This window comes from Streptomyces sp. NPDC039430 (assembly GCF_055639435.1).
The window spans coordinates 463059-577177 of sequence record NZ_JBVKAK010000001.1 but is presented as its reverse complement, the minus strand read 5'-3'; the positions used below and the strand labels follow the sequence as shown (position 1 = coordinate 577177).

Annotated in this window: 95 protein-coding genes, 1 tRNA gene, 1 pseudogene, 2 CRISPR repeat arrays and 1 riboswitch (1 of these 100 only partly in view); of the genes and pseudogenes, 52 read left to right on the top strand and 45 right to left on the bottom strand. The window is 71.2% G+C overall.

What is annotated here, in order from left to right; all coding sequences use genetic code 11:
* The 13 genes and pseudogenes from ACZ7LS_RS02485 to ACZ7LS_RS02425 form a co-directional block, all read left to right on the top strand.
* On the top strand, positions 1–1204 hold the 3' portion of the coding sequence (locus tag ACZ7LS_RS02485) for an RHS repeat-associated core domain-containing protein (RefSeq protein ID WP_385129953.1). 3482 nt of this gene lie to the left of the window's left edge; 1204 of the gene's 4686 nt are visible here — the last part of the coding sequence; its start codon lies beyond the left edge, outside the window; it ends in the stop codon at positions 1202–1204.
* Positions 1201–1878 (top strand): Lsr2 family DNA-binding protein, encoded by a 678-nt coding sequence (locus ACZ7LS_RS02480; protein WP_385129955.1) that lies wholly within the window; start codon positions 1201–1203, stop codon positions 1876–1878. The genes ACZ7LS_RS02485 and ACZ7LS_RS02480 overlap by 4 nt, the downstream gene beginning before the upstream one ends.
* Before the next feature lie 1305 nt (positions 1879–3183).
* A CRISPR array of direct repeats spans positions 3184–3761; the repeat unit is 29 nt; unit sequence GGGACCATCCCCGCGGGTGCGGGGAGCAG.
* Between the two features lie 370 nt (positions 3762–4131).
* Positions 4132–6918, top strand: a complete 2787-nt coding sequence (cas3, locus tag ACZ7LS_RS02475; RefSeq protein WP_385129957.1) for a CRISPR-associated helicase Cas3' — start codon at positions 4132–4134, stop codon at positions 6916–6918.
* Positions 6911–8575, top strand: a complete 1665-nt coding sequence (casA, locus tag ACZ7LS_RS02470; protein WP_385129959.1) for a type I-E CRISPR-associated protein Cse1/CasA — start codon at positions 6911–6913, stop codon at positions 8573–8575. Before cas3 ends, casA begins: the two co-directional genes overlap by 8 nt.
* Complete coding sequence (gene casB, locus ACZ7LS_RS02465) at positions 8572–9258, top strand: type I-E CRISPR-associated protein Cse2/CasB (protein ID WP_385129961.1); 687 nt, start codon at positions 8572–8574, stop codon at positions 9256–9258. The genes casA and casB overlap by 4 nt, the downstream gene beginning before the upstream one ends.
* Positions 9255–10463, top strand: a complete 1209-nt coding sequence (cas7e, locus tag ACZ7LS_RS02460) for a type I-E CRISPR-associated protein Cas7/Cse4/CasC (RefSeq protein WP_385129963.1) — start codon at positions 9255–9257, stop codon at positions 10461–10463. Before casB ends, cas7e begins: the two co-directional genes overlap by 4 nt.
* A complete protein-coding gene (gene cas5e, locus ACZ7LS_RS02455) occupies positions 10460–11203 on the top strand; it encodes a type I-E CRISPR-associated protein Cas5/CasD (RefSeq protein ID WP_385129965.1) in 744 nt (247 codons plus the stop codon). Before cas7e ends, cas5e begins: the two co-directional genes overlap by 4 nt.
* Positions 11203–11988 carry a type I-E CRISPR-associated protein Cas6/Cse3/CasE gene (gene cas6e / locus ACZ7LS_RS02450; RefSeq protein ID WP_385129967.1) on the top strand — a complete coding sequence of 262 codons (786 nt, stop codon included), beginning with the start codon at positions 11203–11205 and terminating at the stop codon, positions 11986–11988. Before cas5e ends, cas6e begins: the two co-directional genes overlap by 1 nt.
* A 4-nt stretch (positions 11989–11992) precedes the next feature.
* Complete coding sequence (cas1e, locus tag ACZ7LS_RS02445; protein WP_385129969.1) at positions 11993–12961, top strand: type I-E CRISPR-associated endonuclease Cas1e; 969 nt, start codon at positions 11993–11995, stop codon at positions 12959–12961.
* The gene (gene cas2e, locus ACZ7LS_RS02440; protein ID WP_385129971.1) at positions 12958–13308 is read left to right on the top strand and encodes a type I-E CRISPR-associated endoribonuclease Cas2e; all 351 of its coding nucleotides are present in this window, start codon (positions 12958–12960) and stop codon (positions 13306–13308) included. Before cas1e ends, cas2e begins: the two co-directional genes overlap by 4 nt.
* Positions 13309–13401: 93 nt before the next feature.
* Positions 13402–14468: direct repeats of the CRISPR family, unit length 29 nt; unit sequence CTGCTCCCCGCACCCGCGGGGATGGTCCC.
* Between the two features lie 607 nt (positions 14469–15075).
* The gene (locus ACZ7LS_RS02435) at positions 15076–15393 is read left to right on the top strand and encodes a hypothetical protein (RefSeq protein WP_385129973.1); all 318 of its coding nucleotides are present in this window, start codon (positions 15076–15078) and stop codon (positions 15391–15393) included.
* Positions 15394–15908: 515 nt separating this feature from the next.
* Positions 15909–16847, top strand: a complete 939-nt coding sequence (locus ACZ7LS_RS02430; protein ID WP_382968069.1) for a nitroreductase/quinone reductase family protein — start codon at positions 15909–15911, stop codon at positions 16845–16847.
* A gap of 47 nt (positions 16848–16894) precedes the next feature.
* Positions 16895–17014: pseudogene (locus tag ACZ7LS_RS02425) on the top strand (SAM-dependent methyltransferase); the annotation flags it as partial.
* A 344-nt stretch (positions 17015–17358) separates the two neighbouring features.
* Here ACZ7LS_RS02425 and ACZ7LS_RS02420 read toward each other — a convergent pair.
* Positions 17359–18690, bottom strand: coding sequence for a macro domain-containing protein (locus tag ACZ7LS_RS02420; RefSeq protein WP_382518191.1), 1332 nt, complete (start codon positions 18688–18690; stop codon positions 17359–17361).
* A gap of 208 nt (positions 18691–18898) precedes the next feature.
* On the opposite strand from ACZ7LS_RS02420, the gene ACZ7LS_RS02415 reads away from it, so the two are divergent.
* On the top strand, positions 18899–19738 hold the full coding sequence (locus ACZ7LS_RS02415) for an ATP-grasp domain-containing protein (RefSeq protein WP_382518193.1): 840 nt from the start codon (positions 18899–18901) through the stop codon (positions 19736–19738).
* Between the two features lie 33 nt (positions 19739–19771).
* On the opposite strand, the gene ACZ7LS_RS02410 is transcribed toward ACZ7LS_RS02415, so the two are convergent.
* From ACZ7LS_RS02410 to ACZ7LS_RS02400, 3 genes are all read right to left on the bottom strand, one after another.
* Positions 19772–21472, bottom strand: coding sequence for a GAF domain-containing sensor histidine kinase (locus ACZ7LS_RS02410; protein WP_382672179.1), 1701 nt, complete (start codon positions 21470–21472; stop codon positions 19772–19774).
* Positions 21473–21518: 46 nt separating this feature from the next.
* Positions 21519–22568 (bottom strand): rod shape-determining protein, encoded by a 1050-nt coding sequence (locus ACZ7LS_RS02405; RefSeq protein WP_382672182.1) that lies wholly within the window; start codon positions 22566–22568, stop codon positions 21519–21521.
* A 206-nt stretch (positions 22569–22774) separates the two neighbouring features.
* Positions 22775–23335, bottom strand: a complete 561-nt coding sequence (locus ACZ7LS_RS02400; protein ID WP_382672185.1) for a hypothetical protein — start codon at positions 23333–23335, stop codon at positions 22775–22777.
* Between the two features lie 152 nt (positions 23336–23487).
* Between ACZ7LS_RS02400 and ACZ7LS_RS02395 the strand changes: the two genes are divergently transcribed.
* Positions 23488–24360, top strand: a complete 873-nt coding sequence (locus ACZ7LS_RS02395; protein ID WP_469448236.1) for an SCO2400 family protein — start codon at positions 23488–23490, stop codon at positions 24358–24360.
* A gap of 36 nt (positions 24361–24396) precedes the next feature.
* On the opposite strand, the gene ACZ7LS_RS02390 is transcribed toward ACZ7LS_RS02395, so the two are convergent.
* A complete protein-coding gene (locus ACZ7LS_RS02390) occupies positions 24397–24831 on the bottom strand; it encodes a MarR family winged helix-turn-helix transcriptional regulator (RefSeq protein ID WP_385129977.1) in 435 nt (144 codons plus the stop codon).
* 139 nt (positions 24832–24970) lie between these two features.
* Between ACZ7LS_RS02390 and ACZ7LS_RS02385 the strand changes: the two genes are divergently transcribed.
* The 3 genes from ACZ7LS_RS02385 to ACZ7LS_RS02375 all read left to right on the top strand — a co-directional run bounded on the left by ACZ7LS_RS02385 (position 24971) and on the right by ACZ7LS_RS02375 (position 27726).
* Positions 24971–25999 (top strand): NADP-dependent oxidoreductase, encoded by a 1029-nt coding sequence (locus ACZ7LS_RS02385; RefSeq protein ID WP_382518211.1) that lies wholly within the window; start codon positions 24971–24973, stop codon positions 25997–25999.
* A gap of 65 nt (positions 26000–26064) precedes the next feature.
* Positions 26065–26493 carry an organic hydroperoxide resistance protein gene (locus ACZ7LS_RS02380; RefSeq protein WP_382518214.1) on the top strand — a complete coding sequence of 143 codons (429 nt, stop codon included), beginning with the start codon at positions 26065–26067 and terminating at the stop codon, positions 26491–26493.
* A gap of 294 nt (positions 26494–26787) precedes the next feature.
* On the top strand, positions 26788–27726 hold the full coding sequence (locus ACZ7LS_RS02375) for an RICIN domain-containing protein (protein WP_385372318.1): 939 nt from the start codon (positions 26788–26790) through the stop codon (positions 27724–27726).
* Positions 27727–27846: 120 nt separating this feature from the next.
* Here ACZ7LS_RS02375 and ACZ7LS_RS02370 read toward each other — a convergent pair whose 3' ends face one another.
* Positions 27847–30417 carry a M14 family zinc carboxypeptidase gene (locus ACZ7LS_RS02370; RefSeq protein WP_382518223.1) on the bottom strand — a complete coding sequence of 857 codons (2571 nt, stop codon included), beginning with the start codon at positions 30415–30417 and terminating at the stop codon, positions 27847–27849.
* Positions 30418–30659: 242 nt separating this feature from the next.
* Here ACZ7LS_RS02370 and ACZ7LS_RS02365 point away from each other — a divergent pair, with 242 nt between their 5' ends.
* On the top strand, positions 30660–31481 hold the full coding sequence (locus ACZ7LS_RS02365; protein ID WP_382664342.1) for an EI24 domain-containing protein: 822 nt from the start codon (positions 30660–30662) through the stop codon (positions 31479–31481).
* Between the two features lie 116 nt (positions 31482–31597).
* Here ACZ7LS_RS02365 and ACZ7LS_RS02360 read toward each other — a convergent pair whose 3' ends face one another.
* Entirely contained in the window at positions 31598–32899 is a 1302-nt protein-coding gene (locus ACZ7LS_RS02360; RefSeq protein WP_382664515.1) for a pyroglutamyl-peptidase I, read from the bottom strand.
* A gap of 206 nt (positions 32900–33105) precedes the next feature.
* Here ACZ7LS_RS02360 and ACZ7LS_RS02355 point away from each other — a divergent pair, with 206 nt between their 5' ends.
* Positions 33106–35607 carry a glycoside hydrolase family 3 protein gene (locus ACZ7LS_RS02355; protein ID WP_385129982.1) on the top strand — a complete coding sequence of 834 codons (2502 nt, stop codon included), beginning with the start codon at positions 33106–33108 and terminating at the stop codon, positions 35605–35607.
* Positions 35608–35697: 90 nt separating this feature from the next.
* Here ACZ7LS_RS02355 and ACZ7LS_RS02350 read toward each other — a convergent pair whose 3' ends face one another.
* The 4 genes from ACZ7LS_RS02350 to ACZ7LS_RS02335 all read right to left on the bottom strand — a co-directional run bounded on the left by ACZ7LS_RS02350 (position 35698) and on the right by ACZ7LS_RS02335 (position 40900).
* Positions 35698–36669, bottom strand: a complete 972-nt coding sequence (locus tag ACZ7LS_RS02350; RefSeq protein WP_385130177.1) for an aldose epimerase family protein — start codon at positions 36667–36669, stop codon at positions 35698–35700.
* Positions 36670–36749: 80 nt separating this feature from the next.
* Positions 36750–38654, bottom strand: a complete 1905-nt coding sequence (locus ACZ7LS_RS02345) for a sulfatase-like hydrolase/transferase (protein WP_385129984.1) — start codon at positions 38652–38654, stop codon at positions 36750–36752.
* A gap of 26 nt (positions 38655–38680) precedes the next feature.
* A complete protein-coding gene (locus tag ACZ7LS_RS02340) occupies positions 38681–39628 on the bottom strand; it encodes a formylglycine-generating enzyme family protein (RefSeq protein WP_383973852.1) in 948 nt (315 codons plus the stop codon).
* Between the two features lie 312 nt (positions 39629–39940).
* On the bottom strand, positions 39941–40900 hold the full coding sequence (locus ACZ7LS_RS02335; protein WP_382518234.1) for an SGNH/GDSL hydrolase family protein: 960 nt from the start codon (positions 40898–40900) through the stop codon (positions 39941–39943).
* Positions 40901–41199: 299 nt separating this feature from the next.
* On the opposite strand from ACZ7LS_RS02335, the gene ACZ7LS_RS02330 reads away from it, so the two are divergent.
* The 3 genes from ACZ7LS_RS02330 to ACZ7LS_RS02320 all read left to right on the top strand — a co-directional run bounded on the left by ACZ7LS_RS02330 (position 41200) and on the right by ACZ7LS_RS02320 (position 43830).
* Entirely contained in the window at positions 41200–41694 is a 495-nt protein-coding gene (locus ACZ7LS_RS02330; protein WP_382518236.1) for a DUF3145 domain-containing protein, read from the top strand.
* 33 nt (positions 41695–41727) lie between these two features.
* Positions 41728–42603, top strand: coding sequence for an NAD(P)-dependent oxidoreductase (locus ACZ7LS_RS02325; RefSeq protein ID WP_382518239.1), 876 nt, complete (start codon positions 41728–41730; stop codon positions 42601–42603).
* A 186-nt stretch (positions 42604–42789) separates the two neighbouring features.
* Entirely contained in the window at positions 42790–43830 is a 1041-nt protein-coding gene (locus tag ACZ7LS_RS02320) for a DUF8189 domain-containing protein (protein WP_385129987.1), read from the top strand.
* 110 nt (positions 43831–43940) lie between these two features.
* Here the strand turns inward: ACZ7LS_RS02320 and fabF are convergent, their stop codons facing one another.
* The 5 genes from fabF to ACZ7LS_RS02295 form a co-directional block, all read right to left on the bottom strand.
* The gene (gene fabF / locus ACZ7LS_RS02315; RefSeq protein ID WP_382518245.1) at positions 43941–45203 is read right to left on the bottom strand and encodes a beta-ketoacyl-ACP synthase II; all 1263 of its coding nucleotides are present in this window, start codon (positions 45201–45203) and stop codon (positions 43941–43943) included.
* Between the two features lie 98 nt (positions 45204–45301).
* Positions 45302–45553 carry an acyl carrier protein gene (locus ACZ7LS_RS02310; protein ID WP_129768692.1) on the bottom strand — a complete coding sequence of 84 codons (252 nt, stop codon included), beginning with the start codon at positions 45551–45553 and terminating at the stop codon, positions 45302–45304.
* A 66-nt stretch (positions 45554–45619) separates the two neighbouring features.
* On the bottom strand, positions 45620–46621 hold the full coding sequence (locus tag ACZ7LS_RS02305) for a ketoacyl-ACP synthase III (protein ID WP_382968049.1): 1002 nt from the start codon (positions 46619–46621) through the stop codon (positions 45620–45622).
* Between the two features lie 12 nt (positions 46622–46633).
* Positions 46634–47575: an ACP S-malonyltransferase gene (locus ACZ7LS_RS02300; protein ID WP_382518251.1), complete on the bottom strand. Its 942-nt coding sequence runs from the start codon at positions 47573–47575 to the stop codon at positions 46634–46636.
* Between the two features lie 89 nt (positions 47576–47664).
* A complete protein-coding gene (locus tag ACZ7LS_RS02295; RefSeq protein ID WP_382518254.1) occupies positions 47665–48846 on the bottom strand; it encodes a PucR family transcriptional regulator in 1182 nt (393 codons plus the stop codon).
* 93 nt (positions 48847–48939) lie between these two features.
* Here ACZ7LS_RS02295 and ACZ7LS_RS02290 point away from each other — a divergent pair, with 93 nt between their 5' ends.
* Positions 48940–49638 (top strand): pirin family protein, encoded by a 699-nt coding sequence (locus ACZ7LS_RS02290; RefSeq protein WP_382664332.1) that lies wholly within the window; start codon positions 48940–48942, stop codon positions 49636–49638.
* Positions 49639–49668: 30 nt separating this feature from the next.
* Here ACZ7LS_RS02290 and ACZ7LS_RS02285 read toward each other — a convergent pair whose 3' ends face one another.
* Together ACZ7LS_RS02285 and ACZ7LS_RS02280 are read right to left on the bottom strand one after the other, a co-directional pair.
* Positions 49669–50490: a serine hydrolase domain-containing protein gene (locus tag ACZ7LS_RS02285; protein WP_382518260.1), complete on the bottom strand. Its 822-nt coding sequence runs from the start codon at positions 50488–50490 to the stop codon at positions 49669–49671.
* Positions 50491–50492: 2 nt separating this feature from the next.
* Entirely contained in the window at positions 50493–50975 is a 483-nt protein-coding gene (locus tag ACZ7LS_RS02280; RefSeq protein WP_382664328.1) for a GNAT family N-acetyltransferase, read from the bottom strand.
* Positions 50976–51062: 87 nt separating this feature from the next.
* Between ACZ7LS_RS02280 and ACZ7LS_RS02275 the strand changes: the two genes are divergently transcribed.
* Both ACZ7LS_RS02275 and ACZ7LS_RS02270 read left to right on the top strand, forming a co-directional pair.
* Positions 51063–51527, top strand: coding sequence for a MerR family transcriptional regulator (locus tag ACZ7LS_RS02275; protein WP_382518266.1), 465 nt, complete (start codon positions 51063–51065; stop codon positions 51525–51527).
* 6 nt (positions 51528–51533) lie between these two features.
* Complete coding sequence (locus ACZ7LS_RS02270; protein WP_382518269.1) at positions 51534–52550, top strand: aldo/keto reductase; 1017 nt, start codon at positions 51534–51536, stop codon at positions 52548–52550.
* 58 nt (positions 52551–52608) lie between these two features.
* Here ACZ7LS_RS02270 and ACZ7LS_RS02265 read toward each other — a convergent pair whose 3' ends face one another.
* From ACZ7LS_RS02265 to ACZ7LS_RS02235, 7 genes are all read right to left on the bottom strand, one after another.
* Positions 52609–53820, bottom strand: a complete 1212-nt coding sequence (locus ACZ7LS_RS02265) for an acyltransferase family protein (protein WP_385130179.1) — start codon at positions 53818–53820, stop codon at positions 52609–52611.
* On the bottom strand, positions 53820–54878 hold the full coding sequence (locus tag ACZ7LS_RS02260; RefSeq protein ID WP_385129992.1) for an alpha/beta hydrolase: 1059 nt from the start codon (positions 54876–54878) through the stop codon (positions 53820–53822). The genes ACZ7LS_RS02265 and ACZ7LS_RS02260 overlap by 1 nt, the downstream gene beginning before the upstream one ends.
* Before the next feature lie 281 nt (positions 54879–55159).
* Entirely contained in the window at positions 55160–55840 is a 681-nt protein-coding gene (locus ACZ7LS_RS02255; protein ID WP_382518274.1) for a response regulator, read from the bottom strand.
* Positions 55837–57348 (bottom strand): sensor histidine kinase, encoded by a 1512-nt coding sequence (locus ACZ7LS_RS02250; RefSeq protein ID WP_385129994.1) that lies wholly within the window; start codon positions 57346–57348, stop codon positions 55837–55839. The genes ACZ7LS_RS02255 and ACZ7LS_RS02250 overlap by 4 nt, the downstream gene beginning before the upstream one ends.
* Before the next feature lie 123 nt (positions 57349–57471).
* The gene (locus tag ACZ7LS_RS02245; RefSeq protein WP_382518279.1) at positions 57472–58389 is read right to left on the bottom strand and encodes a DUF4429 domain-containing protein; all 918 of its coding nucleotides are present in this window, start codon (positions 58387–58389) and stop codon (positions 57472–57474) included.
* A 108-nt stretch (positions 58390–58497) separates the two neighbouring features.
* Positions 58498–59703: an alpha/beta hydrolase gene (locus ACZ7LS_RS02240; protein ID WP_385129996.1), complete on the bottom strand. Its 1206-nt coding sequence runs from the start codon at positions 59701–59703 to the stop codon at positions 58498–58500.
* A 137-nt stretch (positions 59704–59840) separates the two neighbouring features.
* The gene (locus ACZ7LS_RS02235) at positions 59841–60494 is read right to left on the bottom strand and encodes a TetR/AcrR family transcriptional regulator (protein ID WP_382968169.1); all 654 of its coding nucleotides are present in this window, start codon (positions 60492–60494) and stop codon (positions 59841–59843) included.
* 153 nt (positions 60495–60647) lie between these two features.
* Here ACZ7LS_RS02235 and ACZ7LS_RS02230 point away from each other — a divergent pair, with 153 nt between their 5' ends.
* Together ACZ7LS_RS02230 and ACZ7LS_RS02225 are read left to right on the top strand one after the other, a co-directional pair.
* Positions 60648–62255, top strand: a complete 1608-nt coding sequence (locus tag ACZ7LS_RS02230; RefSeq protein ID WP_382518285.1) for an MFS transporter — start codon at positions 60648–60650, stop codon at positions 62253–62255.
* A 175-nt stretch (positions 62256–62430) separates the two neighbouring features.
* Positions 62431–62805 (top strand): peptidase inhibitor family I36 protein, encoded by a 375-nt coding sequence (locus ACZ7LS_RS02225; RefSeq protein ID WP_382518288.1) that lies wholly within the window; start codon positions 62431–62433, stop codon positions 62803–62805.
* A 113-nt stretch (positions 62806–62918) separates the two neighbouring features.
* On the opposite strand, the gene aceE is transcribed toward ACZ7LS_RS02225, so the two are convergent.
* Positions 62919–65651, bottom strand: a complete 2733-nt coding sequence (aceE, locus tag ACZ7LS_RS02220) for a pyruvate dehydrogenase (acetyl-transferring), homodimeric type (protein WP_382518291.1) — start codon at positions 65649–65651, stop codon at positions 62919–62921.
* 528 nt (positions 65652–66179) lie between these two features.
* On the opposite strand from aceE, the gene ACZ7LS_RS02215 reads away from it, so the two are divergent.
* From ACZ7LS_RS02215 to ACZ7LS_RS02190, 6 genes are all read left to right on the top strand, one after another.
* Positions 66180–66617: a DUF3052 domain-containing protein gene (locus ACZ7LS_RS02215; protein WP_030352588.1), complete on the top strand. Its 438-nt coding sequence runs from the start codon at positions 66180–66182 to the stop codon at positions 66615–66617.
* A gap of 157 nt (positions 66618–66774) precedes the next feature.
* Positions 66775–67254, top strand: coding sequence for a peroxiredoxin (locus ACZ7LS_RS02210; RefSeq protein ID WP_382518295.1), 480 nt, complete (start codon positions 66775–66777; stop codon positions 67252–67254).
* 164 nt (positions 67255–67418) lie between these two features.
* Positions 67419–67994 carry a TerD family protein gene (locus ACZ7LS_RS02205; protein ID WP_030352590.1) on the top strand — a complete coding sequence of 192 codons (576 nt, stop codon included), beginning with the start codon at positions 67419–67421 and terminating at the stop codon, positions 67992–67994.
* A 213-nt stretch (positions 67995–68207) separates the two neighbouring features.
* Positions 68208–68783 (top strand): TerD family protein, encoded by a 576-nt coding sequence (locus tag ACZ7LS_RS02200; protein WP_129768711.1) that lies wholly within the window; start codon positions 68208–68210, stop codon positions 68781–68783.
* Positions 68784–68834: 51 nt separating this feature from the next.
* A complete protein-coding gene (locus ACZ7LS_RS02195) occupies positions 68835–69974 on the top strand; it encodes a DUF475 domain-containing protein (protein ID WP_382664318.1) in 1140 nt (379 codons plus the stop codon).
* A gap of 167 nt (positions 69975–70141) precedes the next feature.
* Positions 70142–70882 (top strand): TerD family protein, encoded by a 741-nt coding sequence (locus tag ACZ7LS_RS02190; protein ID WP_129768713.1) that lies wholly within the window; start codon positions 70142–70144, stop codon positions 70880–70882.
* A 32-nt stretch (positions 70883–70914) separates the two neighbouring features.
* Here the strand turns inward: ACZ7LS_RS02190 and ACZ7LS_RS02185 are convergent, their stop codons facing one another.
* Positions 70915–71754, bottom strand: coding sequence for a TerD family protein (locus tag ACZ7LS_RS02185; RefSeq protein WP_382518302.1), 840 nt, complete (start codon positions 71752–71754; stop codon positions 70915–70917).
* A gap of 193 nt (positions 71755–71947) precedes the next feature.
* Between ACZ7LS_RS02185 and ACZ7LS_RS02180 the strand changes: the two genes are divergently transcribed.
* The 3 genes from ACZ7LS_RS02180 to ACZ7LS_RS02170 all read left to right on the top strand — a co-directional run bounded on the left by ACZ7LS_RS02180 (position 71948) and on the right by ACZ7LS_RS02170 (position 76583).
* On the top strand, positions 71948–73111 hold the full coding sequence (locus tag ACZ7LS_RS02180; RefSeq protein WP_382518305.1) for an HpcH/HpaI aldolase/citrate lyase family protein: 1164 nt from the start codon (positions 71948–71950) through the stop codon (positions 73109–73111).
* A gap of 65 nt (positions 73112–73176) precedes the next feature.
* Positions 73177–75735, top strand: a complete 2559-nt coding sequence (locus tag ACZ7LS_RS02175) for a phosphoribosyltransferase (protein WP_385130000.1) — start codon at positions 73177–73179, stop codon at positions 75733–75735.
* On the top strand, positions 75732–76583 hold the full coding sequence (locus ACZ7LS_RS02170) for an HAD family hydrolase (protein ID WP_385130002.1): 852 nt from the start codon (positions 75732–75734) through the stop codon (positions 76581–76583). The genes ACZ7LS_RS02175 and ACZ7LS_RS02170 overlap by 4 nt, the downstream gene beginning before the upstream one ends.
* Before the next feature lie 671 nt (positions 76584–77254).
* Here ACZ7LS_RS02170 and ACZ7LS_RS02165 read toward each other — a convergent pair.
* From ACZ7LS_RS02165 to ACZ7LS_RS02150, 4 genes are all read right to left on the bottom strand, one after another.
* Positions 77255–77476: an FmdB family zinc ribbon protein gene (locus ACZ7LS_RS02165; protein WP_382664310.1), complete on the bottom strand. Its 222-nt coding sequence runs from the start codon at positions 77474–77476 to the stop codon at positions 77255–77257.
* Positions 77477–77509: 33 nt separating this feature from the next.
* The gene (locus tag ACZ7LS_RS02160) at positions 77510–78073 is read right to left on the bottom strand and encodes a DUF4383 domain-containing protein (RefSeq protein ID WP_382518316.1); all 564 of its coding nucleotides are present in this window, start codon (positions 78071–78073) and stop codon (positions 77510–77512) included.
* 66 nt (positions 78074–78139) lie between these two features.
* A complete protein-coding gene (locus ACZ7LS_RS02155) occupies positions 78140–79516 on the bottom strand; it encodes a hypothetical protein (protein WP_382518319.1) in 1377 nt (458 codons plus the stop codon).
* Between the two features lie 72 nt (positions 79517–79588).
* Complete coding sequence (locus tag ACZ7LS_RS02150; protein WP_382518321.1) at positions 79589–80362, bottom strand: DUF4097 family beta strand repeat-containing protein; 774 nt, start codon at positions 80360–80362, stop codon at positions 79589–79591.
* A 247-nt stretch (positions 80363–80609) separates the two neighbouring features.
* Between ACZ7LS_RS02150 and ACZ7LS_RS02145 the strand changes: the two genes are divergently transcribed.
* The 3 genes from ACZ7LS_RS02145 (at position 80610) to ACZ7LS_RS02135 (ending at position 83162) form a co-directional block, all read left to right on the top strand.
* Positions 80610–80681 (top strand) — tRNA-Val (locus ACZ7LS_RS02145).
* 1004 nt (positions 80682–81685) lie between these two features.
* A complete protein-coding gene (locus ACZ7LS_RS02140) occupies positions 81686–82000 on the top strand; it encodes a hypothetical protein (RefSeq protein ID WP_382518324.1) in 315 nt (104 codons plus the stop codon).
* A gap of 631 nt (positions 82001–82631) precedes the next feature.
* Positions 82632–83162, top strand: a complete 531-nt coding sequence (locus ACZ7LS_RS02135; RefSeq protein ID WP_385130005.1) for an excalibur calcium-binding domain-containing protein — start codon at positions 82632–82634, stop codon at positions 83160–83162.
* A 71-nt stretch (positions 83163–83233) separates the two neighbouring features.
* Here the strand turns inward: ACZ7LS_RS02135 and ACZ7LS_RS02130 are convergent, their stop codons facing one another.
* Positions 83234–84310 (bottom strand): helix-turn-helix transcriptional regulator, encoded by a 1077-nt coding sequence (locus ACZ7LS_RS02130; protein WP_385130007.1) that lies wholly within the window; start codon positions 84308–84310, stop codon positions 83234–83236.
* Between the two features lie 161 nt (positions 84311–84471).
* Here ACZ7LS_RS02130 and ACZ7LS_RS02125 point away from each other — a divergent pair, with 161 nt between their 5' ends.
* The 7 genes from ACZ7LS_RS02125 to ACZ7LS_RS02095 all read left to right on the top strand — a co-directional run bounded on the left by ACZ7LS_RS02125 (position 84472) and on the right by ACZ7LS_RS02095 (position 89402).
* Positions 84472–84894, top strand: coding sequence for a VOC family protein (locus ACZ7LS_RS02125; protein WP_382518331.1), 423 nt, complete (start codon positions 84472–84474; stop codon positions 84892–84894).
* Between the two features lie 107 nt (positions 84895–85001).
* The gene (locus ACZ7LS_RS02120; protein WP_382518334.1) at positions 85002–86033 is read left to right on the top strand and encodes an aldo/keto reductase; all 1032 of its coding nucleotides are present in this window, start codon (positions 85002–85004) and stop codon (positions 86031–86033) included.
* A 214-nt stretch (positions 86034–86247) separates the two neighbouring features.
* Positions 86248–87393 carry a glycosyltransferase gene (locus ACZ7LS_RS02115; protein ID WP_385130010.1) on the top strand — a complete coding sequence of 382 codons (1146 nt, stop codon included), beginning with the start codon at positions 86248–86250 and terminating at the stop codon, positions 87391–87393.
* Between the two features lie 297 nt (positions 87394–87690).
* Positions 87691–88200 (top strand): GNAT family N-acetyltransferase, encoded by a 510-nt coding sequence (locus ACZ7LS_RS02110; RefSeq protein WP_382518342.1) that lies wholly within the window; start codon positions 87691–87693, stop codon positions 88198–88200.
* Positions 88201–88243: 43 nt separating this feature from the next.
* Positions 88244–88627: a VOC family protein gene (locus tag ACZ7LS_RS02105; protein WP_382518782.1), complete on the top strand. Its 384-nt coding sequence runs from the start codon at positions 88244–88246 to the stop codon at positions 88625–88627.
* Positions 88628–88698: 71 nt separating this feature from the next.
* Entirely contained in the window at positions 88699–88971 is a 273-nt protein-coding gene (locus ACZ7LS_RS02100; RefSeq protein WP_382518345.1) for a DUF4873 domain-containing protein, read from the top strand.
* Between the two features lie 155 nt (positions 88972–89126).
* Positions 89127–89402: a DUF2277 domain-containing protein gene (locus ACZ7LS_RS02095; RefSeq protein WP_382664297.1), complete on the top strand. Its 276-nt coding sequence runs from the start codon at positions 89127–89129 to the stop codon at positions 89400–89402.
* On the opposite strand, the gene ACZ7LS_RS02090 is transcribed toward ACZ7LS_RS02095, so the two are convergent.
* The 5 genes from ACZ7LS_RS02090 to ACZ7LS_RS02070 form a co-directional block, all read right to left on the bottom strand.
* The gene (locus ACZ7LS_RS02090) at positions 89399–90064 is read right to left on the bottom strand and encodes a DedA family protein (protein ID WP_382664296.1); all 666 of its coding nucleotides are present in this window, start codon (positions 90062–90064) and stop codon (positions 89399–89401) included. The genes ACZ7LS_RS02095 and ACZ7LS_RS02090 overlap by 4 nt on opposite strands.
* Positions 90065–90260: 196 nt before the next feature.
* Positions 90261–90707, bottom strand: coding sequence for a DoxX family protein (locus tag ACZ7LS_RS02085; protein WP_382518353.1), 447 nt, complete (start codon positions 90705–90707; stop codon positions 90261–90263).
* A gap of 66 nt (positions 90708–90773) precedes the next feature.
* Positions 90774–92831, bottom strand: coding sequence for an FAD/NAD(P)-binding protein (locus tag ACZ7LS_RS02080; RefSeq protein ID WP_385130182.1), 2058 nt, complete (start codon positions 92829–92831; stop codon positions 90774–90776).
* Between the two features lie 135 nt (positions 92832–92966).
* A complete protein-coding gene (locus tag ACZ7LS_RS02075) occupies positions 92967–94844 on the bottom strand; it encodes a DUF7800 domain-containing protein (protein WP_385130013.1) in 1878 nt (625 codons plus the stop codon).
* A gap of 84 nt (positions 94845–94928) precedes the next feature.
* Complete coding sequence (locus ACZ7LS_RS02070; RefSeq protein WP_382518359.1) at positions 94929–95582, bottom strand: HNH endonuclease family protein; 654 nt, start codon at positions 95580–95582, stop codon at positions 94929–94931.
* A 479-nt stretch (positions 95583–96061) separates the two neighbouring features.
* Between ACZ7LS_RS02070 and ACZ7LS_RS02065 the strand changes: the two genes are divergently transcribed.
* A complete protein-coding gene (locus ACZ7LS_RS02065; RefSeq protein ID WP_382518362.1) occupies positions 96062–96799 on the top strand; it encodes an ABC transporter permease in 738 nt (245 codons plus the stop codon).
* Between the two features lie 105 nt (positions 96800–96904).
* Here the strand turns inward: ACZ7LS_RS02065 and ACZ7LS_RS02060 are convergent, their stop codons facing one another.
* Positions 96905–97579, bottom strand: coding sequence for an HAD family hydrolase (locus ACZ7LS_RS02060; RefSeq protein ID WP_385130016.1), 675 nt, complete (start codon positions 97577–97579; stop codon positions 96905–96907).
* A 181-nt stretch (positions 97580–97760) separates the two neighbouring features.
* Complete coding sequence (locus ACZ7LS_RS02055) at positions 97761–98651, bottom strand: peptidoglycan-binding domain-containing protein (RefSeq protein WP_385130018.1); 891 nt, start codon at positions 98649–98651, stop codon at positions 97761–97763.
* A gap of 225 nt (positions 98652–98876) precedes the next feature.
* On the opposite strand from ACZ7LS_RS02055, the gene ACZ7LS_RS02050 reads away from it, so the two are divergent.
* Together ACZ7LS_RS02050 and ACZ7LS_RS02045 are read left to right on the top strand one after the other, a co-directional pair.
* Entirely contained in the window at positions 98877–100970 is a 2094-nt protein-coding gene (locus ACZ7LS_RS02050) for a DHA2 family efflux MFS transporter permease subunit (protein ID WP_385130020.1), read from the top strand.
* 202 nt (positions 100971–101172) lie between these two features.
* Positions 101173–101799, top strand: a complete 627-nt coding sequence (locus tag ACZ7LS_RS02045; protein ID WP_382518374.1) for a hypothetical protein — start codon at positions 101173–101175, stop codon at positions 101797–101799.
* A 96-nt stretch (positions 101800–101895) separates the two neighbouring features.
* On the opposite strand, the gene ACZ7LS_RS02040 is transcribed toward ACZ7LS_RS02045, so the two are convergent.
* Positions 101896–102564 (bottom strand): O-methyltransferase, encoded by a 669-nt coding sequence (locus ACZ7LS_RS02040; RefSeq protein WP_385130022.1) that lies wholly within the window; start codon positions 102562–102564, stop codon positions 101896–101898.
* Between the two features lie 285 nt (positions 102565–102849).
* Between ACZ7LS_RS02040 and ACZ7LS_RS02035 the strand changes: the two genes are divergently transcribed.
* The gene (locus ACZ7LS_RS02035) at positions 102850–104940 is read left to right on the top strand and encodes a bifunctional glycosyltransferase 87/phosphatase PAP2 family protein (protein ID WP_382872522.1); all 2091 of its coding nucleotides are present in this window, start codon (positions 102850–102852) and stop codon (positions 104938–104940) included.
* Between the two features lie 48 nt (positions 104941–104988).
* Here ACZ7LS_RS02035 and ACZ7LS_RS02030 read toward each other — a convergent pair whose 3' ends face one another.
* From ACZ7LS_RS02030 to ACZ7LS_RS02010, 5 genes are read right to left on the bottom strand one after another with little or no spacing between them, the layout of a single operon-like run.
* Positions 104989–105909: an ECF transporter S component gene (locus ACZ7LS_RS02030; protein ID WP_385130024.1), complete on the bottom strand. Its 921-nt coding sequence runs from the start codon at positions 105907–105909 to the stop codon at positions 104989–104991.
* A complete protein-coding gene (locus ACZ7LS_RS02025) occupies positions 105906–107693 on the bottom strand; it encodes an ABC transporter ATP-binding protein (protein ID WP_385130026.1) in 1788 nt (595 codons plus the stop codon). Before ACZ7LS_RS02025 ends, ACZ7LS_RS02030 begins: the two co-directional genes overlap by 4 nt.
* Positions 107690–108877: an energy-coupling factor transporter transmembrane component T gene (locus ACZ7LS_RS02020; RefSeq protein ID WP_385130028.1), complete on the bottom strand. Its 1188-nt coding sequence runs from the start codon at positions 108875–108877 to the stop codon at positions 107690–107692. The genes ACZ7LS_RS02025 and ACZ7LS_RS02020 overlap by 4 nt, the downstream gene beginning before the upstream one ends.
* A 33-nt stretch (positions 108878–108910) precedes the next feature.
* Positions 108911–109645, bottom strand: coding sequence for an SCO2322 family protein (locus tag ACZ7LS_RS02015; RefSeq protein ID WP_382664277.1), 735 nt, complete (start codon positions 109643–109645; stop codon positions 108911–108913).
* On the bottom strand, positions 109642–110970 hold the full coding sequence (locus tag ACZ7LS_RS02010) for a prenyltransferase/squalene oxidase repeat-containing protein (RefSeq protein ID WP_385130030.1): 1329 nt from the start codon (positions 110968–110970) through the stop codon (positions 109642–109644). The genes ACZ7LS_RS02015 and ACZ7LS_RS02010 overlap by 4 nt, the downstream gene beginning before the upstream one ends.
* 127 nt (positions 110971–111097) lie before the next feature.
* A riboswitch (cobalamin riboswitch) is annotated at positions 111098–111170 on the bottom strand.
* Between the two features lie 335 nt (positions 111171–111505).
* Between ACZ7LS_RS02010 and ACZ7LS_RS02005 the strand changes: the two genes are divergently transcribed.
* The gene (locus tag ACZ7LS_RS02005) at positions 111506–113941 is read left to right on the top strand and encodes a lamin tail domain-containing protein (protein ID WP_385130032.1); all 2436 of its coding nucleotides are present in this window, start codon (positions 111506–111508) and stop codon (positions 113939–113941) included.
* Positions 113942–114119: the final 178 nt, after the last annotated feature.

Below are 114119 nucleotides of genomic sequence, written 5' to 3'. Positions count from 1 at the left end.
CACCGGCGCACGCGGCTACAACGGCACCCGCATCACACATGCCGGACGAAGGCGGTACCACTACGACGCCCAGGGCCGCATCACCCTGCGACAGACCACCACCCTCAGCGGGAAGACCCTCACGTGGCGCTTCACCTGGGACGCCGAAGACCGTCTCACCCACGTCCAGACCCCCGACGGAGCACGGTGGAGCTACCTCTACGACGCGCTCGGCCGCCGGATCGCCAAACAGCGCCTGGACTCCGAGAGCCACGTCGTCGAAGCCACCTCCTACTGCTGGGACGGGGCGCAGCTGGCCGAGCAGTACACCGAGGGCACGACGCTGGTGTGGGACTACGCGGGGCTGCGCCCGCTGGCGCAGCGCGAGTTCAAGACCGACAGCGCCCAGCAGGAGATCGACCGGCGGTTCTTCGCGATCGTCACCGACCTGTCCGGCAGTCCCAGCGAACTCGTCGCAGACGACGGGTCGCTCGCGTGGCGGGCCCGCAGCACCGCATGGGGCGCCACCCAGTGGAACCGTGACAGCACCGCCTACACCCCGCTGCGCTACCCGGGCCAGTACTTCGACCCGGAAACCGGACTCCACTACAACGTCAACCGCTACTACGACCCGGACCTGGGCCGGTACATCACCCCCGACCCGCTCGGCCTCGCCCCCGCCGTCAATCACTACGCCTATGTACCCAACCCCTTCACCCTGGCCGACCCGCTGGGCCTTGCGGGCTGCGAGGCCGACCCCACCTGGGGAGGGCGGGTCACCTTCACCCAGGACGAACACGGCCGTCCGTACGAGATGAACGCGACCATCACGAGAGACATGCTCGACGAAGGCACGGACGCGCGGAACTCGTTGAAACCCCCAGGGTTCATACACGGCACCGACTACAACCAGGCGCGAGGACACATGCTGGCGAATATGCTCGGCGGTTCCGGAGACACCTTGGATAACTTGTTTACTATCACACAAAACCCCACAAACAGCCCGCATATGAGAGACCTGGAACAGTCCATCTACAACGCCGTCGCGGACGGCGAAACTGTCACCTATAACGTCTACCTCGAATACACGGACGACAAGAAGGATTCCGTCCCGAAGTGGATTCAGATGGAGGCCCACGGAAGCGGCGACTTCCACCTTGACGCGCAGTTCGAAAACCCCGACCACGCCGCACAGCAACAGCGACGCCTCCGAGGAGCCCCGTGACCGCCATCGCTGCACTCACCCAGCTCTGCCCGCCCCCTCCGAGTCCACCTCCCCTCATCGACTGGAACGGGGTCGAGGCCGGCCTCGGCATGCGACTCCCCGAGGACTACAAACAGCTCGCGGCCACCTACGGACCCGGGGTCTTCTCCGGCTACATCCACATCTACCACCCCCATGGCGTCACCGAATGGGTCGACCTCACCGGCCCCATGCCCGCCAGAATCCGCGCGCAGCTCCAACTTGATTACGACCGCGGCACCCACCCCGTCCCGTACGATCCGCAACACCTGTTCGCCATCGGCGGCACCGACAACGGCGAATACCTTTTCTGGATCACCGACCCGCAAGGTGCCCCTGACACCTGGCGCATCGCCGTGAACGAGGCCCGTGGGCCACGCTGGTTCACCTTCGACGGCACCCTCACCGAGTTCCTCACCTCCGTCCTGAGCGGAGAGACAGCCGTCCCCCAGTTTCCCAAGGACCTCCTCGAACAGGCGACAAGCTTCGCCCCCTCGGAACCCACCCTCTGGAGCCCCACACAGGCCCCGACCAGGCCCCCCGTCGACACCAACACCATCCGGGAATGGGCACGCGCCAACGGGTATGAAGTGGCAGACCGAGGCCGTATCACCGCCGAGATCCGCGAAGCATGGGAGCAGGCCACCAGCAGCTGAGCTTGCTCATCAACTTGCCCGCTCTCCTCCATCCCGGGTTCTGGCGGAGTGAGGGCCCGAGGGATGAATTTGTTCCCCGGGAAGGGCTGAGAAGGAAAACACTGTTGTCGGCAGAGATGCTCAAAGGCCTTAAATTGTTCTTGGTATCCGTCTCGCTCTGGCCTCGGTAGCCGCCGATGCATGGTGAACGGCGTGCGTTGACGGAGAGGCGTGCGGCTCGCCCCGCGGGTGCGGAGGGAGGACTCAACTGTTCCTGCTGCTGGCCATGATGCTGCCGTCCGTGCCTGGTGGCGAGCACCTGGGAGTGGGGCATCAGTCGCCGGTCGACGGGCGTAGTCGAAGCGGCCAGGAATGGTGACTACCCCCGATCCGGCATTCTCCCGACTGGCCAGCACGCCGGCCGCTGCCGGGGATCTTGCTGACCGTGTCGGCACGACCCGGACTCGTCTGCCGTTTTCTGGGCGAACGGTGGCGGCTGGTGAAGTTCGGGACCGTGGGTGGGCGGGCAGTGGTCTCCAGGGTGTCAACGCCATCCCGACGGAGTTGCGCGCCGCTGGCTCGGTTGCGTCACGCCCGTCGGCCTCTCTGCGTGACCTGCGCTGTCATGGCTGGCCTGCGTCGAGCTCGGTCCCTGCCCGCAGGACAGTGCGAAGCCGAGGGCGGTCAGTACGGCCACCGTCCCGCTGGTGGCCACGGTCAGAGGCACCGCCAGTGAGGGGTGCAGATAGGTCACGTACGTAAGCCCGGTGAAGATCAGGGCGAGTACTGCGGCCAGGAGTAGCCACAGAAGCGTCTGATTCTGGTCCGGGGAGCCGGGTGAATTCATCGTTGCGTCCACCGCTTGGGGAGCTTAGGAGTCTGTCTCTGACATCGGGACCGGAGATCTGAGGTGATATGACGATCAGTCATCGGCGGTCGTCTCCGACGAGACGGACCCCCATGATCTGAACTATTTGGTTAGTAGCGACCCCGGAGATGAATACGCGCAGGGTAGTTCCTGAGAGAGCATCAGGTCCGTTTCAACGCTGAATCCAGCAGGGTTCAGCCCCTCGGTGTAGCACGTCTCCTCGCGCTCTTGGGCGTCGGTGGTCCGTGACCTGCCATCATGAATCCGATGATGTTCCCTTGCGGTTCGAGGGATGGCCCCTTTTTGGTTGGTAGTCATATGTGCTCCTCGCGCATGCGGGTTCACTATCGCCGGTGCTCATAGTGCTATTGAATTTCTGAATGCTGGCACCAGCGGAAGAGTTCCCGAAGGGCGATCGAAGAGACGATCATCCCGGGCGGGGTCATGTTCGACTCGGCGGGACCATCCCCGCGGGTGCGGGGAGCAGTGCCCGTCGAGACCGACCCGCACGACCGGATCGGGACCATCCCCGCGGGTGCGGGGAGCAGCCGGAGTCCCTGCCCCCGGCGGTGTCGATCGCGGGACCATCCCCGCGGATGCGGGGAGCAGATCGCCGTGACGACAAGAACGACCGGGTTGGCGGGACCATCCCCGCGGATGCGGGGAGCAGACATCGGGTGGTGGGCAGCGTGGCTCCGTGCTGGGACCATCCCCGCGGATGCGGGGAGCAGGAGACATTGGGTTCAGCAGTTCTGCGTTCACAGGGACCATCCCCGCGGATGCGGGGAGCAGACCCCTGACCCTCCTCCCCGCTGGGCCCGGCTGGGACCATCCCCGCGGGTGCGGGGAGCAGAGCACGTCATTCCCAAGGCTTCACGGTGCGGTGGGACCATCCCCGCGGGTGCGGGGAGCAGACCGGGCCCCCGCCGGTCGCTCCCGTTTTGAGGGGACCATCCCCGCGGGTGCGGGGAGCAGCAGCCGCAGCAGGCGGCTCCCGCGCTCCGGCCGGGACCATCCCCGCGGGTGCGGGGAGCAGACTTTGTGACCTGCTGCGTTACTCGCGGCGGGCGTGGTTTCCGAGCAGTTCCATCAATTCCGGCAAAAGGTGTATAGAGGTCAATTTGTGAGTCGCTGTGCTTGCGTGCGGCGGTCCGTCGGGTGAGGGCAGCGCCAGATGATAGGGGTTGCCCTGAACCACTGCGGGGATTTTATCCGGGACAGCGTTGTGTGCGGATGTTTTTCGTATATGGCCGTCTTGGTTGCTGGTTTGCCTGTATTCATCTGCCATGACGGTTGAGAGGGAGGAGCCTCGTGAGGGGCTTGGGGGCCGGCTCGCGGGACCGGTGCGGTCTGTGTGGGCCAAGCACGATCGGGGCACTGAGGGGTGGCTGCCGCTGTGGCGGCATATGGCGGACAGTGCGGCGGTGGCCGGGCTGCTGTGGGACAACTGGCTGCCCGAGAACGTGCGGGCGCTGATCGCCGAGGTGTTACCCAGCGGGGCGGGGGATGCCCGGCTGCTGTGCGTGTGGCTGGCCGCTGTGCACGACATCGGGAAGGCGACGCCGGCTTTCGCCTGTCAGGTCGACCAGCTCGCCGACCGTATGCGGGCGGAGGGCCTGGAGATGAAGACCCGGCGCCAGTTCGGGGAGGACCGCAGGATTGCTCCGCATGGTCTGGCCGGGCAGGTGTTGTTGGGGGAGTGGCTGGAGGAGCGGCACGGCTGGACGGCCAGGCGGTCCGGGCAGTTCGCTGTCGTTGCGGGGGGCCACCACGGGGTGCCGCCGGAACATGGTCAGCTCAACGATGTGTACGACCGGCCGCATCTGCTGCGTACGCCGGGGCCGAGCGGGACGTTGTGGCGGCGGGTGCAGGAGGAGTTGCTCGACGCGTGCTCCGAGGAATACCAGGTGGGGGAACGCCTCGGCGCGTGGCGGGTGGTCGCGCTGCCGCAGCCGGTGCAGGTGCTGCTCACGGCTGTGGTGATCGTCGCCGACTGGATCGCAAGTAACCCGGATCTGTTCCCGTATTTTCCGCAGGAGGCCCGCGGTGGTGAGGAGCGGGTGGCGGCGGCCTGGCGTGGGCTGCGGCTGCCGTCGCCGTGGCGGGCCGAGGAGCCTGTCGGGGACGCGCAGGAGCTGTTCGCTTCGCGTTTCGATCTGCCGCCGGGGGCGAAGGTCAGGCCGGTGCAGGAAGCCGCGGTCCGGCTGGCGCGTGAGATGCCGGTACCCGGTCTCATGATCATCGAGGCGCCGATGGGGGAGGGGAAGACGGAGGCCGCGCTCGCTGTCGCCGAGATCTTCGCGGCCCGCTCTGGTGCGGGCGGGGTGTTCTTCGCGCTGCCCACCATGGCCACCGGCAACGCGATGTTTCCGCGTCTGCTGGACTGGCTGGACCGGTTACCGGCTCAGGAGGGCGCCAGGCGTTCGGTTCTGCTCGCGCACTCCAAGGCTGCTCTCAATGACGAGTTCGCTGATTTGCTGCGTGCCGGCCGGCAGACGATCGCCGCTGTCGACGTGGACGCCGAGGCGGTGCGGTGGCGGCCGTCGGACGAGAGGCGGTCTGCCCCGGCCGAGCTGATCGCCCATGCCTGGCTGCGCGGGCGGAAGAAGGCGATGTTGTCGTCGTTCGTGGCCGGTACCGTGGACCAGCTGCTGTTCGCCGGGCTGAAGAGCCGCCACCTGGCGCTGCGTCACCTCGCGGTCGCGGGCAAGGTCGTCGTGATCGACGAGGCGCACGCCTACGACACGTACATGAGCGTCTACCTGGACCGGGTTCTGTCGTGGCTGGGTGCTTACCGGGTGCCGGTGGTGGTGCTGTCCGCGACGCTTCCCGCGGCCCGGCGCCGGCAGCTCGCGCAGGCTTACGCCGGTGCGGGCGGCGACGCCGCCGGCTTCGACACGGTGGACCAGTCCGTCACGTATCCGCTGCTGACCACCGTGACGCCCGGTCAGGCCCCGGTTGTGGAAGGTCCCGGGGCATCGTCCCGGGGCGGGGAGGTCCGTCTGGAACGGCTCGACGACGGCCCGATGGTCCTGGCGGACCGCCTGGCGGTCGAACTCGATGGCGGTGGCTGCGCCCTGGTCGTACGGAATACCGTCCGGCGGCTTCTGGAGACCGCCCGCGTGCTGCGTGAACGCTTCGGTGACGAAGCCGTGACCGTCGCCCACTCGTGTTTCATCGACGTGGACCGCGCGGCGAAGGACGCGGACTTGCTTGCTCGTTTCGGGCCGCCGGAGAAGGCTGATGGCCGGCGCCCGGTCGGGCCGCACATCGTGGTCGCCAGCCAGGTTGCCGAACAGTCCCTTGATGTCGACTTCGACCTGCTTGTAACCGATCTGTGTCCGGTCGACCTGATGCTTCAGCGGATCGGGCGCCTGCACCGCCACTGGCGGGGCGAGGGGCAGGCGGAGCGCCCCTCGCGGCTGCGTACGGCGCGCTGTCTGGTCACCGGCGTCGACTGGGGCGGGGAGGTGCCCGTGCCGGTCAAGGGATCGGTTGCCGTGTACGGGGCGTACGCGCTGCTGCGTTCCGCCGCTGTTCTGCTGCCGCACCTGGAGGGCCCGAAGCGGCCCGTGCGGCTGCCCGACGACATCAGCCCCCTGGTCCAGGGCGCGTACGCGGACACGTCGGTCGGCCCCGAGGAATGGTCCGGGGCGATGGCCGCGGCACGGGAGCGTCACGAGAAACATCGCGCGGACCAGGCCGGACGGGCGGAGGTGTTCCGTCTCGACGCGGTGGGCCGGCCCGGTCGGCCGCTTATCGGCTGGATCGCGGCGGGCGCGGGCGACGCGGACGACACCCGGGCCGGACGGGCGCAGGTCCGCGACAGCAAGGAGAGCCTGGAGGTGATCGTCGTGCAGCGGCGCGCCGACGGGTCGCTGGCCACTGTGCCCTGGCTCGCCCGGGGCCGGGGCGGGCTGGAGCTGCCTCAGGACCGGCCTCCGGCGTCGGCTGCGGCGCGGGCCGCGGCTGGCTGTGGGCTGCGGCTACCTATCCAGTTCTCGCACGCGGAGGTCATGGACCGGGCCATCGCCGAACTTGAGGAACTGTACGTACCGGCCTGGCAGGTGAAGGACAGCCATTGGCTGGCCGGCCAGCTCATTCTGGCGCTCGACGGCGACTGTCAGACCCGGCTGGCAGGCTTCTTACTCCGCTACAGCGAGACCGACGGCCTTGAGGTGACTGGTGACTGACTCCGGCGAACGATCTGCGGGGGGCGACGTGTTGTCGTTCGACCTGACGTCCCGCCCGTGGATCCCCGTGCTGTGGAGGGACGGAACCCAGAGCGAGGTGTCGCTGCGTGACGTCTTCGCGCGGGCGGACGAGGTGCGCCGTGTCGTGGGCGACCTGCCCACACAGGAGTTCGCTCTCACCCGTCTGCTTCTCGCGTTGGCTCACGACGCGCTGGACGGCCCGAGCGACACCGAGCACTGGGCGCGTCTGTGGGCCGACCAGGACTGCTTCGCGCCGCTGGCGGGCTATCTCGACGAGCACCGTGAACGGTTCGACCTGCTGCACCCGCACACGCCGTTCTTCCAGGTGGCGACGTTACGTACCGCGCGCGACGAGGTCTTCTCCCTCAACCGGATCGTGGCCGACGTGCCCAACGGTGAGCCGTTCTTCAGCTCCCGGATGCCGGCCGTCGGCCGTCTCGGCTTCGCCGAGGCAGCCCGCTGGGTCGTGCACGCGCACGCCTACGACACTTCTGGCATCAAAACCGGGATCGACGGTGACGAGCGGGTCAAGGGCGGCAGGGTGTATCCGCTCGGGGTCGGCTGGGCCGGCACTCTCGGCGGAGTCTTCGCCGAGGGCGAGACGCTGCGCCAGACCCTGCTGCTCAACCTGGTCGCCGCCGACACCAGCGGTGTGCGGTTTCGCGATGACGACCGTCCGGCCTGGCGGCGTGAGCCGTGCGGCCCCGGCCCGGCGGGCCGGAAGCGCCCGTCGGGCGTGCGCGACCTGTACACCTGGCAGAGCCGCCGGCTGCGCCTGCACTTCGACGCGGACGGTGTGCACGGTGTCGTTCTCGGCTACGGCGATCCACTGGCTCCGCACAATATGCACACCGACGAGCCGATGACCGCGTGGCGCAGGAGCCCCGCCCAGGAGAAGAAACGCGGCGAGCCGCTCGTCTACCTGCCGCGCGAGCACGATCCGGCGCGCTCGGCCTGGCGCGGACTTGAATCCCTCGTCGTAGGTCGGGCCGAGGCCGGAGGGGGCGCCGAAGCCGCCAAGGCACTGCGGCCGGGCATCCTGGAATGGATCGCCAGGCTGGTGACGGACGGCGAGCTGCCGCGCGGTTTCCTCATCCGGGCGCGCGTCATCGGCGCGGTCTACGGCACCCAGCAGTCCGTGATCGACGACGTGGTCGACGACCGCCTCGCCATGGCCGTGGTTCTGCTGCACCAGCAGGGCCGGGCGTATGCCCGGCAGGCCATCGACGCGGTGTCCGATGCGGAGAGCGCGGTCACCGCCCTCGGTGATCTCGCCACGGATCTCGCCCGCGCGGCGGGCAGCGAGACCGAAGGACGTCGCTCGGCCACCCGTGACCTGGGCTTCGCCACCCTGGACGGCCCCTACCGCACCTGGCTGCGGGACCTGACAGCGGCCGAGGACCCCGGAGCGCATCGCACCCGCTGGCAGCAGGATGCGTACCGGCATGTGCGGCGACTCGGTGACCGGCTCATGAGCGAGGCGGGCGACGCCGCGTGGGAGGGCCGGGTGGTGACGACGAAGAAGGGACCCGAGTGGCTCAACTCGGCCCTCGCCGACAAATGGTTCCGCTTCCGCCTCGGCAAGGCCCTCAGCGATCCGTTCCCCTCCGACTCCTCCCCGAAGGTGCCCGCATGACCACCGTCACCGTGCCCACGAGCACCCAACGCGTCGGACAGCTCACCGGCGAGATCATTCGCCCGCTGCAACGGGACTACCTGGTCGACCAGTCCTACGCCGTGGCGGCGCTGGCCCGGCTGCGTCGCGGAGCGGGCAAGGAGTTCTCCCAGGTGCCGGACCTGTGGGGGCTGGTCGACACCGGAGCCCTTCACGACCAGCCGACGGACGGCGGGCGGCCGCTGAGCGAGTACGAGCTGACCCGCGCCGAGGACGCCGTGCACGTGGCGCTGACGCTGTGGGCGCTGCACCAGCAGTCACGCGGCACGGCCATGCACCGGCCCGATCGCCGGTCCGCGCCCGGGGGACTCGGCGCCGCCGTGCGGCGGCTGATGCCGCCCGGCGAGATTACGGAGCCCGTCCGCAAGCGTTTCGTCCGCGCTGGCACCGCACCCGACCTGCCTGCCCTGGCCCAGCGTCTGCGGGACATCGTCGTGCTGCTGCGGGGCGCCGACATCCCCGTCGACTACGCCCTCCTGGCCGAGCAGCTCTACCGCTGGCAGGAGCCGGCCGGCCGCGACACCGTACGGCGTGCCTGGGGACGGTCGTTCCACTCCTACCGCGCGCCCCAGGAGAACGCCGCCGACGCTCCGGCCCCATCCGACGACGACACCACCGACCTCACGGACAAGGACGCCTCGTGAACCGCATCTTCCTCGACGTGCACGCGCTTCAGACCGTGCCGCCCAGCAATCTCAACCGGGACGACACGGGTGCCCCGAAGTCCGCCGTGTACGGAGGTGTGCCCCGCGCCCGCGTGTCCAGCCAGGCATGGAAGCGAGCCACCCGCACCTACTTCAGCGATGAGAGCCTCCTCGACCCGAGCGAGCTGGGCGTACGGACAAAGAAGGTCGCCGAAGTCCTCGCCGCCCGCATCACCGACATGGATCCCGCACTGAACGGGGCCGAAGCCCTCCGGCTCGCGGCCGAAGTGATCCACGGAGCCACCGGCTCCAAGATCGAGGTGCCCAAACGGAAGACCGACGCTGCCAAGGCCGACGCCGTCAGGGACGGCGCGGACGAGCCGGCACCGGAGTCCAAGTACCTGATGTTCCTCAGCGCCCGGCAGCTCGACGGTCTCGCCGCGCTGGCCGTCAAGGGCGCCGACGACATCAAGGCCTACCTCAAGGACAAGGACAACAAGGCGCACGCCCGGGAGGTCGCCGACACCCGGCACTCCGTCGACATCGCGCTGTTCGGCCGCATGGTCGCCGACTCCGCCGACTTCAACGTCGACGCCGCTGTCCAGGTCGCCCACGCCATCAGCGTGCACCGCGTCGACAACGAGTCCGACTACTACACCGCCGTGGACGACGAGAACACCGACGCGGAGTCGGGAGCCGGCATGATCGGCACCGTCGACTTCAACTCCGCCACCCTCTACCGCTACGCGGCCCTCGGCGTTCACCAACTCGCCAAAAACCTGGGAGAGGGACTCCGCGAGGAAGAACCACGCACGGCGCCGGTGCGGCGCGCGGTCGAAGCATTCGTACGGAGCTTCCTCGAATCCCTGCCGACGGGCAAGATCAACACGTTCGGGCACCACACCCTCCCCGACGCCGTGGTGGTGAAACTGCGCACCACGCGGCCCATCAGCTTCGTCGCCGCGTTCGAGGACCCCGTCACCGGTGCGAGCGGTCACCTCCGCGAGGCCGTGGCCCGACTCGCGGAGTACATCCCGGAGGTGGAGCGTGCGTACGGCGACGAGGAGTCCACCCTCTCCTGGGTACTGCGGGTCGGACCGAACACCGAGAAGCTCTCCGGCCTCGGCACCGAGACGCAGCGCCTGAGTGACCTGGTCCAGTTTGTCGGCCAGGCCGTCGCGGAACGCCTGGACAAGCGCGCATGAGCGTGCTGCTGCTCCGGCTGGCCGGCCCACTGCAAGCCTGGGGGGCATCGGCACGCTTCGTCCGCCGCACCACCGAGTCCGCACCCACCAAGAGCGGCGTCATCGGCATGCTCGCCGCCGCCCTGGGCCTCGACCGCGGTGACGACACCGGCCTGGCCCGGCTCGCCGCCCTGCGCTTCGCCGTCCGTATCGACCAGCCAGGCACGCGCGTAAGGGACTTCCAGACCGCCCACCATGCCGTCACCGGCAAATCCATGCCACTGTCCGAACGCTTCTACCTCGCCGACGCCGTCTTCGTCGCCGCCGTAGAAGGAGACCTCACTCTCCTGAACGAACTGCACGAAGCCCTGCGCACCCCGGCCCACCCGCTCTTCCTCGGCCGCCGCTCCTGCCCCCCGGCGCTCCCGCTGGAGCTCGGCATCCGCGACACCTGTCTCCAGCAGACGCTGCGCGACGAGCCCTGGCAGGCCGCCCCCTGGTACCAGAAGCTCCGCCGCACCGATCCCACCGTGCCCCTGGTCGTCCTGAGAGAAGCCGCCCCCGACGAGCAGCACGGGGACGAGCAGCGTGACCAGCCCCTCAGCTTCGCCGCCGAGCACCGGCGGCACGCGCTGCGCTCCGTGGTCAGCACCAGCGTGGACGTGTCCAACCCGCGCGCCGTGGCGGCCCGCGTGCCGGCCACAGTCCGCCCGGCACGACGGCACGAACCGTTCGACGCCCTGGAGGAAGAAAACCCCTGATGTATCTGACCCGCTTCCGTGTGAACACCGCGCGCCCCGGAGCCCGTCGCCTGCTCTCCTCACCTCAGTCGCTGCACGCGGCCGTCATGGCATCATTTCCGGCCCTGCTCCCGACCAGCACGAGCACCGGCGGCCCCCGGGTGCTGTGGCGTCTCGACCACAACGCCAAGGCCGAGGTCTTCCTCTACATCGTGAGCCCCGGCACACCGGACCTGACCCACCTCGTCGAACAGGCCGGCTGGCCTGCCGCAGCCGCCAGTCCGGACACTCCTGGCTGGCAAAGCCGCCCGTACGCCCCCTTCCTCGACCGCCTCACCACCGGCGGCCTCTGGGAGTTCCGGCTCACCGCCAACCCCGTCCACCACATCCGGCGCAAGGACGGCGAACCGACCAAACGCACGGCACACCTCACGCCCGTCCACCAGAAGGGCTGGCTCCTCGATCCCGTCCGTCAGCAACGCGCCGGATTCCGCGTCATCGAGAAGCCGCACGACAAACGGCTGCTTCCCGGCGGCACCACCGACAAGAAGTACGAACACCACGGAGACCGGTACGAACTGACCGTCCGTGACGAGCGCGCCCTGTCCTTCGCCAAATCGCGCGAAGACAGGTCACAGGCCCACCGGGTAAAAGTCGTGACGGTCACCTTCGACGGACGCCTCGAAGTCACCGACGCCGACGCACTGCGCCGCACGCTCGCCCAAGGGCTCGGCCGCGCCAAGGCATACGGCTGCGGACTGATGACCCTCGCCCCGGTCCCGAGCCCCCCGAAGCCGGAGGGGTGAGCCGGTGACAACAGTCGGCAAGCGTCCCGCGCTCACCCCCCGCCACCTCACCCGCACCGGTGAACGCGTCTCCTTCATCTACCTGGAACGCTGCACCATCCACCGGGACTCCAACGCGATCACCGCCGAGGACGCCGACGGCACCACCCACATCCCATCCGCCACCATCGGCACCCTCCTCCTCGGCCCCGGCACCCGCATCACCCACCAGGCAATGAGCCTCCTCGGTGAAACCGGCGCCTGCGTCGCCTGGGTGGGGGAACACGGCGTCCGCTACTACGCCGGCGGCCGGGCGCTGAGCCGCTCGGCCGCGCTCGTCGAGGCACAGGCCACCCGATGGGCCAACATGCGCAGCCGGCTCGCCGTCGCCCGTGCCATGTACCGTCTGCGCTTCCCCGACGAGAATCCTGACGGACTCACCCGACATCAACTCCTCGGCCGAGAAGGCGACCGTGTCAAAGACTGCTACCGCGCCCAGGCCGCCCGGACCGGCGTCCCCTGGCGTGGCAGGAAATACACTCCGGGCGACTTCTCCAGCGGCGATGCCGTCAACCAGGGCATCACCGCCGCCGCCCAATGCATGTACGGCATCGCCCACGCTGTCATCGCCTCTCTCGGATGCAGCCCCGGACTCGGCTTCGTGCACTCCGGCCACGAACTCTCCTTCGTCCTGGACATCGCCGACCTCTACAAAACCGAGATCGGCATCCCCCTGGCCTTCGGCATCGCAGCCGAATCAGAACAAGACGTCGGCCCCCGCACCCGCCGAGGCCTGCGTGACCACATCAACAAGAGCGGACTGCTGAACCGCTGCGTCGACGACATCAAGCACCTCTTGCTGCCGAACGGCGCGGACACGGGGGACACGCATGCCGCTGGCGAAGAAGACCGCGTCAGGCTCCAGAGCGACGGCGGCCACGAAGTAGCCGCAGGGCGCAATTACGGAGACGCCGACGAGGCGGTCATCTGGTGACCGTGATCGTCCTCACGAACTGTCCCGCCGGCCTACGGGGGTTCCTCACCCGCTGGCTCCTGGAAATCTCCGCCGGTGTTTTCGTCGGCAACCCCTCAGCAAGAATCCGCGACCTCCTCTGGGAGGAGGTTGAGCAGTACGCGGGCCAAGGCCGCGCCTTACTTGCCCATACCACCAACAACGAACAGGGTTTCACCTTCCGTACCCACGATCACGCCTGGCAACCCGCCGACCATGAAGGCATCACCTTGATCCGACGCCCGGACACCAACCCCCGCCCGGTAGCCGCCGAACCGCAATCCGGCTGGAGCAAAGCGGCCAAACGCCGCCGATTCGGAAGAGGCTGACCCGATCCGACGTCGCTTTTGAGGGAAATGTCGAATTTGATGAAAGTGCATCAGAACTGGTTTCCTCTGCGCTGAAACCCCAGGTCACGGAGTCTGCTCCCCGCGCCTGCGGGGATGGTCCCGCCGAGACCAGGTACGGCGGCATGTACAAGGCCTGCTCCCCGCGCCTGCGGGGATGGTCCCCGGGAGACCCGCATGTCCAGCACCGCAGACTTCTGCTCCCCGCACCCGCGGGGATGGTCCCGGAGCCCACCGCGGTCAGGAACTCATCGTCCGCTGCTCCCCGCACCCGCGGGGATGGTCCCGCGGTCTCGCCGTTCCGTATCGGGATTACGAACTGCTCCCCGCACCCGCGGGGATGGTCCCCGCATGCTGCCGCACAGGACGACGACGTCACGCTGCTCCCCGCACCCGCGGGGATGGTCCCTTCAACGTATTGAAATCTCCATACGTTGAAGGCTGCTCCCCGCACCCGCGGGGATGGTCCCGGGGCGAGGATGCCGGTGGCGAGGGGGGCGGCCTGCTCCCCGCACCCGCGGGGATGGTCCCGCGAGGAGCCGGGATCGGAGGGTGCGGCGTCCCTGCTCCCCGCACCCGCGGGGATGGTCCCTCGCCGACGATGTACTTCTGGCCCAGCGGGAGCTGCTCCCCGCACCCGCGGGGATGGTCCCGCCGTGACCGAGCACATCCACATGTCCGGCGACTGCTCCCCGCACCCGCGGGGATGGTCCCGCGCAGGCCCGGGGGCTCACGTCGTGGCAGCTTCTGCTCCCCGCACCCGCGGGGATGGTCCCTGTCTGCCGAGGTGGCCAGGGGTGTCGTAGGTCTGCTCCCCGCACCCGCGGGGATGGTCCCTGGAAGAAGCCAACGCACTCCAGTCTCTGGTGCTGCTCCCCGCACCCGCGGGGATGGTCCCACAGTCAAGGTCACACGCAATCCGGAGGGTGACTGCTCCCCGCACCCGCGGGGATGGTCCGTCGCAAGGCTGCGGCTGCTGGTGACCCAGCTTCTGCTCCCCGCACCCGCGGGGATGGTCCGATGCTCGCGGCTGCCGCCCGGAGAGGAATGGTCTGCTCCCCGCACCCGCGGGGATGGTCCCTGGCGGATCTACGGCGACTAGCAACGACAGGACTGCTCCCCGCGCCCGCGGGGATGGTCCCGAGGCCCTTGGCATCCGCACCATGCAGCGCGACCTGCTCCCCGCGCCCGCGGGGGATGGTCCCGTCCACCAGAACCTCGCCCTCAACGCGGCGGTCTGTTCCTCGCGCCCGCGGGGATAGTCCCAGCTCATCATGTCCATCCACTGTTCCGGCGTCCCCGCCACGACCGCTGACGGCATCTCACCGGTCTCGCGCCAGTGGCCGGCGCGCTCGGTCGACGGCGGGGCCGCTTTCGGATTGAACGTCAGCTACCGCTGGGGGAGGGCAGCGCCGGGCGCGGGTCGCGCGCGGCCTTCGAAGACCGCGTCGGGGGCCATCGGAGCGTCACTCAGAGTAATGCTCTGGGGGTGGCTCCGGTCTCCGTGTCAGCAGCGCTCACGGGTCGTGAGCGGTAGGGCAGGCGGGTGTGGTGGGCTGGGGGTATGCCGCGCGCGCTGAAGCCGATGCCCGATGTCCTGGTGCGTTCTTCCTCATGCGGTTCGCGTGGCCGGAAATGCTCGGGCGGCCTCCACGGAGTACCGGACCGGTCGCGACGGGGATGTCACGCATGAACCCTGACGGGAACTCAAAACGCTTCTCCGGAGCCGCTCTGCGTGGTAAAGGACTCATGCCTGACGCCGCCACTCTCCTCGACCGCTGCCGAGCTCTGGCCGTCATTTCAGGGATCAAGGAAGGCTGGCGCCACGACTGGGCCTACTACGGGCTCAACGCCGACGACGGCTCGCACTCCTGTCTGTCTGTGACCATGTACAGGGAGGCGAGGGCTTTCGACGTCCACTTCACCGACTCCGGCGTGCTCGTCCACGGTCATGATATCGGCTCCTTCCGCTCCTTCGACGGTCACGAGGAGGGCGACGACACATGGGCACGACTGGTGGAAGAGGTGCCCGAAGGCTTCAAGTCGTGCCGGTGGAGCGGGGGTTGACCTTGGCGGAGCAGGTTGTCACCGCCCTGAACCCCGACTGCACCCTCGCCGAGACAGCGGAGAAGGCCATCGCCATCGGATACCCCCAAAGCCCTGTCCCGCCCTCGGCTTGAGCGCGGCCCGGGGCTCTGCCGGGACGAGTGGGGGCTTCGGCGGCGGGCGCGTTGACAGATCCCGGCGCCGGTGACTGTAATGGTGCGCGTGTCGCGTGGTATCGGCCGAAGAGCAGTGGGCGGGCCGATCGCCATGGAGGCACCTTCACCGAGGGACGATGCCATGAGTTCTTACTCAGCACTCCGCGCCTGACGCATCCGACGCAGCGCTTCCGCGCGTCGTCCCTTGTCCTTCTGTCCTTCGCGGTGCCCGGCACCGCCGTACGACATCGATGTCCTTCTCCGGACGAGGGTCCGCGTGCGGTCATAGCGCGCCGTGCGCCGTATCGCGCGCACATCACGGTCATCCACCATCACCGCGTTCACCGCGGACCGCACACTTCTCTGGAGAGACGACACCGTATGCCCGCATCCTTCAATCAGGCGATCATCGACGAATTCCGGGCCAACGACGGCAAGGTCGGCGGCCCCTTCGAGGGCGGCGACCTCCTTCTGCTCACCACCACCGGCGCCAAGTCGGGGGCGGAACACACCGTTCCGCTCGGCTATGTCCGCGACGGCGAGCAGCTGCTGATCGTCGGATCCGCGGGAGGCGCGCCGCGTCATCCCGCCTGGTATCACAACCTGCTGGCCCATCCTCAGGTACGGGTGGAGATCGGTACCGAGACGCTCGAACTGATCGCCGTCCCCGCCGAGGGGGCGCGGCGCGACCGGCTGTTCGAGCGGGTCGTGGGCGTGGCGCCCGGATACGCTGACTACCAGTCCGGAACCACCAGGATCCTGCCCGTCGTGGTGCTCGAACCCTCGGGGGCCGAAGCGTCGGAGGGGCCGGCCGAGATCGGCAGTCTCGCCGACAAGCTGGTGCAGATCCATGGCTGGCTGCGCGGGCAACTGCGCCACCTACAGGCCGAGACCGAAGCGCACTTCGCCGCGCGGGCGGCGAACGGAGGCTCCGGCGAACCGCCGGCGCCGGGGATCGGTCTCCAGATCAGGCAGCACTGTCTGGCCTTCTGCCAGTCCCTGACGTTCCACCACACCAGCGAGGACGCTCACGCCTTCCCCGCGCTGGCCGCTCAGCACCCGCATCTGCGCGAGGCCATCGACCGGCTCGGCGAGGAGCATCGCGTCCTCGCGCGCGTCAAGGACGCCCTGCTTGCTCTGCTCGCCGACATCACGACCGCCGACCCCGAACGCTTCCGCGCCGAGCTGGCCCGGCTGTCGGCCGAGCTGGTGGCGCATCTCGACTACGAGGAGGAGGAACTGCTTCCCGCCCTGAGCGAGATCCGGTGGCCGCCGGTGCCGCCGCAGGGGCCCGAACCGGCCGGGGGCGGGGCGGGCTGACGGATGGTCGGGGGAGCGTTCCCCGTACGCGTTCGCTCCCTTGACTCGTCGGAGGCTCGCCCCATTACGAGGTCGACCGGGAGGCCGGGGACCAGATCGAGGAGATCTCCCCCGGCCTCGTCGACGTGGCCCTGACGAGCCGCCACTTCCTGGGGCGGGCTGCCCGGGGGCGTCCAGGTCACGCGGTGGCGTCCGGGCCCGGACGCCCCGGACGGCCCGGACGCCCCGGACGGCCCGGACGGCCCGGACGGCACCGAGCCCGGGGTCGACGCGTACGGGGGCGTGGGACGCGAGCCGTAGGGCCGGCCGGCGGCCCGAGCCCCTCGGATCCGGTCCCCGAGGGGCGGGAACGGGCCGCTCAGAGGGCCCGCGGTGTTCCCCCGACGGGCCGTGGCGGACTCCGGTGTGCACCCCCGTGCCATTCGTCCGCCGCACGCCGAGCGTCTCTGAGCGGCCTTGCTGCCCAGTTCACCAGACAGGCTGGGCAGCAACAGGGCGTGAACGGGGCGGATCACGGCAGCGGGTGACGTCCGGCCGCGCCCCGGCCTCCGTCCCCGCTCCGGCTCGCGCCCCGGTCCACGCCGCCCACCCCGCCCGTGTCGTCGGCCCTTCCGCGCCCGTTTCCGGCCCTCCCCCGGCGCCCGTCTCCGTCCACGCTTCCGCCCGCGTACTCCGTCAGCATGCGGACCACGAGACCGGCCGGGGCCAGCCCTCGTACGACCAGATGGATGTCCCAGGCCGCGCCGCGCGCCAGCTCCGCGTCGACAGCCGCCCACACCGCGCGGACGCTCTCCTCATACGGCAGCCCGCCCCGGCCGGAGCCGAGCAGCGGGAAGCACACGGACCGCAGCGGGGGAGCGAACCGCTCGTGTTCCTCCGCGAGCAGCTCCAGGGCGTGGGCCACGGCGCGGGTGACATCGGCGGGCAGGACGTCGTAGTCGTTGGTCCCGGCCCGGGGCACGGCGACGGCCGCGTGGTAGACGCGGCGTACGCCCTGGGCGGCGAGGGCGCCCGAGCCGGTGACGGCCACCGTGCCGGGCAGTACCGGACGGCCCGAGGCGCCCCGGGCGGCGGCCCACGCGCGCAGTTCCTCGTGGATCGGGTCGCCCAGCGTCTCGCCCGTCAGCCCGCGCAGCGCGCCGGCCCGGCGCAGGGAGGCGGCCACGGAGGACTTGTACGCCTCGGGCAGCGCCAGATACGTGTTGACAGGGGACACCACCACATCCACGTCACGCAGCAGATCCACCGGATGGACATGGAGCGTGACCGGCACGGTCCTGCCGTGTGCCGGGACGGTGAGGAGCCGGTGCGTACGGGCGGTCAGCGCCGGATCGTCTCCGTCCGCCGGGTCGCCGGCCGCCCGGTCACGGCCGCCCGGCGGGTGCCGCTCGGCGAGGGCCGCCCGCGCCAGCCTGCCCACCTGCTCGGCGACCTGGTCGAGCACCATCGCCTCCTGCTCCTTGCGGAAGCGCTCGATGCTGACCCCGTACAGCTCGGCCGCGCGCCGTCTGCGGTCGGCGCCCGGCCAGTCACGGGTGCCCGGTGTCAGACCCAGGGTGTATTCGGCGGCCTCCTGGAGGGTGCCGCCGCCGAGCCGTGACACCGCCAGCCGCAGCAGCCACTCCACCGACTGCGACTGCGACTGCGACTGCGACTGCGACGGGGACTGCGACGGGGACTGGTCGACGACCGCGGCCCGGCCGTCTTCCGCGGGGGCGAGCGCGAAGGCGATCCGGGCCAGTGACGGCACCTCAAGCCGGCGCAGCCGTACGATCCCGCCGCGCCGAACCGTCTTTATCTCCTCAAGGATCGAGGCATGATCGGGGACTGGCGTGAGCGGCATGGCCGCAACGATGGCACCGGGCGGCCCGTGCCCACAAGCGGCGCACCACGAAGAGCCCGCGGGCGCTCCGGGGACGGCGCGAACGGGACACTCGTATGATGCTCCCCTCGTGGGCACCGCACAGGTGTATGGGCGGCCCCGGACCGATACCGACCCGCATCCGACCCGCATCCGACCCGGATCCGACCAGCCAGGGAGCACCGTGTCCGTGCCCGTCACCACGCCCCGCGTCCTCTATGTCACCGACCTCGCCTACGAGGCCAGGGGACGCAGATACTGCGACGAGGACATACAGCTGTCGTCCCGGCTGCGGCGGGACTTCGCCGTGGCCCTGAGCCATCCTCTCGACGCCGCGCGGCTGATGGGGTCCTTCGACGCGGTCGTGGTGCGCAACAGCGGGCCCGTACTGCACTACCAGGAGCAGTACGACGCCTTCCGCGACCGGGCGGCGGCGGCCGGCACCCGGGTCTACAACCCGCTGACCGGACGGGCCGACATGGCGGGCAAGCAGTATCTGGTGGAGCTGAGCGCGGCCGGGTATCCGGTCATTCCGACCGTGGACCGCGCCGAGGACCTCGGGCGGCTGCCGCGCGCCGGGACGTATGTCGTCAAGCCGAAGGCGGGCGCGGACTCGATCGGCATGGAGTTCGCCGACGGGGACCGGCTCGCGGACGTCGCCTTCGGCGAGGTGCTGGTGCAGCCGCGCATACCGTTCCGCTACGAGGTCTCGTTCTACTTCATCGACCACGACTTCCAGTACGCGCTGTACGCGCCGGACCCCGAGCGGCGCTGGGTGCTCGCGCCGTACGAGGCCGGTCCCGCGGATCTGGCGTTCGCGCGGCGGTTCATCGAGTGGAACGGGCTGGAGCACGGGATTCAGCGCGTGGACGCCTGCCGGGCCCCGGACGGCGAGCTGCTGCTCGTCGAGCTGGAGGACCTCAACCCGTATCTGTCCCTGGACTCGGTGGGCGACGCGACCCGGGAGGCCTTCGCCACGCGGCTGACGGCCTCGCTGCGGGAGGTGCTGGGCTCCGCCGCCGGCGCGTGACCGGAGGGCGGGCCGGCCGGGGTGCTCGCCGGCTCAGCGGGGCGCCTCCCAGGTCATCGTCGTGCCCCGGCCGCCGTCCTCGCGCAGACCGTCGTCCGTGACGGTCAGCCGCACCCCGGTCCGTCCGTCGGCCAGCCGCGCCGTGGCGTCGACCTCCACCCCGATCGCCGTCACCCCGTCACGCCGGTGCGCGGCGGCGAGCGCGCCGCGCAGTTCGGCCAGCAGGCCCCGGCCCGCCGGTTCGCCCACGAGCGTGTCCACCGGTCCCGTGAAGCGCACCGACGGCCGGAAGCCCAGCACGTCCCCCGCGCCGCCCGTCTCCCGCAGCACCATCCCGCGCACGCTCGCCGGACCGTCGGCAGGGGGCTGCTGGAGCGCGAAGATCGTGGTCCTGACCTCCTGGATCGTGGAGTCCAGCTCGTCCACGGCCCGGCCGAGCAGCTCGTCCAGGTCGGTCGAGGCCGCGCGCCGCCTGGTCGACTCCAGCATCATCTCGGTGGCGAAGAGCCGCTGGACGACCAGATCGTGCAGATCGCGGGCGATCCGGTCGCGGTCCTCGAAGACGGCCAGCTGCTCCCGGTCGTGCTGCGAGTCCGCGAGCACCAGCGCGAGTGCGGCCTGCGAGGCGAACTGGGTGGCCAGCAGCCGGTCCACCGCGCGGTACGGACGGCCACCGCGCCTGCGCGGCAGCGCGAGGGTGCCGATCAGCTTGCCGCCGCTCTCCAGCGGCAGCATCATGCTCGGCCCGAAGCGCGCCCGCACATGTGTGGTCATCCGGGGATCCGTCGACGAGTCCTCGATGAACACCGGTTCCCCGCCGAGGAGTTGAACGAGTACGGGGGAGCCGGGCTCGATCGTGGTGCCGACGATGCCGGCGGGGTCGCCGACCGTGGACGCGGCGACGATCTCCATCCCGCCCTCCTCGGTCGGCTGGAGCACCACGCCCGCGTACGCGTCGGCGAGCACCCGGGCCGACTCGGCCACGGTGACCAGCGCGTCGGAGGCGTTCTCGCCGGTCAGCAGCGCGGTGGTGACGGCCGCCGCCCCCTCGATCCAGCGTTCGCGCTGCCGGGCCGTCCCGTACAGCCTGGCGTTGCCGATCGCGAGCGCCGCCTGTGAGGCAAGGACACGCAGCTGGTTCTGGTCCTGCTCGGTGAAGGAGCCGGTCCGTTTCTCCGTCAGATAGAGGTTGCCGAGGACCGTGCTGTCCAGTTGGAGCGGCACACCGAGGAAGGAGCGCATCACGGGGTGGCCGGGCGGTACCCCGGCGGACCGGGGGTCGGCCGTCAGATCGTCCAGCCGCAGCGGCCTCGGCTCCTTGATGAGGAGCCCGAGAACGCCGGTGTCTCCATCGGGGAGCCGTCCGATGCGCTGCCGGCCGGCGTCGCTCAGCCCCGCCGTGAACAGCTCCGTGAGTCCGCCGCGCTCGGGGTCGAGGACGCCGAGCGCGCCGTACCGCGCGCCGATCAGCTCGGCGGCGGTGTCGACGATGTGCTGGAGCGTGGCGCGCAGTTCGAGGTCGGTGCCGATACCGAGCACCGCCTCCAGCAGCGTGGGCAGCCGGGGCGCCGTCGCGCCGCCGTCACCACGGCGCTCGCCGCTACGGCACTCGTCCCCGCCGCGGTGCTCCTCGTCAGGGTGTTCCTCGCCGGGGCGCCTGTCGCCGGGGCGCTCGTCCTCGCCGCGGCCTTCACGGTCGCCGTGGGCCTCGCCGTCGTGGCTCTCTTCGCTCATCGCCCCGTCGCGCCGTCGTCACCGTCGTACTGGTCCCGCCGCGCTCTCAGTGGGCGTCGGCGTCGGCCATCGGGTTCAGGATCATCGGCTGGATCTTGCCCTCCAGCATCGCCCCGAGCCCGAGCACGGCGCAGATGTCGGGGCGCTCCGCGATGGCGACCGGCATGCCCGTCGCGTCCCGCAGCATCTGGTCGAGCCCCGGGAGCAGCGCGCTGCCGCCGACCATCATGATCCCCCGGTCCCCGAGATCGGCCACCAGATCGGGCGGGCAGTCGCGCAGCACCTTGCCGATGCCGTCGAGGACGGCGGTCAGGGGGGTGTAGATGGCTTCCCGTACGGCGGCGGTGTCCACCATCACCGAACGCGCCACTCCGGTCGCCACGTCCCGGCCGTGGATCTCCGTCTTGGTGGGACCGCCCTCGGTGAGCCCGTTGTTGCTGAGCGCCAGTTGCAGCGGGCGTACGGACTGGCTGGGCAGCATCAGTTCATGCTGGTGGCGCAGGTGCTGGATCACCGCGTGGTCGATGGCGTTGCCGCCGACGGGGATCCGTACGGCCGTGACGATCGAGCCGAGCGACAACACCGCGACCTGCGTGGTCGCCGCGCCGCACACCATGATCATGGTGGCGGTGGGCTGCTCCACGGGCAGTCCGCAGCCGACGGCCGCGGCGATCAGCGTGTCCACCAGCTCCACCCGGCGCGCGCCGAGGCCGACCAGGGTCTCGACGGCGGCGCGCTGGGCGAGCGGATCGCTGTCGTGCGGGGTGGAGGCGGCGGCGCGCAGCCAGGGCTTGCGGCGCAACTGGCGGCGGAGCTTGTCGCCCAGCAGATGCCGCAGCATGCGCTGCGCCATCTCGATGTCGATGACGGTGCCGCCGCTGATGGGACGGGCGACGCGGATGTAGTCGGGGGTACGGCCGGTCATCTGTTCGGCGAGGGCGCCGACGGCGATGAGCGCGCCGGTACGGGTGTTGACGGCGGCCGCGCTCGGCTCATCGACGACGAGCCCGGCCCCCTTCACAAAGACCCGGGTCCGGGCGGCCCCCAGGTCGACGGCGATATGGCAACGTCGCAACTGCTCAAGACTGACGGTCACGGCAGGTTCTCCCGAGAGCGCTGAGTGGATCACCGGCGGCCGCCGGCCCTGTTCGCATAGTGCGGCGCCGGGGCACGCCCCGCGCGCTGGGCTGCGCCAGACGGGCGTTCGGATTTGACGGCGTGCCAGGAAGCAGGGCGGGCATCCGTCGTGCGGCCGGTCGCACAACACGCCGTCCGCCCTGGACGGGGCGCGCCGGACAGAACCTAGTCGGACCAGCGTTGCAGCAGCCCCCAGGTGAACTCCGCGACGCGGGCACGGCCGTCGGGCGGTGTGAAGGCCAGCCGCATCCTGGTCGGGGCGGTGCCCTCCATCGGCCGGGCGGGCGGGAAGGCCCGTGCGACCTCGTCCACCGTGCAGCACCACGGACGCAGATCGTCCGCCGTACGCAATTCGGGGGCCGCCGCCCCCGGAGCGCGGACCAGCCATTCGTTCCAGACGGCGCCGCCGGGCGCCACCATCACCTCGAACCGCAGCTCGGGCCAGAGCGGCACGGGCCAGAGCAGGGCGTCGCACTCCAGATCGCCGATCACACGCCGGGAGGTCCGCTCCGGCGCGCCGAGTACGGAGCGGTAGCGGGACAGCGAGCCGCGCGCCCGGGGCGCGCGCACCATCGCCTGCCAGCGCCGGTTGGCCTCCCGCATACCGGCCAGGGAGACGCCCAGCTCGCGGCGGGCCTCGTCGACCAGCTCCGGCTGGTGATCGGCCATCCGGCGCAGCAGGACGAGCTGGAAGTCGAGCGGCCCGAACGGCCCGGTGGACGTCATACCGCCATCCTCCCCCGTGTTCGCGGGGCAGTCCCCAACCGGGCAGACACGAGCAGACGTGGGCAGACACGCCACGGATTCGCCACTTCACACACGATCCTCACAACCTCGCCACGTCAGCCGTGCCGCCGCCGCATAATCTGCGGGGCGCCATGGACTACTGCCCACAGTGTCGTCGGCACCTCAACGGCGCACTGATCTGCGCAGGATGCGGGACCCCCGCCGAGGAGCTGCGGCAGCACCGCCCTTTCCACCCCGGGTCGCACCACAGCCGCCTCCCGGGCGGGGACGACGGGCAAACCGAGGGTCACGGAGAGTACGGCGACGCGCCCGTGAGTGACTACGGGGTGAGTGACTACGGACTCATCGGTCACGACCGTCCGGACGACACCGCGCCGCGCCCCGACACCTCGCGCCGCAAGGGTTCCTCCCGCAGAGCCGGGCGGGGAAAGGGCGCGCGGGACAAGGCCCCGCGCCGTACCGGTCCGCGCCGGGCGCGCAGCAGGCGGGGCCGCAGGTTTCTGATCGCCACGCTCGGCGTGATTCTCGCGGCCGGCGCGCTGAGCCTGGCCGAACTGGCGAGGGAGTCGTCGCGCGACGACAACGCCACCGCCGTGAAGGAGGAGACGCCCGTCGACTTCGACGGCGGTCCGCAGGACACGGAGCGCCCGGTCGCGCCGGACGATCCGGGTGTCTCCACGACGCCGGGACCGGGCTCGGGAACGGCTACGAGTACGGACGGGACGGTACGCACGGACGGCAGCGGCGGTCCGAGGCCGTCGGAGGAGACGGGGGAATCGCCGTCGCCGTCCCGTACGCCCGAGACCGGGGAGACGGCCACGGACGGGCCCGAGACACCGGGGGCCGACGACCCGGAGTCCGGTACGACCGGTCCCGCGGAGCCGACGGACGAGCCCACGTCGGATGGCCCGACCTCGGCGGACCCGCCTCCTCCGCCACCGCCGCCCGCGCCTTCTCCCACACCGTCCGAGACCTGCCGCTGGATCATCTTCTTCTGCGTCTGACGGCTCTCCGGACGCGCCCGCGTCAGCCGGCGGCTCTCAGAGCACGCTCTCGCCCAGCATCCGCTTGAGCAGATCGCGCAGCACCCCGCGCTCCTGGTCGGACAGCGCGGCGAGCGGCTCGCGCGCGAAGTCCAGCGAGTCGCGCAGCCGGGTCGCGGTCGCGCTGCCCTCCGCCGTGGGCGCGGCGAGCTTCACCCGGCGGTCGGCCGGGTCGGGCCGGCGCTCCACCAGACCGCGCGCTTCGAGCCGGTCCACGATGCCGGTGACATTGGACGGCTCGCACTTCAGCTTCCGCGCGATCCCGCGCATGGGCAGGGGTTCAAGGGACAGCAGCCCCAGGACGCGCGCCTGCGCGCCGGTGAGGGAGTGCCGCGCCGCGGCCTGCTCGTACTCCTCGTAGTACCGGGCCACGACAGAGCCGATGAGTTCGACGACCTCAAGGGTGAGTGGGTCTCTTCGTGGAGTGGCCATGGACACCAGGGTACTCCGTTACTTGACATCATGAAATATTCATGAGCATTGTTGTTTCAGGTGGTGAAGCTTTTCTCGGATTCCCTGACCTGGTACCCGTGGCTCACCGCCGCAGAACCGTCTGAGGAGGCTCCGCACGATGACCGCACTTCCCGAGTCCGGCCGCGCCTGGTTTCTCGTGGCCCGCCCCCACGGCTGGCCCGAGCCGGGCGATGTCGCCCTGCGCGACGTCCCCGTGACCGAGCCGGGTGAGGGCCGGATCCTGGTCCGCAACCTCCACTTCTCGGTCGACCCGTACATGCGGGGACGGATGAACGACGTGAAGTCGTACGTACCCCCGTACCAGCTGGACAAGCCGATGGACGGCGCCGCGGTCGGCGAGGTCATCGCCTCCCGCGCCGAGGGGTTCGCCGTCGGCGACCACGTCGTGCACGGTCTCGGCTGGCGCGAGTACGCCGAATTCCCGGCCGAGCACGGCACCAAGGTCGACGCCTCGCTCGCCCCGCTCTCCGCGTACCTCGGTGTGCTGGGCGCGACCGGGCTCACCGCCTACGCGGGCCTCTTCGAGACCGCCTCCTTCAAGGAGGGCGACGCCGTCTTCGTCTCCGGCGCGGCCGGCGCCGTCGGCAGCCAGGCCGGCCAGCTGGCCAGGATCAAGGGCGCCTCGCGGGTGATCGGTTCGGCGGGCTCCGACGAGAAGGTCAGGCTCCTCACCGAGGAGTACGGCTTCGACGCGGCCTTCAACTACAAGAAGGGCCCCGTCAGGGACCAGCTCAAGGCGGCGGCGCCCGACGGCATCGACGTCTACTTCGACAACGTCGGCGGCGACCACCTCGAAGCCGCGCTCTCCACGCTCAACCCCCACGGCCGCGTCACGCTGTGCGGTGCGATCGCGCAGTACAACGCCACCGATCCGGCGCCGGGCCCGCGCAACCTGGCCCTGGCCATCGGGAAGCGGCTGCGTCTTCAGGGCATGATCGTCACCGACCATTTCGGTCTGCGGCCGCGGTTCGTCAAGGACGTCGCGGGCTGGCTCGCCTCCGGTGAGCTGAAGTACCACGAGACCTCGGTCGAGGGCATCGAGAACGGCTTCGACGCCTTCCTCGGTGTGCTCCGCGGTGACAACACCGGAAAGATGATCGTCACGCTCAACGGCCGGACGCACTAGGCTCGTCCCAGGCCGCCGCGGTCCGTGGGCGCGAGTCGCGGCGTACAACAGGAGGAACGCACCGTATGACCATCCAGAAGATCGATGTCCTCTACACCGCCGTCGCCACCGCGGAGAACGGCCGTGACGGCCGTGTCTCCAGTGACGACGGTCAGCTCGACGTCATCGTCAACCCGCCCAAGTCGATGGGTGGCAACGGCGCCGGCACCAACCCGGAGCAGCTGTTCGCCGCCGGGTACAGCGCCTGCTTCCAGGGTGCGCTCGGTGTGGTCGCCCGTAAGGAGAAGGCGGACATCTCCGGCTCGACGGTGACCGCGAAGGTCGGCTTCGGCAAGCTGGAGACCGGCGGTTTCGGCCTTGAGGTCGAGCTGGTGGCCTCCATCCCGAACGTGGACGAGGCCACCGCCAAGGATCTGCTGGAGAAGGCGCACCAGGTGTGCCCCTACTCCAACGCCACGCGCGGCAACATCAAGGTCGAGCTCTCCGTCGCCTGACGGATCGTTCGGCGGACTGCCTGGCCGCTGAGGGCCGTACCCCTGTCCGGGGTGCGGCCCTCAGTCATGTCGCACGCGCCATGTCCGCTCGCGCCATGTTCGCCGGTGTCGCGTCCGCTCGCGTCCTGTCCGTTTCCGACCGTTGACGCGGAAGCGCTTCGACTCTAGCTTCCCGTTCGCGGTCGTGACCGTGATTCGGCATGCCGAACGGCTCCTACGCCGAACGGCGCCTGCGCCACACCATTCCAACTCCCGCGCCCCCACCCCGCTTCGCACGCCGTAAGGAGAATCCGCGTGAGCCGCACCCCTCGCAGAACCACGCTCCTTCTGGCCCTGTCGCTCGCCGTCTTCGCCGCCTTCACCGCGTTCGTCCCCCCGCCCGCCAGTGCCGCCGACCCCTGGATCCAGTACTACGACGGCGACTACTACCTCCTCACGGCGTCCCGTACGTCGGAGCTGACCATGCGCACATCGCCCACTCCGGCCGGGCTTTCGACCGCGCCGAGCGTGCGGGTCTGGACGGACTCCGCCTCCTCGCGCTGCTGCAACATGGGGGCGCCCCGGATCCACTTCCGGGACGGCCACTGGTATCTGTACTACGTCGCGGGCCAGGGCATCGAGGACTACCGCCCCACCCAGCGCGTGCACGTACTGGAGAGCGCCGGCGCCGACCCCATGGGCCCGTACGCCTACCGGGGCCGGCTCGATGACGGCCGGCTGCCCGACGCCACCGCGCCGACGCCTGACGGTGGCCTCTCGCCGCCGGGCGCCGCGCTCGCCGGGGGCTCCGGCGAGCGCGCGGCCATCCCCACGGCGTACACACTCGTGAACCGGCGCAGCGGCAAGTGCCTGGAAGTGGAGGGCGGTTCGCGCGCCGACGGCGCGGATGTCCTCCAGTGGGCCTGTCACGGCGGCGCCCGTCAGCGCTGGCGCGTCGAGGCACTCGGCGATGACACCAGCCGGCTGGTCAACGCCGCCAGCGGGAAAGTGCTGGACACGGCGGCCTGTTCCGTCGCGGACGGCGCCGGTCTGCGCCAGTGGGCGTGGCTCGGCACGAGCTGCCAGTCCTTCCGTCTCGTCGTCACCGGCCAGGGCGGCTGGGTGCGGCTCGTCGGCGCCCGCAGCGGCAAGGTCGCGGACATCGCCGGCTGTTCGACGGCGGACGGGGCGGACGTACAGCAGTGGCCCTGGCTGGGCACCACCTGCCAGCAGTGGCGGCTGGACCCGGTCTGAACAGCTCCCCGGGGGAACGCCGCGGGGGCCGTCCCCGCACCGTGCGGGAACGGCCCCCGGCCGTCACGGCGTCACGGCGTCAGCGTGGCCGTGGCCGTGGCCGTGGCGCGCCGTGAGGACTCAGCCGGCCGCCCCCAGCAGGGCCCGGCCGACCTGTGAGAACAGCCCCTTCGGGTGGTCACGGAACAGCGGCTCGGTACCGAACAGCACCACGGACCCGCCCTTCGCGGACGTACCGCTGACGATCGAGGCCCGGCCCGCCGCGGCCGAGGGGCCGCCCGTACCGTCCTCCTTCGCGCGCCAGTGGCCGGACACCAGCGGACTGCCGGTGCCGTACGACTGGTCGGCCCGCACCCCGGGACCGAGGTCGGTGAACCACAGCGGCGAGTAGACGAAGGTGTGCGCGGGGGCGCCACCGGTGATCGGGCCACCCGCGTTGGCCACCCGCACCACACCGTTCGCGTCGCCGTTGCCCGCGACCGGCTTGGCCGCGAGCAGCCCCGCGGCGGTGTTGAAGGCCGCCCCCGTCGAACCGAGCGTGACCACGCCCGCCCCCCGGGAGAGAAAGCCGTCCAGGGCCGCGCGCGCGGCCGGGTTGAGCGCGCCGTACTGGAGGCCGGAGGAGACGTACAGGACATCCGCCTTCGACCAGTCGAAGCCCGCGTTCAGTGTCGCGGTCGACACCGGCAGCACCTCGAAGCCCATCTCCCGCAGGGCGAACTGCTCGCCCGGCGTCACCGCCGCCGCGACGCGCGTACGGGCCACCGTCCCGGAGCCCTTCTCCTTGGTGGCGGTGAAGGCGACGCCGTGACGGTCGGCGAGGACGGCCGCCTGACGCCGGGCCGAGGCCGGTACGATCGCCGAACCGTCCGCCGCCCCGCGTACCTTCACGCCCTGCCCGAGCAGGGAGTTGAGGGCCGCCAGCTCCTTGGCGTCGTCCAGGCGCAGCCGCAGGTCGCCCTGACCCGTCACCGCCCCGGTCGGGGACGCGGCCAGGACCGGACGCGCCGGGATGTGCAGCCCGCCGCCGGCCTTCTGGACCTTGTCGACGCTCGCGCCCCACAGCAGCCCGAGGCTCCACCCCGAGATGTCGTACATCGTGGAGACGTCCGCGCTGATGTCCCGGCCCTCGTCGAGGATCACATTGGCGATCCCGCGCTTGGCCTGGTGCATGTCGACGATGTACGAGCCCGCCGGATACGAACGCCCCGCCAGCCGGAAGCCGGTAAGGGCGCGCTCCACCCGTACGTCATTGGCGACCAGATGGTCCACCAGCCGGGCCGCCGCGGTCGCCGAGCGCTGCCCCTGGCCCGCGGGGATCACATACGCGCGGGGGAAGGAGGTGGTGTACACGTCCTCGGGCCCGATGCCCGGCACGCCCGGCACGGTCTCCTCGGACACCGGCCGCTGCGCCTCGCCCGCCGCGCCCCGCCGGAACGTCTCGATCTGGTCGGCGATCACCGACGTACGGTGGTCGAGCGTGTAGTCGAGGGTCGCGCGCATCACCGCGCCCGCGATGTCGGTGTTGATCGCGGAGCGCCGGCGCAGCTCCTCCACCGGCAGGGTGTTGTAGTCGTTGTTGTTGACGCGCATCGGGAACTCGACGGTGTGCGAGGCCACCGCGCCCTGGAACGCCATGTACTGCGGGGTGAAGATCGGCGGCCAGTCGTCCCAGCCCTCCTGCTGGTCGCGGAAGGGGATGACGGGCGGCTGGACCCCGTCCTCGCCGGGGGTGTAGCCGAGATCGTTCACCGCCTTCTCCATGCCGAGGGCGTTGGCGTAGCTGTTCTTCAGGAAGAGGTCGTACTCGTAGTTCTCGCCGTGCGGCGGCGTCGTCGGCTCGATCAGCGTGCCGTTGACATAGCCGTGCAGGTCCAGCATGACGGCGGGCTGCTTGTCGACCGCGATCTGCCGGATGGCCCGCGACTCGGGCTGCGAGGCGGTGATGAAGTCGCGGTTGAGGTCGAAGCCGTTGCCGTTGGCGCGGGTCCCGGCGATCCGGCCGTCGGGGTTGGCGGTCACATTGAGATAGATCCGGTTCTTGGCGAGCAGACCGGCCGTCCTGCCGTCCTTCGCCTTCGCCAGCTCCTCGATGAGCTTCAGGGCGGCGTCGGTGCCCTCCCACTCATTGCCGTGGATGTTGTTGTTGATGAAGACCGGCGTCTTGTAGGAGGACTTGATCCGGCGGTCCTTGGCGGCGGCCGCCGGGGAGTCCTCGATCAGCTCGCGCATCCGCTCCTGCTCGCGGGACTCGCGGGAGCTCTCGGGCGCGGTGACGGTGACGAGATACAGCTCATGGCCGGCCGCGGACCGGCCCGCGACCTCCACGCTGACGCGGTCGCTCAGCTTCTGCAGGGCGTTGAGCCGGGGAGCGAGCGAGTGGTACGGGGCCAGGCCCAGCTTGATCGACTTGTCGGCGGGGTTCTCGGGCGGCGCGTCGAGGACCGTACGCCGGGGGTAGCCGCCGTCCTTGCGCAGCGCGGGAGGCGTGGGTGTACCGGCGGTGTCGGTGGTGCCGGTGGTTTTCTGGAGCGCCGCGGCGGTGGTGTCGGGGCCGCCGCTCTCCCTGACGGGGTGCGGCCGCTGTGTGTCCCGGCCGGGGGCGGCGGTCGCGGGGAGCGGAGCGAGCAGCAGGGCGCCGGCGACGGCGCTGACAGCGGTGGTGAGCAGGACGGGTCTGGGTATCCCCATGCGTCTGTTCCTCCGGGTCTTCGGAAGTGACGGCAATGTCAGAGGCGGGCGGCGGGCGGCGGTCGATCACAGCGGAAGTGATCGCCGCGGAAGTGATCGCCGCGAAGGCGATCACGTGGAGGTGATCCCATCAGAGCGATCAAAAATGATCGGTGGCGATCGACGTTGATCGGTACGCAGGGTCTACCGGTTACTCACGCGAACATCAAGAGGGGTCCATATACACCCGGTAGGCTGCGTCCATGCATGATCTCGGCGCCGGCTTCGGCTACTTGATGAAAGGCCAGCGCTGGGTCGCGGGCCACGGCCGGTGGTTCGGATTCGGACTGCTGCCCGGTTTGGTCACCTTGGTCCTGTACGCGGGCGCGCTCGTCGGCCTCGCCTACGGCGCCGACGATCTGACGGCCTGGGCCACCCCCTTCGCGGACGACTGGTCCTCGCCCTGGCTCGGTCTCTTCCGGGGCTCCCTGACCGTGCTGCTCTTCGCGCTCGGGCTGTTCCTCGCGGTGATCACCTTCACGGCCGTGACGCTGCTGGTCGGCCAGCCCTTCTACGAATCGCTCTCCGAGGCGGTCGACCGCGCGGAGGGCGGCGAGGTCCCGCAGTCCGAACTGCCGCTCTGGCGCGACCTGTGGATCTCCGCCCGGGACAGTCTGCGGATCCTGGTACGAGTGGCGCTGTACGGCGTGCTGCTCTTCGCCCTCGGTTTCATCCCGGTCGTCGGGCAGACGGTCATTCCCGTACTCGGCTTCTGCGTCTCCGGCTTCTTCCTGGCGGAGGAGCTGACGGCGGTGGCGCTCCAGCGGCGCGGTGTCGAGCTGAAGGAGCGCCTCCGGCTGCTCAGGGGCCGCCGGATGCTCACCCTCGGCTTCGGTGTCCCGCTCACGCTCGCCTTCCTCGTCCCGTTCGTGGCGGTCTTCCTGATGCCGGGCGCGGTGGCGGGGGCGACCCTGATGGTGCGCGAGCTGACGGCCGAGCCGGAGGACGCGGCCCCGGACGACGACGCGGCGAACGGCGGGCAGGGCACGCGGCGGCCGGGCGTACCGCTCGCCATGGACAAGTAGGAGACACACGGCGGTCGACAGGCGCAGCGCCGTCCGATCCGGCAGGGGCCGGGGCCGGACGGCGCTGTGCGTTCCGCCTCCTCTACGCCTCAGGTGTCTCAGACGAACCAGGAGACTCAGGAGGCTTCGGCGGCCACCGTGACGATCGCCCGCAGCTGCGCGATGATGTCCAGCCGGTTCTGTACGAACTCCGGGTCCGTCACGGTCCCCGTCGCCGGATCGGTGTTCCCCGCCCCGAACTGGAGCACCGGCGTGTGCACATGGCCGCCCGGAATGTCCAGCCCCAGCCGGTCGCGGAGCAGCGTCGCGCGGTACGCGATCTCATTGGACAGATAGTCGCCGCCGCCCCCGGCGCGGGCCGCCGAACCGGGCGTCGGTCCGTCCGGCCGTACCACCGGCGCCGTCCCGCCCGCCGGGACCTCGGTCACGGACGTGTTGTCGTACACCGGGAAGCGGCCGGTGTCCGCCGCCACGATCGAGCGGTACGGGAGGCTGGTCGTCGTCCACTGCGGCTGCGACGCCGGATCGCTCACCGGCACGAGTCCCGTCTCCGAGACGTTCTCGTTGTCCCCGAACCCGCCGCGCCAGGCGCCGTTGAAGCGCTCGACATCGATCCGTCCGACGCGGCCCTGGCTGACCGTGGTGAAGAGGTCGGCCCGCGACAGCGGCCCGCGCAGGGCCTGTTCGACGGTGCCGTCGGCGAAGTCCCCCCAGCGGACCGGGAAGACGGCCGTCTCGATACGGGCGGGCCCGTCGGCGGTCCTGATCACCGTGCCGTCCAGCGCCAGCGCCGTCGCCCCGGACGGGTTGCTGATCCGGATGTCGCGGTCCAGGGTGAACGGATCGAAGCCGGTCAGCACGATCCGCTTGACGCCCTTGGCGGCGCCGCGTGCCGGGAAGTCCAGGGAGTCCTGGCCGCGCGAGGAGCGCTCCAGCTTCCCCAGCAGCGCCGTCCGCGCGCTCTCGGAGAGGCCGAACTCCGGCTGCCACTGCCGCAGTTCACGGGTGAGCGCGAGCCGTGCCCAGTACAGCGGCCGGTCGTCGTCCCGGCTCAGATCACCGCGCGCGGGCCCCCGGCCCTGCGCCCGGTCCACCGCCCGCTGCCACAGCCGCGCACCGCTCCGCACGACGGCCCGCTCGGCCTCGGCGTACGAGTCCGCGCCGCGCAGTGACCGTACGAAGTCCGGCGCCACCGTGTCGAAGCCGCTGCGCCGCAGGATCTCCTGGGGTACGGCGAGGTCCAGCCGCTGTTCCTCGACGGTGGCAGCGGCGGTGACGGACCGGGCGGGGGCCGGCTGAACGGCGAGCGGCTGCGCGGCGGCCGGCGGCGGCGGGGCACCGAGGGCGAGCGCGGTGGTGGTGAGGAGTACGAGCCCGAGCAGTTCGGGGCGTACACGTATGTGGCCCAGGGGCCTCATGAGTCTCACGGGGAGTCCTTCCGTCGGGTGGCGGAAGTATCACCTCCGGACAGGGCGGATGACCATGGGCCCCCTGAACCCGGCGTGCGACGCGCACACGCACACGGACCGACGTGCGGTCATGTGCTGGGACCACTCCACCCGGCCGGGATCGCTGTGCGACCATCCGCTGAGAGACGGAGAGACTTCGACGAGGAGGTACGGCAGTGGCAGACGCATCCGGCACCCCGGCCGGTCACGCGCGCGAGGCGGCCGTCGAGGCGGCGCTCGGCAAGCTGGACCTGGACGCCAAGGCGAGGCTGCTGGCAGGCCAGGACATGTGGTCCCTGCCCGCGCTCCCGGAGATCGGGCTGGCGTCCCTGGTGATGTCCGACGGTCCGATCGGGGTCCGCGGGGTGCGGTGGACGGCGGACGACCCGTCCGTCGCGCTGCCGTCGCCGACCGCTCTCGCCGCCTCCTGGGATCCGGAACTGGCCCGCCGTGCGGGCAGACTGCTCGCGCAGGAGGCCCGCCGCAAGGGCGTGCACGTACTGCTGGCGCCCACCGTGAATCTGCACCGCTCACCACTCGGGGGCCGCCACTTCGAGGCGTACAGCGAGGACCCGTACCTCACCGGCGAGATCGGCACCGGCTATGTGCGGGGCGTCCAGGACGGCGGAGTCGGCACCACCGTCAAGCACTTCGTCGCGAACGACGCCGAGACCGACCGCTTCACCGTCGACAACATCGTCGCCCCGCGCCCGCTGCGCGAGCTGTACCTCGCCCCCTTCGAGGCCATCGTCGCCAACGCCCACCCCTGGGGCATCATGGCCGCGTACAACCAGGTCAACGGCTCGACGATGACCGAACACCGCTATCTCCAGAACGAGGTCCTGCGCGGCGAGTGGGGCTTCGACGGCTTCATCGTCTCCGACTGGCTGGCGGCGCGCTCCACCGTCGGCGCCCTGCTCGGCGGCCTCGACGCCGCGATGCCGGGACCGCGCACGGTCTACGGCGAGGCGCTCGTCGCCGCCGTCCGCGCCGGTGAGGTGACGGAATCCGCGGTCGACGACGCCGTACGCAGGGTGCTGCTCCTCGCCGCCCGCGTCGGCATCCTCGACGGCGCCCCCGCGGCCGTCACCGCCCTTCCCGCGCCGGTCGACGGCGACGCGCTCGCCCGCGAGATCGCCCGCCGCTCCTTCGTCCTCGTACGCAACGAGCCACGCGCACCCGGCAAGGGGGCCGGAGACGACGGCGCCGGCCACCCGGCCCTGCCGATCGATCCGGCCCGGACCGGTACCGTCGCGCTGAGCGGCGCCCCGGCGCGTGATGCCCGGGTGCTCGGCGGCGGCTCCGCGGTGGTCTTCCCCGACCATGTGGTCTCCCCGCTCGACGGCCTCACCGCCGCCCTTCCCGACGGCGCCCTGACCTACTCCATCGGCGCCGACCCCAGCGACGAACTCGCCGACGCGGGCACCGGCTTCGAGCTGACCGCCGTCTGCCGCGCGGCGGACGGACGGATCCTCGGGACCTCCACCGTCCCCGGCGGCCGGGTGCAGTGGGCGGGCAGCGACCTGCCCGACGGCGTCACCCACGAGGAACTGCACACCGTCGAGCTGACCGGCACCTTCACCCCGCGCGAGAGCGGCGAGCACACCTTCGGCACCCGCGGTCTCGGCGGCTTCGTCCTCACCGTCGGCGGCCGGGTCCTCTTCGACGCGACGGAGGAACTGGCCGTCGCCTCCGACCCGTTCGAGACGTTCTTCGGCCGGCCCGTGGAGCGCGCCCGCGCGGCACTGACCGAGGGCGAGCGCGTCACGGTCTCGCTGCTGCACACCGTCCACAAGATCCCGGACGCCCCGATCAGGGCCGTCGCGTTCTCGCTGCTCCACCTCGGCCCGCGGCACGACCCCGACGAACTGATCGCCGAGGCCGTCGAGGCGGCCCGTACCGCGGACACGGCCGTCGTGGTGGTCGCCACCACCGAACGCGTCGAGTCCGAGGGCTTCGACCGCGAGAACCTCAGGCTCCCCGGCCGCCAGGACGATCTCGTGCGCGCGGTCGCCGCCGTCAACCCGAACACCGTCGTGGTCGTCAACACCGGCTCCCCGGTCGAACTGCCGTGGCGCGAGGACGTGGCGGCCGTCCTGCTCAGCTGGTTCCCCGGCCAGGAGGGCGGCGCCGCACTCGCCGACGTGCTGCTCGGCGCGGTGGAGCCGGGCGGCCGGCTCCCCACCACCTGGCCGGTCGCGCTGGCGGACGTACCGGTCTCGGCCACCACCCCGGCCGACGGTGAACTCCACTACAGCGAAGGCGTGTTCATCGGCTACCGGGCCTGGGAGCGGTCGGGCGTGGCCCCCGCGTACCCGTTCGGCCACGGCCTCGGCTACACCGGCTGGGAGTACGAGACGATCGCGGCCACCACGGACGACGCGCGCGTACGGCTGCGCAACACCGGTATCCGCCGGGGGCGCGAGGTCGTCCAGATCTATCTGGCCCCGGTGGACGACACCGTGGAGCGCCCGGCCCGCTGGCTGGCCGGCTTCGCCTCGGTCGAGGCCGGACCCGGCGAGACCGTCGAGGTGCGGATCCCGCTGCGGCGCAGGGCCTTCGAGATCTGGGACGAGGAGTCCGGCTCCTGGTCGCTGGTCCCCGGCGCGTACGAGGTCCAGGCGGGCCGGTCCGTCGCCGACCGCCGGCTGAGTTCCCCGGTGGAGGCGCGGGCGTAGCCGGCGAGAAGGACGGGACGCCGGGAACGTACGCGACATGACGGCCCCGGGACGGACCTGACACCGCCCCGGGGCCGACCCGTACCTCCTCTACCGGACGCCGAAGCCGAACGTCGTGGTCGAGACGAACACCTCACCCGGCCGCAGCACCGTGCTCGGGAACGCGGGCCGGTTGGGGGAGTCCGGGAAGTGCTGCGTCTCCAGGGCGATTCCGTCCCCGGGACCGTACGGGTCTCCGTCGAAGTGGTCGCCGGTGTAGAGCTGCATCCCCGGCTCCGTGGTGGTCACGGTCAGCACCCGGCCCGACACCGGGTCGTACAGCTCGGCCGCCGGATCCGTCCCGTCCAGCACGAAGTTGTGGTCGTAGCCCGGACCCACCGGGCGCGGCACGCGGAAGTCGAAGCGGGTGCCGTCGACCGGCTCCCGCTTCCCGGTCGGCACGGAGGTGTCGTCCACCGGCGTGATGTGCCCCGCCGCGACGCGCAGTTCGTGGCCGGTCGCGGGGCCGCTGCCCGCGCCGCCCAGATTCCAGTAGGTGTGATTCGTCGGATTCACATGCGTCGGGGCGTCCGTCACCGCGCGGTAGTCGATCCGCAGCGCACCGTCCGCGTCCAGCGTGTACGTCGCCGAGATGTCCAGCCGGCCGGGGAAGCCCTCCTCGCCGTCGGGGCTGATCCGCGAAAGACGCACCCCGTGGTCCCCGGCCGGCTCCGCGTCCCACACGCGCCGGTCGAAGCCCCGCTCACCGCCGTGCAGACTGTTCGGCCCGTCATTGGCCGCGAGCCGGCAGGTCCGTCCGTCGAGGGTGAAGGCCGCGCCCCCGATGCGGTTCGCGTACCGGCCCACCAGCGCCCCGAAGTACGGCCCGCCGGCGCCCAGATAGCCCCGGAGATCCGGGAAGCCGAGCACCACATTGGCGACGGTGCCGTGCCGGTCGGGTATCTCGACCGACTGCACGACGCCGCCGTACGTCAGCAGACGTAGCCGGGTACCGGCCCGTTCGAGGGTCCAGCGGTGGACGGGCGTACCCTCATCGGTCGCACCGACGCGCTCCGTGTTCATGGCAGTCACGATCGAGAACCCTACGCCCGCGAGCCCCGGGAAAACCCTGCCGGGGCCCCCGGCCGCTGGTTCCCCTCGCCTCACCGGCCGGCGCTGATCTCCTGCTGGACCTCCGGCCTCGGCTCGTAGTCGCCTCTCAGGACGAGCCGCAGATACGTCGCGGCCCCGCGCACGTACTCGTCGTCCGCCGTGACGGCGAAGTCGAGGGCGTCCAGGGCCTCTTTCGCGTACGCGGCGGGGATGTACGTCAGCGCGTTCACGGCCTGGAGCCGTACGCGGGCGTGGGTGCCCGCGGTGATGATGCCCGACAGGTACGGGACCGCGGTGTCCGGGCGGTCGAGACGAGCGAGAAGTTCCGCTGCCGCGATCTTCACCTGCGGAGTCTCGCCGGGGTCGGCGAGGACCCTCTCCAGGGCTTCCGGGACGCGCCTGCGCTTCAGGTCGCGGGCAGCGGGCGTGGCGAGCATGAGCAGGCCCTGGCCGGCCCAGTACCGGACAACCTCGTTGGTGTCGGTCAGGGCATGCAGGAAGGTGCCGATGTGCGCTTTCTCGCGGCGGATGGCGAGGTCGGCGAGGTGCTTGACCCGGCGGATCGGGAAGGCGCCGGGGACGCGGGAGGCGTCGTACCCTTCGGCGGCCGAGCCCTCGGGGACGAAGCCGTTGTCGTGGAGGGCGAGGATATGCGTGTCCAGCGCCCTGGACAGCCGCTCCCGCACCGCCGAGTGCCGAGGGCTGTCGATCAGATCGCGCACCTCGTCGGGGTCGGCACGCAGGTCGTACAGTTCCTCGGCGGGCTTCTCGCCCCACCAGCGTTCCTGGCCCTTGGTGAGCGTGCCGGCCAGATGGGCCTTCTCCCAGTCCAGATACCCGAGCTGCTGGAACATGAAGGCGATGTGCTGGTTGTAGATGCGGTGCGGGGAGTAGTTGCGGATGTACCGGTAGCGGGTGTCGCGGACGGTGCGGACGAAGTCGTAGCGCTCATCCATGCGATTACGGCCGCCGAAGGCGTACGACGGGCGATGGCGGGCCTTCAGCAGCGAGGTGCCCTCCATGTACGCGGGCACGTCGACTCCCGCCAGATCCAGCACTGTTGGCGCGTAGTCGAGCGAGGTGACCGGGGAGTCGACGACCGAGCCCGGTGTGGCCGGTGCCAAGTGCCGCCATTTCTCGGGAAACCTGACGATCAGGGCGGTGCGCAGTCCGCTGTCGCGGGCGTACCGCTTGGAGCGGGGGAGGACGCCGCCGTTGTCCGAGTAGGAGAAGACGATGGTGTCGTCGGCGAGGCCCGAGGACTCCAGCTGCTCCAGCACGGCGGCTATCTGGCCGTCGAGCCGGGTGATGTTGTCGAAGTAGTGGGCCCGGTCGGCGCGGATGTTCTCCGTGTCCGGGAGGTACGCCGGCACGGAGACGTCGGCCGGGTCGTGCACTCCGCTCGGCCCGGTGACCCACAGCGTCGATTCGTGCGTGATGGAGAAGTTGAGGACGGAGAAGAAGGGCTGGCCGGGGGCGCGCCCGGTCCAGGACGCCGTGGAGCCGTTCGCGTCCCACAGCTCGGCGAGGTCGTACGCGGTGTTGTAGTCCGTCTTGTCGTTGTTCGACGTGTAGTAGCCGGCCTCCCGGAGGTACGTCGGAAAGCCCGCCAGCCAGTCGGGGCGCTTGCCCAGGGCGCGCATCTGGTGCGCCGGGCCGCAGCTCTCGGCCGACTTGCCGGTGATGATCGAGAAGCGGGTGGGCGCGCACACCGGGTAGGTGGAGAAGGAGTTCTCGTAGCGGACGCCCTCCGCCGCGAGCGCGTCCAGGTTCGGTGTGACGGCCTGCCGGTCGCCGTAGGACCCGAGGAACGGGTTGTTGTCCTCGCTGACCAGCCACAGGATGTTGGGCCGCTGGGCGTGGGAGGCCCGCGCGGCCGGGGCGTGCATTCCGGCGGTGACGGCGCCTGCGGCCGAGGCGGCGAGGACACTTCTGCGGGACGGATATGTGCTCATGGGAAGCCTTTCACCGAAGGGAGAGCTCACGCGGCGACGCGGAAGCCGATGTTTCCCACGGAACTGTCGGGGGTGTTGGAGGAGCGGGCCGCGACACGGTAGCGATGGCAGTAGGAGTCGTGGCACATGTGCGAGCCACCACGCATGGCGCGGGCCAGGCCTTCCGGCGGGCCCGCCGGATCAGTGCGTGGGCCGGTGACATGGAAGTCGCGGCTGAACCAGTCCGCCGTCCACTCCCACACGTTGCCGACCGTGTTGTAGAGGCCGAAGCCATTGGGCCGGAACGCTTTCACGGGCGCCGTGGACCGGTATCCGTCGTCTGCCGTGTTGACGGTGGGGAAGGAGCCGCGCCAGATGTTGCACAGGTGACTTCCGCCCGGAGCGAGTTCGTCGCCCCACGGATAGCGCCGCTGCTCAAGGCCGCCGCGCGCCGCGTACTCCCACTCGGCCTCGGTCGGCAGCCGGGTGCCGGACCAGGCGCAGAAGGCGACCGCGTCGTTCCACGAGACGTGCACCACCGGGTGGTTCTGCCGGGAGCCGATCGAGGAACCCGGCCCCTCCGGGTGCTTCCAGGTGGCGCCGTGGACAGCACGCCACCACGGTGTGCCAGGGACGCGCGGGGAGGCGGCGCGCAGCTCGGCCGGGAGGAAGCCCTCGAAGACGTAGGAGAAGGCGAAGCGTTCGGCATCGGTGACGTACCCGGTGGCCTTCACGAAGGTGGCGAACTGTGTGTTGGTCACGGTTGTCGGAGCGATCCGGAACGGGCTCAACTCCACTTCCCGGAGCGGTCCTTCGCCGTCGGCCGGGTAGCCGACGACATCGTCGGTACCCATGAGGAAGCGGCCGCCGGGCAGAGCGAGAAGCCGCTTGGCGACACGGCTGTCCGAGGCCGCGCGCGGAGCGGGAGCGGTGAGCGAGAGCGTCGTCCGCTCGCGAGCGGGGGCACAGCAGGACTTCGGCTTCTGGGGTGGCATGACGATGTCCTTCGCGTCGTGGAGCAGGTTGCCGTCGGCAACGAGCGCCACGGTGAGGGCCTTGAGGAGGGCATGAGAGGACCCCGGGACGGGGTCGGGAGGGTGTGGCGGCAGGGAACGGCGGTCAGTCCCCGGGGGCGGGCGTCAGCCTCGCGGAACCGGACAACACAGAGCGCTCGCCAGCCGTCCGAAGTCGACATGCAGGCGAGCGGTAAGGATCTCGTTCATTACCACACCCGGCACCCTAAGCGGGGCGTACGGTACCGGGCAACAGCACACGGACCGCAGTCCCGTAGGGCGGACACCGCCGCCCTACACGGGCGGCTTCACGGCCGTCACATTGCGGTACGCGATCTCCGCCAGCCGGCTCTGCCCGTCCTTGCTGGGATGGAACCAGTCCCAGTGGCTCAACTGGTCGCCCGTGAACCGGAAGTCGAAGACCGCACCGCCGTCGTACCGGCAGCGCGGATCCTTCGCGCACACGTCCTTCAGCACGTTGTTGTACGCCACGACCCGCTCGTACACCATGTTCCGGCGGTCCTGCGCCCGCTTGCTCATGTCCTGCGAGTCCCCGAGCATCGTGGCGCAGATCCCCAGCTTCCAGATCTGCCGGCCCAGCGGATTGCCCCGGCCGGTCGACCAGAGCCGCTTCAGATCCGGCACGCTCGACACATACACCTGCGCCTTGGGCGCCCCGGCGCGCAACTGGCGCATCGACGCCTCGAACGACTTACGGAAATCGGTGACCGGTGTCATCTGTCTCGCCGTGTCCTGGCAGGCGTCATTGGCGCCCACCATGATCGTGACCAGCTCGGGCTTGTTCTGCGCGGCCTGCGCCAGCTGGCCCGGGAGATCGGACATCTTGGCGCCGGTCGCGGCGTGGTTCCAGCTGCGCTCCTTCGCCGCCGGAGCGCCCAGCAGCCGTAGGGCCAGGCTGCGTACCTTGCTGTCCGTGCCCGTCGACCAGGACACCTCCGGGCAGTCGGCGAGCACCACACACGCGTCGAAGCCACGGGTGATGGAGTCACCGACCGCCGCCACCGACGCCGGGGCGCGGTTCCACAGGGGCGGGCGCGCGGAGGGGGCGGCGCGCTCGGCCTCCGCGTCGGACGAGGATCCGCCGAAGACGCCGCAGCCGGCCAGCAGACCGCTCACGGCCAGTAGAGCGGCCGTCGCGGCGGCTGTTCCGGCGCGTCGGCGCGCCGTCCGGGCCGGGCCGCGGCCCCCGCTCCGACCGCCGCTCCCGCTCCGGCTCCGAAGGCTCTTCCGCATCAGAGTCCCTCCCGTTGGCGTCCTCTTTGGCATCCTTTTGCGAAGTCTGGCGTCGTCAGGCATCCGGTGGCGTCCTGCCGAGTGAAAGCTTCGCGCATATCGCCCCCGGGACCGACCGTACGTCACCGCGGGCACCCCGCCGCACGGTAGTTTTTCCACGTCGAACCAGAGGTGTCCGTTCTCTTGGCTCCGGTAAATTACATCACGTCACATGCTGTCCCTTTTGCGGAGTTTCACTCCCGATGCTGTTTACTGAGGCCGCTGGGAAAGGCGAACCTCGTCCCACACTGGAGGTCCCGGTGACGACACGTGGAGTTCTGTACATTCACTCCGCACCACGCGCGATGTGCCCGCACATCGAATGGGCGGTGGCCGGAGTGCTCGGTCTGCGAGTCCAGCTCGACTGGATCCGGCAGCCGGCGTCGCCGGGCACCTGGAGAGCCGAGGTCTCCTGGAAGGGCCGGGCGGGCACGGCCTCCGAACTCGCCTCCGCCCTGCGCGGCTGGCAGATGCTCCGCTTCGAGGTCACGGCGGAACCCTGCGCCACCGCCGAGGGCGAGCGCTACAGCGCCACGCCCGATCTGGGCATCTTCCACGCCGTCACCGGTATGCACGGCGACATCCTGGTCCCCGAGGACCGGCTGCGCGCCGCGCTCGCCCGCTCCCTCCAGGGTGAGACCCAGCTGGCGGCGGAGGTCGCCAAGCTGCTCGGCAAGCCGTGGGACGACGAGCTCGAACCGTTCCGGTACGCGGGCGAGGGCGCCCCGGTCCGCTGGTTGCACCAGGTCGTGTGAGCGGGCGGGGCCCCCGCGTCCTACCGTGGTCCCATGGCTGATCACCTCGCAGTAGCTGTCCTCGGCACCGGCATCATGGGCGCCGCGATGGCCCGAAACCTCTGCCGCGCCGGACATGACGTCCGTGTCTGGAACCGCACCCCCGCCAAGGCCGAAGCGCTGGTCGCCGATGGCGCGCGGGCCTACGCGACTCCCGCCGAGGCCGTCGCCGACGCGGATGTCGTCCTCACGATGGTGTACGACGGCCCCGCCGCCGTGGAGGCCGTGACGGCCGCCGGTCCGGGTCTGCGGCCCGGCGCCATCTGGCTCCAGACGACGACCGTGGGCGTCGAGGCCATCGCCTCACTCGCCGATCTGGCCCGGCATCACGGACTGGTCTTCGTCGACGCGCCCGTGCTCGGCACCAGGGCGCCCGCCGAGAGCGGCGACCTGCTGATCCTGGCCGCGGGCCCCGGGGAGGCGCGCGGCCCGCTCGCGCCCGTGCTGGACGCCATCGGCAGCCGTACCGTCTGGCTGGACGAGGACGGTTCCACCGGCGCCGCCAGCCGCCTGAAGCTCGTCTGCAACAGCTGGGTGCTCACTCTCACCAACGGCGCGGCCGAGGCGCTCGCCCTGGCCAAGGGCCTCGACGTGGACCCGCGGTACTTCCTGGAGGCCATCGCCGGGGGCGCGCTGGACTGCGGTTATCTCCACGCCAAGTCCGCCGTCATCATGGACGGCGACTACACCCCGAGCTTCTCGGTCGCCACGGCGGGCAAGGACGCCCGGCTGATCGTGGAGGCGGGGGAGTCGGCGGGCGTACGGCTCGATGTGGCGGCGGCGTCCGCCGAGCGGTTCCGCCGGGCGGAGGCCCAGGGGCACGGTGACGACGACATGGCGGCGACGTACTTCGCGAGCTTCGACGGCTGAGGCGCCGCCGCTCTTTCCCTCTGCCTCCTTCCGCCTCTTCCGCCCAAACCCCGTTCCCCCGATGGTGTGTTCGTCCCGCCCGTCCGGGCGTGTCGTTGTGTCCGGCTGAGACCCTTCGGATACAGCGACTTCGGGTGCGGGGGGCCTTCATGGACAGGGGACGGACAGGGGACAGGGGGAAGCGGTGTGACCACACCCGGCACGGTCTGGGGTGCCTTCCAGCCGCTGGGAGGCACCCTCGTCAACGATCCGGCCGTGGTCGCCCGCCCGGACGGCCGGCTGGTCGTCCTCGCCGAGGGGCGGAACCACGCGCTCCTGTTCATCCGGCAGAACAGCGATCCGGGCTGGTCCCCGTGGACGGAGTTACCCGGGGCCCGGATCAGCGGGGTGCCCGCCGCGATCCTGGGCCGTGACCGGCTGATCCGGGTCTTCTGGCGCACGCCGGGCGGCGAACTGTTCGCCGACCGGCTCCCGGGGACGCCGGGGATCCCGGGCGAGTCCGGCGCTCACCCGGTCAAGGTGGCCGACGGCGTCGCGGGTGACCCCGCCGCGGTCCTCAACGCCGACGGGCGGATCTCGGTGTTCTGCCGGGGCGCGGACCACACGGTCCGGTCGGTCAGCCACACCTCGGTGGCGTACGCCGTCTGGGCCCCCGCCGCCACGATCGGCGCAGCGGCCGAGGGTGTCCCGTGCCCGGTCCTGGCGGCCGACGGGCGGGTGGCGGTGTTCGTCCGGGGCGGTGACGGCGAGCTGTGGATCTCGGAGCAGCGGATCCCCGACACCACCAGCGACTGGATTCCCTTCGAGCGGTTCGCCGGGACGCCGGCCCTCTCCGACCCGAAGGCCGCGCTCGACGCGGACGGCCGTATCCGGGTCTTCTGGCAGGGCCCGGACGGAGCGGGCCGCTTCCTGGGCCGGCAGGGGGACTACGCCGCGTGGAACCCGGAGGGGCTGCTCAAGGGCGCTCTGGCGGGCGCGCCGTACCCGTTCCGCTCCCCGCTCGACGGCCGTCTTCGGATCTTCGCGGCCGGCCCCGACCGCGCGCTGTGGGCCGCCGGGCAGAAGACCGTCAACAGCGACCAGTTCACGGACCTCGCCTCCCTGAACGGCGCTCTCGCGGGCGCCCCGGTCCCCGCGTGCCACCGCGACGGCCGGATCTCCGTCTTCGTCCGCGGCACCGACGGCGTGCTCCGGTACGTGACGCAGAACCGCCCGGACAGGGCCTAGGCCTCGGGCCCCGGCTCCGGGCCTGTGCCGCGCGGAGGAAACCGAAGACGCCCGGCCGGGGATCCCGGGCCGGGCGTCTTCGCGAAGGTTCGCCGGGAACCGCCGCGCGATCAGACCGTACGCAGCGCCAGCACCACGTTGTGGCCGCCGAAGCCGAACGAGTTGTTGATCGCCGCGATCGTGCCGCCGGGCAGCTCGCGGGGGCCGTCGACGACGATGTCCGCGACGACCTCCTCGTCCAGGTCGTCGACGTTGATGGTCGGCGGGGCCTTGCGGTGGTAGAGCGCGAGGACCGTGGCCACGGTCTCGATACCGCCCGCGCCGCCCAGCAGATGGCCCGTCATCGACTTCGTCGCGGAGACCGCCACATGGTCGAGATCGTCGCCGAGCACCCGGCGCAGCGCCTTGATCTCGGCGACATCGCCCTGCGGCGTCGACGTGGCGTGCGCGTTGAGGTGCATGACCTCGGACGGCTTGAGGTCCGTCTGGTCGAGCAGGTTCTCCATGGCCTTGGCGATACCGCGGCCGGTGGGCTCGGGCTGGGCGATGTGGTGGGCGTCCGAGGACAGGCCCTGGCCCAGCAGTTCGCAGTAGACGCGCGCGCCGCGCCTGGCCGCGTGCTCCGCCGACTCCAGGACGATCACGCCCGCGCCCTCACCGAGGACGAAGCCGTCGCGGCCCTTGTCGTACGGGCGCGAGGCCTTGGTGGGCTCGTCGTTGTTCTTGGACATCGCCATCATGTTGGCGAACGCCGCGATGGGCAGGGGGTGGACGGCCGCTTCCGTACCACCGGCGACGACCACGTCGGCGCGGCCGGTACGGATCATCTCCACCGCGTAGCCGACGGCCTCGGCGCCCGACGCGCAGGCGGAGACCGGGGTGTGCACGCCCGCGCGGGCGCCCACTTCCAGGCTGACGTTGGCGGAGGGGCTGTTGGGCATCAGCATCGGCACGGTGTGCGGGGAGACACGGCGTTCGCCCCGCTCCTTGAGCACGTCGTACTGGTCGAGCAGGGTGGTCACGCCGCCGATGCCGGAGGCGATCACGGTACCGAGCCGGTCGGGGTCGACCGAGGGGTCCTCCCCGGCCCTGGCGGTGTAACCCGCGTCCGCCCAGGCCTCCCTGGCCGCGATCAGCGCGAACTGCGCCGAGCGGTCCAGTTTGCGGGCGAGCGGGCGGGGCAGGACATCGCCCGGGTCGACCGCGGCGACCGCGGCGATACGGACCGGCAGTTGGGCGAAGCGTTCGCCTTCGAGAGGGCGTACTCCCGAGCGGCCCGCGAGCAGACCTTCCCAGGTCGTTGCGCTGTCGCCACCCAGTGGTGTGGTTGCGCCGATACCGGTGACGACCACGGTGCGATTGGTCGAGTTCACTGGAATTCTTTCTCCACGTGTAGAGGGTGCTGAATTTTTACGGCGCCACCACCGGGTGGCGGATGCCGCGCGATGGGTCAGCGCGAGAGGTCAGGCGGTCAGGCGGCCTGGTGCTTCGCGATGTAGTCGGCGGCGTCGCCAACCGTCTTGAGGTTCTTGACGTCGTCGTCCGGGATCTTCACGTCGAAGCGCTCTTCGGCGGCGACGACGACCTCGACCATGGACAGCGAGTCGACATCCAGATCGTCGGTGAAGGACTTGTCCAGCTGGACGTCCTCGACCGGGATACCGGCGATCTCATTAACGATCTCGGCGAGACCGTCGACGATCTCTTCCTGGGTGGCGGCCATGTTGGCGCTCCTTCGATGTTGAGCAGAGGGATATATCGGAACACGCTCCGGAAAGATCCGGTGTGCCTAGGGGAGGGTAACGACCGTCGCGGCGTAGGCAAGACCCGCCCCGAAACCGATGACGAGCGCGGTGTCGCCGCTCTTCGCCTGTCCGGTCGCCAGAAGCCGCTCCATCGCGAGCGGAATCGAGGCGGCCGAGGTGTTGCCGGTGGTTTCCACGTCACGCGCGACCGTGACATGCTCCGGCAGCTTCAGAGTCTTCACCATCGAGTCGATGATCCGCATATTGGCCTGGTGCGGAATGAAGACGTCCAGGTCGGCGGAGCTGATTCCGGCGGCGTCCAGCGCCTGCTGGGCGACCTTCGCCATCTCGAAGACGGCCCAGCGGAAGACCGCCTGGCCCTCCTGCGTGATGGCGGGAAACTTCTCCACCGTGCCGTCGCGGTAGGCGTCCCACGGCACGGTCTGCTTGATGGTGTCGGACTTGTCGCCTTCGGAGCCCCAGACGGTGGGGCCGATCATCGGCTCCTTGGCGGGTCCGACGACCACCGCGCCCGCGCCGTCACCGAACAGGAAGGCCGTCGCGCGGTCCTCCAGATCGGTCAGGTCCGAGAGCCGCTCCACGCCGATGACCAGCACGTACTCGGCCGAGCCCTCGACGACCATGCCCTTGGCCAGGGTCAGTCCGTAGCCGAAGCCGGCGCAGCCCGCGGAGATGTCGAACGCGGCGGGCCTGCTCGCGCCGATCTTGTCCGCGATCTCGGTCGCGATGGCCGGGGTCTGCTTGAAGTGCGAGACGGTGGAGACGATCACACCGTCGATCTGCTCCGGGGTGATCCCGGCGTCGGCGATCGCCTTGCCGGACGCCTCGATGGACATCGCGGCGACCGTCTCCTCCGGAGAGGCCCAGTGGCGGGTCGCGATGCCGGAGCGGGAGCGGATCCACTCGTCGGACGAGTCGATCGTTTCGAGGATCACCTCGTTCGGCACGACGCGCGTCGGGCGGTAGCCGCCGACGCCCATGACGCGCGCGTACGGGGCGCCCTTGCTGGGCTTGATCTTCGACATGCTCTCTGACTCCTATTCAGCCGTGGAGGAGTGCTCGGCGATCAGCGCGCGGGCCGCGTCGAGATCTTCTGGTTTCTTCAGCGCCAGGGTCTTCACACCGGGCAGCGCCCGCTTGGCGATACCGGTCAGGGTGCCGCCGGGGCACAGCTCGATCAGCGCGGTCACGCCCCGCTCCTTGAAGGTCTCCATGCACAGGTCCCAGCGGACCGGGTTGGCGACCTGGCCGACCAGGCCCGTCACGATTCCGGAGCCGGTGGAGACCGTCCGCCCGTCGCGGTTCGAGACGTACGGTACGACCGGGTCGGCGACGGAGACGGAACGCGCGGCCGTGTCGAGCTTCTCGACCGCGGGCGCCATGTGGTGCGTGTGGAACGCGCCGGCGACCTTGAGCGCCACCACGCGCCGTACGCCCTCCGGCTTGTCGGCCTCCAGCGCCGCGAGCTGCTCGCGCGTGCCGGCGGCGACGATCTGGCCCGCGCCGTTCACATTCGCGGGGGTCAGCCCGAGCTTGTCCAGATGCGCGAGGGTCGTGTCCGGATCGCCGCCGAGCAGCGCCGACATCCCGGTCTCCGTGATGGCGGCGGCCTCGGCCATCGCCATGCCGCGGGCGCGTACGAGCGACAGGGCCACCTCGTCGGAGACCACACCGGCCAGCGCCGTGGCGGCCAGTTCACCCACACTGTGGCCGCCCGTGACACCCACGTCGCGCGCCACGTCCTCCGTGGTGGGGAAGAGCTGGCGGGCGGAGAGCAGGGAGGCGGCGACCAGCAGCGGCTGGGCCACGGCCGTGTCCCTGATCTCGTCCGCGTCGGCATCCGTGCCGTAGTGGACCAGATCCAGGTCAATGGCGGCTGACCAGGCCCGCAGCCGGTCTTCGGCGCCGGGCAGTTCGAGCCAGGGAGTCAGGAAGCCGGGCGTCTGAGCGCCTTGGCCGGGAGCGACGAGTACGAGCACCCTCACACTCTCTCTTGCGATGGGTCTTCACCGCCCGTGGGGAGGGGAACGAAGAACCGCTGGGGTAATTGTTGAAGTACCACAAAAGTCTAGGTCTGCGTATCCCCGCCGGCCAAGCGCCCCAGGATCAGGGCAATCCGCAGCGTGAACGCGGACCTTACATCGGAGGGTGACCATCCGGTGACGTCAGTCACACGTCGAAGCCGGTAGCGCACGGTGTTGGGGTGCACGAACAGCATCCTCGCCGCGCCCTCAAGACTGCTCGCCTGCTCCAGATAGACACTCAGAGTTTCCAGCAGCGCGGATCCCGCCTCTTCGAGCGGTCTGTAGATCTCCTCCACCAACTGCTCGCGCGCGGCGGGGTCGGAGGCGATCGCGCGCTCCGGCAGCAGATCGTCGGCGAGCACCGGGCGCGGCGCGTCCTGCCAGGCGAAACACGCCTTGAGGCCGGCCGCCGCGGCCTGCGCCGATTTGGTGGCGGCCAGCAGATCGGGCATCACGGGGCCCGCCACGACGGGGCCCGCCGCATAGGGGCCGATCAGCGCCTTGGCGACCTGGAGCGGGTTGTCGCTGCCGCCCGCGATCACCACGAGCCGGTCGCCGAGCACCCCGGTGAGGACCTGGAGCTTGGCGTGCCGGGCCGCCCGGCGGATCGCCTCCACGGTCAGTTCGCTGTCCCCGTCCGGGGCGGTGCCGAGCAGGACGCAGACATGCTCGGGGGAGTTCCAGCCGAGGGCCGCCGCCCGGGAGACGGCGCCCTCGTCGGCCTCCCCGGAGAGCACGGCGTTCACGACGAGCGACTCCAGCCGCGCGTCCCACGCGCCGCGCGCCTCGGCGGCCTGGGCGTACACCTGCGCCGTCGCGAAGGCGATCTCCCGCGCGTACACGAGCAGCGCCTCGCGCAGCGCGGACTCGTCGCCCGGGGCCGCGACCTCCTCGATCGCCGTCTCCATGACCTCGATCGTGGTCCGCACCATCTCGACGGTCTGGCGCAGGGTGATCGCCCGCGTCAGCTCGCGCGGTGCCGTGCCGAAGACATCGGTGGAGATGGCCTGCGGGGTCTCGGGGTGGCGGAACCACTCGGTGAACGCGGCGATACCGGCCTGGGCGACCAGCCCGATCCAGGAACGGTTCTCCGGCGGCATCGCGCGGTACCACGGCAGCGTCTCGTCCATGCGGGCGATGGCGTTCGCGGCGAGCCGTCCTGAGGACTGCTCCAGCCGGCGCAGCGTCGCGGGGTGCGGATGGGGTTCGTTCGAGGGTTCGGCCACGGGGTCAAGAGTGCCCTATCGGAGCCACCGCCTGCGGGGCCGGGGTCGGCGGGCGTCTCGTGCCCGCCCCGCCGGAGCGCCTACCGTGAAGCCGTGATTCTCGTACGGTACGCAGCGCAGCGCCATGTCGGCGGCGACCCCTCGGCGGGCATCGAATCCCTGCACGCCTTCTCCTTCGGGCGCTTCTACGATCCGGACAATCTGCGCTTCGGCGCGGTCCTCGCCTGCAACGAGGAGCGGCTCGAACCCGGCGCCGGGTTCGACGAGCACCCGCACAGTCACACGGAGATCGTCAGCTGGGTCGTCGAGGGCGAGCTGACGCACCGCGACTCGGCCGGACACTCCACCGTCGTACGGCCGGGGGACGTCCAGCGGCTCAGCTCGGCCGCCGGGGTGCGGCATGTGGAGCGCAATGACGGCGACCGGCCGCTGGTCTTCGTGCAGATGTGGCTCGCGCCGCTGGAGCCGGGCGGCGAGCCCGCGTACGAGGTCGTACGGGGCATTGCCGACTCCACGCCGTACGCCCTGCCGGGGGCCGGGGCCATGCTGCACGTGCGGCGCCTGCGGGACGGCGAGCGTTCGGCCGTGCCGGACGCCCGCCATGTGTACGTCCACGTGGTGCGCGGTGAGGTACGGATCGACGGCGCGGACGACCGTGCGGACAGCGGTGCGGACGGCGCGGCGGGGCCCGCGCTGGGGCCCGGCGACTCGGCGCGGATCACGGACGCGGAAGGGCTCGGACTGACGTCGGGCCCGGCGGCGGAGGTACTGCTCTGGGAGATGTCGGGCTGAGCGTCCGGGCCGAGGGCTCCGGACGGCGGCTCAGGCCGACAGCTCGGCGAGGACGGCGTCGGTGAACGGCGGCCAGGCCTCGACCGCCCACGGCCCGAAGTCCCGGTCGGCCAGCGCCACACAGGCCGCCCCCGCGTCCGGATCGACCCACAGGAACGTACCGGACTGCCCGAAGTGCCCGAAGGTGCGCGGCGAGGACGAGGTGCCCGTCCAGTGCGGGGACTTGGTGTTCCGGATCTCCACGCCGAGACCCCAGTCGTTGTTCTTCTGGAAGCCGTAGCCCGGCAGCACCCCGGACAGCCCGGGATGGACCACCGTCATCGCCTCCAGCACGGTGCGCGCGTCCAGCAGCCGGGGGGCCTGGAGCTCGGCGGCGAACCGCGTCAGATCGTCGACGGTCGAGACCGCGTCCCTGGCCGGCGACCCGCCCTCGGGCAGCGCGGTCGAGGCCATGCCGAGCGGCTCGAACACGGCCTCGCGGAGATAGTCGGCGAACGCGATCCCGGTGGCCTTGGCGATGTGTTCGCCGAGCAGTTCGAAGCCCGCGTTGGAGTAGAGCCTTCGGGTGCCCGGCGCGTTGGCCACGCGGTGTTCGTCGAAGGCGAGACCGCTGGTGTGCGCGAGCAGATGACGGACGGTGGACCCCTCGGGCCCGGCCGGCTCGTCCAGCTCGACGGCTCCCTCCTCGTACGCCACCAGCGCCGCGTACGCGGCCAGCGGCTTGGTCACGGAGGCGAGCGGAAAGCGCCGCGCCGTCGGGCCGTACGACCCGACGACGGTGCCGTCCGCGCGTACGACGGCGGCCGCGGCGTTCGTCACCGGCCAGTTCTCTGTCATCGCCAGGCTCTGCATGGCTACGAGGTTAGCGAGAGCGTCAGCCGCATCGAGGGGTCGGGGGTACGGACGAAGCCGAGGGACGCGTACAGCGGTTCGCCCTCGCGGGACGCGCGGAGATCGACCCTCCGGACGCCACGGGTCCGGTACCAGTCGAGGAGCGCCTCCACGCAGGCCCGCGAGTAGCCGCGACGGCGCAGGTCCGGGTCGGTGGCGACGCTGAAGACATAGCCGGTGGTGCCCGTGGGGTTGCCGGGGCTGCCGAGCCGGTACTCGATCGTGCCGACCGCGCACGCGGCCAGCCCGCCCGGCGGTCCGGGACGGTCCACGACGCAGGCCATCAGATCGCCGCCGGGACCCGTGAGCCTCTCGCGCAGGGACCGCTCCGCGGCGGGCTGCCAGCCGATGTCCGGATCAGGACCCCGGTGCGAGTCGAGCATCACCTTCCGCAGACGGACCAGTTCGGCGGCGTCGCCGGGGACGGCGGGGCGTGCGAGGTTCATGCGACGGGAGACTAATCCGCGGCCGCCGGAAACTCGCCGACTTTTCCGCTTGCTTCGAGTGCACTCGAAGGATCTAGCGTTGACGGTATGACGCTGACGGAGAGCACCCCCGTACGGACGGCCCGCGTGGACGACTGCGCAGCGGCGCCGCGCCCGCATCCGCGGCCCGACGGGGCGGCGCGCTACACGATCAGCGAGGTCGCCGCCTTCACCGGACTCTCGGCGCACACCCTGCGCTGGTACGAGCGCATCGGCCTCATGCCGCATGTGGACCGCTCCCACACGGGGCAGCGCCGTTTCAGCAACAAGGACCTGGACTGGCTCGCCTTCGTGGGCAAGCTGCGGCTCACGGGCATGCCCGTGGCGGACATGGTCCGGTACGCCGAGCTGATCAGGGCAGGCGAGGACACGTTCGAGGAGCGGCAGGAGCTGCTGGAACGGACACGCCGTGATGTCCACCGGCGGATCGCGGAGCTACAGGACACTGTCGCCGTACTCGACCACAAGATCAGCTTTTACGCGGGCGCCCGCAAGGCGTCGGAGAGGGTCTGAACCCCGATGAGTGACAGCAAGATCGAGAAGGTGCGGCTCGGAACCGGCGGACCGGAGGTCGGTGCCCAGGGGCTCGGCTGCATGGGCATGAGCCAGTCCTACGGACCGACGGACGCCGACGAGGCGCGGGCCACGCTGGAACGCGCCCTGGAGCTGGGCGTGACGCTGTACGACACGGCGGACGTCTACGGGGCCGGGGAGAACGAGAAGTTCATCGCGCCGTTCGTCCGGGAGCACCGGGACGAGATCGTCCTCGCCACCAAGTTCGCCCTGAGCGTCGACCCGGCCGACCCCACCAAGCGGACGATCCGCAACGACGCGCCCTATATCCGCCAGTGCGTCGAGGGAAGCCTGCGCCGCCTCGGCGTCGACCACATCGACCTCTACTACATGCACCGGCGCGATGTGAACGTCCCCATCGAGGAGACGGTCGGCGCGATGGCCGAGCTGGTGCGCGAGGGCAAGGTCACCCACCTCGGGCTGAGCGAGGTCACCGGCGGCGAGCTGCGGGCCGCGCAGGCCGTGCATCCGATCGCCGCCCTCCAGTCGGAGTGGTCGCTGTTCAGCCGCGACATCGAGGCGAACGCCGTACCGGCCGCCGCCGAGCTGGGCGTCGCGCTCGTGCCGTACTCCCCGCTCGGCCGGGGCTTTCTGACCGGCGCGTTCGTCCACGCCGACCAGGAGCTGGGCGCCGACGACTTCCGCCGCCAGCAGCCCCGTTTCACCGGTGCCAACGCCGCCGCGAACGCCGCGCTGCTCGACCCGGTACGCAAGATCGCCGAGGGCAGGAACGCGACGCCGGGGCAGGTCGCGCTGGCCTGGGTGCAGCAGCAGGCCGGGGTGCACGGGCTGACCGTCGTACCGATCCCGGGTACCCGCAAGCGCGGCCGGATCGAGGAGAACACCGCCGCCACGCGGCTCATCCTCACCGAGAGCGAAATGCGGCTGCTGGAGCCGATCGCGGGCCAGGTGGCCGGCGGCCGGTACACCGACATGTCGTTCACCTCGGCCGGCCGCGAGTAACCGGCCGCGGGCGGCGGAGCGGTCCGACGCCCCGCACGGGCCGGGACCGGACCGGCGCTCACGCCAGGCCCAGTGCGAAGACCGCGAAGCCCGCCGCCAGCAGCCCCGCTGCCGCGCGGCGGGCCTTCGACGCGCGCGTCCCGGTCTGCCACGGGGCGTCGAAGCGGCGCGCGTACCACCCGATGAGGACGAGCAGCGTCGCGAAGAGCGGCATCCAGGTCAGCCGGGCCACGATCCAGCCGAGCGAGTCGGGGGACGTCGTCAGGCCGGCCACCGGCCCGAGGAAGGACGCGGGCACGGCGGCGGCGAGCATCGCCGTCTGGTGCCAGCACAGGATCGTCATCGCGCACAGATTGATGACGACGACCGGCGCCCACAGCGCGGGCCTGCTCAGCAGCCGCCCGATCCGGTCGCGCAACAGGATCGCCGCACCGCTCTGCGCGGCGGCGAGGGCGAGCACCAGCAGGGACGGCGGATGCGAGTTGGTACGGGTCTCGCCGGGCACACCGACCATCGAGGCCGGGTAGTGGAAGACGACCAGCAGCGCGGCGAAGAGCAGCGTGCCGCCGATGAGCAGGACACGCGCCCCGCGCCGGCCGATCCGGCCCTCGCCCCAGGAGACTCCGAGCTGATACGCGAACAGCCAGCCGGGGAGGATGTTCACCATGCTCAGCCAGGACGGCATGGTGTCGGCGTAGGGGCCGTAGCGCAGGACATCGACGACGGCGACCGAGACCAGCAGGGGAGCGGCGGCCCAGCCGCCCATCGTGTGTGCGGCGCGCACACAGTACGGGGTCAGCGCGGTGACGACCGTATAGACCCCGACGAACCACAGGGGCTGGATCACCAGCGTCGACCCGGTGCGCAGGGTGGTTTCGGGCACGCCGAGCGCGTAGAGCAGCGGCACCGCCGCCGCCCAGACGGCCGTCACCCCGAGGACGGGCCTGCCGAGCCGCACCACGCGCTGCCGGAGCCAGGCGGCGGTCGTGGAGGTCCTTCTGCGGTACGAGAGCACGGAGGCGTATCCGCCGACCAGGAAGAAGATGCCCAGCATCTGGAGCACCCAGCTGACCGGCGCGAAGCCGCCGAAGGCGGCGAGCGGGCTGGCGTTGTGCAGCGCGCCGCCGGCGTCCAGGGTGAAGCCGCCGAGCAGCCAGTGACCGGTGGGTACGGCGAGCAGCGCGAGCGCGCGCAGCCCGTCGATCGCGCGGTCGCGGTGGGCGGGGGTCCGTGCCTCGATCTTCTCGATCGTGCTGGCGAGCGTCGTCATCATCGGGCCTCTCCCTGGGTGATCCGGCCCTGGGCGATGGCGGCGAAGGCGCGGAGCGAGTCCGTGCCGGGAGCGAAGTAGCCGGTGTGGCCCTCGGCCAGTTCGGCGGGCACCCGGCGGGCGCCGAAGGCCGGAGCGGCCGGATCCTGGCCATGGCCCAGGCCCGCGATCTCGACATGGGGGACCTTGGAGATCCAGTCGGAGGAGTCCTTGGCGGCCCAGACCCGTGCGCCGGTATGGAGGTCCGCCCTGTGTCCGGCCCGCATGCCAGGGGCGCCGAGCACCACGATGTCGGTGGCGTTCACCTCGGAGGCGGCGAGCCCGCACACCACGGCGCCGTAGCTGTGGCAGAACAGCGCGGGCTTCCCGGCCCCGGCCGCCGTGAGCCCCTGGGTGAACCGGGCCAGCCGGCCGGCCCCCGCCTCGGCGAGATCGCCGGTGGCCACGTCGAGCCCGAACCCGACGGGGGTGGTGTAACCGGCCCACGCGATCACGGCGGTACGCCCGCCCGTGGCGGCCCGCAGCGAGGCGGCCATGCCGGCGGGGGTGCCGTACGGATCGTTCGTACGGTCGAAGGTCGCCGCGTCGATGTCCGAACCCGGAACGACGACGGACACATGGCGGGCGGTCGCCAGATCCCCGTACACCTCGGCGACCTGGCCCCGGCCGCGCGGGTCGAAGGCGAGGATCCGCCGGCCGGGCTCGGCGAGCCGCTCGTACCGGGGGTCGTGCTCGGCCCGTATCGCGCGGGAGTTGGCCTCGTAGCGCAGTGCGACCGGCGCTCCGTCGAGATTGCCGACGACCAGCGGATGGCGGCGGACGAGCCGCTCGCTCTGACCGGGCGTCAGCGTGGCGAAGAAGCGGGCCACTTGGCCGGGCGTGGCGCTCGCCGGGTCGGGCAGTGCCCGGCCGAGCGAGTCGTCCGCGCGCCAGGCGGCGCTTCCCACGGGCGGTCCCGTGACGGCGCGTTGACTGCTGCCGGAGGCCCAGCCCGCTGTTCCCCCGACCATGGTCGTCGCCAGTGCGGCGGCGACCAGGGTCCTCGTGTAGCGGCGCATTCCCGTCTCCTTCTTCCCGCTCGTCCCTGTGGTGGCGAGGAGGAAGGTAGGAAGAGGGTGGGTGGCCGGACGTCACACCGGAGAGCCAACCGCCATGTCATACCGGGGTAGCGGGGGTGCCGGTCCGTGCCGGTGCCGAGGGGTGTGCGGGGCCGCGCCGGTGCGGAGAGGCGTGCAGGCCGTGCCGGTGCGCGGGCTGTGCCGGGTCGTGCCGGTGTGCTCGGGATGTGCGGGGCCGTGCCGCTGCGCGGTGCTGTACGGAAGCCCCCGGGCCGGACGTGTCAGGCGTCGCCCGGGGTGACCAGGCCCGACTCGTACGCGAAGATCACCGCTTGCGCGCGGTCACGCAGCGACAGCTTCGACAGGACACGGCCGATATGGGTCTTCACCGTCTGCTCGGCGACCACGAGATGATCGGCGATCTCCTGGTTGGACAGCCCCCGGGCGATCAGTTCGAGCACCTCGGTCTCCCGGGGTGTCAGGCCGCGCAGCCGCAGCGAGGGGTCCTTGCGGCCACGGGCCGGGCGCTGCTGGGCGAAGTCGGCGATCAGCCGCCGGGTCACGGACGGCGCGAGCAGCGCCTCACCCGCCGCGACGATCCGTACCGCCGCGATGAGATCGGCCGGCGGCGCGTCCTTGAGCAGGAAGCCCGACGCACCGGCGCGCAGCGCCTCGTAGACATAGTCGTCGACATCGAAGGTGGTCAGCATCAGCACCTTCGGCAGGTGCGTCACCCCCGTCGGCGGGTTCAGCAGTTCGCGGGCGGCGGCGAGTCCGTCCATCTCCGGCATCCGGACGTCCATCAGGACCACATCCGGGTGGACGGAGCGGCTCACCTCGATGCCCCGGCGGCCGTCGGGTGCCTCACCCACCACATCGATATCGGCTTGCGCCGACAGCAGAGCGGCGAACCCCGCGCGCACCATGGCCTGGTCGTCGACGATGATCACGCGGATGGTCAAGGAGCGTCCTTCTGGGCCGGACCGGCCGGGCCGGTGGAGTAGGTGGAGTCGATGGGGGCACTGGGGCCGGCGGATTCCGTGGAGCCGCCGGAAGGGGCGGACGCGGCGGACGCGGCCGGCGGAGCGGATGCGGCAGGCGGAACGGGCGCGGCCGCCGGGGCGTTCGCGTCGGTCAGCGGGAGCCGTGCGGCGACCCGGAAACCACCGTCCGGCAGCGGTCCGGTGTCGAGCGTGCCGCCGGTCAACCGTACGCGCTCGCGCATACCGATCAGGCCATGGCCCGTTCCGCTGGTCTCCAGCGGTGAAGTGCGTTCGGCGCCGGGGCCGTTGACGATCAGGACGGTCAGCCAGTCGCCGTCGGAGACCACCGAGACCCGGGTCGTCGCGCCGGACGCGTGGCGCACGACATTGGCGAGCGCCTCCTGCACGATCCGGTACGCGGAGAGGTCCACGGCCGGCGGGACGGGCCCCAGCTCGGCGGGGAGCGACACCTCGGCCGGCACCCCCGCCCGTACCGTCGCCTCGACCAGCTGCTGCACCCGGTCGAGGCCGGGCTGCGGGGTGCGCTCGCTCTCCGTACCGTCGCTGCGGAGGACCGTGAGCAGCCGTCGCATCTCGGTCAGGGACTCCCGCGCGCTCGCCGCGATGGTGGAGAACTCCTCGCGCGCGGAGTCCGGCAGTCCGTGGATCCGGTACGGAGCCGAGTCCGCCTGGACCGTGATCACCGACATGTGGTGGGCCACCACATCGTGCAGCTCACGGGCGATACGGGCGCGCTCCTCCAGCAGGGTGCGCCGGGAGCGCTCGGCCTCGCTGATGGTCTCCTGCTCCACCAGCCTGCGCTGGGCGTCGCCCCGTTCCCGCAGCGCCGCCGTCACGACGAGGACGACGCCGCTCAGGACGAACAGCAGCAGATGGGTGCCGTCGCTGCGGTTCTGCGAGATCAGCTCGAAGAAGAACCCGGCCGCGCCGGTCGCCAGCCAGACCGCGAGCAGGGTACGGCGTGATTCGCGCAGCCCCAGGCAGATCATCAGCACCAGATAGCCGACGATCACCGTGGGGGGCCATGGCCAGGAGCGGCCCGCGAGACCTTCCGCGCTCTGGAGCAGGATCGCGCCCACGACATCGGCGGTGAAGATGATCCACCAGGCCTGGAGGGGCCGGCTCACGGCGAGCAGCAGCGGCGCGGTCTGCGCGGTGGCCAGCGCCCCTGACCAGCCGCCGCCGAGCCGGTAGTCCCCCACGAGGACCGTGGTGGTGGTCGGCAGCAGGCTCACGGCGAAGCCGAAGAGCACCACGTACGGCGCGAACCGCTGCCACCGCTTGGGCGCCCGCGCGAACAGCGGTTCGGTGGACTGCGCCGGCGTGCGCAGCGCACCGAAGAGAGCGCGCGCCGCGTCACGCCACGGGGCGGGGCGCGGTGGCGAGGGCGGCGACGACGGCCGGGGAGGCGACGAGGGACGCGGCGGGGCGGCCGGCCGGGGCGGCGGCGATGCGGGGGTACTCATGACCCGTTCAGCCTAAGCAGCACCGTACGGCCCGGCGTCATACCGAGGAGTCGGTCCTGATGTCATACCGCGGTATGACGCCATGGTCCGGCGCGGGCGCTACTCCGGACGTGCCCGTCCAGATCACAGCTCCGCCAGCAGTTCGGCCTTCTTCGCGCTGAACTCGTCGTCCGTCACCAGGCCCGCGCGGTGCAGCTCGCCGAGGTGCCGGATCCGCTCCGCCACCTCGGCCGGGGCGCGGCGGGCCGGAGTCACGGCGTGGACCGGAACGGCGGCGCGGCCCGTCGCCGCCGCCTGGACCGCCTCAAGCACCGCCGCCGCGAACGGCAGCGACTCGTGCACCGGTCCGTAACCCGGCCCGAAGACGACGGTCGCCGGGTCGTGGTCCGCCGGGGCGGGCCGCGGCGGCCGCGCCGAGCACGGGTCGTCGCGCCGCAGCAGCCGCAGATAGCCGTCGAAGCGTTCCGGGGAGCGCCACTCGACGCCTCGCAGCTCGCCGACCGGAAGAATCTGGTCGCCCGCCTTCCACTTGGCGGAGGAGGCGCCCGTCCAGAACCAGCGGAAGGACACCCGGTCGCCGTCGAAGGACGCCTTCGCGTCGTACGCCTTGAACTGGAGCGGTGGCTCCGGCGCGGTCACCAGATAGCGCTCGGCGGGCTCTTGGCCGTCCCGTACGCCCCCGGTCCCGGTGCCCGTCCCGCGGACCCGGGCGAGCGAGGCCCGCAGCTCGTCCGCGTAGTACTCGGCGAGGGTCTCGCGCTCGGCCGGCAGCAGCAGCCGGTACGGATCGCCGCTCGCTCTCAGCTGCCCGGCCGCCGCTTCCGTGAGCGGGTCGGCGCCGGCGCGCGGCACAGCGTGCAGCACCACCGTCCCGCGTCTGCCGGGAGTGAGCGTCACCGATGACAACGCCTCGTGGGGGACGCGGCGTTCGCCCAGCGCCTGAAAGAGCTTCGGCGTCCGGATCCCCCGTTGGAAGCGGATGAGCACGGAGTCGCTTTCGAACTCCCAGGTGGCATGGATCCCCTGAAGCACATCACCCATGTGCTTCATCGTAGGCGGCGGGCGCCCGCGCGTCGCCTGCCCCAACGGGGGAATTCTACGCGCGTCAGCTCGGAGGTCCGCCCTCGCGCCGTCCCCGGCCGTCGGTTCTCAGTCGGTGTCCGCGATGCCGCTCCGGCAGGTGTCGGCGCCGTCCGCGCAGCTCACCGCGGGGTAGGAACCCACGCCGATCTCCGCGAAGTTGTCGAGGCTCTCCGTGCCCGGCCGGAAGTAGCCGGCGTGACCGATCGCCCCGCGCGCCGAGATCACCCGTGCCCCGAAGCCCCGGGCCACCGGATCGGCGCCGTGGCCGAGACCGCCGACCGCCATATAGGGGACGTCCTGGATCCAGTCGTCACGGTCCCGCGTGGCCCACACACGCGCCCGCGTGCGCAGCTGCGCGGCGTTGCCGACCCGCATCCCGGGACTGCCCGCGACCGCCACGTCCGTCACCCTGCCCGGCAGGGCGTGCGCGGCGACGCCGCACAGCACGGAGCCGTAGCTGTGGCAGAAGAGCGAGACCCGCGACGTCCCCGGCAGCGCGGCGGTCAGAGCGGTGAGCCGTACGGCACCGTCCTCCGCCAGCTTGCCGATCGCCGCGTCCACACCGAGACCGGCGGGCGCGGTGTAGTCGGCCCAGGCGATGACGGCGGTGCGGGTGTCCGCGTCGGCGCTCCGCTCGGCGGAGAACAGCGACTCGGCCATGCCCGCCGGCGCGCTGTACCAGCGGTTGGTCCGCTCGAACGTCAGCACGTTGGTGTCGACTCCGGGAACGATGACGGAGACGCGTTCCGCGCGGTCGAGGTCGCCGAGGACCTCGGCCGCCCGGCCTTTGCCCGACGGATCGAACGCGAGGATCTGCCGGTCGTCGCCGAGCATCGACTCGAACCGGTTCATCCGGCGCCCCGCTTGCCGCCGGCCGTCGTCGGACAGTCTGGTGTCGCGCATGCGGCGCTCCTCCACCGTGCGCGCCCGCATCAGGGCGATCCGGTTGGCGCGGTACCGCAGGGTGACGGGGGCGCCGTTCAGGTTGCCCACGACCAGCGGGTACCTGGCGGCCAGCCGTTCCTGCTGTCCTCGGGTGAGGGAGGCGAAGAACGCGGCCAGCCGCTTCGGCGACGCGTCGGGACTCGGCAGATGGCGGACGCCTATCCGGCCCCTTTCCCACGCGCTGAGGGCGAGCTTCAGGGGCTCACCGGGACCGCGCCGGTTCGCCACGGCTGTCCAGCCGGTGGATGTCAGCATCACGAACACGACGGCGAGAGCGAGGAGAGCGCGCCATGCGTTGAGGGTGGGTGAGGAGTCGAAGGAAGTCACTACCGCTCAGCCTAGGACGAGCGCGGAGGCCCTCGTGACGAGGGTGAGTCAGCTCACGCGCCAAGGAGGATTGGACCGAGAGTAACCGCACCGAACGCCTAGGCGGCGCTACGCTCCGGCGCGTCGCGCGGCTGTCGTCAGGCGGGTCCGCGTTCCGTATCGCGCTGCGGCGTCCGCCAGTTCCCGGCGAGTGCGGGGCTCAGCTGGTCGAGATGGGCCCTGGTGATCTCCTGGAGCGCCTCCACGCGGGCGTCCCGGCCCTGTCCCCAGAGCCGGCCGGTCACCCGCATGACGCCGGTGAACGCGGCGACGGCGACCCGCGGCCGTGGATCGGTGTTCACGTCCAGGCCCTCGCGGTCCGCGATCAGTTGGGCGATCCCCTCCTCCAGCTCCGCGGTGCGCCGGAGATGAACGGCGATCAGGGCCGGAGTCGACTCGATCAACAGGCAGGTGCGCAGATACAGCTCGACCGGGACGATGGCTTCGAGTGCCTCGCTGACGGAGTCCCAGGCCGACTCGACGGCGTTGCGCATCGCCTCGAACGGGGTCTCCTCGGCGGGCCGGGCACGCAGCGAGTCGAAGAACTTGTTCTCGACCAGGTCCACGACGGCGAAGGCGGCCTCCTCCTTGCTGGCGAAATAGCGGAAGAAGGTGCGCTGGGACACCTCTACGGCGTCCGTGATCTCATCGATGGTGGTCTGTTCGTACCCCTGGGTGGTGAACAGTTCGAGCGCCACCCGCAGCAGGGCCTCCCGGGTACGGCGCTTTTTGCGGGCACGCAACCCGACGATCGTGTTCTGCCCGGGGACCAACGCAATATCCTCATTCCACTGCTTTTTACTACTTTTTGTTGTTCAGTTTCAGTGTGGCTGTGAGCCACGTGACAGTTACTTGCTTACGAAATGGTTTGTCAACTGTCAGTGGCTGACACTAACGTTCGCGGTATGACTAGTCAGACCACTGTCGACAAGGCGCCGCCTTCGCCGGAACCCGCGGGGCCGACGACGTCCAAGGGGCTGCGCGGCCACCCCTGGCTCACGCTGTTCTCCGTGGCGATCGGCATCATGATGGTGGCGCTCGACGGCACCATTGTCGCGATCGCGAACCCTGCCATTCAGAAGGACCTCGGCGCCACTTTCGCCGATGTGCAGTGGATAACCAACGGCTACTTCCTCGCGCTCGCCGTGGCGCTGATCACCGCGGGCAAGCTCGGAGACCGGTTCGGTCACCGTCAGACCTTCCTCATCGGCGTCATCGGGTTCGCCGCCTCCTCGGGGGCCATCGGCCTGTCCGACAGCATCTCCCTCGTGATCATCTTCCGGGTGCTCCAGGGGCTGTTCGGCGCCCTGCTGATGCCGGCCGCGCTCGGTCTGCTGCGCGCCGCCTTCCCCGCCGAGAAGCTCAATATGGCCATCGGTATCTGGGGCATGGTCATCGGTGCCTCCACCGCGGGCGGCCCCATCCTGGGCGGCGTGCTGGTCGAGCACGTCAGCTGGCAGTCGGTCTTCTTCATCAATGTGCCGATCGGCGTGATCGCCCTGATCGTCGGCGGGCTGATCCTGCTGGACCACCGGGCGGAGAACGCCCCGAGGTCCTTCGACATCCTCGGCATCGTGCTGCTCTCAGGGGCCATGTTCTGTCTGGTCTGGGCGATCATCAAGGCGCCCGTCTGGGGCTGGGGCGACGGCAAGACCTGGCTCTTCATGGGCGCCGCCATCCTCTCCTTCGTGCTCTTCGCCTTCTGGGAGACGAAGGTCAAGGAACCGCTCGTACCGCTGGCGCTCTTCCGCTCCGTACCGCTCTCCGCCGGTGTCGTGCTGATGACACTGATGGCGATCGCCTTCCTGGGCGGCCTTTTCTTCGTCACCTTCTATCTCCAGAACGTGCACGGCATGAGCCCGGTCGACAGCGGTCTCCATATCCTGCCGCTCACCGGCATGATGATCGTCGGCTCGCCCCTCGCGGGCATGCTGATCACCAAGACGGGGCCGCGGATCCCGCTGGCCGGCGGCATGGCGCTGACCGCGGTCGCCATGTTCGGCATGTCCACCCTGGAGACCGGCACCAGCAGCTTCACCATGTCGATCTGGTTCGCGCTGCTCGGCCTCGGCCTGGCGCCGGTCATGGTCGGCGCGACCGAGGTCATCGTGGGCAACGCCCCGATGGAGCTGTCCGGGGTGGCGGGCGGAATCCAGCAGTCCGCCATGCAGATCGGCGGCAGCCTCGGTACGGCCGTACTCGGCGCCGTCATGGCCTCCAAGGTCTCCAACGACCTGCCCGGCAACTGGACCGGAGCCGGTCTGCCGCCGCTCAGCCCCGCGCAGGCCGAGCAGGCCGCCGAGGCGGTCCAGGTCGGGGTGGCTCCGGTGGCGCCGGGCACGCCCGCCGCGATCGCCGAGAAGATCACGGACGTCGCGCACGACACCTTCATGTCGGGAATGGGGCTGGCCTCCCTCGTCGCGGCCGGTGTCGCGGTGGTGGCGGTCTTCGTCGCCCTGCTGACGAAGCGCGGCAGCAACGCGGACGCCGCGGGCGCGGGGGTGCACATCTGACGTCAGCCCCAGGCTGACCCGACGTCAACTCAGCGCCCACGACAGCCCCGCCGGAACCTTCCGGCGGGGCTGTCGCCTATCCGGGTGGACGCCGTGGTTTCCCCTTCCCATGGCCAAGCGCCGCAGGTCAGAGTGCGGTTGACCGATTTCGCACCACACACGGGGACCGACCCATATGCGCAAGACCACACTCACAGCCATGTCCGCCGGGGCGCTGGCCGTCGCCGCCCTGCTGCCTGCGACCGTCGCCGAGGCGGCGCCGCCCCGCCTCGGCGACTGCGCCACCGGCGAGTTGTGCCTCTGGCCGAAGGAGGACTTCCGGGGCGCGCGGCAGACGTACGAGCTGTCGGCCACCGACATCGACAGCTGTGTGCCGCTCCCGGCGGGCACCAGCGCGCAGTCGCTGGCCAACCGCACAGGGCGGAACGTGACCACCTATCAGTCCGCCGAGTGCGCGGAGACGGGGGAGTTCGAGACGTACCCGGGCAAGGGCAGCTGGATGCCGCGGTCGCCGTACCGGGTACGGGCCTTCAAGATCTGGGAGCGCTGACCGGACCGGGAAGGTACGGAAAGGGCGGACCGTGAACGGCCGGACCGGAAAGGCCGGACCGTGAGAGAGCGGAGGGCGGCCGGACCCCTGGGTCCCGCCGCCCTCCGGCTGTCTCAGGCGTCGCCGCCGGCCGCGCCCGGGTCGGCCGCCGAGGCGTCCAGCAGCTGGTAGCGGTCCACCGCCTGCTTCAGCACCGAACGGTCGACCTTGCCCTCCTTGGCCAGCTCGGTGAGCACGCCGAGCACGATCGACTGCGCGTCGATGTGGAAGAAGCGACGGGCCGCGCCGCGCGTGTCCGCGAACCCGAAGCCGTCCGCGCCCAGCGACTGGTACGTGCCGGGAACCCAGCGCGCGATCTGATCCGGTACCGATCGCATCCAGTCGGAAACCGCCACGAACGGTCCCTCCGCACCGGACAGCTTCTGGGTCACATACGGGACGCGCTGGTCCTCCTCCGGGTGCAGCAGATTGTGCCGCTCCACCTCGACGGCCTCACGGCGCAGCTCGTTCCAGGACGTCGCCGACCAGACATCGGCCCGTACGTTCCACTCCTCGGCGAGGAGCCGCTGAGCCTCCAGCGCCCAGGGCACCGCCACACCGGACGCCATGATCTGCGCCGGGATCGAGCCCCGCTCACCGCGCCGGTAGCGGTGGATCCCCTTGAGGATGCCCTCCACGTCCACATCGGCGGGCTCGGCAGGGTGCTGGATCGGCTCGTTGTAGACGGTGAGGTAGTAGAAGACGTCCTCGCTGTCGGGGCCGTACATCCGGCGCAGACCGTCCTGGACGATATGCGCGATCTCGAAGCCGTAGGCGGGGTCGTACGCGACACAGCCCGGGTTCGTCGAGGCCAGCAGATGCGAATGGCCATCCGCGTGCTGAAGCCCCTCACCGGTCAGGGTCGTACGTCCGGCGGTCGCGCCCAGTACGAACCCGCGCGCGAGCTGGTCGGCCATCTGCCAGAACTGGTCGCCGGTCCGCTGGAAACCGAACATCGAGTAGAAGACATAGACCGGGATCAACGGTTCGCCATGCGTGGCGTACGCCGAGCCCGCCGCGATGAGCGAGGCCGTGCAGCCCGCCTCGGAGATGCCGTCGTGCAGCATCTGGCCGGTCGGCGACTCCTTGTACGCGAGCAGCAGCTCACGGTCCACGGACTCGTACTGCTGGCCCAGCGGGTTGTAGATCTTGGCGCTCGGGAAGAACGAGTCCATACCGAACGTGCGGTACTCGTCCGGCGCGATCAGCACGAAGCGCCTGCCGATCTCCTTGTCCCGCATCAGGTCCTTGAGCAGCCGGACGAACGCCATGGTGGTGGCGATCGACTGCTGGCCCGAGCCCTTCTTCACCGCCGCGTAGGTCTTGTCCCCCGGCAGGTTCAGCGGCTTCGCCCGTACGACCCGGGTCGGTACGTACCCGCCCAGCGACTTACGGCGGTCATGCATGTACTGGATCTCTTCCGAGTCCCGGCCGGGGTGGTAGTACGGCGGCGCGCCGTCCTCCAGCTCCTTGTCCGCGATCGGCAGATGCAGCCGGTCGCGGAAGCCCTTGAGGTCCGAGACCGTCAGCTTCTTCATCTGGTGGGTCGCGTTGCGGCCCTCGAAGTTCGGCCCCAGCGTCCAGCCCTTGACGGTCTGCGCCAGGATCACCGTCGGCTGGCCCTTGTGGGCCTTGGCCGCCGCGTACGCCGCGTAGACCTTCCTGTGGTCGTGACCGCCGCGGCCCAGGTGCAGGATCTGGTCGTCGGTCATGTTCTCGACCATGGCGCGCAGCCGCTGGTCGTCGCCGAAGAAGTGTTCACGGATGTACGCGCCGGTCTCGGTGGCGTACGTCTGGAATTGCCCGTCCGGCGTGGTGTTCAGCCGGTTGACCAGCACACCGTCCCTGTCCTGCGCGAGCAGCGGATCCCAGGAGCGGTCCCAGACCAGCTTGATGACGTTCCAGCCGGCGCCGCGGAACTGCGACTCCAGCTCCTGGATGATCTTGCCGTTGCCGCGCACGGGACCGTCGAGACGCTGGAGATTGCAGTTCACGACGAAGGTCAGATTGTCCAGGCCCTCACGGGCGGCGATGGACAGCTGGCCCAGCGACTCGGGCTCGTCCATCTCGCCGTCGCCGAGGTACGCCCAGACATGCGAGGAGGAGGTGTCGGCGATGCCGCGCGCCTCCATATAGCGGTTCATCCGGGCCTGGTAGATCGCGCCGAGGGGGCCGAGGCCCATCGAGACGGTCGGGAACTCCCAGAAGTCCGGCATCAGCCGCGGGTGCGGATAGCTGGACAGGCCGTACGGAGCCTTCGACTTCTCCTGGCGGAACGCGTCGAGCTGCGTCTCGCTCAGCCGGTCGAGCAGGAAGGCGCGGGCGTAGATACCGGGGGAGGCATGGCCCTGGAAGAAGATCTGGTCGCCGCCGTCACCGCCGTCCTTGCCCCGGAAGAAGTGGTTGAAGCCCACGTCGTAAAGGGAGGCGGAGGAGGCGAAGGTGGCGATATGGCCGCCGACGCCGATCCCCGGGCGCTGCGCGCGCGACACCATCACGGCCGCGTTCCAGCGGGTCGCGTTGAGGATCTTGCGTTCGGTCTCCTCGTTGCCGGGGAAGAACGGCTCGTCCTTGGTGGCGATGGTGTTGACGTAGTCCGAGCTGCGCATCTCCGGCACAGCCACACGCTTCTCGCGCGCCCGCTCGATCAGTCGGAGCATCAGATAACGGGCGCGCTCACGGCCGCGCTCGTCGACAGCGGCGTCGAGCGAGTCGAGCCACTCCTGGGTCTCTTCGGGATCAAAGTCCGGGACCTGGCTGGGAAGGCCGCCAATGATGATCGGGTTGCGATCGGATCCGGAAGCCACGCTTTTCCTTCGCTGTTTGGGTCGTATCGTGCCCTGCACGCGATCGCTGCGGTGCACGCCGTCGGGTTACTGCTGCTACGCGGGCCCGGGACCTGGGTGTCTCACCGGAGCCCCCGGGGCACGGGCACGTACGCCGCCCTCCATCGTGTACCGCGGCGGCGGAAACGTCATCTCTACCGAGCGGTAACCCGTGCTCCACGGGAAAATACCGCGCCCGTGCCGGGATTCCACGGTGGTCAAATCGCAACCTTACGCCCACTCCGGCCATGCGTTTCGTTCGGTCGTTCGGACCTGATTGACGTACCGAAGCGGCATAACATGGCAGAGGATGAGAAAACGTACGGCCTGTGTCACAGGGTGCGAGGTCGAAGTGACAGGAGATGCGACGAAGGAGCCCGGAACGTCACCGTTTCGGCGGTCTCGGCGGCCGGGTACTTGCGCGATCCGCCCCGCCCGTGTGGACAATGGCCAATGCCCCGCGTACGCGCGGCCGAAGCATTTATCCGAAACATGATCAGGAGGCAATCCGTGAGCGCGACCGCGGACCACGCGGAGGAACGAACCAACCTCGCCGCACGGCTTGGGTTCGAACCCGGACAGGTGGTCCAGGAGCTCGGCTACGACGACGACGTCGACCAGGAGCTCCGCGAGTCCATCGAGGCCGTCATCGGCCAGGACCTTGTCGACGAGGACTACGACGACGTGGCCGACGCCGTCGTCCTGTGGTTCCGTGACGAGGACGGCGACCTTACGGACGCGCTGGTGGACGCCATCGGTTTGATCGAAGACGGCGGAGTGGTCTGGCTGCTGACGCCCAAGACCGGCCGTGACGGCTACGTCGAACCGAGCGACATCAGCGAGGCGGCCCAGACCTCGGGCCTGTCCCAGACCAAGAGCGTGAGCGCCGGCAAGGACTGGACCGGCGGCCGTCTCGTCACTCCCAAGGCGGCGAAGACCAAGCGCTGACTCCGAGCGCCGAGCGCGCAAGACGCAGCAGCCGACAGCGAGCAGCCCGAGCTGCGAGCAGCCTTGAGGGCCCCCGCCGACTCCGATCGGCGGGGGCCCTGTGCGTAGGGTGGTCGGGAGACAGTCAGAGCCACAGCCTTCGAAAGGACGTGCATCCATGGCGATCGAGGTCGGCGCCCCCGCCCCGGACTTCGAACTGAAGGACAACCACGGGCGGACCGTGCGACTGTCCGACTTCCGCCGCTCCGAGGACGGTGCGGACAGCGGCAAGAACGTGGTGCTGCTCTTCTACCCCTTCGCCTTCACCGGTGTGTGCACCGGTGAGCTGTGCGCCCTGCGCGACGAGCTGCCCTCGTTCGTCAACGAGGACACCCAGCTGCTCGCCGTCTCGAACGACTCCATCCACACCCTGCGCGTCTTCGGCGAGCAGGAGGGCCTGGAGTACCCGCTCCTGTCGGACTTCTGGCCGCACGGCGCGGTCTCGCGCGCGTACGGCGTCTTCGACGAGGAGAAGGGGTGCGCGGTGCGCGGGACCTTCATCATCGACAAGGACGGCGTCGTGCGCTGGACGGTCGTCAACGGTCTGCCGGACGCCAGGGATCTCGACGAGTACGTCAAGGCGCTCGCCGCGCTCTGACCGGTCCGCCCCATCCGGACCGGCACCCCGAAATCGCGCGGCGACGGGGAACCGGTCACTAGGATCCAGTCGTTGATCCGATGCCAACGCCTCAGGGGACGCGCGACCCGCGGCAGCAGCCGCAGAGCCGGGCCGCCGGCCCCGAGAAACCAAAGGGAGGACTCGTGGGAGTCAGCCTCAGCAAGGGCGGAAACGTCTCGCTGACCAAGGCCGCGCCCAACCTGACCGCGGTCACCGTGGGTCTGGGCTGGGACGTCCGTACGACCACCGGCAGTGACTTCGACCTCGACGCCAGCGCCCTGCTGACGAACGCCGAGGGCAAGGTCGCCGTCGACGGGAACTTCATCTTCTTCAACAACCTGAAGAGCCCCGACGGATCCGTCGAGCACACCGGTGACAACCTCACCGGTGAGGGCGAGGGCGACGACGAGGCGATCAAGGTCAATCTGGCCGCGGTCCCCGCCGACGTGGAGAAGATCGTGTTCCCCGTCTCGATCTACGAGGCGGAGAGCCGCCAGCAGTCCTTCGGCCAGGTGCGCAACGCGTTCATCCGCGTGGTCAACCAGGCCGACAACAACGAACTCGCCCGGTACGACCTGAGCGAGGACGCCTCGACGGAGACCGCCATGGTCTTCGGCGAGCTGTACCGCAACGGCGCGGAGTGGAAGTTCCGCGCCATCGGTCAGGGGTACGCCTCGGGCCTGCGCGGTATCGCACAGGACTTCGGCGTCAACGTCTGAACCGCCGGGCCTGTCCCCACCGGACACGCCTGGGTATCTTCGAGCACGGCGCCGCACGCTCAGTGCGGCGCCGTACGCGTCTCGCATGCGGGGTGGTACGCGTCTCGCATCGGTACGGGCACGAGCCGCATGAACAGGGTTTGAACGGGCAGGACGTCAGGCGCGTCCTGCCCGCAGGACGGCAGCACATCATTTCGGGGAGGACTCACCATCATGGGCGTCACACTCGCCAAGGGAGGCAATGTCTCCCTCTCCAAGGCCGCACCCAACCTCACCCAGGTGTTGGTAGGGCTCGGCTGGGACGCGCGCTCCACCACCGGAGCCGACTTCGACCTCGACGCCAGCGCGCTTCTCTGCCAGTCGGGCCGGGTGCTCGGCGATGAATGGTTCATTTTCTACAACAATCTGACCAGTCCGGACGGATCCGTGGAGCACACCGGTGACAATCTGACCGGTGAGGGCGACGGCGACGACGAATCCCTGCTGGTCGACCTCTCCAAGGTGCCTGCTCACTGCGACAAGATCGTCTTTCCTGTCTCGATCCATGACGCGGACAATCGCGGTCAGACGTTCGGGCAGGTCAGTAACGCGTTCATCCGCGTGGCCAACCAGGCCGACGGCCAGGAGCTCGCTCGCTACGACCTCAGCGAGGACGCCTCCACCGAAACCGCGATGATCTTCGGCGAGCTCTACCGCTATGGCGCCGAGTGGAAGTTCCGGGCGGTGGGACAGGGGTACGCGTCAGGGCTGCGGGGCATCGCTCTAGACTTCGGGGTCAACGTTTCGTAAAGCAGTGCGCTGCGCGGGGGAAAACCCGTTAATCACCAGATGGGGTAGCCAGTGATCCTGAAAACCTTCGGCTGGTCGTTCGCCATCACGGCGCTCGGCCTCGCCTTCGCGGCCTGGCAGTGGGGGTGGGAGGCGTTCGGGATCGTACTGATCCTGTCCATCCTTGAGATCTCGCTGTCCTTCGACAACGCGGTTGTCAACGCCGGGGTCCTGAAGAAGATGAATGCCTTCTGGCAGAAGATCTTCCTCACCATCGGCATCCTCATCGCGGTGTTCGGTATGCGGCTGGTCTTCCCCGTCGTGATCGTCGCCATCAGCGCCAAGGTCGGGCCCATCGAGGCCGTCCAGATCGCGCTGGACAACCCCGACCGGTACGAGGCCCTGGTCACCGACGCCCACCCGGGCATCGCCGCCTTCGGCGGAATGTTCCTGCTGATGATCTTCCTCGACTTCATCTTCGAGGAGCGGGACATCAAGTGGCTGGGCTGGCTGGAGCGCCCGCTGGCCAAGCTCGGCAAGGTCGACATGCTGTCGGTCTGCGTCGCGCTGATCGTGCTGCTCGTCACGGCGCTCACCTTCGCCACCAACGCGCACACCAGCACCGGATACCAGGACAAGTCGGCCACCGTGCTGCTCGCCGGTGTCGCCGGTCTGGTCACGTACCTCGTCGTCGGCGGTCTCTCGGGCTTCTTCGAGAACCGGCTGGAGGAGCAGGAGGAGCAGGAGCACGAGGCGGAGGAGAAGGCCAAGGCCGAGGGCAAGCAGGTCTCCGCGGTCGGTCTCGCCGGCAAGGCCGCGTTCTTCCTCTTCCTCTACCTGGAGGTCCTGGACGCGTCCTTCTCCTTCGACGGTGTCATCGGCGCCTTCGCCATCACGAACCAGATCTTCTGGATGGCGCTGGGTCTCGGTATCGGCGCGATGTACGTACGTTCGCTCACCGTCTACCTGGTCCGCCAGGGGACCCTGGACGACTACGTCTACCTGGAGCACGGCGCGCACTACGCGATCGGCGCGCTCGCCGCGATCCTGCTGATCACCATCGAGCACTCGATCAACGAGATCATCACCGGTCTGATCGGCGTGCTTCTCATCGGCGCCTCCTTCTGGTCCTCGATTCGCCGCAACAAGGCGCTCGCGGCCGGGGAGGGCGACAAGGACGCCGACGACGACAAGGCGGCGGTCCAGGTCTGAGCCGGTGCTCCGGTGAGCCTTTGGTGAGCCGGTCCTCCGGAGGGTGACGCGGAGGGCAATCAGGGAACGCTCTGAACGGGGCGGCCGAGAGGCGCGAGCCTGCCGGCCGCCCCGTTCTTCCATGTGATCGTGGCGAGTTGAGAGTGGACGACAGGAGTGGGGTGGGCATGGCCTTCTGGGACAACCTGTGGCAGGGACAAAGGGCGACGCAATTCGATTCGGGCAACGCCGCGTCCAACTCCATCGAGCTGACCAAGCGGAGGCCGACGGTCTCGCTGACCAAACAGGGCGCGGCCACCGGCAATCTGCGGGTGAACCTCTCCTGGCAGATGCGCACCTCCGATATCGAGGGACGCTCCAGGCAGAGCGGGCGGCTGCTGTCGAACCCCCTCAAGCTCTTCAAGCCCGAGGTGGTGCAGGCCCATACGCAGGGCATGGTCAATGTGGACCTCGACCTCGGCTGCATGTACGAGCTGACCGACGGCAGCAAGGGCGTGGTCCAGCCGCTGGGCAACTTCCTCGGGGATCTGAACGATCCGCCGTACGTCAAACTCAGCGGTGACGACCGGTTCGGCGCCGCCTCGGGCGAGACCCTCTATGTCAATCTCGACCACCGGGAGTCGATCAAGCGGCTGCTGTTCTTCGTCTACATCTACGACCAGACGCCCGCCTTCGACCGCACACGCGCGCATGTGACGCTGTACCCCAGCAATGGCCCGCGCATCGAGATCGATCTCGACGAGCACGCGCCGCAGGCCCGCTCCTGCGCGGTGTTCTCGGTGGAGAACGTCAAGGGCGACCTGGTGGTGCGCCGCGAGGTGAAGTTCGTCTACGGCTTCCAGGCGGAGCTGGACCGGCTGTACGGCTGGGGGCTCCAGTGGGGGCGTGGCTACAAGACGAAGACCTGAACCGGTGCGGGTGCGGGCACCCGCACCGGCTGCTACGGGCGGATGAACTGCGGCCCCATGGGGGGCAGCCGGAAGTTCGGATCGGGGGCGGGCGCGGCGGCCGCGGCCGGCTGCGGATAGCCGTACGCGGGCCGCGGGGACGACACGGGCTGGGGATAGCCGTACGGCGGCTGGGCAGACGGCAGGGGAGGCTGCGGGTACCCGTACGCAGGCTGTGCGACCGGCTGGGTGGGCGGCAGCGGCGGCGGAGGCGGCAGCGGCCTGTCCGGGGCCACGGCCACGGTGGCCTCCTCGGAGGCGGCGGGCGCCGCGTCCGCCGCGGCCTCTTCCGTCTCGTCCACCAGAATGCCGAACGCGGTCGCCAGGCCGTCCAGACCGGTCGGATATCCCTGGCCCACCGCGCGGAATTTCCAGCCACCCCCGCGCCGGTACAGCTCGCCGCAGATGATCGCGGTCTCCTCGCCGGTCTCCGGCCGGATCTCGAAGACGGCCAGCGGCTCGCCGTCGGCCGCGGCCGCGTCATAGAGCAGGATCCGCAGATCGGTCACATGATGGAAGCTCGCACCATCGGAGGAGGCCGCGAGTACCACCTGGTCGACCGAGGGGTCGAGCGCCGCGAGATTGGCCTCGACGGCATCGGTCAGATCGTCCCCGACCTGTTTCTTGGGCAGCCGCCGCACCAGCCCGGAAGGGTGGCGCGGCTGGTTGTAGAAGACGAAGTCCTCGTCGGAACGGACCCGGCCGTCGTGCCCGAGCAGCAGGGCGGAGGCGTCCACAACGGGCACCCCGGTACCGGGGGACCAGCGCAGCACGGCTCGTACGGCCATGGCATCGAGGGGGACGTTCGAGCCCTTGAGCATCGCGTGCGTCATACCGCCATCCTGCCTTCCCGCCGCCCGCGGGGACAACGCGGGCCCAGAGTCAGATCCGCTCCGTCCGGGCCATGGACGAGAACCGGACGAGTAACCAGGATTTCATGTACCGGGGGAACTCTTGACACCCGCCCATACGTACTATTACCGGCCACATGACCGACGGGCCATCACGGCAGTACGGGGGATTCACATGCGTCATTTCGGGCATATCCCGACCGCTGCTCGGCAGGCACTGTTCCACCAGGAGCCGTGCGAGTTCACCTCGGACTCGCCCGCGCGGTTGCTCTCGGCCGCCCTCGGGGCCACGCTCTACAGCCCGGCCACCCGGCCTCGGCTCGCCGACGACGTGCTGAAGCAGACCGGGCGCGGAGTCGTATCCATGGTGCTCTGCCTGGAGGATTCCATCCATGACGACGAGGTCGAGGACGCCGAGACCAATCTCGTCCGGCAGTTCGCCGACCTCGCCGAGCGGGGTGTCGCCACCCCGCTGCTCTTCATTCGCGTGCGTGAACCGGGACAGATATCCGACCTGGTCCGGCGCCTGGGGGAGTCGATCCGGCTGCTGTCCGGATTCGTACTTCCCAAGTTCACCGAGGAGCGTGGGACGGCCTTCCTGGAGGCGCTCACGGAGGCGGAAGGCGCCTGTGGCCGCGCGCTCTACGCGATGCCGGTACTCGAATCGCCCGAGCTGCTGCATCTGGAGACCAGGACCCGGACGCTCACCGGCATCGCGACCGCCGTCGACAAGTACCGCGACCGCGTGCTCGCGCTGCGACTGGGCGTGACCGATTTCTGCTCCGCGTACGGCCTGCGCCGGTCGCCCGATATGACGGCGTACGACGTACGCATCGTGGCCGGGGTCATCGCGGACGTGGTGAACGTGCTCGGGCGTGCCGATGGATCGGGCTTCACGATCACCGGCCCTGTCTGGGAGTACTTCCGGCTCCAGGAGCGCATGTTCAAGCCCCAGCTGCGGCGCAGCCCGTTCCTCGAAGGCCGGGCCGAGGAGCTGCGTACCGCCCTGATCGAGCACGACCTCGACGGGCTGCTGCGCGAGATCGAGCTGGACCGGGCCAACGGGCTGCTCGGCAAGACCTGTATCCACCCCTCCCACGTCCCGCCGGTGCACGCGCTCTCCGTGGTCAGCCACGAGGAGTTCAGTGACGCCCGGGACATCCTGCGGCCGGAGCGTGACGGGGGCGGGGTGCTGCGCTCCGCGTACACGAACAAGATGAATGAGGTGAAGCCTCACCGCGCCTGGGCCGAGCGCACCCTCCTGCGGGCCGAGGTCTTCGGCGTCGCCCGGGAGGACATCGGCTTCGTGGAACTCCTCACCGCCGGCCTCGGCGCGTGAGCCTCCCGGAACAGACCACTCGGACCGGGCAGGCCGGACCGTCGTCGAAGGAAGAGAACGTCACTATGGTGTGGTCGGGCACATGGGTCGCCGAGCGGCTCGGCGTCGAACTCGACGGCGGCGAGGGGCTGCGGGATCTGCTGGGCCTCGCGCTGCGCCGCAACCCCAAGCGGGCCCACCTCCTCGTCTCGAACGTGCTGGGCAAGCACGTGCCGCAGCGCCCCGCGGTGGTGCACGGAACCGGCGTCGGGCTGGGTGAGCGCGTACGCGGCCTGCTCGGCGCCGAGGTGGACCGGGCCGTGGTGCTCGGCTACGCGGAGACCGCGACCGGACTCGGCCACTCCGTCGCCGACGGGGTGCGCCACGCCCCGTATCTCCACTCCACCCGGCGGCCCGTCCCCGGTGTCCCGAGGGCGGGCGGCTTCGAGGAGTCGCACTCGCACGCCACGTCCCATCTGCTGCTGCCCGAGGATCCGGGGCTGCTCGCCTCCGACGGTCCGCTGGTCCTCGTCGACGACGAGTTCTCCACCGGCAACACCGTGCTCAACACCATCCGCGCCCTCCACGAGCGCTACCCCCGCGGGTGGTACGTCATCGTCGCCCTGGTCGACATGCGGTCGGCGGCCGACCAGGGGCGGCTGGCGGAGTTCGCCGAGGAGATCGGGGCCCGCGTCGACCTGGTCACCCTGGCCTCCGGTACGGTCCGGCTCCCGGACGGCGTGCTGGAGAAGGGCCGGGCGCTGGTGGCGGAGCACGAGGCGGAGGCCCTCGCGCCGAGCCCGGTGGACGGCGTCCCGGCCACCGGGGCTTCCGAGGGCCTCGCGGCGCCCGAGGCCGATGCGACCGCCGTGGTCCAGGCGTCGCCCGAGAGCCACCCGACTCACGCGACCCATGCGACCCATGCGACTGGCGTGGTCCGCGTGGCCCTGGAGTGGCCGGCCGGAGTCCCCGACGGGGGCCGCCACGGCTTCACCCCCGCCCACCGGGCCGCACTGGAGGCCGCGCTGCCCGGCATGGCCGCCGAGGCGGCGGCCGGGCTGGGCGACGCCCGGCGCGTGCTCGTGCTCGGCTTCGAGGAGCTGATGTACGCGCCCCTGCGGCTCGCCGAGGCGCTGGAGCGCTCCAGCGGCGCCGAGGTGAGGTTCTCCACCACCACGCGGTCGCCGGTGCTGGCCGTGAACGACCCCGGATACGCGATCCGCAGCCGGCTCGTCTTCCCGGCCCATGACACCGCGGCCTTCCCCGACGGCGACGGCGCCGGAGACCGGTACGCCTACAACGTCGCGGGCGCCGGTTTCGACGCCGTCGTGGCGGTCGTCGACTCCCTGGCCGACTCTCCCGAGCTGCACGCCCCCGGCGGCCTGCTGGCCCAGCTCGCCGCGCACATACCCCGGGTGGTCCTGGCCGTGATCCCCTCGTACCTCCCCTCCTCCGCGCGCCCCCCGCGCTCCCCGCACGACGCCGAACGGCAGGAACCCGCCATGCTGCCCGAGCCCCTTCGCGGCCCCGCCTTCTCCTCCTACGCGCCCGACGACGTGGGCTGGCTCCTCCAGGACCTCTCCGAGGTGGAGCTGGAGGCCCCGACGGAGGAGCGCGAGGAGGCCATCCAGAGCGGTGGCGCGCACTACGCCGAATCCCTGCCCGTCGAATACCAGCCGAGCGCCCAGTACCAGGAGCTCTTCAAAGCGGCGCTGGAGACCTCGGCGGCCCGGATCGCGCGAGCCGTCGGCACCGTCACCGAAACGGTCCTCGCCGAGCGGTCCCCCCGCCCCGTCCTGGTCTCGCTGGCCCGCGCCGGCACGCCGGTCGGCGTCCTGATGCGCCGCTGGGCCCAGCACCGGCACGGCCTGGACCTGCCGCACTACGCGGTCTCGATCGTGCGCGGCCGGGGTATCGACGCCAACGCGCTGCGCTGGCTCGCCGCCCACCACGACCCCGCCGATGTCGTCTTCGTCGACGGCTGGACAGGCAAGGGCGCGATCACCCGCGAACTCGCCCAGGCCCTCGAAGAGTTCGGCGGATTCAACCCCGAGATCGCGGTCCTCGCCGACCCGGGCGGCTGTGTGCGGACCTATGGCACCCGCGAGGACTTCCTCATACCCTCCGCCTGTCTCAACTCGACCGTCTCCGGCCTGATCTCGCGTACCGTCCTGCGCGCCGACCTGGTCGGCCCCCATGACTTCCACGGCGCGAAGCACTACCGCGAACTCGCCGGCGCCGATGTCTCCGGCCACTTCCTGGACACCGTCGCGGCCCGCTTCGACGAGGTCGCCCCCGCCGTCGACGCCGACGTCAAGGAGCTGCTCTCGGCGGACCGCGCGCCCACCTGGGAGGGCTGGGCGGCCGTCGAGCGGATCAGCGAGGAGTACGGCATCCACGATGTGAACCTCGTCAAGCCCGGTGTCGGCGAGACCACCCGCGTCCTGCTGCGCCGCGTCCCCTGGAAGATCCTCGCCCAGCGCGACGCGGGCGCCGACCTCGATCATGTCCGGCTGCTGGCCGAGCAACGCGGCGTGCCCGTCGAGGAGGTCGACGACCTCCCGTACACCTGCGTCGGACTGATCCACCCGCGCTACACCCGGGGCGCCACCGGCGCGGACGGCAAGGCGGTCGTCGCGCCGTGACCCTCTCCCACGCCCCGGGCGCCCCCGCGCGGCCGTCCGTCCTGGTCGCCAGCGATCTGGACCGCACCCTGATCTATTCGGCCGCCGCGCTCCAGCTCCCGATGCCGGACGCCGAGGCTCCCCGGCTGCTCTGCGTCGAGGTGTACGAGAGCCGACCACTGTCGTATCTGACCGAGACGGCCGCCGGACTGCTCGACGGGCTCGCCCGTACCACCGTCTTCGTACCGACGACGACCCGCACCCGCGAGCAGTACGGCCGTATCCATCTGCCGGGCCCCGCGCCGCGGTTCGCGATCTGCGCCAACGGCGGCCATCTCCTGGTGGACGGAGTGTCCGACCCGGTCTGGCGGGCCCGGGTGGACGGCCGGCTGGCCGACGAGTGCGCCCCCCTCGCCGAGGTACGCGCCCATCTGCTCGCCGCCGCCGACCCCGCCTGGCTCCTCAAGGAGCGGATCGCCGAAGACCTCTTCGCCTATCTCGTGGTCGACCGCGCCCTGCTCCCCGAGGGCTGGGTGAAGGAACTCGCCGCGTGGGCCGACGGCCGCGGCTGGACCGTCTCCCTCCAGGGCCGCAAGATCTATGCCGTACCGCGACCGCTCACCAAGAGCGCCGCGATGCGCGAGGTGGCCCGCAGGACCGGCGCCGAACTCACCCTCGCCGCGGGGGACTCGCTGCTCGACGCCGACCTGCTGCTGGCCGCGGACCGCGCCTGGCGCCCCGGCCACGGCGAACTCGCGGACAGCGGCTGGCACGCCCCGCATGTCGACGTACTCCCGCAGACAGGTGTCGCGGCGGGAGAGGAGATCCTCCGACGCCTCACCCGCGCCGCCGCCCCTGGCCCGGCCTGATCCGGCGGGCGGGGCGCCCCGCCCGGCCATGAAGCCGGACAAGAGCGCCGTACCGCTCGGCTTTGACGAGCGATCAGATGTGCTCCACCGGCCGGCCGTCGCCGCCGGGGAGCGGCGTCCACAGCCGAGCGCACCGCCCCTGACCTGGGAATGAATCAACCGCACGGGGCTTTCCCGCCGACCGCGGTGCGTGTGCGCGCCCCCCGCGCGGTCCACGCCGGGAGCGTTCACGGCTGTGACGCGCGGTCCGCGCGCGTAGATTCCCTGCCGACCAGAGAGCGCGCCCATCACCCGCGGCCGGCCTGTCCGCGACACCGTCGCCACGCCGGCCGGCCAGGGGCGTCGCACCGACGGCGTGATCTCAAGAATGGAAATCCCGGACAGTGATCCGTCACGCTTTACCTCGCCGCGGCGCGCTCGCGCCGCTGGCCCCCCTCGCCGCGGGACTGGCCCTCGCCGGCGCCCCGGCTCCGGCCGCCGAGGCCCGGCGCGTACGGCCGTCCGCTGGGCGCGGCGGGCGTGGCGATCACCGCCCTGCCCAACGGATCGACGTTCACCCTGGTCGGCGCACGGTGACCCGCTTGTCCTGATCCCGGCGCGCCGGCTCCGGCATCGGCACCGGCTCCAGCCCCCGGGGCCGACGCGCCCGACGGATCGGCCACCGCGGCGGATCAGCCGCAGCAGCCACCACCGCAGCAGCCCCCGCCGCCACCGCCGGCCGCCGGAGCGGGGGCGCCGCCCTTCGCGGTCCCGCCCACCGCCACGGTGGACAGGAGCTTCACGGTGTCGTCATGTCCCTCGGGGCACGCGGCGGGAGCCGCGGACTCCGACATCGGCCGGCTGAGCTCGAAGGTGTCACCACAGGAACGGCAGCGGTACTCGTAGCGAGGCATGCGCCCAGAGTAGGGCCTGTCACGGCACAGCCCTCAGCCGACGCCGACCTGGCCCTGACGGCCCCTGGCCCTGAGGCGCTGTTCGCGCTCCGCCTGTTCCGGATGGCGGGCCCGCCAGTACGGATTGTCGTGCGGCAGCCCGCCGCTGACCCTTCCGTACATCCCGAAGAACATGAGCAGCACACCGACAACGAAACTGAACAGCACGTTCTGGAGCTGGAAGGCCAGGAAGTTGTAACTGGTGTCCAGCAGAGCGAGATTGACGAATCCGCTGGCAATGAAGAGGACACCGAGGACCATGTTCAGGGTCGACGCGGTATTGCCGCCGATCACCATGCCGGCCAAGAGGATCAGCCCGACGCAGATGGACAGCACGCTCAGCGTGCCATTGGTGTTCAGACCCGCGACCGTGGCGCCGCCGGTGCCGAAGAATCCGATCTTGTCGATCAGCCCCAGGACGCCGAAGACCACCAGGAAGAGCCCCATCAGCCCGGCCCCGACGCGGTAGACCTGATTGAGCCGGTGATCGACGGGGAGCCGCGCGTCGAGCCTGACGTGCTGCCCCCGGACCGGCGGATGAAGCACTCGCGTGGCCATGGGCGGCCTCCTTCGGCGGTCGCGGTCCTTCACCCCAGCATCCGCCCGTCACGAGCCGCCGACAACTCAGGTGCCGTGCCCGGCGCCCCGCTCCTCGCGGATATCCGAGACCACCTGGGCCACGGTGTGCCGTACGGCCTCGGTCTCGGTCAGGAAGTGCCAGTAATCGGGATGGCGGCCCTCCAGCGCGGCCACCGCCCGGTCCAGCCTGGCCACGGACTGGTCCAGCGGACGCGCGTGACGGGGCTCGGGCGTGTTCCGCCCGCTCATGGCCAGCCGCTGGGCGTCCCGGATCGCGAACCGGGTGCGCTCGATCTCCTGCTGCGGGTCCTTCGACACGGCGTTCAGCCGCCGCAGCCGGTCACCGGCGGCGGAGACCGCCTCGTCGGTACCGTTCAGCAGCGCCCGCGCGGTGCTGAGCAGCGAGGTCGCGTCGGCCCACCGCTGCTCCTCGCGCGCCGTGCCGGCTTCCTTGAGCTTCTCCTCGGCCTGGTGAACGCTGGTCGCCGCGTGGTCGGGGACCTGCTGGAGGTCCTGCCAGCACGCCGCGGTGAACCGCCGGCGCAACTCGCTGAGCACCGGCTCCACCGTCCCCGCCCGGGTCGTCAGGGCCTGCGCGCGGGTACGGAGCGACACCAGCCGGCGGTCGATCTCCTGGGCCCGCTCGGGCAGCCGCGCCGCCTCGGCCCGTACGGCCTCGGCGTCGCGCAGGACCCGGTCGGCGCGCTGGAGCGTCTCCGCCACGCCATGCTGCCCGGCGCCCTGGTTGAGCTTCGTCAGATCGGGCCCGAGCGCGGCGAGCCGGGCGGCGAGATCGTCCGCCCGCAGACCGGAGGCGCGCACCGCGTCGAGGGCGTTGCTCGCGGCGAGCAGCGCCTGCCGCGCCCGCTCCACGGCGGGGGCGAGCCGCGCCAGCTGTGTCTCGGCCTTGTCGAGCAGCGGCCCGAGGCCCTGCTCGAACCGGTCGAGATCGCCCTTGACGCGGACCAGCTCGTCCTTGGCCTTCGTCAGCTCGTTGCGCGCCTTGGAAGCGGCGGACGGCTCCAGATCGTCGCGGTCCAGGTCGTGCGCGTCGACGGCCTCGATATAGCCGTGGCTCACCTCGTCGATCCGCTGCCCCAGCGCCGCGAATCCCTCCACGGCCCTGCGGGCGCCCGGCGAGCTGTCCACCGCCGTGATCGTCTCTATCGAGATCCGCAGATCCCGCTGGGCCGTGTCCAGCTCGTAGAAGGCGGCCGCCGCGGCGTCCTTCGCCGCCTGCGCGTCCGCGCGCTGGCTCTCGCCCCTGCCGCCGAACCACCTCCGCGTACCCCCGCCGGCGAAGGTCAGCGGCAACGCCGCCACCACCAGGGGCACCGGCAACAGCATCAACGTGAGGACATCACGGACGGCACTCGCTTTCGCTTTCGCTCTTGCGTGCGGCTGCGCGTGTGTCGCCGTCACATCCCTCTCCCGTGCCGAGTTCACCCTGCCTGGTTCATTGTCCCACCAGGTAGAGACGAACACACGGGCCGGTTAGTTCGCGCTTTTGACGGTGATCTTTCCGTTGCCGGTGCGGGCCTTGAGGACATGGGCGCTGCTCTTGTCGGTCGGTACGCCGACCTCGACCGAGCCGTTGTCGGTCGACGTGGTCACCGCGTAGGCGGTTCCCGAGCCGGGCAGACGGATGTCGGTCCGGCCGTTGTCCGTGGTGGTGTCCACCCTGTCCGGTACGACGGCGAACCCGAGCCGGATCGCTCCGTTGCCCGCCTTCGCGGTCACGTTCCTGGCGGAGACGTCCTCCGTGGTGATCTTTCCGTTGTCGCTCTCCAGATCGAGCGGTCCGCTGGAGTCCCGCACCGTCACCGCGCCGTTGTCCGAGGTCAGCTTCAGAGCGGTGGTGAAGCCGGTGGCGGTGATCTTCCCGTTGTCGCCCTTCAGCGTCACCGCCACCCCGCGCGGCACCTTCACCTTGTGCAGCGACTCGCAGTTGCTCGCGACGGCCCTGCACTTCACCTTGAGCGTGAGCGTGTCGCCCGTCATCTTCCAGCTGGCATGGGGCCCGCTGCCCATGAACACCCAGCCGTCGACCTGCCGGGTCACCTCGACATCCTTCACATCGGCGGGGACGAGCTCGACCGCCGCGTTCCCGGTGTCGACCGTGAGCGTCTTCCCCTGGAAGGGAAAGGACTTGGTCTCGACGGGGGCGTCGGAGGCGTTCGCGCTGCCGCACCCGCTGACGGCGAGCGCGACGAGCACGGCTCCGCCGGCGGCGAGAAGCGTACGAGAGCGGTGATGGCGTGTGGCCACGATGATCGTCCCCCAGAGAGTCCTGTAGCGCTGCCGGAGCCTTCGGGCCGATGTCTCTCGGCGCGTCCTGGCTGTGCCGCGTCCTGGCTGTCCCCCCACCGTACGAACGGAAACCGCCGCGGCCGATCCGGCCGCCCACCGTCTCCGTGGTGGGGATACCCCCCGTACGCCGCGCGCTCCGGTGGTGCCCCCGGGATACGGTTTGCGGCTCCGCCCTGTGGGCCATGTACGCTGTTGCCTCATCCACGGGTGCGTAGCTCAGGGGTAGAGCGCTGCTCTTACAAAGCAGATGTCGGCGGTTCGAAACCGTCCGCGCCCACAACATCACCAGGTCCCTGACCTGGAGCGGAACCCTCTTTCGGGGGTTCGGAAGCGGCCCCGGGCTCCTCGTCCGGGGTCTTTCGCGTGAGCGATGCGTGAGCGGCCGTGTCAGCGATCTTGCTTGGGCGCTGAAGCGGGACGAGCTTCGCCGCCGCCTCCGCCACCTCTTTGTCGACTTGCGGCAGGAGATTCAGATACGTATCCGAGGTGATCTGAATCCCCGAGTGCCCGAGCGTCGACTTGATGCAGTGAAGATCGCCGCCCCCTGCGTGCGTCAGCGTGGCTGCGGCGTGGCGCAGGCCGTGCAGCCGGACCGGACCGGACCGGGGGGAAGGGCGATCTCCTCACCCAGCTCCGTCAAGCGGTCCGTCACGTGCGACGGACGCAGCCAGCTCCCGTCTTCCCGGGTGAACACCCGTCCGGTGTTCGCCCATCCGGCGCCGGCCTTCTTCTTGTCGGCGGCCTGGCGTGCACGGTGCTCGTGCAGCACCTCTACGGTGACCGGGTCCAGGGATATGGTGCGCGCGCCTGCGTCTGTCTTCGTACACGTCCCAGCCGTTCTGTACGAGTGCCTTCGCCACCGTCAGTAGATCTGCGTCCAGGTCTATGCCAGTTCAGCGCATGCCGCACGCCTCACCGCGGCGCAAGCCCCGGAACGCCACCAGGCGGAAGAGGCTGTACAGCCGGTCCGTGGCCGCGTGTCCGAGGAACCGGCCGATCCGCGTCGGAGTCATGCTTACGGCCTACGAGTACCTGGCCTTTTGGCGCGCGGTTGTCGTGATGCGTCTCCTTGACCGCGCTGTCCCACTCGCCGGCGGTGAAGGGCAGACGGTGTGTGGTGCCATCGATGCTCACAGAGACCTCGGCCGACTGGTACTCCGTGTATCCGTTCTCATCCCCCGTGTGGCAGCGTCCCGTCAGAACGCGGTCAGTCGAGGCCACGTATGTGGAGTTGGACTCCTTAATTCTGTCTGACCAGGACCTGTTGCCCACGGTGGTGGCGTGTACGCCCTCGGAGGTCACGACGACCAGGGTGGCGTAGTGGTACGTGGTGTCAATGCCATCGAGACGGCCGGGGGCAACACTTCCACCTTCACCCGGGTTACCTTCCCGACGCCCTTCCCGGCTGGGTCCGAGGTCATCGTGCTGCCGCTGACCCAGACGTTCAACGGCCCGGACACCCCGGGCATCCGTGTCCACGACGTCACCGAGAAGGGCTTCCTGATCCGGCTCAACGAGGTCAGGGTCAACGCCGGCGTCATGAGCGACGGCAAGCACACCACGGAACAGGTCGGCTGGCTGGCCACCACCGTCTGACCGCCGTCGCCACGGGTGAACCACTGAGCGCGTGGCGGGCCAGTGCCAAACCGGTCCGGCCCCGCTCGTCATGGAAGCGTGGCGCGGGAAGCTCTCCCGCGGAGCATGATGCGGCCCCCAGCCCTTTCGGCTGGGGGCCGTTACCGTGTCCGGGCCTTCATGCGGTGCGCTTCGCCTTGTTCAGGGGTGAGTACCCCGACGCTGTGGAGGCTCCAGGTGGCGAGTCGAATGGATGCGCCGGCCTATCGAGAAAACGTGGCGGGTTCACAGTCCAGGGCGACCAGGGTGTTCCGGCTGACGTCGGCGCCGAAGAGGATGAGGCGGCCGGCGGCTTCGGGGTCGCTCGCGGTGGTGAGACGCCGACAGGACTGATCTCCGGCCGGGCGAGGGCGTGCGGGTCGTGATGGCCGGTGTCCGGTGCCTCCGGTGCGCGGGGACCCTCGCGGCGTGGGCGGGTGGCGCGGGGCCGGGGTGACGCACCAGTGACCCGGTCGCGGCGTTCGGCGTAAGCGTTCACATGACGCGCCTTCACTTTTTCATCACGACTTGATCACCCCTCGCGCACTCTGCCCACGTGTGGCCTTCCTGCACCGTTACGTTCGTCCCTCCACGAACACCCTTGGGGGGACGCATGTCGCAGAATCACCAGCCGCCGTCGGGCCGGCCGCCCCAGCCGCCCACCGGCCCCAACCCCTATCTCGTGCCCGCGACCCAACCGGCACGACCCAAGTGGACGCGGAAGCGGATCCTGATCCCGGCCGCGTTCCTGGTGTTTTTCATCGGCGTGATCGCGGGGACCGATGCCCCCGCTCAGACGGAGAAGGCGGCCGGCGCCAAGGCGGTACCCGAAGCGACCGTGACGGCAACGGCGACAGTCACCGCCACGCCCGCACCCGCGGCCACCGCGACCGTGACGGCCAGTCCGAAGCCGGCGCCCACCGTCACGAAAACCAAGACCGTGCGTGTCACCGTCGCCCCGGATCCCGGCAGCGGCGGCAGCGGCGGCGGCAGCGACGACAACGGCACGTCGGGTGGCGGCGGCTCCACGTACTACGCGAACTGCACTGCGGTCCGAGCCGCAGGAGCCGACCCCGTTTACGCGGGAGACCCCGGGTACGGACGCCACCTTGACCGTGACGGAGACGGTGTCGCCTGCGAATAGCGCCGTGGAAAGACGAAGCCCCCCGCCGCCCGGCACGAGGGGGGAGTCCGACGGTTGTGGCGGCGGGTCCGTCATCCCTCTCCCACGGGTGCTGACGCCGTGTCGGATCCGGGCCGGATGCCTGCGGGACCACCGGTCTCCGGCTCGGACACGGTGGGGACGGCGGAGGCCGGGAGGGCTTGGGCGGCGTGGGCGTAGCGCGTGGCGAGGTTTCCGAACGCGGTGGCCAGTTGGGGTGGGCCGATGACCTCGATATCGGTGTCGAAGCGGCCGATGGCGGCGGCGAGTCCGGTCCATGACCAGGAGCCGAGGATGAGCCGGCAGTGGTGCGGACCGAGTTCCACGACGATGCCGTCCTGGGCGAAGGGCGCGACTTCGGCGGCCGGGAGGTGGAGGATGACTTCGCCTCGGCAGGGCCAGTCGGTGGTGGTGCCGTCGTTGCCGCGGAATCGGCTGGTGACGAAGGTGGAGACGTCGCCGCCGGGGAGGTCGCGCGGGGCGAAGCGGGGGCCGGTGGGTGTGCGGGGCCGGACGCGGTCGACGCGGAACGTGCGCCAGTCCTCGCGGTGCAGGTCCCAGGCCACCAGGTACCAGCGATGACGCCAGGTGACCAGGTGGTGGGGTGCTACGCGGCGGGCGTCATCGGCCGGGGTGCCCGGACCCGGGGCGTAGTCGAAGCGCAGTTCCTCGCGGGCGTGGATGGCGCGGCCCAGTTCCGTCAGGACCTGAGCGTCGACCCGAGGGGTGTCGCCGGCCGCCGAGGGTGGCTGGACCGCGGTGATGTGCAACAGGTCGATGCGGTGGCGCAGGCGGGGCGGCATGACCTGGCGGAGGGTGGCCAGCGCGCGGGAGGCGTCTTCGGCGACGGTGGTGCCGGCTGCCGCGGTCCGCAGCGCGACGGCCAGGGCGACGGCCTGCTCGTCGTCGAACAGCATGGGCGGCAGGTGGGTGCCGGCCTCCAGGCGGTAGCCGCCGGCCGGTCCCTTGACGGTCGTGATCGGGTAGTCGAGTTCGCGCAGGCGGTCGATGTCACGGCGCACCGTGCGCGAGGTGATGCCGAGACGCTCGGCGAGATCGTCGCCGGACCAGTCACGGGGCGTTTGAAGGAGTGAGAGCAGCGCGAGCAGCCGGGCGGACGTTTTATGCATGACACCCATCCTCCCTGGAGTACCGGACACACCCTGTCCTCTACCTCTGCCATCGTGGCATACGAGCCGTTCGGGAGGCATGACCCCTGGTCACGGCAGCCGCCGCCCGGCATCGACGGCCCGGCGGCGCACATTCGTCACACTGAGGCAAGGAGCAGGTCATGTCCGTCACGACCACCACTCACCTGAACTTCCGGGGCACCGCGCGTGAGGCGCTGGACTTCTACCAGTCCGTCTTCGGCGGACGTACCGTCGCGGTCACCTACAAGGACGCGGGCGCCGTACGGAACGAGAGCGAGGCGGACTGGGTCATGTGGGGCGAGGTGGCCGGTGACAACGGCTTCCACGTCATGGCCTACGACGTGCCCTCGCAACTGCCCTGGAACCAGGGCGAGAACCCGTTCTTCGTCTCCGTGCGCGGAGACGAGGCCGAGGAGATCAGCGCCCTGTGGGGCAAGCTCGCCGAGGGTTCGACCATCGTGAGTCCGCTGGAGCCCGCGCAGTGGGCGCCGCTGTACGGCATGCTCACCGACCGCTTCGGCGTCACCTGGGTCCTGGACGTCACCGCCCCGTACAACGGCTGAACCGGCCGGCCGATCTGACACGCCCACGCCGTCCGGGCCGCCGCCGCACGGGCGTCCGGACGGCGCGGGCACCGAACACGTACGGCAGCGGAAGGAAACGGGTCACCGTGAGGATGCGGAAGCTGGGACGGACCGGCATCGACGTCAGTGCCTACTGCCTGGGCACCATGGTGTTCGGCAAAATGGGCAATCCGGATCACGACGACTGCGTGCGCATGATCCACCGGGCGCTGGACGCGGGCGTCAATTTCGTCGACACCGCCGACGTCTACGGCTACAGCGAGACCGAGGAGATCGTCGGAAAGGCCCTCAAGGGACGTCGCGACGAGGTCGTACTGGCGACCAAGTTCAACGGACCGATGGGCGAGGGCCCCAACCGCGGTGGCAGCTCCCGGCGCTGGGTCGTCCAGGCGGTCGAGGGTTCGCTGAAGCGGCTGCGGACCGACTACATCGACCTCTATCAGATCCACCACCCCGACCCGTACACGGACATCGAGGAGACCCTCTCCGCGCTCACCGACCTCGTACGGGCCGGGAAGGTCCGGGCGATCGGCTCGTCCAACCTGCCGGCCTCGGAGATCGTCGAAGCGCAGTGGGTGTCCCAGCGGCGTGGACTGCACCGCCCGCGCACCGAGCAGCCCACCTACTCCATCCTCAACCGCGCCATCGAGCGGGAGATCCTGCCCGTCTGCCACCGCTACGGCCTGGGCGCCCTGGTATGGAGCCCGCTGGCCATGGGCCTGCTCACCGGCCGCTACCGCAAGAACGCGCCGCGGCCGGACAACGCCCGCATGAACTGGGTCTCCCGGCACCTCACCGACGAGCGCAAGCTCGACGCGGTCGAGCGGCTCCTCACCCTCGCCGACGAGGCCGGCCACTCCCTCACGCACCTGGCCATGGCCTTCGCCACCAGCCATCCCGACGTCACCTCCGCCATCATCGGCCCGCGCACCATGGACCAGCTGGACGACCTGCTCGCCGGCGCCACCCTCACCCTCGACGACGGCGTTCTCGACAAGATCGACGCGATCGTCCCGCCCGGCACCGACATCGGCCCGCTGGACGTCTCGTACGTACCTCCCTCCCTCACCCGCCCCGACCTGCGCCGACGCCCGTCCCACGAGCGAGCCGCCGCGTGAGAACGGCATGACCGTCCTCGGCGCTCGTGCCCGCGCCACCCTCGCCCGCGGACGCCGGAACCGCCATCCGTCCGCGGGCCGTAGGACGGATGGCGGCCGCCCCGGGCGGGGCTCGTCGTCCCGTCCGGCACACATGCTCGCCAGTCGCCCAGTCGCCCGCTCATCCAGTCACCCGCTCACCCAGTCACCGAAATCAGTTCGGAAAACTCCGAGGATGTCCATGAAACTGCTGTTCAGCGCGACCCCCGCCTTCGGTCACATACTGCCCCTGGTCCCGCTCATGCGGGCGGCGGCCGGTGCCGGCCATTCCGTGGGGCTGCTGTCGAGCGCGGGGTTCCGGGCCGCGGCCGGCGAGGAACTGCCGTCGGAGGTGGAGTTCCTGGCCGCGGGCGTGATGCCGGAGGTGTTCTCCGCGGACGCGGGCCGCCGTACCGGTGCCGACGTGTTCCATCCGACGCCCTCGACCATCGGTGAGATCTTCGGCGGCTCGCGTGTCGACCTCGCCGTCGAGGAGAGCATCGAGCAGGCCACCGCGTGGGCTCCGGACCTGGTCGTCGCCGAGCCGTTCGACGCGGTCGGTCCGCTCGTCGCCGCCCGGCTCGGCGTCGGATGGCACAAGGCCGGCATCGGTCCGGCGCTGCCCGCCGTGATCACCGACGAGATCGAGCGCGTGGCCTCGGCCCGCTACGACCGGCTGGGCCTTCGCCCGGTCGCCGCGTCGAGTTACCTCGACCCGTGCCCGCCGCAGTTGCAGGACCCGGACTGGTCCCCCGTCACTCCGGTACGGGCTGTCCGGCCCCAGGCCCACCGCCGGCCGGAGGACGCCGCGCTCGACCTGCCCGGCTTCGGCGAGCCCGGCAAGCCGACGGCGCTCGTCACCCTGGGCACGATCTTCTCCGACCCGGACACCCTTTCCGTGGTGGTGGCGGCGGTCACGGAGGCCGGGGTCAACGTGATCGCCACGCTCGGCTCGTCCCTGCGCCATCCCACCGCGAGCACGACAGCCCCCACGGACTCGGCGCATGTGCGGTACGTGCCCTTCGTCCCGCTGGACCAGCTGCTCGGCAAGGCCGACCTGGTGGTGGGCGCCGGAGGTGTCGGCACAGTCGTCGCCACCCTCGCGCACGGCCTCCCGATGGTCCTCTGGCCCCAGGGCGCCGACCAGCCCATCAACGCCGCCCGCGCCGCCGCGTCAGGAGCCTCGATCACCGTCGACTCGGCGGCCGGCATCACCCCGGCCGTGGCGGAGCTGCTCGGACATGACGCGTACCGCGACCGCGCCCAGGACATCGCGGCCGACATCGCCAAGCTCCCCCCGGCGGCCACCGTGATCGCGGAGATCACGAATCCGCAGTCGTAGCGGACGGCCGTAGCACCGGAGGGAGCCCCGGCCGCGCACGGCCGGGGCTCCCTCGCTACCTGCAGGGACGACCGTGGGAAGGCGCGGTAAAGCGGCGCGAGGGCCGGTCGAAGCGGCCGTACGGTCGTTGCCGAACGTGGTCGCGTCCGGGACTATGGGGCAACGTGCTGGTCAGAGCGCCCGGGAGCCTTCCGGATCGCGTGAGCGGCGCGAACACATCACCGGCCCCGGCGTGTCCGGACGGCCGTGGACGAAGGGTTCGATCGCCATGTGTCAGGTGCCGAAGCGGACGGTCGCGTGAGTACGAGCACCGGGGTCCTCGTACGGCCGCTGACCGCCGCGCACGCCGCGCAGGTGCTGGCGATCTACCAGGCGGGCATCGAGGAGGGCGACGCGACCTTCGAGACGGCCGCCCCCTCCTGGGACGCGTTCGACGCGGGGAAGCTGGCGCAACACCGTTTTGTCGCGCTGGCGCCGGACGGCGAACTGGTGCTGGGCTGGGTCGCCGTCGCCATGGTGTCCGGGCGGTCCGCCTACGCCGGGGTGGTCGAGCATTCCATCTATGTCCGTCCCGGGGCCCGTGGCCAGGGGGTCGCGCGTGCGCTGCTCGACGCGCTGATCGCCTCGACCGAGGCGGCCGGGATCTGGACCATTCAGGCCGGCGTCTTCCCCGAGAACGCCGCGAGTCTGGCGCTGCACCGGCGCGCGGGCTTCCGGACCATCGGCACCCGCGAGCGCGTCGGCCGTCAGCACGGGGTCTGGCGGGACGTACAGCTCATCGAGCGCCGCAGCCCCGTCGTCAGCTGAGCGGGCCGGCCGGATTGGTAGCTACGCTGGCCGCGTGGCAGGCATGCGCGTCGAGCGTCTCGACCATCTCGTCCTCACCGTCGCCGACATCGAGGCGACCGTCGATTTCTATACCCGGGTCCTCGGTATGGAGCCGGTCGTGTTCGGCGGCGGGCGGCGCGGGCTGGCCTTCGGGCAGAGCAAGATCAACCTGCATCGGGCGGGCCACGAGTTCGAGCCCAAGGCCGAGCGGCCGACTCCGGGCAGCGCGGACCTCTGTTTCGTGGTCGCGGACCCACTCGAACGGGTGATCGCCGAGTTGGCGGTGCGGGGAGTCCCTGTCGAGGAGGGCCCGGTGGAGCGCACCGGTGCGCTGGGGCCGTTCGTCAGCGTGTACGTGCGCGACCCCGACGGCAATCTCGTCGAGCTGAGCCACTACCCCGGCTGACGGGCTCCCTGGCGGCGCCTCCGCGCGCCGACGTGGTGAGAGACCGGCGTCCGTGGGCGCACACTGGGGCCATGAGCAACTACCAGGGGCCCGCGACTCTCGTCGCCGGTGACTCCGAGATCGCGGTCGAGGCCACACTGAGCGCGAGCCTGTCGGGCGAGGTGCGCCAGTGGGGCGGCAGCGTACAGACCGGGGAGGCGGGGGAGGCCCTGCGAGCGGCGCTGGACAGCGGCGACGTACGCATCCGGTTCCCCGACGGCCAGGAGAGCGCCGTCGTGGCCACGCATACGGCCATCGGCAGTGGCCGGCTGAGGGTTTCGGGCAGCGGCACGATTCCGTTCTGATCCGATCCGTTCCGATCCGTTCTGATGCCGGGAGGGGCGGCCGCGGCCGGTCCGCGCCCGCTCGCCGCCGTCCGTCATGGTCGCTTCCGTCGCAGGTCAGGACCGTCCTGTTCGGGGGCCTGACGGGCGCACACCGCATCGGTCACACTGGAACCATGTGCCGCAGCATCAAGACCCTCCGCCCGCCCGTCCTCCCCGAAGAGGCCACCGAGGAGGACATCCGCGCCGCCGCCCTCCAGTACGTGCGCAAGGTCTCCGGCTTCCGCGCGCCCGCCGCGCACAATCGCGAGGTCTTCGAACAGGCCGTCGCCGAGATCGCGGAGTCGACCGCGAAGCTGCTCGGGGGGATCGAGGTACGGGGCGGAGCGGCCCGTACGGCCGCTCGGGCGGCCCACGCGGCCGACGCCGCTCAGGCAGCTCAGGCGTCCTAGGCGGTCGCCGGGCCCGTCGCCGGGCGCCGTATGACGTACGCGGCGAGCGCGCCCGCCACGAACAGCGCCAGTACGGACACGCCCGCGCCGATCCAGGTCGCCCCGAGCCACTGGCCGCCGAAGTAACCGAGGCCCGCGCTGTAGCCCGTCCACGCGACGGCCGCCAGCGCCGACCAGGGCAGGAACTCCTTCACCTTGCGGTGGGCCGCGCCCGCGCCCAGGGAGACCACCGAGCGTCCGGCCGGCGCGAACCGGGCGATGACGACCAGGATTCCGCGGCCCCCGGCGAGTGCCCCGCCGAGACGTTCCTGTGCGGTGGTCAGGCGGCGGGAGCGGGCGATGGCCCGGCCGAGCCGCTCACCGCCGCGCCGGGCGAGCCGGAAGGCGGCCAGATCGCCGAGTACGGACGCGCTGAACGCGCAGAGCATCAGCAGAAGCAGCGAGGGCACTTCCTCCGGCACCTGCGCCACCGTGCCGGCCGTGCCCGCGCCCGCGGTCGTACTGGCCGCGACCGTGGTGGTACCGGCCGCGGCCGCGGTGGCGGCCGTGATCACCAGAACGCCGCTCGGCAGCACCGGAAGGAACACGTCGAACAGTACAGAGAGGGCCACGACGGCGTAGATCCACGGGCTGCCCGCCAGCGACCCCAGACTCTCCAGCACCTACGTCACTTCCCGCCCGGTCCCGTCGACAGCGCCTCGGTGTCGCGGGGGAGCGGCGGTGGCGGCTGCGGATCAGCCAGCGTACGCGTGTGCGGGAGCGGTGGATCGACCGGGTCGGGCCGGACCCGGCGAGGACCCCGTGTGCCGGTGCCCGGACCCGGCGGGCGGTCCGGGCACCGGGCGGGTCCGGTGTGGATCAGGCGGCCACGGCCGCGCGCTGATCCCGCCTCTCCTCCCCGGACCCGCCCCCGGAGCCGCGCGCGCCGAACAGCTGGTCCAGAGCGAACGCGCCCGGTCCGGTGAAGACGATCAGCAGGAACGCCCAGCAGAACATGGCGGCGGGTTCACCGTTGTTCTCTATGGGGAAGAGGCCGTCGGCCTGATGCACGTTGAAGTAGGCGTACGCCATGGAGCCGGAGGCCAGCAGCGCGGCCACTCTGGTGCCGAGGCCGAGCAGCACGAGGGCCCCGGCCACGAGTTGGATGACGGCGGCGTACCAGCCTGGCCAGGCGCCGGCCGGCACGGTGTCCTTGGCGAAGTACCCGAAGAGCGAGGCGGCGCCGTGGCAGGCGAAGAGGAGCCCGACGACCACGCGGAAGAGGCCGAGCGCGTAGGGCTGGGCGTGGTTGAGACGTGCGTACATGGGGGGTGCACTCCTTCGATCATTGGTCTGGACCGATGAGAATCTCCTTCCTCACGTTAGGGACGCCTAATCGATGCTTGCAAGTTCAACATTCAGCTGAGGATCAATTCGCGTCGCGTATTCGGGGCGCGGTATGTCCGGTGTCTGCAAGGTGGCACGTGCCACCGCGTCGGAGTCCGAGAGCATCACCGAGTCGACACCGGGGCGCGCTCCCGCCGCCGTCACCCAGTGGACTCCTTCCGTGGGGACCCCGAGCGCGAACCTCCGCGGGTGGGCTTCCCCCCGACGGTCTATCAGGCGGTATGGACGGCGCGTTACATCCAGCCCACCGGTTTCGTAACCGCCGACCCGGTGCGGCCGGCACTGACCGGTCTTCAGGAGCCGGGAGAGCAGCGGGTCGCAGCTGCGCCTGAGATCCGGTTCCGGAAGCCGGGCTTCCACGAGCGTCGTGGCGTGGATCAGCGACCCCGGGACGTCGGGGGACTCGGCGGTGAACACGCCGTCCACCGTCCGTACGGTCGTCCCCGGGCCGATCACGTCCAGCACTCCCGCCTCGATCAGGGCCGCCATCTCCTCGATACGGCGGCGCGGGGGCCCGATGGAGAGGAAAGCGTTCAAAGGCGTGTACCAGCGGTCGAGATGATCGCGCCGGGAGGTGCCGGAGAGGCCGGCGTGGTCCACGATCTGCCGTACTTCGTTCCGGAGATCGCGCAGCACGTCCAGGGCCGCCTTGACCGGGCCCGCGACATTCCCGAGCGCCGCCTGGGCCGCGTCCTCGCGGAGGTGGGCGAGCAGCCAGGCGCGGTGATCGGCGGGATCGCGGAAGGTCTCCCCGTGGTACGGGCGCGAGATCCGGTCCCAGGACCAGCGCTCGGCGGGGGCGATCCCCGCGTCGTCGAGGACGGCGCTCTCCTGCGGGCTGCCGTGCGGCGCGGCGAGGAACCGGTCGAGGACGCGTTCCCACGACGAGCCCGCCGGGCGGGCGGACGTGCGGAGCACCGCCGCGTAGAAGACCGCCTCCACCTCCTTGGCGACCAGCGGCCATATCTCCCGGCGGAAGTCCGGCGGGTCGCCCTCGTCCGCGCGTTTGCGGAACACCGCGATCACATCCGGGGTCAGCAGCAGCGGGAGATGCCGGCCGGAGGGTCCCTTCGCGTTGTCCCCGCGCGCCTGGTACGGGACACCGCGCCGTGAGCCCGCGTACAACTGCGGTTCACGCCCCGACGGGTGGTATACGAGAACGCCGTCGGTGTCGCGCGTGAAGAGGCCGCCCCGGCCCGCCGTCAGCAGCGCCATGTGATCGAAGAAGTTCAGCCCGAGTCCGCGCAGCAGCACCGGTTCGCCGGGGGCGACCGCCGAGAGATCGACATCGGCGGGGTTGGCGGGCGGCAGATAGCGGAGCCGGTGACGGACCGCGTACTCCGCGAGGGCCGCCTGGGTCTGGCCGGAAACCACCGGTAGATGGCCCTGGGCGAGCACCACGGCGCTGAGGCCGGAAATCGTCGTGCCATCGTCGAGGTAGAGCGTTTGGGTGGGCCGGTGCGCGGTGGAACTACCGGGTGTTTGGGGTGAAACGGCCGAGGCAGACGGGTTTGACGCGTCCCGCGCCACGCTGTCGTTGTCGTCATCGAGCCGGATCGCGCGGGCCCGGTGAACGATGACCGTCACGCTCGCCGGAGCGTTCGCTACCGTCCTGTGGAAGGCCCATTCCAGATATCGGCCATAGGCGGCACGGCTCGGATAGTCGTCGGCGCCGAGCCGCTCCTCCGGCCGGGACGCGGCCCACTCGTACAGACTCGGACCCGGGAGTATCGGACCCTCGCACGCGACGCTGTCGTCGGTGAAGACGGTCACCTGTGAGGCGACGGTGTTCATCAGCAACTCGGCGGACTGGTCGGTGCGCCAGACGAGCCCCGCGCCCGGGGGTGCGGGGTCGATCAGATGCACGGTGAGCGGCACGTCCGGAGCCAGTTCGGGTACGGACGCGCAGAGTCTTTCGAGGACCGAGGTGCCACGGGGGCCGGCGCCGACGACTGCGAGAGAGCGGGGCAGGGGCTGCCGTACATCGCACAAAGCTGTGACTCCCGGGGCGGGTGGGGTACTGGAAGCGAGTAGTCCGCTCATCATGCCGCTCGTGCATGGCGAGTTCGAACCCTTGGGTGAAACATCACGCCGTGTGGGAATGATCACGGCAACGTTGTCGGCGGAACGGGGAACCGCCGTCGGGCCCCTGGCGTCGAACAGCCGTCAGGGGCCCTGTCAGGGAGTCAAGGACCTTTCCTGTACGGTCACCAGCTCCGCGCCGGGCGTCCGGCCCGCCGCGGAGGCGCGCCCGTGCGCGCGGGCCTGTTCCAGGCGCAGATCGGCGGAACGGCCGCGCAGCGTCAGGGTCATCAGCTGGTTCCCGAACCAGGGGCCGCCCGTTTTACGCCAGTTGACGGACGACCGCGCGACCCGCCCGTGCCGGACCAGTACATGCCCCAGCCGCCTGGCCAGCCCGCTCCAGCCGAAGCGGAAGCCCAGCTTCATATAGCCGGGGATGGAGTTGTGCACGGGTGAGCAGGTCAGCTGCACGACCCGCGCGTCCGGGCCGTGCGAGCCGTCGGGGCCGTGCGGGCCGCGCGAGCCGTCCGGGCCGTGTGAGCCGCGCGAGCCGTCCGGCCTGTCGGACGAGCCGCCGGGGCTGTCCGGGCCGCCGTCCGTCGTCCAGGAGGGCTCGGCCACATACGCGTGGTGCACATCGCCGGACAGGACGCACACCGTCGCCGGGGCGTCGGGGCCGCTGCCCGCCTCCGCGATCAGCGCCGCCAGCTCTTCGAAGGAATCGGGGAAGGCGGCCCAGTGCTCCAGATCGGCCGCCCTGCGCAGCCGCTCGCCGAACCGCGCCCAGCGGGGGCCGCGTTCGCCGCCGCAGAGGGCGGAGTCCCAGGACTCGACGTCATGGATGAAGGGCGGCAGCAGCCAGGGCAGTGAGGTGCCGATCAGGAGGTGGTCGTACGGTCCGCGCGTGCCCGCGCCGTCGGGGCGTCCGCTGTGCGTGTCCCGGCCGTCCGCGCTCCGGCCCCTGGGGCTCTGCCCGTCGGCGATGGCCCCGCCCTTCGGGCTTCTGCCGTCCAGCACCTGGTCGCGTACCCAGCGCGCCTCGGCCTCGTCCAGCATCGCGCGGTCCCGCTCCGCCAGCACCCGGGCGGCGCGGGAGTCGACCATGAGGAGCCGGGTGCGCCCGAAGTCGCGCCGGTAACTCCAGCGCGCGCACGCCGGATCGCGGTCGGCCTCGGCGGCGAAGCGCCGCAGCAGCTCCGTGCCGTCCGGTTCCGCGCGTACCTCCGCGTACAGCGTGTCCGCCGCCAGCTCGGCGGGGGAGAGGTTGCCGAGGTGCTGATAGACCCAGTACGACATCAGGCCGCCGAGGACCCGCTCCTGCCACCAGGGCTTCGCCCGCGTGTCGGCCAGCCAGGCGGCGCTGGTGTTCCAGTCGTCGATCAGATCGTGGTCGTCGAAGATCATGCAGCTGGGCACGGTGGACAGGAGCCACCGTACGGCCGGGTCGCTCCAGGACTCGTCGTAGAGGTGGGTGTACTCCTCGTAGTCCGCCACCTCCGCGCCCGGCGGCTCGCTCAGATCGCGGCGCTCGGCCAGCCGCCGCCGCGTGGCCTTCGACGTCTCGTCCGCGTACACCTGATCGCCCAGGAGCAGCAGGACGTCGGGGCGCGCGGCGGCGGGGTCGCCCGCGATACGGGTGGCGAGGGTGTCGAGCGCGTCCGGGCCGATCGGGTCGGGCTCGTCGTGCGGCGGTGACGCCCAGCGGCAGGAGCCGAAGGACACCCGCAGCCCGGCGGCGGGCACGGCCGGGGTGCGGATCGTGCTCGGCGGGAACCGCGAGTCCTCGGGCGGCCAGACACGGCGGCCGTCGAGCAGCACCTCATAGGGAGTGTCGGTGCCGGGAGCCAGGCCCGTCACCGGGATCAGCGCGTAGTGGTGGCCGGCGATGTGGAACGTACGCGAGGTGCCGTACGCGCCGTCCTCACAGCGGACCTCCGCCGTGGACGGCCGGTCGGCCTCGACCCATACGGTCGCGGTGCCGCCGCCGTCCCCGTCGACGTACCGCAGCAGTGGTCCCAGGCGCAGCCGGGTCATAAAAGCCTCCTCCGTCGCCCCGTACGGTACGGAACGACCGTACGGAGTCGACGGGAGGGACCACGGGACGGGTGAAGTGGTTGCTCAGCAGCCGTTCAGGGCGCTCTGGAGGGCGCTCTTCTCAGCGGAGTCGATCTTCAGGTTGTAGTAGTACTTCACGTGCACCCAGGCGCGGACGTAGGTGCACTTGTACGCGGCGCGCGACGGCATCCACTTGGCCGGGTCCTGGTCGCCCTTGGACTGGTTCACGTTGTCCGTGACGGCGATGAGCTGCGGGCGGGTCAGGTCGTTGGCGAAGGCCTGCCGCTGCGCGGTGCTCCAGCTGTTCGCGCCGGACTTCCACGCCTCGGAGAGCGGCACCATGTGGTCGATGTCCACGTCGGACGCGGCGCTCCAGGTGGCGCCGTCGTACTCGGAGTACCAGGAGCCGCTGACGGCGGCACAGCTGGAGTCCTGCTGGACGTTCGAACCGTCGCGCTTGAGCACGACCTCGCGGGTGTTGCAGGCGCCGGACTGGGTGATCCAGTGCGGGAACAGGTCGCGGCTGTAACCGCTGGAGGAACCTTCCGCCTGAACGGTCAGCTGGCCGAGGTAGCTGCGCGCCGTGGAGGCGCTGACCGGGGTGGGCATGGCGGCCTGCGCCGACGGGGCGGTGAGCAGGGTGGTGGCGGTGGCGAGTGCGGCCGTGGCGGCGAGGACGCCGGCACGGGACATTCGACGCGCGTAGACACCGGACATGTGAACTCCCTTGGAGTGGGGGAACCTGACGGGACCATGCGGGGCGGTACGGGTGGTACGGGTGGAGCCGTGGGGGGCTGGGCCATGCGGTACCTGGGCCGTACGTACGGGACCGTGCGGGGCCGTGGGCCCGGCCGCCATCGTGGTCGCGGTGGGTTTCCGGAAGGTGGGCTTCAGGTAACAGAGTGACGACATGAGCACGTCACATCAAGGGGTCAGGGGAATCGGCTCTTCCTGAGGGGTGGGCAATTGTGTTCTATCCGGGCGAGGTTGGTGAGATCGGCGCGGGGCGGTACGCCGGGGCGCGGCCGGCCGCGCGGGGCGTGCGGGCGGTACGGAGCGGGCGTGCGGTACGTGGCGTGCGGGCGGTGCGACGCGTGCGGGCGGGGCGCGGCGTGCGGGCGGTGGCGGTACCGGTGCGTGGGCGCCGTACGGGCCGGTACGTCGTGGCGCGGCCGGGCGCGGCATAGGGTGGGCCCGTGCTGCTGCGGGTCGATATCACGTTCGGGGTCGTGCTCGGCGCGCTGCTGATCGTGGCCGTGGCGGTGGCCGCGCTCGCGCGACTGGGCCGGGCCCGCGAGATCGCCGTCGCCGGGGTCAGGGCCGCGGTCCAACTCGGCGTGGTCTCCCTGGTGATCGGCTGGGTGGTCGGCGCCGTACCGCCGTTGCTCGGCTTCGTCGCGCTCATGTACGCCGTCGCCGTACGGACCGCCGGACGCCGGGTCACCGGCAACAGGACCTGGTGGTGGGCGGCCGTGCCGATCGGGGCGGGGGTGGCGCCCGTCATGACCGTGGTGCTGCTCACGGGGGTCGTCCCGGCCAAGGGCATCGCGATCATCCCCATCACCGGCATCCTCATCGGCGGCGCGCTCACCGCGACGGTGCTGGGCGGCCGGCGGGCGCTCGACGAACTGCACGCCCGGCGTGGGGAGGTGGAGGCGGGGCTCGCCCTCGGGCTGCTGGACCGTGACGCCCGGATGGAGGTGGCGAGACCGGCCGCGGCGGACGCGCTGCTGCCGGGGCTCGATCAGACGCGGACGGTGGGGCTCGTGACGCTGCCCGGCGCCTTCGTGGGCATGCTGCTGGGCGGCGCGTCACCGGTACTGGCGGGGGCGGTCCAGCTGTTCGTGCTGGTGGCGCTGATGGCGGTGCAGGCGGTGGCGGTCGGCGTGGTGCTCGAACTGGTGGCGCGGGGGCGGCTGCACCGGGACGGGTGAGTCCGGTGCGTCACGCCCCGCTCCCCATCCCGCTCCCCATCCCGTTCCGCACCCTCGCGCGATACCCGGGCTCCGGACCCGCGGATGGGGTCCGGAACGGCCGGATCAGCCGAAGCGCAGCGCGATCTCGCCCGACGGCAGCGCCTCCACCCGGAGCCGGGTGAGGTCCTCGACATGCGCGTCCGGTGACATCGACTTCGCGCGCGGGCCCACGCCCACCACGCGCATGCCGGCGGCCCGTGCCGCCTCGATGCCGGCCTCGGAGTCCTCGAAGACCACGCAGTCCTCCGGCGCGAAGCCGAGGGTCGCCGCGCCGAGGAGGAAGCCCTCGGGGTGCGGCTTGCTGGCGCTGACGTTCTCGGCCGTGACGCGGGTCCTGGGCATGGGGAGGGCCGCCGCCGTCATCCGGGCGTCGGACAGGGCGACGTTCGCCGAGGTGACCAGGGCGTGCGGGAGTTCGGCGATGGCGGACATGAAGGCCGGGGCGCCGGGGATCGGGACGACCCCCTCCGTGTCGGCGGTCTCCTGGGCGAGCATGACGCGGTTGTCGGCGTAGTTCTGCTCCATGGGGCGGTCCGGGAGCAGGACGGCCATCGTGGCGTACCCCTGGCGGCCGTGGACGACCTTGAGGACCTCCTCGGGGTCCAGGCCGTGCTCACGCGCCCACTGACGCCAGCAGCGCTCGACGGAGGCGTCGGAGTTGACGAGAGTGCCGTCCATGTCGAGCAGGAGGGCGCGGGCGGTCAGGACGGACGTCGTGGGGGAAGCGGTGGCCGTCATCGGCGGACTCCAGAGCGCGGAAGCAGAGACAAGCGGGACGAGCGGGGCGGACGGGACGAGCGGGGCGGGCGGAACGGGCGGTGTGAGCGGTGTGAGCGGTGTGGGAGCGAGACAAGTGGCTCCGCCCGTCGGTCAGGGTGAACGGGCGGAACCACTTTGTTTCGTCATTATACAAAGCGGGTCAGTGGCGGCGACCGGCACCCCGGGTGTCGGCCTCCAGGGCCCGCCGGGTGTCCGGCCCGTAGACGCCCCGAGGATCACCGTCAATCTGTTTGTACGACTGATAGAGCGTGACGGCACCCGCAACGCGGTCGTCGTACCGGCCGTCGGGGTCGCCGTGGAAGAGCCGGATCTCCGCCAGGCGCCGCTGGAGCCTCACGACCTCCGGCCCGGAGTCGCCCGGCCCGAGCGAGGTGCCCGCCGCTGTCCGCTCGGGCTCCCGCGACGGCTCGTTCACGGGCTTCGGGGCGGAGGGCGACGCCGCCTTCGTGCCGGCCGGCCGTGAGGCGCTCGGGGCCGGAGCGGCCGGCGGCGGCGCGGCGGCCGATGGCGTCGCCGACGGGGTCGGGGTCGGTTTCGCGGTGGGCGTCGCCGGCGGCGAGGTGCCCTCCGGGCTCATCGACGGCAGCCAGGTGTGCGCCGGGTCGGGACGCGCCCGTGCGTCTCCGGCGTCCTGCGAGAGGACCTTCCCGGCGAACGCCACGGTGCCGATCACCGCCACCGCCGCGGCGCCGATCGCCACCGCCCGGTACGGCTTGCGCCGGACGGGCGGCGGCGCCGGATGATCCTCGCCTGTCCCAGCCGGTGCCGGGTGTGGTGGTGCGGCGGTGCCGCCCGTCGGCGCGAGCGGCGGCAGCGGGCCCGCCGTACGGAAAGACCGCGGCGCCTGCGACTCCGCGTCGAACTTCACATACGGCCGTATCCGCAGCGGATCGAAATCCTCGGCCGCCGCGATCTCCGCCGCCCGCTCCGCCGCGTTCCCCGCCGCCGCTTTCGCGCCCCCGCAGTCGCAGCCGGGTCTGTCTTCCGCGGCCCGCGGCGTACCGCATCCGGGACAGAGCTGTCCGGTCAACGTGGGTCCCCTCCCCTTCAACTGCCGCCGATTATGCAGCCCGTATCCGAACGGAGTGCGACGCCCGGGCGTCCCGGTGGGACCTCGGCGCGCGTGAGGGGCGCGCGAGACGCGTGAGGAGCGGTCGCCCAGTACGGCATAACGGGACAGAACGGCGCGAAGCGGCCAGGATGGAGATCCGGCGAACCCGAGGAGATTCCCCATGGCTCAGAAGGAGATACCCCCATGGCCCAGGAAGTGAGTGCCCCGGCCCTGAGTCCGGTCCCCGGCGAGGGCCAGAACCCGCGCGGGGTTCTCGTCGCCATCGGCGCCCTGCTCCTCGGCCTGCTGCTCGCCTCGCTCGACCAGACCATCGTCTCGACCGCGCTGCCGACCATCGTCAGCGACCTCGGCGGCCTGGAGCATCTGTCCTGGGTGGTCACCGCCTACCTGCTGGCCTCGACCGCCGCCACGCCCCTCTGGGGCAAACTCGGTGACCAGTACGGCCGCAAGAAGCTCTTCCAGATCGCGATCGTCATCTTCCTCATAGGATCCGCGCTCTGCGGCATCGCCCAGAACATGCCCCAGCTCATCGGCTTCCGCGCGCTCCAGGGGCTGGGCGGCGGCGGACTGATCGTGCTGTCGATGGCGATAGTCGGCGATATCGTCCCGCCACGCGAACGCGGCAAGTACCAGGGCCTGTTCGGGGCCGTGTTCGGCGCGACCAGCGTGCTCGGCCCGCTGCTCGGCGGCTTCTTCACCCAGTCGCTCAGCTGGCGCTGGGTCTTCTACGTCAACCTCCCCATAGGCATCGTCGCCCTGCTCGTCATCGCGGCCGTTCTGCGCGTTCCGGTGCGCAGGACCGCGCACACCATCGACTACCTCGGCACCTTCCTGATCGCGTCCGTCGCCATCTGCCTCGTGCTCGTCGCCTCGCTCGGCGGCACCACCTGGGCGTGGGGCTCGCCCGAGACCATCGGACTCGCGGTCCTCGGACTGCTGCTCCTCGCCGTCTTCGTACGGGTCGAGCGGCGCGCGGCCGAACCCGTACTGCCGCTGCGGCTCTTCCGGCTCAGGACCTTCACGCTCGTCGCGCTCATCAGCTTCATCGTCGGCTTCGCGATGTTCGGCGCGATGACCTATCTGCCGACGTTCCTCCAGGTGGCGCAGGGCGTCAGCCCCACCCTGTCCGGGGTGCACCTGCTGCCCATGGTGCTCGGGCTGCTGATCACCTCCACCCTCTCCGGTCAGATCGTCAGCCGCACCGGCCGCTGGAAGGTCTTCCCCATCCTCGGCACCGGCATCACCGCCGTCGGACTCCTGCTGCTCCACCAGCTCACCGAGTTCACCGGCACCTGGGTGATGAGCGTCTATCTCTTCGTCTTCGGCGCCGGGCTCGGCCTGGTCATGCAGATCCTCGTGCTGGCCGTCCAGAACTCCGTCAGCTACCAGGATCTGGGCGTCGCCACCTCGGGCGCGACGTTCTTCCGCTCCATCGGCTCCTCCTTCGGCGTCGCCATCTTCGGCACGGTCTTCAGCAATCTGCTCAGCGGCAAGATCAGCGCCGCGCTGGCCGGCCAGACGCTGCCGCCCGGTGTGGGACCGGCCGACATCTCGTCCGACCCGCACGCCATCGGCCGGCTGCCGGCCGCGCTGCGGCCCCCCGTACTGCACGCGTTCGCGACCTCCATCACCGATGTCTTCCTGTACGCCGTGCCGGTCGTGCTCCTCGCTTTCCTCGTCGCGTGGTTCCTCAGGGAGGACAAGCTGCGCGGCTCGGTGACCGCTCCGGAGATCACCGAGACCCTGGCGTCCAACCCCGTCGAGCGCTCCTCGCGCGACGAGTGCGCCCGCGCCCTGTCGCTCCTCGGCACCCGTGAGGGCCACCGGCGGATCTACGAGACGATCACCGCGAAGACGGGGTTCGACCTGCTCCCGGCGGCCAGTTGGCTGCTGCTGCGCATCAGACGCCAGGGCTCGGTCGAACCCGCCCTGCTCGCGGATGTCACGCCCGTACCGCTCAGGACCATCACCGACGCGTCCCGTCAGCTGGAGATCCGGGGCCTGGCGCGGCGCGAGGGGCTGGGGCTGACGCTCACCGGCCGGGGCGCGGAGGTGGCGGAGGTTCTGGGGAAGGCGCGCGAGGATTCCCTGTCGGAGCTGCTGGGGGACTGGTGGGGGCCCGACCGGCCGACGGACCTGGTGGCGCTGGTGCGCGAGCTGACCAGGGAGATGTGCGGCTCGGACGGCGAACGGCCACGCGTCCCGGCACCGCCCGGGGACCATGTCGCGCGCCCGCCCGAACGCCCGTCGGACCACGTCGCCCGACCGCCCGTCTGACGGAGCGTGCGACGGGCTGTCCGAGGGCTGTCCGGGCGCCCGTCCGGCCCTCCTCCGGCGGCCCGTTGCCCGGCGCTGTTGTCACCCGGCTGTTTGAGGACCGGAATCCGGGCAACCCGAGGGGAAGAGCGATCCGTCACCCACGGTGCCGTGTCGTGTACGACGAGCCCTGGCCCAGCCGAGCCGGAACAGGAAGGCAGTCATGTCCACCGTACTGATCGTCGCAGCCCTGACCGTGGCCCTTGTGAGTGTGGTGGCCGCTGTCCTGTACGCGGGACTCGGCAGGAGGGGAGGCGGACGCGGCAGGAGGAGCGGACGCGGCGGACTGAAGCGCCGGTTCGGCCCCGAGTACGAGCGCGTCCTCGCCCGGCACGACGGTGACTCCAAGGCCGCCGAGCGTGAACTGGCCGCACGGGTCGAGCGCCACGGCGGCCTGCGCCCGCGCACGCTCGCCGGGGAACGGCGCGAACAGTACGTGGCCCACTGGGCCGGTCTCCAGGAGCGCTTCGTCGACTCCCCGCGTGAAGCGGTCACCGGGGCCGACGAGTTGATGGTCCGGCTGGCCGAGGAGCGCGGCTACCCGGCCGGCGAGCGCCGCGACGACCAGTTCGACGCCCTCTCCGTCCATCTTCCGCATGAGGTGGACGGATACCGGGTGCTGCGTCACATGGCCGGGGACGAGGGGCGCGCCGCGAGTACGGAGGAGCTGCGCGAGGCGATCGTCGGCGCGCGTGCGCTCTTCGAACGGCTGATCCTCGCCCACGCCGAGGACGGCGCGGTGGACCGCCCCCGGCGCGTCGGCCGCGACCGCGACCTCCTGCGGAGCTGACGCGGAGGCCGACGGCAACAGACTCGGAGGCGGCGGGCAAGGGACGGCCCGCCGCCTCCGTCCTCGTGTTCCCGGGGCCCGGTCGCCCGGACCGGGTCAGTCGAGCACGCGGGCGAGCGCGAAGCCGTCGTACCCCTTGGTGCCCACCGTCTGCACCGCGGTCGCCGACAGCCGCGGGTGCTCCGCCATCAGTTCGATCGCGCGCCGCGTGCCCAGCACGGCGGCGTCGGTGCTGTCCGCGTCGGCGACCGCCCCGTTCCGTACGACGTTGTCGACGATGATCAGGCTGCCGGGACGCGCGAGCTTCAGCGCCCACTCCACATAGTGCGGATTGTTCTTCTTGTCCGCGTCGATGAAGACGAGATCGAAGGGGCCCGCGTCCTCGGCCGCGAGAACGGGCAGCGACTCCAGCGCGGGTCCTGTCCTGACCTCGGCGATCTTGTCGAGGCCCGCGTGCGCGAGATTGGCGCGGGCCACCTCCGCGTGGGCGGGGTCGTACTCCAGCGAGATCAGCTTTCCGTCCTCCGGCAGCGCGCGGGCCAGCCAGATGGTGCTGTAGCCGCCGAGCGTGCCGATTTCGAGGATCCTGCGCGCGCCCTGGACGCGGGCCAGCAGGTGCAGCAACTTGCCCTCGTTCGGGGCGACGCTGATGGCGGGCAGACCGGCCGCCTCGCTCGCGGCGAGGGCGGCGGTGAGCGCTTCGTCGGCGGGTACGAGCTGATCGGTGAAGTAGCGCTCGACCGCGTTCCACTGCTCCTGGGACATAGGGGCCTTTCGTCGGTGCGGGAGGTGACCGGGTCCGGAGTCCGGAGTCCGGAGTCCGGAGACCGGAGACCGGAGATGGGGACGGGAGATAGGGGACAGGGACAGCGGACTCATTGTCCGTCGTCGGCCCGTCTCGTTGTCCCCGCAAGTCCGGAAATCATGGGCGTCAGGACAAAACATGGATGACAGTCAGGCGAAGAGGGGGTTGCCTGAGTCTTCCCGACGGGGCAGTGCGAGGCTCTATGCCTCAGGGACGGCGTTATCGGACGGGAGGGTCGGCGCGGCGTGGTGAATGCGGAGCACAGCGTGCACGGCGGTGCGGCGGCGGGTACGGCGGGAACCGGTTTCGGTGCGGCCCGCGCGGCTCTCTGGCTGGTCGTCGCCGTACTGGCGGTCAGACAGGCGGCGGCGGTGCTCCGGCATCCGCCCGGTGAACGGCTGACCGATCTGGAGACCTGGATCGGTGAGAACGGTGTGCTGCATGTGACGGGCTCGCTGTACGACACCGGGAGGTTCACCGGAACACCGTTCGCCGGCCTCGTGCTCAAACCGCTGGCGCGCTCGGCCGAACAGAGCCTCGGGATCGCGTGGACCTTCGGGACGCTCCTCCTGGTCGTCGCCCTCGGCCTCGTCGCGGCCCGTGCTCTCCCCGGCCGGGTGTCGCGCCGTACAGGACTGCTGGCCGCGCCGGTCGCGATCAGTCTGCTGATGCTGTCGCTGCCCGTACGCAACAGCTTCTCGCTCGGGCAGACCAGCATCATCCCCGTCCTGCTGGTGCTGCTCGGCTGCTTCGTCGCCCGGGGCGAGCGCGCCTCCGGTGTGCTGACAGGCATCGGCGCGGCGCTCCAGCCCGCCATACTGCTCTTCGTACCGCTGCTCTGGCTGACCGGCCGCAAGCGCGCCGCCGTGACCACGACCGGGGTCTTCGCCGCCGGTACGGCGGTGGCGTGGCTCGCGATGCCGGGCGACTCCTGGGCGTACTGGTTCCACCATGTGGCGGGGGCGGGCCTCGGTGAGCGTCCCGACAGTCTCGCCAACCAGTCCCTGCACGGCGCGCTGCTCAGGATCGGCCTCGAAGGGCCCCTGGAAGTGGCGCTGTTCGCCGTGCTGGCCGCGGCCGTCGTCTTCCTGGGGCTGCGGCGCGCGGTCCGTTACGCGCGGGACGGGCAGCTGCTGCTGGCCGTCGCGCTGACCGGCTGTGTCGCGATCGCCGTCTCGCCGACCGCCTGGCAGCACCAGTTGCTGTGGGTGCTGCCCGCACTGGTCGGCCGGGTCGGTATCCGGGCCAGGGACCGGCTGGTGTGGCCGGCGGTGGTGGTGCTGGTGATGACGCTGCCGGGGAAGATGCTCCTGCCGAACGTGGGCGTGCTCGTGCCCCTGCGGGAGAACGCCCCCCTGGTCGCGGCACTCGCGGCGGCCTGCGCGGTGCCGTTCCTGACCCGTACCGCGCCGTCGTTCGACAAGCCCGTCCCGAACGAGTACGCGCGCCCCGTGCCCGCGCGCTGGGCCCGGATCCCGCTGGTGCCGTTCTGGAGACGGCTGTTCAGCCGGCCGAACCTGCTGCTCGAAGTGCTCGCCATCCGCGTCGGTTTCTCCGTCTACACCCAGATCCGGCTCGCCGCGACGGGCGGTCGCGAGACCGCCGAGGAACACGGCCGGCAGATCCTCTCGGTCGAGCGGGCGCTCGGGATCGACATCGAGCGCTGGGTCAACCACACGGTCGTGGAGGTGAGGTGGGCCGAGAGCTTCTTCAACTTCTACTACTCGTCGTTCCACTTCCTGGTGCCGCTGGCGATCCTCGGCGTGCTCTACGCGCGCCGCCCGGCGGACTACCGCTGGGCGCGCTCCTCGCTCGCCTTCGCCACGGTGCTCGCGCTGGCCGGCTTCTGGCTCTATCCGCTGGCGCCGCCGCGGCTGATGCCCGGCCTCGGCTTCATCGACACCGCGCACGGCCCGCAGGATCTGACCAACCCCGACTACGGGGCGCTGACCTCGCTCACCAACCAGTACGCGGCGATGCCCTCGCTGCACTTCGGCTGGTCGCTGTGGTGCGGCGTGGTGATCGTCGTCCTGGCGCCGAAGGGGTGGATGAAACTGCTCGGGGTGCTCCACCCGCTCTTCACGGTGTGCGCGATCGTCGCCACCGCCAACCACTGGGTGCTCGACGCGGTGGGCGGCGCGGCGGTGGTGGGGGCCGGCTTCGGGCTGACGTATCTGCTGGCGGGCCCCCGGAAGCTGCTGCCACGGGCGACGGCGCCCGCGAAGGCGGATCCGTTCCCGGAGGGGGAGGGACGCGCCGGACGCGTCGGTACGAGTGGTACGAGTGGTACGAGTGGTACGGACGACGGCGCGGAGCGGCGGGCCCCGGCCGGCTGAGGCCCCTGGCCGGGGACCGTGCCGAGCGCGCGAGCGCGCGCACCGGGCTCAGGCCCCGGCCGCCGGGTCCTCGAACCGCGCCTCCGCCTCGAACGCGGCCCGGCGCGTCGCCCTCCGCAGCGCCTTGAGCACCGTCGCGCCGATCGTCAGGGTCAGGACGACCGTCAGCGCCGCCCGGCCCAGGTCCCAGCCGAACGACGTCGCCGCGCAGTACGCCAGGAAGCGCGCCAGATTGTCGTGGACCGGATCGCCCGGCTGGAAGGAGACACCGGACGAGAGCCCGCCGAGATAGGTCCACCCCTGGAGGTTCATGACCGTGCCGTACGCGAACGCCGCGCACGCCCCGTACAGCGCCAGCATCAGCAACTCGGCGCGGCCCCGCAGCCGGTCGGGGCCCGGCAGCAGTCCGGCGCCCATGGTGAACCAGCCCATCGCCAGCATCTGGAACGGCATCCAGGGCCCGACCCCGCCGGTGAGCAGCGCGGACGCGAACATCGTGACCGAGCCGAGTACGAAGCCGAACCCCGGTCCGAGGACCCGGCCGCTCAGCACCATCAGGAAGAACATCGGCTCAAGTCCCGCCGTACCGGCCCCCAGTGGCCGCAGCGCCGCCCCGACGGCGGCCAGCACCCCCAGCATCGCCACGGCCTTCGCGTCCAGCCCGGAATCGGCGATCGTCGCGACGACGACGCCGACGAGGAGCGGGAGCAGCGCGGCGAAGAGCCACGGCGCGTCCTGGGAGTGCGCGAGTCCGGACGCGCGGTCGGCGAGCAGCGGCCAGCCGAAGGCGACCACCCCGATCGCGCCGATGAGAGCGAGCGCGCAGACCGCGCGAGGGCCGAGCCGTACGGCACGCGCCCGGGGCGTGCGGGCGCGGGGCGTGCCAGGGCGTGGAGTACGGGCCCGGGAGGCGCGGGCCCAAGGTGTGCGGGTCCGGGGCGTGCCCGGCCCGGGGACCGGCGGCGTCATTCCGTCCCCTCCGTTTCCCGGGCCGAAGCCTCCGCCGGCCCCGGGGCACCAGAAGCCCCTGTGGCCTCCGGGCCCTCGGAGGCCGTCGCCGCCAGCGCCGTACGGACCTGAGTCACCGTCAGCCACTCCCGTGGCGCCATGACCTTCGCCACCTGCGGCGCGAAGGCCGGCGACGAGACCACCACTTGGGCCGTCGGGCCGTCCGCCACGATCTCGCCGTCGGCCAGGATCACCACCCGGTGCGCCAGCTCCGCGGCCAGCTCCACGTCGTGGGTCGCCAGGACGATCGCGTGCCCCTCGGCCGCCAGCGCGCGCAGCACCCCGACGAGACGGGCCTTCGCCGCGTAGTCCAGGCCGCGCGTCGGCTCGTCCAGGAGCAGCAGCGGCGGCCGTCCGGTCAGGACGACCGCGAGGGCCAGCGCCAGCCGCTGCCCCTCGGACAGATCGCGCGGATGCGTCGCGTCCGCGACCTCGGGCAGCAGCTCATGGACGAGTGCGCGGCACCTGCCGGGCGCCGCGCCCGCGTCGCCGTCCGCCGCCGCGCACTCCGCCGCGACCGTGTCGGCGTACAGCAGATCGCGCGGTTCCTGCGGTACGAGACCGACGTGCCGGATCAGTTCGCCCGGCGGGGTGCGGTGCGGGGCGCGGTCGCCGACGAGGACGGATCCGGCGGCCGGCGCGACCATCCCGACCAGGGTGGACAGGAGCGTGGACTTGCCCGCGCCGTTACGGCCCATCAGCGCGACGGTCTCGCCGGGCGCGACGGTCAGCGACACCTCGCGCAGCGCTTCGGTCCGGCCGCGCCGCACGGCGAGACCGGTCACGACGGCGAGCGGGCCGGTGCGGTCGGGGGCGCTCTCCGGCTCCGCCGTCACACGGCGGCGCAGGAGTCTGCCGAGCGGGGTACGGGGGGCCGTCGCCGCCGGGGGAGCGACCGTCCCCGTACCCCCCACCGGCTCGGGCTCCCGTCCCGCCAGCCGCTCCCGCAGACCCGCCGCCCTGCGCCGCGCGTCCCGTACGGACAGGGGCAGCGGCCGCCAGCCGGCCAGCCGGCCCAGCGCCACCACCGGCGGATACACCGGCGACACCGCCATGATCCGCTCCGGGTCCCCGACGACCGGGGGCTGTCCCGGGCCCGGCAGCAGGATGACCTGGTCCGCGTACTGCACCACCCGCTCCAGCCGGTGTTCGGCGAGCAGGACCGTCGTACCGAGATCGTGCACCAGCCGTTGCAGCACGGCGAGGACCTCCTCGGCCGCCGCCGGGTCGAGCGCCGACGTCGGTTCGTCGAGCACCAGCACCCTGGGGTGCGGGGTCAGTACGGAACCGATCGCGACGCGCTGCCGCTGCCCGCCCGAGAGCGTGCTGATCGGCCGGTCGCGCAGCTCGGCCAGGCCCAGCAGGTCGAGCGTCTCCTCGACGCGGCGCCGCATCACATCCGGCGCCAGACCCAGCGACTCCATGCCGTACGCCAGCTCGTCCTCGACGGTGTCGGTGACGAAGTGCGCCAGCGGGTCCTGGCCCACGGTGCCGACCAGATCGGCGAGTTCGCGCGGCTTGTGGGTACGGGTGTCCCGGCCGCCGACGGTCACGCGGCCACGCAGCAGACCGCCGGTGAAGTGCGGGACGAGCCCGGACACCGTCCCCAGCAAAGTCGACTTGCCGACTCCGGAGGGGCCGACGAGCAGGACGAGTTCGCCCTCGGGCACGGTGAGATCGACCCCCGCTATCGCGGGCGACCGGGCATCGCCGTACGTCACCGACACCTGCTCGAACCGGATCACGGCGCCGACTTTCTCTGTGCGGGAGGTTCCGCGGGGGAGGGGGTGGGTACGGGCGCGACGAACGCGGGCAGCAGCCCGAGCAGCGTCCCCGCCGCGGGCCAGAGGGGCAGCACCGGCGCCACCAGCGGGACGACACCGGGGTGCAGCGCCGCGGGATCGACGGCCCCCGCCCGGATCATCAGCGCCGCCACGGCCGCGCCCGACCCGGCCACCAGCCAGGCGCGGACGCCCCAGCGGTCGGGGCGGTAGCGGGTACGGACCGAGCGCCGGCCGCCGAGCCGCAGCCCGGCCAGCGCGGCGGCGAGCCCGGCGGCCAGCAGCGGCAGCCCGTAGCCCGCGCCCTCGGCGGCGAGCAGCGCGTACGAACCGGCGCAGACGCCCAGCAGCCCGCCGAGCGTGAGCGCGGTGGTGGTGTGCCGTACGGCGCGCGGCACCTCGGCCGTACGCCCGTAGCCGCGGGCGTCCATCGACGCCGCGACCGCCACCGAACGCTCCAACGCGCCCTCCAGAACCGGCAGTCCGATCTGGAGCACCGCCCGGACGCCGCCGGTGGGCCGGCCGCGCAGCCTGCGGGCGGTACGCAGCCGCCCGACGTCGGCGACCATGTTCGGCGCGAAGGTCATGGCGACGACGACGGCGACCCCGGCCTCGTACAGCGCGCCCGGCAGCGACTTGAGGAGCCGGGCCGGGCTGGCGAGCGCGTTCGCCGCGCCCACGCAGATCAGCAGCGTGGCCAGCTTCGCGCCGTCGTGCAGCGCGAAGACCAGCTGCTCGGCCGTCACCCGGCCACCGATCCGTACCCCCGCCGCCCAGTCGGGGAGCGGTACTTCGGGCAGGGTGACGAGGAGGCGTTCACCGGGGACGGGAGAGCCGAGGACGACCGAGAAGAGCAGCCTGATGACGATCACGGCGAGCCCCAGCTTGATGAACGCGCCGTACGAACGGGCCCAGGGCGCGTCGGTACGGCGGGCCGCCACCACATAGCCCGCGACCCCGACCAGCAGGCCGAGCAGCAGCGGGTTGGTCGTACGGGACGCGGCGACGGCCAGCCCGAGGGCCCAGAGCCACCAGGCCCCGGCGTGCAGGGCGTTGGAGCGGTTCGCCCCGGGCGCGCGGAGCGACGGCGCGCGGAGCGGAGGCGACAGGCGGGAGGCGGCTGCGCCCCGACGTGGGGTGTGGCTCATCGCGCAGGACTCATCTCGTACCGCTCATGGCGCTCATCCGCGCCGACGGCGGGCCTGCCGAAGACCGGCGGCGGCGAGGACGACCACGGCGGCGGCTCCGGCGAAGAGTCCGGCCGACGGACCGCCGCCGCCTTCTCCGTCACTCGTACCGCCCGCCGCCGGCGCGGACGTCCGCGTGGTCGTTCCGGAAGGCTCCGGCGTTCCGGAGGGATCCCGCGGCGCCCCGCCGCCCGCCACCTGCTCGCCGCAGCCCGACGCCGGATATCCGGAGATGGCGCAGAGCAGCGCCTCGCTGTTGTAGCGCAGCGGCTTCGCGACCGCCGCCAGCGCCTCCGCGCTTGTCGCGTCCTCGCCCACCCGGGCGCACTCCGCCCGGAGCGCGGGCGGCTGCTCCCCGTCCGGGGCGTCGGCGCCCGTACCGGAGTCGATGACGACGGCGATCCGCTTGTGGCCGTCCCGCGCGGGGGTGCCCTCGCACACCGCCGCGAAGTCCGGTGTCCCGCGCGGCCGGTCCGCGTCCGCGCTGTCCGCGCTCACCGCGAAGCGGAAGCCGTTGACCGCGCCGTCGGCGGGCCGCGCCGTCGCCGGGCCCTGGCTCGCGTACGTCCACTTCGCGCCGTCGCTCTCCCAGAACGACCAGTAGCGGTAACCGGCCGCCTGGGACGTCCCCGCCCCGGCGACGACGGCGCCGAGGGCGAGAACCACCAGACAGACGACGGTACGGAGACCTACCGGGGCGGAGGCGGCGGAGGCACGGGCGCGTATCACGGCCGGGCGGTCTTTCCGCGGACACTGATCCGGAAGCCGATGTAGCCGGCCACGACCAGCCCGATCACGATGAGCCACAGGACGGCGCGGCCGCCCTCGTCGACGCTCGTGCTCGCCGCTGCGGCGGGCGAGGCCGGTACGGCGATGGCCTTCGGCGCGGGGCCGGTCGCGTTCAGCCGCTCCACGAGGTCGATCCCGCCGAAGTTGCGCGGATCGGTGTCCGTGGCGTGGGCGGCCAGGATCAACTGCGCGTAGGCGGCCGGGCCGTTCTCCTGCGCCCAGGCGCCGCTGTTCTGCTTCAGCCACTCCAGCGCCCGGTTGGCCTGGTCCCCGTAACCGGTGGCCGTCAGGGACACGACCGCTTCCGCCGTGTTCCCGAAATCGGGCAGCGGCGCGCTGTCGTCGGCGCCGGGCATCGGCGGCTGGTCGAGATGGCCGGTGGCCGCGAGGACGGACGCCAGATAGGCGGCGCCGTTACGGGCCGCGCGCTCCGGCGAGAGGTCGGCCTCGGGGACACAGGACGGCGCGGGGCCCGCCTTCACGGGACCGCTCACCAGCCGCTTGCCGACCCCGGCGAGCACGGCCGCGGCGGTGGCGTCGTCGTTGGCGGACAGCTTCCCGGCCGCGTCCGGCTGGTAGGCGAAGGCACCGGCGTCCGCGCCCGACGCGGTGCCGCACGGGATCGACAGCCCCACCAGCGCGTCGTAGGCGTTCTTCCCCTCGGCGGACCGTACCGACGAGGGCCGTACCCCGGCCACGGTCATCGCGCCGATCACCAGCGAGGTGGAGTTGGCGTCGCTCGGGGTGCCGGGGGTGTAGCTCCAGCCGCCGTCCTTGTTCTGTACGGACCGCAGCCAGGCGATGCCCCTGGTCATGGCCGGCCGCTGCCCGCCGAGAGAGGAGAGCGCCTGGATGGCCGCCGAGGTGGAGTTGGAGTCGACCGCCGTCTTCGCGTCGCAGGGCCTGGCGGGATCGGGACGGTACGCGGGGAACGCGCCGTTGGCGCACTGCTGGCCCTTCAGCCAGGCCACCGCCTGGTTCGCGGGCCGGACATGCGCCGCGAACTGGCCCAGCATCGCGAGCGACTGCCGCCAGACCCCGTCGTACGTCGGGTCCTTGTCGCCGTACAGGCCCGGCGGGAGCTTCACAGGCGCGGGCGCGGCCGGAGACGGCTCGGCCGGTGAGGGAGCGGGCGCCGGATCGGCGGACGGGGACGCGCCGGGGGCGGCCGGCACATCGCCCCCCGCGACGGCGGCCGGAGCGAGCGCCACACAGAGCACGGCGGATGCGGCGAGCGCCGCTGCGCAGCGGCGAACGGTGGTCATGGCGGGCGGGGCCTCTCCTGCGGGAGCCGGGCGCGGGCACACCAGCGGCCCCTCCCGGCAGCGTATTCCTCGACGATGCCGGCCACCGGCGGCTTCCGATGGCACGAGCCGGTCACGACCGCGTACGGGGCATTCCGGCTCGCCGCCGGGGAAGGCGGCTCACGGCTGCGGGTCAGCGCCGGTTTCGCACCGGCTTCCCCCCATACGGGCATGATGACGACTCGCCCACTCTACCGGCCTCCGTTCCCCCTTCCCCGGCAGGATGCCCGGGGAGCGGCCCTCGCGGACGGCCCGGTGTTCCCGGCGCCGCGCCCGGCCCGATGCCCGAGACGCGACCTGTTCTCCGACAACCAGGTTAAATCCGGCGAACAGTCGGGAAACACTTGTCATTTGGTGGCCGCGGAGTCTTGTTGCGGCTCTGTCTACGCGCGTATCTTGAGCCGACTTTCAGGGTTCTCATACTTCGTGCGCTTCTCATACGTCTCGTGTGTCTCGCACGTCTCCCACACATCACGTTCGCAAGGAAGAGCTGACCGTGTCCCCATCCATACCCCCGGCCCTGCGTGGCCGGCGTGCCAAGGCGATCGCCGTGGCGCTCCCCGTCGGCCTGGCCGGATCGCTCATCGTGCTGCCGTTCACTGCTCAGGCGACGCCGTCCCCGGACGCCGTCATCTCCGAGGTCTACGGCGGCGGCGGGAACTCCGGTGCCACTCTGACCAGCGACTTCATCGAGCTGGGCAACGCGGGTGACGGTCCCTTCGACCTCACCGGCTGGTCCGTCCAGTACCTGAGCGGCTCGCCGACCTCCAGCTCCAAGTGGCAGGTCACCGAGATCAAGGGCGCCATCCCCGCGGGTGGCAGCTATCTCGTCGAGGAGGCCAAGGGCTCCGGCGGCGACACCCCGCTGCCCACCGCCGACGCGACCGGCACCATCGCCATGTCGGCGAGCAGCGGCACCGTCGCGCTCGTCCGCTCCACCACCCCGCTGACCTGCCTGACCGCGGCGGACTGCGCGGCCGACACGACCATCAAGGACCTGGTCGGCTTCGGCACCGCCACCGTCCGGGAGGCCTCGCCCGCCACCGGCGCCGACAACACCCACTCGGTGGCCCGCAACGCGACGCTCACCGACACGGACACCAACTCCGCCGACTTCAGCGGCGCGACGCCGGCGCCGCGCAACAGCGCGGGCGCGGGCGACGGCGGCGGCGAGCCGACTCCCACCCCCTCGCCCACCAACACCACCCCCGGCGAGCTGCGGATCCACGACATCCAGGGCACCACCCGGATCTCCCCGCAGGCGGGGAAGACCGTCACCAACGTGCCGGGCGTGGTCACCGCGATCCGCGCCACCGGCTCCTCGCGCGGCTTCTGGATCCAGGACACCGCGCCGGACAAGGACCCGGCCACCAGCGAGGGCGTGTTCGTCTTCACCGGCTCGGCCACCCCGCAGGTCAAGGTCGGCGACTCGGTCCTGGTCACCGCCAAGGTCACCGAGTACTACCCGGGCGGCCAGAGCTCGGGCGCCCAGTCCGTCACCGAGCTGACCGGCGCGACGACCGTCGTGCTCTCCTCCGGCACCCCGCTGCCGGCGGCCGAGGTGATCGACTCCAGGACGCTGCCCGAGACGTACGCGCCGAAGGTGAAGGGGCTCAGCATCGAGCCGCTCGCGCTGAATCCCGGCAGATACGCCCTGGACTGGTTCGAGTCCCGTGAGGGCATGCTGATCCGGATCGGCGACAGCCGGGTCGTGGGCGCCTCCAACACGTACGGCGAGACGTGGGTCACCACCAAGCCCAAGCAGAACCCGACCCCGCGCGGCGGCACCGTCTACCCCTCGTACGACGAGGTGAACTCGGGCCGTCTGCTGGTCACTTCGCTGACCGGCGAGAAGCCCGGGGCCAACGTGGGCGACACCCTGACCGGTACGACCGCCGGTCCGCTGGACTACTCCGGCTACGGCGGATACGGCCTTCAGGCGAGCACCCTGGGCAAGGTCAAGTCCGGCGGTCTCAAGCCGGAGGTGGCGAAGAAGGGCAAGGCCGACGAGCTGTCGGTCGCCACGTACAACGTCGAGAACCTCGACCCGACCGACCCGCAGGCCAAGTTCGACCGGCTGGCCGAGGGCGTCGTCAAGAACCTCGCCACCCCGGACATCGTGAGCCTGGAGGAGATCCAGGACGACAACGGCGCCAAGGACGACGGCACGGTCACCGCGGGCGAGACCCTCGCGCGGTTCGTCGCCGCGATCCAGGCGGCGGGCGGCCCGGCGTACGACTGGCGCTCCGTCGACCCGGCGGACAAGACCGACGGCGGTGAGCCGGGCGGCAACATCCGTAACGTCTTCCTCTTCAACCCGAAGCGGGTCGGCTTCGTGGACCGGCCCGGCGGCGACGCCACCACCGCCACCGAGGTCGTGACCACCGGCAAGCACGGCAAGGACATCACGCTGTCCGTGTCCCCGGGCCGGATCAACCCGGCCTCGGACGCCTGGAAGAGCAGCCGCAAGCCGCTGGTCGGCGAGTTCACCTTCCGCGGCGAGCAGGTCTTCGTGATCGGCAACCACTTCAACTCCAAGGGCGGCGACCAGCCGACGCACGGCGTCTTCCAGCCGCCGACCCTCGGCTCCGAGACCCAGCGCCTGTCCCAGGCGACGGAGGTCCACGACTTCGTCTCCGGCCTGCTCGCCAAGGACAAGAAGGCCAAGGTCGTCGTCCTCGGCGACCTGAACGACTACCAGTTCTCGAAGCCGCTCACCACCCTCACCCGGGGCGGCGTCCTCATCGACCTGATGGACAAGCTGCCGGAGAACGAGCGCTACAGCTACGTCTACGACGGCAACTCGCAGACCCTGGACCACATCCTGGTCAGCCCCGCCATCAAGAAGCCCGACTACGACGTGGTGCACATCAACGCGGAGTTCGCCGACCAGGCGAGCGACCACGACCCGCAGGTCGTCCGCATCAAGTGAGCCGCATCAAGTGAGCCTCGTCGGGTGAACCCGGCCGGGTGAGCCGGCTCCGGCCGGACCGTGGGGGGGGGGGGGGGGGGGGGGTGGGCACAAGCGTGGTCTCCGCCTCCTCTCAGAAAAAGACGGGGGGAGGGAAGGGGGTGGGGAGGAAGGGAGGCCGAGGGGAAAAGGGTGTACG

What these genes read in the sequence shown, in the direction of transcription:
- cas3 (WP_385129957.1), top strand. Translation starts at nt 4,132, where the DNA reads ATGGCGGACAGTGCGGCGGTGGCCGGGCTGCTGTGGGACAACTGGCTG.
- casB (WP_385129961.1), top strand. Translation starts at nt 8,572, where the DNA reads ATGACCACCGTCACCGTGCCCACGAGCACCCAACGCGTCGGACAGCTC.
- cas5e (WP_385129965.1), top strand. Translation starts at nt 10,460, where the DNA reads ATGAGCGTGCTGCTGCTCCGGCTGGCCGGCCCACTGCAAGCCTGGGGG.
- cas6e (WP_385129967.1), top strand. Translation starts at nt 11,203, where the DNA reads ATGTATCTGACCCGCTTCCGTGTGAACACCGCGCGCCCCGGAGCCCGT.
- ACZ7LS_RS02435 (WP_385129973.1), top strand. Translation starts at nt 15,076, where the DNA reads ATGCCTGACGCCGCCACTCTCCTCGACCGCTGCCGAGCTCTGGCCGTC.
- ACZ7LS_RS02430 (WP_382968069.1), top strand. Translation starts at nt 15,909, where the DNA reads ATGCCCGCATCCTTCAATCAGGCGATCATCGACGAATTCCGGGCCAAC.
- ACZ7LS_RS02420 (WP_382518191.1), bottom strand. Translation starts at nt 18,690, where the DNA reads ATGCCGCTCACGCCAGTCCCCGATCATGCCTCGATCCTTGAGGAGATA.
- ACZ7LS_RS02410 (WP_382672179.1), bottom strand. Translation starts at nt 21,472, where the DNA reads ATGAGCGAAGAGAGCCACGACGGCGAGGCCCACGGCGACCGTGAAGGC.
- ACZ7LS_RS02400 (WP_382672185.1), bottom strand. Translation starts at nt 23,335, where the DNA reads ATGACGTCCACCGGGCCGTTCGGGCCGCTCGACTTCCAGCTCGTCCTG.
- ACZ7LS_RS02395 (WP_469448236.1), top strand. Translation starts at nt 23,488, where the DNA reads ATGGACTACTGCCCACAGTGTCGTCGGCACCTCAACGGCGCACTGATC.
- ACZ7LS_RS02390 (WP_385129977.1), bottom strand. Translation starts at nt 24,831, where the DNA reads ATGGCCACTCCACGAAGAGACCCACTCACCCTTGAGGTCGTCGAACTC.
- ACZ7LS_RS02385 (WP_382518211.1), top strand. Translation starts at nt 24,971, where the DNA reads ATGACCGCACTTCCCGAGTCCGGCCGCGCCTGGTTTCTCGTGGCCCGC.
- ACZ7LS_RS02380 (WP_382518214.1), top strand. Translation starts at nt 26,065, where the DNA reads ATGACCATCCAGAAGATCGATGTCCTCTACACCGCCGTCGCCACCGCG.
- ACZ7LS_RS02370 (WP_382518223.1), bottom strand. Translation starts at nt 30,417, where the DNA reads ATGGGGATACCCAGACCCGTCCTGCTCACCACCGCTGTCAGCGCCGTC.
- ACZ7LS_RS02365 (WP_382664342.1), top strand. Translation starts at nt 30,660, where the DNA reads ATGCATGATCTCGGCGCCGGCTTCGGCTACTTGATGAAAGGCCAGCGC.
- ACZ7LS_RS02360 (WP_382664515.1), bottom strand. Translation starts at nt 32,899, where the DNA reads ATGAGGCCCCTGGGCCACATACGTGTACGCCCCGAACTGCTCGGGCTC.
- ACZ7LS_RS02350 (WP_385130177.1), bottom strand. Translation starts at nt 36,669, where the DNA reads ATGAACACGGAGCGCGTCGGTGCGACCGATGAGGGTACGCCCGTCCAC.
- ACZ7LS_RS02345 (WP_385129984.1), bottom strand. Translation starts at nt 38,654, where the DNA reads ATGAGCACATATCCGTCCCGCAGAAGTGTCCTCGCCGCCTCGGCCGCA.
- ACZ7LS_RS02340 (WP_383973852.1), bottom strand. Translation starts at nt 39,628, where the DNA reads ATGCCACCCCAGAAGCCGAAGTCCTGCTGTGCCCCCGCTCGCGAGCGG.
- ACZ7LS_RS02335 (WP_382518234.1), bottom strand. Translation starts at nt 40,900, where the DNA reads ATGCGGAAGAGCCTTCGGAGCCGGAGCGGGAGCGGCGGTCGGAGCGGG.
- ACZ7LS_RS02325 (WP_382518239.1), top strand. Translation starts at nt 41,728, where the DNA reads ATGGCTGATCACCTCGCAGTAGCTGTCCTCGGCACCGGCATCATGGGC.
- ACZ7LS_RS02310 (WP_129768692.1), bottom strand. Translation starts at nt 45,553, where the DNA reads ATGGCCGCCACCCAGGAAGAGATCGTCGACGGTCTCGCCGAGATCGTT.
- ACZ7LS_RS02305 (WP_382968049.1), bottom strand. Translation starts at nt 46,621, where the DNA reads ATGTCGAAGATCAAGCCCAGCAAGGGCGCCCCGTACGCGCGCGTCATG.
- ACZ7LS_RS02285 (WP_382518260.1), bottom strand. Translation starts at nt 50,490, where the DNA reads ATGCAGAGCCTGGCGATGACAGAGAACTGGCCGGTGACGAACGCCGCG.
- ACZ7LS_RS02280 (WP_382664328.1), bottom strand. Translation starts at nt 50,975, where the DNA reads ATGAACCTCGCACGCCCCGCCGTCCCCGGCGACGCCGCCGAACTGGTC.
- ACZ7LS_RS02275 (WP_382518266.1), top strand. Translation starts at nt 51,063, where the DNA reads ATGACGCTGACGGAGAGCACCCCCGTACGGACGGCCCGCGTGGACGAC.
- ACZ7LS_RS02270 (WP_382518269.1), top strand. Translation starts at nt 51,534, where the DNA reads ATGAGTGACAGCAAGATCGAGAAGGTGCGGCTCGGAACCGGCGGACCG.
- ACZ7LS_RS02265 (WP_385130179.1), bottom strand. Translation starts at nt 53,820, where the DNA reads ATGACGACGCTCGCCAGCACGATCGAGAAGATCGAGGCACGGACCCCC.
- ACZ7LS_RS02260 (WP_385129992.1), bottom strand. Translation starts at nt 54,878, where the DNA reads ATGCGCCGCTACACGAGGACCCTGGTCGCCGCCGCACTGGCGACGACC.
- ACZ7LS_RS02250 (WP_385129994.1), bottom strand. Translation starts at nt 57,348, where the DNA reads ATGAGTACCCCCGCATCGCCGCCGCCCCGGCCGGCCGCCCCGCCGCGT.
- ACZ7LS_RS02245 (WP_382518279.1), bottom strand. Translation starts at nt 58,389, where the DNA reads ATGGGTGATGTGCTTCAGGGGATCCATGCCACCTGGGAGTTCGAAAGC.
- ACZ7LS_RS02230 (WP_382518285.1), top strand. Translation starts at nt 60,648, where the DNA reads ATGACTAGTCAGACCACTGTCGACAAGGCGCCGCCTTCGCCGGAACCC.
- ACZ7LS_RS02225 (WP_382518288.1), top strand. Translation starts at nt 62,431, where the DNA reads ATGCGCAAGACCACACTCACAGCCATGTCCGCCGGGGCGCTGGCCGTC.
- ACZ7LS_RS02210 (WP_382518295.1), top strand. Translation starts at nt 66,775, where the DNA reads ATGGCGATCGAGGTCGGCGCCCCCGCCCCGGACTTCGAACTGAAGGAC.
- ACZ7LS_RS02200 (WP_129768711.1), top strand. Translation starts at nt 68,208, where the DNA reads ATGGGCGTCACACTCGCCAAGGGAGGCAATGTCTCCCTCTCCAAGGCC.
- ACZ7LS_RS02190 (WP_129768713.1), top strand. Translation starts at nt 70,142, where the DNA reads ATGGCCTTCTGGGACAACCTGTGGCAGGGACAAAGGGCGACGCAATTC.
- ACZ7LS_RS02185 (WP_382518302.1), bottom strand. Translation starts at nt 71,754, where the DNA reads ATGACGCACGCGATGCTCAAGGGCTCGAACGTCCCCCTCGATGCCATG.
- ACZ7LS_RS02180 (WP_382518305.1), top strand. Translation starts at nt 71,948, where the DNA reads ATGCGTCATTTCGGGCATATCCCGACCGCTGCTCGGCAGGCACTGTTC.
- ACZ7LS_RS02175 (WP_385130000.1), top strand. Translation starts at nt 73,177, where the DNA reads ATGGTGTGGTCGGGCACATGGGTCGCCGAGCGGCTCGGCGTCGAACTC.
- ACZ7LS_RS02165 (WP_382664310.1), bottom strand. Translation starts at nt 77,476, where the DNA reads ATGCCTCGCTACGAGTACCGCTGCCGTTCCTGTGGTGACACCTTCGAG.
- ACZ7LS_RS02160 (WP_382518316.1), bottom strand. Translation starts at nt 78,073, where the DNA reads ATGGCCACGCGAGTGCTTCATCCGCCGGTCCGGGGGCAGCACGTCAGG.
- ACZ7LS_RS02135 (WP_385130005.1), top strand. Translation starts at nt 82,632, where the DNA reads ATGTCGCAGAATCACCAGCCGCCGTCGGGCCGGCCGCCCCAGCCGCCC.
- ACZ7LS_RS02130 (WP_385130007.1), bottom strand. Translation starts at nt 84,310, where the DNA reads ATGCATAAAACGTCCGCCCGGCTGCTCGCGCTGCTCTCACTCCTTCAA.
- ACZ7LS_RS02125 (WP_382518331.1), top strand. Translation starts at nt 84,472, where the DNA reads ATGTCCGTCACGACCACCACTCACCTGAACTTCCGGGGCACCGCGCGT.
- ACZ7LS_RS02115 (WP_385130010.1), top strand. Translation starts at nt 86,248, where the DNA reads ATGTCCATGAAACTGCTGTTCAGCGCGACCCCCGCCTTCGGTCACATA.
- ACZ7LS_RS02105 (WP_382518782.1), top strand. Translation starts at nt 88,244, where the DNA reads ATGCGCGTCGAGCGTCTCGACCATCTCGTCCTCACCGTCGCCGACATC.
- ACZ7LS_RS02100 (WP_382518345.1), top strand. Translation starts at nt 88,699, where the DNA reads ATGAGCAACTACCAGGGGCCCGCGACTCTCGTCGCCGGTGACTCCGAG.
- ACZ7LS_RS02095 (WP_382664297.1), top strand. Translation starts at nt 89,127, where the DNA reads ATGTGCCGCAGCATCAAGACCCTCCGCCCGCCCGTCCTCCCCGAAGAG.
- ACZ7LS_RS02085 (WP_382518353.1), bottom strand. Translation starts at nt 90,707, where the DNA reads ATGTACGCACGTCTCAACCACGCCCAGCCCTACGCGCTCGGCCTCTTC.
- ACZ7LS_RS02080 (WP_385130182.1), bottom strand. Translation starts at nt 92,831, where the DNA reads ATGAGCGGACTACTCGCTTCCAGTACCCCACCCGCCCCGGGAGTCACA.
- ACZ7LS_RS02075 (WP_385130013.1), bottom strand. Translation starts at nt 94,844, where the DNA reads ATGACCCGGCTGCGCCTGGGACCACTGCTGCGGTACGTCGACGGGGAC.
- ACZ7LS_RS02070 (WP_382518359.1), bottom strand. Translation starts at nt 95,582, where the DNA reads ATGTCCGGTGTCTACGCGCGTCGAATGTCCCGTGCCGGCGTCCTCGCC.
- ACZ7LS_RS02060 (WP_385130016.1), bottom strand. Translation starts at nt 97,579, where the DNA reads ATGACGGCCACCGCTTCCCCCACGACGTCCGTCCTGACCGCCCGCGCC.
- ACZ7LS_RS02050 (WP_385130020.1), top strand. Translation starts at nt 98,877, where the DNA reads ATGGCCCAGGAAGTGAGTGCCCCGGCCCTGAGTCCGGTCCCCGGCGAG.
- ACZ7LS_RS02045 (WP_382518374.1), top strand. Translation starts at nt 101,173, where the DNA reads ATGTCCACCGTACTGATCGTCGCAGCCCTGACCGTGGCCCTTGTGAGT.
- ACZ7LS_RS02040 (WP_385130022.1), bottom strand. Translation starts at nt 102,564, where the DNA reads ATGTCCCAGGAGCAGTGGAACGCGGTCGAGCGCTACTTCACCGATCAG.
- ACZ7LS_RS02030 (WP_385130024.1), bottom strand. Translation starts at nt 105,909, where the DNA reads ATGACGCCGCCGGTCCCCGGGCCGGGCACGCCCCGGACCCGCACACCT.
- ACZ7LS_RS02020 (WP_385130028.1), bottom strand. Translation starts at nt 108,877, where the DNA reads ATGAGCCACACCCCACGTCGGGGCGCAGCCGCCTCCCGCCTGTCGCCT.
- ACZ7LS_RS02010 (WP_385130030.1), bottom strand. Translation starts at nt 110,970, where the DNA reads ATGACCACCGTTCGCCGCTGCGCAGCGGCGCTCGCCGCATCCGCCGTG.